This window comes from Pseudomonas sp. P106(2024) (assembly GCF_057480815.1).
Genome location: NZ_JBLIYU010000006.1, coordinates 1 through 115,343 on the forward strand (window position 1 = coordinate 1; position 115,343 = coordinate 115,343).

At 65.9% G+C, this 115,343-nt stretch carries 89 protein-coding genes and 1 other RNA gene (1 of these 90 running past the window's edge); 46 read left to right on the forward strand and 44 right to left on the reverse strand.

The annotated features are described in order from the left end of the window. Positions 1 to 495 precede the first annotated feature (495 nt). The 9 genes from AC25M7_RS11870 to AC25M7_RS11910 all read left to right on the forward strand — a co-directional run bounded on the left by AC25M7_RS11870 (position 496) and on the right by AC25M7_RS11910 (position 12,867). The gene (locus tag AC25M7_RS11870) at positions 496 to 1,455 is read left to right on the forward strand and encodes an AAA family ATPase (RefSeq protein WP_011532987.1); all 960 of its coding nucleotides are present in this window, start codon (positions 496 to 498) and stop codon (positions 1,453 to 1,455) included. 4 nt (positions 1,456 to 1,459) lie between these two features. Continuing rightward, positions 1,460 to 2,404 (forward strand): DUF58 domain-containing protein, encoded by a 945-nt coding sequence (locus AC25M7_RS11875; protein WP_028692928.1) that lies wholly within the window; start codon positions 1,460 to 1,462, stop codon positions 2,402 to 2,404. Next, positions 2,401 to 2,895 carry a DUF4381 domain-containing protein gene (locus AC25M7_RS11880; protein ID WP_307942184.1) on the forward strand — a complete coding sequence of 165 codons (495 nt, stop codon included), beginning with the start codon at positions 2,401 to 2,403 and terminating at the stop codon, positions 2,893 to 2,895. Before AC25M7_RS11875 ends, AC25M7_RS11880 begins: the two co-directional genes overlap by 4 nt. Continuing rightward, positions 2,888 to 3,964 (forward strand): vWA domain-containing protein, encoded by a 1,077-nt coding sequence (locus AC25M7_RS11885; protein WP_028692926.1) that lies wholly within the window; start codon positions 2,888 to 2,890, stop codon positions 3,962 to 3,964. Before AC25M7_RS11880 ends, AC25M7_RS11885 begins: the two co-directional genes overlap by 8 nt. Next, a complete protein-coding gene (locus AC25M7_RS11890) occupies positions 3,961 to 5,679 on the forward strand; it encodes a vWA domain-containing protein (protein WP_247283357.1) in 1,719 nt (572 codons plus the stop codon). Before AC25M7_RS11885 ends, AC25M7_RS11890 begins: the two co-directional genes overlap by 4 nt. Continuing rightward, positions 5,676 to 7,301, forward strand: a complete 1,626-nt coding sequence (locus tag AC25M7_RS11895) for a BatD family protein (RefSeq protein WP_028692924.1) — start codon at positions 5,676 to 5,678, stop codon at positions 7,299 to 7,301. Before AC25M7_RS11890 ends, AC25M7_RS11895 begins: the two co-directional genes overlap by 4 nt. Positions 7,302 to 7,397: 96 nt before the next feature. Next, positions 7,398 to 8,636, forward strand: a complete 1,239-nt coding sequence (locus AC25M7_RS11900; protein ID WP_236180364.1) for an exonuclease SbcCD subunit D C-terminal domain-containing protein — start codon at positions 7,398 to 7,400, stop codon at positions 8,634 to 8,636. After that, positions 8,633 to 12,277 (forward strand): SbcC/MukB-like Walker B domain-containing protein, encoded by a 3,645-nt coding sequence (locus AC25M7_RS11905; RefSeq protein WP_486971094.1) that lies wholly within the window; start codon positions 8,633 to 8,635, stop codon positions 12,275 to 12,277. The genes AC25M7_RS11900 and AC25M7_RS11905 overlap by 4 nt, the downstream gene beginning before the upstream one ends. Beyond that, positions 12,274 to 12,867, forward strand: coding sequence for a glutathione S-transferase (locus tag AC25M7_RS11910; protein ID WP_028692921.1), 594 nt, complete (start codon positions 12,274 to 12,276; stop codon positions 12,865 to 12,867). The genes AC25M7_RS11905 and AC25M7_RS11910 overlap by 4 nt, the downstream gene beginning before the upstream one ends. Before the next feature lie 157 nt (positions 12,868 to 13,024). Here AC25M7_RS11910 and AC25M7_RS11915 read toward each other — a convergent pair whose 3' ends face one another. The 11 genes from AC25M7_RS11915 to AC25M7_RS11965 all read right to left on the reverse strand — a co-directional run bounded on the left by AC25M7_RS11915 (position 13,025) and on the right by AC25M7_RS11965 (position 25,179). Continuing rightward, the gene (locus tag AC25M7_RS11915; protein ID WP_167388412.1) at positions 13,025 to 13,201 is read right to left on the reverse strand and encodes a hypothetical protein; all 177 of its coding nucleotides are present in this window, start codon (positions 13,199 to 13,201) and stop codon (positions 13,025 to 13,027) included. 282 nt (positions 13,202 to 13,483) lie between these two features. Further along, positions 13,484 to 14,614, reverse strand: coding sequence for a lactonase family protein (locus AC25M7_RS11920; protein WP_028692920.1), 1,131 nt, complete (start codon positions 14,612 to 14,614; stop codon positions 13,484 to 13,486). Next, entirely contained in the window at positions 14,580 to 14,870 is a 291-nt protein-coding gene (locus tag AC25M7_RS11925) for a DUF5629 family protein (protein WP_062363857.1), read from the reverse strand. The genes AC25M7_RS11920 and AC25M7_RS11925 overlap by 35 nt, the downstream gene beginning before the upstream one ends. Positions 14,871 to 14,977: 107 nt before the next feature. Continuing rightward, positions 14,978 to 17,371: an efflux RND transporter permease subunit gene (locus AC25M7_RS11930; protein WP_028692918.1), complete on the reverse strand. Its 2,394-nt coding sequence runs from the start codon at positions 17,369 to 17,371 to the stop codon at positions 14,978 to 14,980. After that, on the reverse strand, positions 17,368 to 18,384 hold the full coding sequence (locus tag AC25M7_RS11935) for a WD40/YVTN/BNR-like repeat-containing protein (RefSeq protein WP_028692917.1): 1,017 nt from the start codon (positions 18,382 to 18,384) through the stop codon (positions 17,368 to 17,370). Before AC25M7_RS11935 ends, AC25M7_RS11930 begins: the two co-directional genes overlap by 4 nt. 292 nt (positions 18,385 to 18,676) lie before the next feature. Then, a complete protein-coding gene (gene pepN, locus AC25M7_RS11940; protein ID WP_486971095.1) occupies positions 18,677 to 21,334 on the reverse strand; it encodes an aminopeptidase N in 2,658 nt (885 codons plus the stop codon). Positions 21,335 to 21,347: 13 nt separating this feature from the next. Further along, positions 21,348 to 22,178 carry a DUF2797 domain-containing protein gene (locus tag AC25M7_RS11945; protein ID WP_486971096.1) on the reverse strand — a complete coding sequence of 277 codons (831 nt, stop codon included), beginning with the start codon at positions 22,176 to 22,178 and terminating at the stop codon, positions 21,348 to 21,350. Continuing rightward, the gene (locus tag AC25M7_RS11950; protein ID WP_011532970.1) at positions 22,175 to 22,435 is read right to left on the reverse strand and encodes a YeaC family protein; all 261 of its coding nucleotides are present in this window, start codon (positions 22,433 to 22,435) and stop codon (positions 22,175 to 22,177) included. Before AC25M7_RS11950 ends, AC25M7_RS11945 begins: the two co-directional genes overlap by 4 nt. Positions 22,436 to 22,448: 13 nt before the next feature. Next, positions 22,449 to 23,321: a rhomboid family intramembrane serine protease gene (locus AC25M7_RS11955; protein ID WP_028692914.1), complete on the reverse strand. Its 873-nt coding sequence runs from the start codon at positions 23,319 to 23,321 to the stop codon at positions 22,449 to 22,451. Then, positions 23,318 to 24,289: a metallophosphoesterase gene (locus AC25M7_RS11960; protein ID WP_028692913.1), complete on the reverse strand. Its 972-nt coding sequence runs from the start codon at positions 24,287 to 24,289 to the stop codon at positions 23,318 to 23,320. Before AC25M7_RS11960 ends, AC25M7_RS11955 begins: the two co-directional genes overlap by 4 nt. Then, positions 24,289 to 25,179, reverse strand: coding sequence for an NAD(+) kinase (locus tag AC25M7_RS11965; RefSeq protein WP_023632574.1), 891 nt, complete (start codon positions 25,177 to 25,179; stop codon positions 24,289 to 24,291). Before AC25M7_RS11965 ends, AC25M7_RS11960 begins: the two co-directional genes overlap by 1 nt. Before the next feature lie 45 nt (positions 25,180 to 25,224). On the opposite strand from AC25M7_RS11965, the gene AC25M7_RS11970 reads away from it, so the two are divergent. Both AC25M7_RS11970 and AC25M7_RS11975 read left to right on the forward strand, forming a co-directional pair. Continuing rightward, on the forward strand, positions 25,225 to 26,214 hold the full coding sequence (locus AC25M7_RS11970; protein ID WP_486971097.1) for a DUF1853 family protein: 990 nt from the start codon (positions 25,225 to 25,227) through the stop codon (positions 26,212 to 26,214). Between the two features lie 122 nt (positions 26,215 to 26,336). After that, the gene (locus tag AC25M7_RS11975) at positions 26,337 to 26,882 is read left to right on the forward strand and encodes a cytochrome b (RefSeq protein WP_028692911.1); all 546 of its coding nucleotides are present in this window, start codon (positions 26,337 to 26,339) and stop codon (positions 26,880 to 26,882) included. Here AC25M7_RS11975 and AC25M7_RS11980 read toward each other — a convergent pair. The 7 genes from AC25M7_RS11980 to AC25M7_RS12010 all read right to left on the reverse strand — a co-directional run bounded on the left by AC25M7_RS11980 (position 26,873) and on the right by AC25M7_RS12010 (position 31,940). Then, a complete protein-coding gene (locus AC25M7_RS11980; protein WP_486971098.1) occupies positions 26,873 to 27,766 on the reverse strand; it encodes a 1-aminocyclopropane-1-carboxylate deaminase/D-cysteine desulfhydrase in 894 nt (297 codons plus the stop codon). The genes AC25M7_RS11975 and AC25M7_RS11980 overlap by 10 nt on opposite strands. A gap of 9 nt (positions 27,767 to 27,775) precedes the next feature. Beyond that, on the reverse strand, positions 27,776 to 27,898 hold the full coding sequence (locus AC25M7_RS11985; RefSeq protein ID WP_436599744.1) for a hypothetical protein: 123 nt from the start codon (positions 27,896 to 27,898) through the stop codon (positions 27,776 to 27,778). A gap of 285 nt (positions 27,899 to 28,183) precedes the next feature. After that, positions 28,184 to 28,993 (reverse strand): OmpA family protein, encoded by an 810-nt coding sequence (locus AC25M7_RS11990; protein WP_028692909.1) that lies wholly within the window; start codon positions 28,991 to 28,993, stop codon positions 28,184 to 28,186. Continuing rightward, entirely contained in the window at positions 28,990 to 29,343 is a 354-nt protein-coding gene (locus AC25M7_RS11995; protein ID WP_028692908.1) for a DUF4398 domain-containing protein, read from the reverse strand. Before AC25M7_RS11995 ends, AC25M7_RS11990 begins: the two co-directional genes overlap by 4 nt. A 9-nt stretch (positions 29,344 to 29,352) precedes the next feature. After that, on the reverse strand, positions 29,353 to 30,174 hold the full coding sequence (locus tag AC25M7_RS12000; RefSeq protein ID WP_486971099.1) for a substrate-binding periplasmic protein: 822 nt from the start codon (positions 30,172 to 30,174) through the stop codon (positions 29,353 to 29,355). An 86-nt stretch (positions 30,175 to 30,260) separates the two neighbouring features. After that, positions 30,261 to 31,190 carry an electron transfer flavoprotein subunit alpha/FixB family protein gene (locus AC25M7_RS12005; RefSeq protein WP_028692906.1) on the reverse strand — a complete coding sequence of 310 codons (930 nt, stop codon included), beginning with the start codon at positions 31,188 to 31,190 and terminating at the stop codon, positions 30,261 to 30,263. Then, positions 31,191 to 31,940: an electron transfer flavoprotein subunit beta/FixA family protein gene (locus AC25M7_RS12010; protein WP_028692905.1), complete on the reverse strand. Its 750-nt coding sequence runs from the start codon at positions 31,938 to 31,940 to the stop codon at positions 31,191 to 31,193. A gap of 542 nt (positions 31,941 to 32,482) precedes the next feature. On the opposite strand from AC25M7_RS12010, the gene AC25M7_RS12015 reads away from it, so the two are divergent. Continuing rightward, positions 32,483 to 34,147, forward strand: a complete 1,665-nt coding sequence (locus tag AC25M7_RS12015; RefSeq protein WP_486971100.1) for an electron transfer flavoprotein-ubiquinone oxidoreductase — start codon at positions 32,483 to 32,485, stop codon at positions 34,145 to 34,147. Positions 34,148 to 34,303: 156 nt separating this feature from the next. Here AC25M7_RS12015 and AC25M7_RS12020 read toward each other — a convergent pair whose 3' ends face one another. From AC25M7_RS12020 to AC25M7_RS12035, 4 genes are all read right to left on the reverse strand, one after another. After that, complete coding sequence (locus AC25M7_RS12020; RefSeq protein WP_028692903.1) at positions 34,304 to 34,747, reverse strand: hypothetical protein; 444 nt, start codon at positions 34,745 to 34,747, stop codon at positions 34,304 to 34,306. 182 nt (positions 34,748 to 34,929) lie between these two features. Continuing rightward, a complete protein-coding gene (locus AC25M7_RS12025) occupies positions 34,930 to 36,255 on the reverse strand; it encodes an MFS transporter (protein WP_028692902.1) in 1,326 nt (441 codons plus the stop codon). 53 nt (positions 36,256 to 36,308) lie between these two features. Then, positions 36,309 to 36,794 (reverse strand): hypothetical protein, encoded by a 486-nt coding sequence (locus tag AC25M7_RS12030; protein ID WP_028692901.1) that lies wholly within the window; start codon positions 36,792 to 36,794, stop codon positions 36,309 to 36,311. 170 nt (positions 36,795 to 36,964) lie between these two features. Continuing rightward, positions 36,965 to 37,441 carry a sigma-70 family RNA polymerase sigma factor gene (locus AC25M7_RS12035; RefSeq protein ID WP_028692900.1) on the reverse strand — a complete coding sequence of 159 codons (477 nt, stop codon included), beginning with the start codon at positions 37,439 to 37,441 and terminating at the stop codon, positions 36,965 to 36,967. Positions 37,442 to 37,653: 212 nt separating this feature from the next. On the opposite strand from AC25M7_RS12035, the gene AC25M7_RS12040 reads away from it, so the two are divergent. The 3 genes from AC25M7_RS12040 to AC25M7_RS12050 are packed head-to-tail and all read left to right on the forward strand — an operon-like array spanning position 37,654 to position 42,202. After that, the gene (locus tag AC25M7_RS12040; protein WP_028692899.1) at positions 37,654 to 38,832 is read left to right on the forward strand and encodes an efflux RND transporter periplasmic adaptor subunit; all 1,179 of its coding nucleotides are present in this window, start codon (positions 37,654 to 37,656) and stop codon (positions 38,830 to 38,832) included. Position 38,833: 1 nt separating this feature from the next. After that, entirely contained in the window at positions 38,834 to 40,795 is a 1,962-nt protein-coding gene (locus AC25M7_RS12045; protein WP_088852632.1) for a MacB family efflux pump subunit, read from the forward strand. Between the two features lie 3 nt (positions 40,796 to 40,798). Next, positions 40,799 to 42,202, forward strand: a complete 1,404-nt coding sequence (locus tag AC25M7_RS12050; protein WP_247283373.1) for an efflux transporter outer membrane subunit — start codon at positions 40,799 to 40,801, stop codon at positions 42,200 to 42,202. A gap of 72 nt (positions 42,203 to 42,274) precedes the next feature. On the opposite strand, the gene pvdP is transcribed toward AC25M7_RS12050, so the two are convergent. Further along, a complete protein-coding gene (gene pvdP / locus AC25M7_RS12055) occupies positions 42,275 to 43,897 on the reverse strand; it encodes a pyoverdine maturation tyrosinase PvdP (RefSeq protein WP_069017304.1) in 1,623 nt (540 codons plus the stop codon). A 135-nt stretch (positions 43,898 to 44,032) separates the two neighbouring features. Between pvdP and AC25M7_RS12060 the strand changes: the two genes are divergently transcribed. Further along, positions 44,033 to 44,965, forward strand: a complete 933-nt coding sequence (locus tag AC25M7_RS12060) for a siderophore-interacting protein (protein WP_213883468.1) — start codon at positions 44,033 to 44,035, stop codon at positions 44,963 to 44,965. Positions 44,966 to 45,044: 79 nt separating this feature from the next. Here AC25M7_RS12060 and AC25M7_RS12065 read toward each other — a convergent pair whose 3' ends face one another. The 3 genes from AC25M7_RS12065 to AC25M7_RS12075 all read right to left on the reverse strand — a co-directional run bounded on the left by AC25M7_RS12065 (position 45,045) and on the right by AC25M7_RS12075 (position 48,675). Then, the gene (locus AC25M7_RS12065; protein WP_028692894.1) at positions 45,045 to 46,445 is read right to left on the reverse strand and encodes an aspartate aminotransferase family protein; all 1,401 of its coding nucleotides are present in this window, start codon (positions 46,443 to 46,445) and stop codon (positions 45,045 to 45,047) included. A gap of 227 nt (positions 46,446 to 46,672) precedes the next feature. Next, entirely contained in the window at positions 46,673 to 47,995 is a 1,323-nt protein-coding gene (locus tag AC25M7_RS12070) for an ATP-binding protein (protein WP_062362479.1), read from the reverse strand. Further along, positions 47,992 to 48,675 carry a response regulator gene (locus tag AC25M7_RS12075; RefSeq protein WP_028692892.1) on the reverse strand — a complete coding sequence of 228 codons (684 nt, stop codon included), beginning with the start codon at positions 48,673 to 48,675 and terminating at the stop codon, positions 47,992 to 47,994. The genes AC25M7_RS12070 and AC25M7_RS12075 overlap by 4 nt, the downstream gene beginning before the upstream one ends. A gap of 197 nt (positions 48,676 to 48,872) precedes the next feature. On the opposite strand from AC25M7_RS12075, the gene dsbD reads away from it, so the two are divergent. From dsbD to dsbG, 3 genes are read left to right on the forward strand one after another with little or no spacing between them, the layout of a single operon-like run. Next, complete coding sequence (gene dsbD / locus AC25M7_RS12080) at positions 48,873 to 50,591, forward strand: protein-disulfide reductase DsbD (RefSeq protein ID WP_486971101.1); 1,719 nt, start codon at positions 48,873 to 48,875, stop codon at positions 50,589 to 50,591. Next, positions 50,591 to 51,421 carry a TlpA family protein disulfide reductase gene (locus AC25M7_RS12085; RefSeq protein WP_028692890.1) on the forward strand — a complete coding sequence of 277 codons (831 nt, stop codon included), beginning with the start codon at positions 50,591 to 50,593 and terminating at the stop codon, positions 51,419 to 51,421. Before dsbD ends, AC25M7_RS12085 begins: the two co-directional genes overlap by 1 nt. 1 nt (position 51,422) lies before the next feature. Beyond that, on the forward strand, positions 51,423 to 52,181 hold the full coding sequence (gene dsbG, locus AC25M7_RS12090; RefSeq protein ID WP_236180388.1) for a thiol:disulfide interchange protein DsbG: 759 nt from the start codon (positions 51,423 to 51,425) through the stop codon (positions 52,179 to 52,181). A gap of 144 nt (positions 52,182 to 52,325) precedes the next feature. Here the strand turns inward: dsbG and AC25M7_RS12095 are convergent, their stop codons facing one another. The 3 genes from AC25M7_RS12095 to AC25M7_RS12105 all read right to left on the reverse strand — a co-directional run bounded on the left by AC25M7_RS12095 (position 52,326) and on the right by AC25M7_RS12105 (position 70,439). Beyond that, complete coding sequence (locus tag AC25M7_RS12095) at positions 52,326 to 52,703, reverse strand: hypothetical protein (RefSeq protein WP_062362489.1); 378 nt, start codon at positions 52,701 to 52,703, stop codon at positions 52,326 to 52,328. Continuing rightward, positions 52,700 to 57,343 (reverse strand): RHS repeat-associated core domain-containing protein, encoded by a 4,644-nt coding sequence (locus AC25M7_RS12100; protein WP_486971102.1) that lies wholly within the window; start codon positions 57,341 to 57,343, stop codon positions 52,700 to 52,702. Before AC25M7_RS12100 ends, AC25M7_RS12095 begins: the two co-directional genes overlap by 4 nt. A 148-nt stretch (positions 57,344 to 57,491) precedes the next feature. Continuing rightward, on the reverse strand, positions 57,492 to 70,439 hold the full coding sequence (locus AC25M7_RS12105) for a non-ribosomal peptide synthetase (RefSeq protein WP_486971103.1): 12,948 nt from the start codon (positions 70,437 to 70,439) through the stop codon (positions 57,492 to 57,494). Positions 70,440 to 70,757: 318 nt separating this feature from the next. Here AC25M7_RS12105 and AC25M7_RS12110 point away from each other — a divergent pair, with 318 nt between their 5' ends. Continuing rightward, complete coding sequence (locus tag AC25M7_RS12110; RefSeq protein ID WP_486971104.1) at positions 70,758 to 71,285, forward strand: RNA polymerase factor sigma-70; 528 nt, start codon at positions 70,758 to 70,760, stop codon at positions 71,283 to 71,285. Between the two features lie 125 nt (positions 71,286 to 71,410). On the opposite strand, the gene AC25M7_RS12115 is transcribed toward AC25M7_RS12110, so the two are convergent. Next, positions 71,411 to 72,211, reverse strand: a complete 801-nt coding sequence (locus AC25M7_RS12115) for a substrate-binding periplasmic protein (protein ID WP_028692885.1) — start codon at positions 72,209 to 72,211, stop codon at positions 71,411 to 71,413. A 188-nt stretch (positions 72,212 to 72,399) separates the two neighbouring features. Between AC25M7_RS12115 and AC25M7_RS12120 the strand changes: the two genes are divergently transcribed. Together AC25M7_RS12120 and ppnP are read left to right on the forward strand one after the other, a co-directional pair. Next, positions 72,400 to 72,951: a 3'-5' exonuclease gene (locus AC25M7_RS12120; protein WP_028692884.1), complete on the forward strand. Its 552-nt coding sequence runs from the start codon at positions 72,400 to 72,402 to the stop codon at positions 72,949 to 72,951. A 73-nt stretch (positions 72,952 to 73,024) separates the two neighbouring features. Then, on the forward strand, positions 73,025 to 73,309 hold the full coding sequence (gene ppnP / locus AC25M7_RS12125; RefSeq protein WP_028692883.1) for a pyrimidine/purine nucleoside phosphorylase: 285 nt from the start codon (positions 73,025 to 73,027) through the stop codon (positions 73,307 to 73,309). Positions 73,310 to 73,370: 61 nt separating this feature from the next. On the opposite strand, the gene AC25M7_RS12130 is transcribed toward ppnP, so the two are convergent. After that, complete coding sequence (locus AC25M7_RS12130) at positions 73,371 to 74,063, reverse strand: alpha/beta family hydrolase (RefSeq protein ID WP_028692882.1); 693 nt, start codon at positions 74,061 to 74,063, stop codon at positions 73,371 to 73,373. Positions 74,064 to 74,112: 49 nt separating this feature from the next. Between AC25M7_RS12130 and ccoN (AC25M7_RS12135) the strand changes: the two genes are divergently transcribed. The 16 genes from ccoN (AC25M7_RS12135) (at position 74,113) to AC25M7_RS12210 (ending at position 89,693) form a co-directional block, all read left to right on the forward strand. Then, a complete protein-coding gene (gene ccoN / locus AC25M7_RS12135) occupies positions 74,113 to 75,537 on the forward strand; it encodes a cytochrome-c oxidase, cbb3-type subunit I (RefSeq protein ID WP_028692881.1) in 1,425 nt (474 codons plus the stop codon). Positions 75,538 to 75,550: 13 nt separating this feature from the next. After that, positions 75,551 to 76,159, forward strand: coding sequence for a cytochrome-c oxidase, cbb3-type subunit II (ccoO, locus tag AC25M7_RS12140; RefSeq protein ID WP_028692880.1), 609 nt, complete (start codon positions 75,551 to 75,553; stop codon positions 76,157 to 76,159). 5 nt (positions 76,160 to 76,164) lie between these two features. Continuing rightward, positions 76,165 to 76,359 carry a cbb3-type cytochrome oxidase subunit 3 gene (locus AC25M7_RS12145; protein WP_028692879.1) on the forward strand — a complete coding sequence of 65 codons (195 nt, stop codon included), beginning with the start codon at positions 76,165 to 76,167 and terminating at the stop codon, positions 76,357 to 76,359. Continuing rightward, the gene (gene ccoP, locus AC25M7_RS12150; RefSeq protein WP_028692878.1) at positions 76,356 to 77,297 is read left to right on the forward strand and encodes a cytochrome-c oxidase, cbb3-type subunit III; all 942 of its coding nucleotides are present in this window, start codon (positions 76,356 to 76,358) and stop codon (positions 77,295 to 77,297) included. The genes AC25M7_RS12145 and ccoP (AC25M7_RS12150) overlap by 4 nt, the downstream gene beginning before the upstream one ends. 431 nt (positions 77,298 to 77,728) lie before the next feature. Then, the gene (ccoN, locus tag AC25M7_RS12155) at positions 77,729 to 79,171 is read left to right on the forward strand and encodes a cytochrome-c oxidase, cbb3-type subunit I (RefSeq protein WP_028692877.1); all 1,443 of its coding nucleotides are present in this window, start codon (positions 77,729 to 77,731) and stop codon (positions 79,169 to 79,171) included. Then, entirely contained in the window at positions 79,171 to 79,779 is a 609-nt protein-coding gene (gene ccoO, locus AC25M7_RS12160; RefSeq protein WP_028692876.1) for a cytochrome-c oxidase, cbb3-type subunit II, read from the forward strand. The genes ccoN (AC25M7_RS12155) and ccoO (AC25M7_RS12160) overlap by 1 nt, the downstream gene beginning before the upstream one ends. Before the next feature lie 5 nt (positions 79,780 to 79,784). Beyond that, positions 79,785 to 79,976, forward strand: a complete 192-nt coding sequence (locus AC25M7_RS12165) for a CcoQ/FixQ family Cbb3-type cytochrome c oxidase assembly chaperone (RefSeq protein WP_028692875.1) — start codon at positions 79,785 to 79,787, stop codon at positions 79,974 to 79,976. Next, on the forward strand, positions 79,973 to 80,953 hold the full coding sequence (ccoP, locus tag AC25M7_RS12170) for a cytochrome-c oxidase, cbb3-type subunit III (RefSeq protein WP_062362508.1): 981 nt from the start codon (positions 79,973 to 79,975) through the stop codon (positions 80,951 to 80,953). The genes AC25M7_RS12165 and ccoP (AC25M7_RS12170) overlap by 4 nt, the downstream gene beginning before the upstream one ends. Before the next feature lie 254 nt (positions 80,954 to 81,207). Further along, a complete protein-coding gene (gene ccoG, locus AC25M7_RS12175) occupies positions 81,208 to 82,623 on the forward strand; it encodes a cytochrome c oxidase accessory protein CcoG (RefSeq protein WP_028692873.1) in 1,416 nt (471 codons plus the stop codon). A 15-nt stretch (positions 82,624 to 82,638) separates the two neighbouring features. After that, complete coding sequence (locus tag AC25M7_RS12180; protein WP_028692872.1) at positions 82,639 to 83,169, forward strand: FixH family protein; 531 nt, start codon at positions 82,639 to 82,641, stop codon at positions 83,167 to 83,169. A 148-nt stretch (positions 83,170 to 83,317) separates the two neighbouring features. Beyond that, positions 83,318 to 85,789, forward strand: a complete 2,472-nt coding sequence (locus tag AC25M7_RS12185; protein WP_486971105.1) for a heavy metal translocating P-type ATPase — start codon at positions 83,318 to 83,320, stop codon at positions 85,787 to 85,789. After that, entirely contained in the window at positions 85,771 to 85,983 is a 213-nt protein-coding gene (gene ccoS / locus AC25M7_RS12190) for a cbb3-type cytochrome oxidase assembly protein CcoS (RefSeq protein ID WP_062574686.1), read from the forward strand. The genes AC25M7_RS12185 and ccoS overlap by 19 nt, the downstream gene beginning before the upstream one ends. Further along, positions 85,976 to 86,659, forward strand: a complete 684-nt coding sequence (locus AC25M7_RS12195) for a sulfite exporter TauE/SafE family protein (protein ID WP_028692869.1) — start codon at positions 85,976 to 85,978, stop codon at positions 86,657 to 86,659. The genes ccoS and AC25M7_RS12195 overlap by 8 nt, the downstream gene beginning before the upstream one ends. Positions 86,660 to 86,787: 128 nt before the next feature. Further along, positions 86,788 to 88,170: an oxygen-independent coproporphyrinogen III oxidase gene (gene hemN, locus AC25M7_RS12200; RefSeq protein WP_028692868.1), complete on the forward strand. Its 1,383-nt coding sequence runs from the start codon at positions 86,788 to 86,790 to the stop codon at positions 88,168 to 88,170. 187 nt (positions 88,171 to 88,357) lie between these two features. Then, the gene (fnrA, locus tag AC25M7_RS12205; protein ID WP_088851748.1) at positions 88,358 to 89,092 is read left to right on the forward strand and encodes a Crp/Fnr family transcriptional regulator FnrA; all 735 of its coding nucleotides are present in this window, start codon (positions 88,358 to 88,360) and stop codon (positions 89,090 to 89,092) included. Between the two features lie 52 nt (positions 89,093 to 89,144). Beyond that, entirely contained in the window at positions 89,145 to 89,693 is a 549-nt protein-coding gene (locus tag AC25M7_RS12210; RefSeq protein WP_028692867.1) for an adenine phosphoribosyltransferase, read from the forward strand. A gap of 158 nt (positions 89,694 to 89,851) precedes the next feature. Here AC25M7_RS12210 and recR read toward each other — a convergent pair whose 3' ends face one another. From recR to dnaX, 3 genes are all read right to left on the reverse strand, one after another. After that, on the reverse strand, positions 89,852 to 90,454 hold the full coding sequence (gene recR, locus AC25M7_RS12215) for a recombination mediator RecR (protein WP_028692866.1): 603 nt from the start codon (positions 90,452 to 90,454) through the stop codon (positions 89,852 to 89,854). A 90-nt stretch (positions 90,455 to 90,544) separates the two neighbouring features. Next, the gene (locus AC25M7_RS12220) at positions 90,545 to 90,880 is read right to left on the reverse strand and encodes a YbaB/EbfC family nucleoid-associated protein (RefSeq protein WP_028692865.1); all 336 of its coding nucleotides are present in this window, start codon (positions 90,878 to 90,880) and stop codon (positions 90,545 to 90,547) included. A 63-nt stretch (positions 90,881 to 90,943) separates the two neighbouring features. After that, on the reverse strand, positions 90,944 to 93,010 hold the full coding sequence (gene dnaX, locus AC25M7_RS12225; RefSeq protein WP_028692864.1) for a DNA polymerase III subunit gamma/tau: 2,067 nt from the start codon (positions 93,008 to 93,010) through the stop codon (positions 90,944 to 90,946). Between the two features lie 131 nt (positions 93,011 to 93,141). On the opposite strand from dnaX, the gene AC25M7_RS12230 reads away from it, so the two are divergent. Beyond that, positions 93,142 to 93,948, forward strand: a complete 807-nt coding sequence (locus AC25M7_RS12230) for a substrate-binding periplasmic protein (RefSeq protein ID WP_486971106.1) — start codon at positions 93,142 to 93,144, stop codon at positions 93,946 to 93,948. Here AC25M7_RS12230 and AC25M7_RS12235 read toward each other — a convergent pair. Further along, positions 93,909 to 94,403, reverse strand: a complete 495-nt coding sequence (locus AC25M7_RS12235; protein WP_062362568.1) for a DUF2938 family protein — start codon at positions 94,401 to 94,403, stop codon at positions 93,909 to 93,911. The two genes, AC25M7_RS12230 and AC25M7_RS12235, sit on opposite strands and share 40 nt — an antisense overlap. 84 nt (positions 94,404 to 94,487) lie before the next feature. On the opposite strand from AC25M7_RS12235, the gene AC25M7_RS12240 reads away from it, so the two are divergent. After that, positions 94,488 to 94,892 carry a helix-turn-helix domain-containing protein gene (locus tag AC25M7_RS12240; RefSeq protein WP_197866418.1) on the forward strand — a complete coding sequence of 135 codons (405 nt, stop codon included), beginning with the start codon at positions 94,488 to 94,490 and terminating at the stop codon, positions 94,890 to 94,892. A gap of 30 nt (positions 94,893 to 94,922) precedes the next feature. On the opposite strand, the gene AC25M7_RS12245 is transcribed toward AC25M7_RS12240, so the two are convergent. The 7 genes from AC25M7_RS12245 to AC25M7_RS12275 all read right to left on the reverse strand — a co-directional run bounded on the left by AC25M7_RS12245 (position 94,923) and on the right by AC25M7_RS12275 (position 105,429). After that, entirely contained in the window at positions 94,923 to 96,872 is a 1,950-nt protein-coding gene (locus AC25M7_RS12245) for a hypothetical protein (protein WP_280092553.1), read from the reverse strand. Positions 96,873 to 96,895: 23 nt separating this feature from the next. Beyond that, positions 96,896 to 97,291 carry a hypothetical protein gene (locus tag AC25M7_RS12250; protein ID WP_036986831.1) on the reverse strand — a complete coding sequence of 132 codons (396 nt, stop codon included), beginning with the start codon at positions 97,289 to 97,291 and terminating at the stop codon, positions 96,896 to 96,898. A 163-nt stretch (positions 97,292 to 97,454) separates the two neighbouring features. After that, positions 97,455 to 97,551: signal recognition particle sRNA small type (gene ffs / locus AC25M7_RS12255), an RNA gene on the reverse strand. 187 nt (positions 97,552 to 97,738) lie between these two features. Further along, positions 97,739 to 100,081: an NAD-dependent DNA ligase LigA gene (ligA, locus tag AC25M7_RS12260; RefSeq protein WP_186596114.1), complete on the reverse strand. Its 2,343-nt coding sequence runs from the start codon at positions 100,079 to 100,081 to the stop codon at positions 97,739 to 97,741. Positions 100,082 to 100,181: 100 nt separating this feature from the next. Then, positions 100,182 to 101,072, reverse strand: coding sequence for a cell division protein ZipA (zipA, locus tag AC25M7_RS12265; RefSeq protein ID WP_028692857.1), 891 nt, complete (start codon positions 101,070 to 101,072; stop codon positions 100,182 to 100,184). 205 nt (positions 101,073 to 101,277) lie between these two features. Then, positions 101,278 to 104,766, reverse strand: a complete 3,489-nt coding sequence (gene smc, locus AC25M7_RS12270; RefSeq protein WP_263156128.1) for a chromosome segregation protein SMC — start codon at positions 104,764 to 104,766, stop codon at positions 101,278 to 101,280. Between the two features lie 3 nt (positions 104,767 to 104,769). Beyond that, positions 104,770 to 105,429 carry a GntR family transcriptional regulator gene (locus AC25M7_RS12275; protein ID WP_486971107.1) on the reverse strand — a complete coding sequence of 220 codons (660 nt, stop codon included), beginning with the start codon at positions 105,427 to 105,429 and terminating at the stop codon, positions 104,770 to 104,772. A gap of 272 nt (positions 105,430 to 105,701) precedes the next feature. Here AC25M7_RS12275 and xdhA point away from each other — a divergent pair, with 272 nt between their 5' ends. From xdhA to guaD, 4 genes are all read left to right on the forward strand, one after another. After that, positions 105,702 to 107,156, forward strand: coding sequence for a xanthine dehydrogenase small subunit (gene xdhA, locus AC25M7_RS12280; RefSeq protein ID WP_028692854.1), 1,455 nt, complete (start codon positions 105,702 to 105,704; stop codon positions 107,154 to 107,156). Further along, complete coding sequence (xdhB, locus tag AC25M7_RS12285) at positions 107,149 to 109,548, forward strand: xanthine dehydrogenase molybdopterin binding subunit (protein WP_062362532.1); 2,400 nt, start codon at positions 107,149 to 107,151, stop codon at positions 109,546 to 109,548. The genes xdhA and xdhB overlap by 8 nt, the downstream gene beginning before the upstream one ends. 64 nt (positions 109,549 to 109,612) lie before the next feature. Beyond that, the gene (gene xdhC / locus AC25M7_RS12290; RefSeq protein ID WP_069017288.1) at positions 109,613 to 110,458 is read left to right on the forward strand and encodes a xanthine dehydrogenase accessory protein XdhC; all 846 of its coding nucleotides are present in this window, start codon (positions 109,613 to 109,615) and stop codon (positions 110,456 to 110,458) included. Between the two features lie 10 nt (positions 110,459 to 110,468). Continuing rightward, positions 110,469 to 111,773, forward strand: coding sequence for a guanine deaminase (gene guaD, locus AC25M7_RS12295; RefSeq protein ID WP_062362535.1), 1,305 nt, complete (start codon positions 110,469 to 110,471; stop codon positions 111,771 to 111,773). On the opposite strand, the gene aqpZ is transcribed toward guaD, so the two are convergent. Beyond that, a complete protein-coding gene (gene aqpZ, locus AC25M7_RS12300) occupies positions 111,770 to 112,468 on the reverse strand; it encodes an aquaporin Z (RefSeq protein ID WP_028692850.1) in 699 nt (232 codons plus the stop codon). The genes guaD and aqpZ overlap by 4 nt on opposite strands. Before the next feature lie 149 nt (positions 112,469 to 112,617). Further along, positions 112,618 to 113,373 (reverse strand): GntR family transcriptional regulator, encoded by a 756-nt coding sequence (locus AC25M7_RS12305; RefSeq protein ID WP_028692849.1) that lies wholly within the window; start codon positions 113,371 to 113,373, stop codon positions 112,618 to 112,620. A gap of 358 nt (positions 113,374 to 113,731) precedes the next feature. Here AC25M7_RS12305 and AC25M7_RS12310 point away from each other — a divergent pair, with 358 nt between their 5' ends. Together AC25M7_RS12310 and AC25M7_RS12315 are read left to right on the forward strand one after the other, a co-directional pair. Next, positions 113,732 to 115,081 (forward strand): NCS2 family permease, encoded by a 1,350-nt coding sequence (locus tag AC25M7_RS12310; RefSeq protein ID WP_062362540.1) that lies wholly within the window; start codon positions 113,732 to 113,734, stop codon positions 115,079 to 115,081. Between the two features lie 153 nt (positions 115,082 to 115,234). After that, positions 115,235 to 115,343, forward strand: the 5' end (the start) of a protein-coding gene (locus AC25M7_RS12315) for an RHS repeat-associated core domain-containing protein (protein ID WP_236248725.1). Its footprint extends 668 nt past the window's final position; the window shows 109 of its 777 coding nt (coding positions 1-109); it begins with the start codon at positions 115,235 to 115,237; its stop codon lies off the right edge, out of view.

Genomic DNA, 115,343 nt, shown 5'->3' on the forward strand with positions numbered 1-115,343 from the left:
CGCTGAACGCCCCATCCTGGGGCGCAGCGCTTGACGGGCATCCATGCCCGTCACCTCCCTCCGCAAGAACTCCGCTCGGCCTCCTGAAGTCGCAATTGGTGGCGCCTGAACTATTGCGCACTTAGAAGCAAGATCAAGATCAAGATCAAGATCAAGATCAAGATCAAGATCAAGATCAAGATCAAGATCAAGAAATATGAATCACCTGCAGAGCAGGAAAACATCTGTGGGTGAGAGTAGGCGCCGCGTTACGTGTAATGACTACCCCTCAAAGCGACCACCGTCAACAGACAATGAAGCGCACACCCAGCAACCCCATCCAACACCTGTAACAGACTTCCCTGCCACGATAGGTTCCCACTGCCTCACCTCTATCCTTTACACGATTTTTGCAAACCGCCATTGGTCGCCACCCCCCCGGATGGATTAAAGTATCCCCCCTCGCCCGGCAAGCGCCCTCAGCGCGCCAGGGCCCATCCCCAGGAACCGCCAACGATGGAACACCGTGAAGCGCTGATCGCGCTGCGCACCTTTCTCTCCTCCCAGATCCTCGGCCAGGAAAAACTGGTCGAGCGCCTGCTGATCGTGCTCCTGGCTGACGGCCACATGCTGGTCGAAGGCGCCCCGGGCCTGGCCAAGACCAAGGCCATCAAGGAGCTCGCCGAGGGCATCGAGGCGCAATTCCATCGCATCCAGTTCACCCCCGACCTGCTGCCCGCCGACATCACCGGCACCGAGATCTACCGCCCGGAAACCGGCAGCTTCGTGTTCCAGCAAGGACCGATCTTCCACAACCTGGTGCTGGCCGACGAAATCAACCGCGCCCCTGCCAAGGTTCAATCGGCGCTGCTCGAAGCCATGGCCGAGCGCCAGGTCAGCGTTGGACGCAGCACCTACGAGTTGTCGCCGCTGTTCCTGGTGATGGCCACGCAGAACCCGATCGAGCAGGAAGGCACCTACCCGCTGCCCGAGGCCCAGCTCGACCGCTTCCTCATGCACGTCAAAATCGGCTTCCCAGACGCCGCGGTGGAGCGACGCATCCTCCTGCAAGCCCGGGGCGAGGCACTGGGTGGCGAGGTGAAGCCCGAGCGCCGGGTCAGCCAGCAGGCCATCTTCGCCGCCCGCAAGGAAATCCTCGGCCTGTACATGGCAGATGCCGTGGAGGAATATCTGGTGCAGCTGGTCATGGCCACCCGCACCCCGGCCAAGTTCGACAGTGAGCTGGCCGACTGGATCGCCTACGGCGCCAGCCCCCGCGGCTCAATCGCCCTGGACCGTTGCGCACGCGCCCACGCCTGGCTGGCCGGGCGCGACTTCGTCAGCCCCGAGGATATCCAGGCAGTGCTGTTCGACGTGCTGCGCCACCGCATCATCCTCTCGTTCGAGGCCGAGGCGGCCGGGGTCGACCAAGACCGCGTGGTCCAGCGCATCCTCGACGTCGTCGCCGTCGCCTGACCCCATGCCCACCTCGCAGTTGGCCGAACCCGGCATCCGCATCGGCCTGGCCGACCTGATCGACATGCGCCACCGCGTGCGTGAGATCCAGTTGTTCTCCCGGCCCGGCCAGCGCAGCCCGCTGGTGGGCCTGCACCACTCCAAGCTGCGTGGCCGCGGCGTGGACTTCGACCAGGTGCGGGTCTACCAGGCCGGTGACGATGTGCGCAACATCGACTGGCGCGTCACCGCGCGCACCCAGGAGCCGCACACCAAGCTTTTTCACGAAGAGCGCGAGCGGCCGATCTTCATCATGGTCGAGCAGAGCCAGCGGCTGTTCTTCGGCTCCGGGCTGATGTTCAAGTCAGTGCTGGCGGCCCAGGCCGCGGCCCTGTTCGGCTGGGCGGCGCTGGGCCACAACGACCGTATCGGCGGGCTGGTGTTCGGCGACAGCGAGCCCCACGAGATCAAGCCGAGGCGCAGCAAGCAGAGCCTGCTGCAACTGCTCAACCGCCTGGCCAAGGTCAACCAGGCCCTGCACACCGAGGCCGTGCCACAGCCCGACAGCCTGGGCCTGGCCCTGCGCCGGGCACGCGAGGTGCTGCGCCCGGGCAGCCTGGCCATCGTCATCTGTGACGAGCGTGCCCTGAGCGCCAGCGTCGAGCAGCACCTGGCGATGCTGTCGCGTCACTGCGACGTGCTGCTGATGCCGGTCAGCGACCCGCTCGACCATGCCCTGCCCGCCGCCGGCCTGCTGCGTTTCGCCCAACGCGGCGCGCAACTGGAACTCGACACGCTGGATGCCAACCTGCGCCAGGCCTACCGCCAGCAGGCCGAGGCGCGCATCGAGCGCTGGGAACTGCTGGCGCAGAAGCTGCGGGTGGTGCTGATGCCGCTGAGCACCCAGAGTGAGATGATCGAGCAATTGCGCGAATACCTGAACGCGCAGCGTCCCGGGAGCGCCAAATGAACCCCCTGGATCAGTTGCAACCGCTCATCGCACCGCCGGCCATCAGTCTGTGGCCACCGGCCCCAGGCTGGTGGCTGTTGCTCGCCTTGCTGCCATTGCTCGGCTGGGGCCTGTGGCGCCTGCGCCACTGGCGCCCAGGCAAGCGCAAGGTGGTGCGCGCCGAACTGCCGCTGGACCCGATTCGTGTCGAGGCCCTGGCCGAGCTGGCGCGCCTGCCACGCCCCTATGACGGCGCGCCGGCCGGCGCCTGGCTGCAGCAGATCAACGCCCTGCTCAAGCGCCTGTGCCGCAACCACTATCCCGGCGCCAACAGCCACACCCTCAATGGCCGGCAGTGGCTGGCGTTTCTCGACAACCGCTGCCCGGCCGCCGGCCTGACCCGTTGGATGGTACTGGTCGAAGGCGCCTACAAGCCCGAGTGCAAGCTCGACGACAAGGCCATCGCCGGGCTCACCCAGGCGGTCGAAACCTGGATCCGCAAGCATGTTTGAACTGGCCTGGCCGTGGATCTTCCTGCTATTGCCGCTGCCCTGGCTGGCGCGCTTGGCGCTGCCTGCCGCCGACAGCGGCGAGCCGGTGCTCAAGGTGGGCTTTCTCGACGAACTCGAAGGCCTGGCCGGGCGCCGCGCGCGGCTGAACCTGCCAACCTGGCGCCAGCAGGCGCCGTTCATCCTGATCTGGCTACTGCTGTTGCTGGCCGCCGCCCGCCCACAGTGGCTGGGCGATCCGCTGCCGGTGTCGGCCAGTGGCCGCGACCTGCTGGTGGCAGTGGATGTGTCGGGCTCCATGGACTTCCCCGACATGCAGTGGAAGGACGACGAGATCAGCCGTCTGGACCTGGTCAAGGCGCTGATGGGCGACTTCCTCCAGGACCGCCAGGGCGACCGCGTCGGCCTGATCCTGTTCGGCAGCCAGGCCTACCTGCAGGCCCCGCTGACCTTCGACCGGCGTACCGTGCGCACCTTCCTCGACGAGGCGCAGATCGGCATCGCCGGCAAGAACACCGCCATCGGCGACGCCATCGGCCTGGCGGTCAAGCGTCTGCGCCAGCGCCCGGCGCAAAGTCGGGTGCTGATCCTGATCACCGATGGCGCCAACAACGGCGGGCAGATCCACCCACTGACCGCCGCCCGCCTGGCCGCCCAGGAAGGCGTGCGCATCTACACCATCGGCATCGGTGCCAACCCTGAGGCCAGCGGCACGCCGGGCCTGCTCGGGCTGAACCCGAGCCTGGACCTGGACGAAGCCTCGCTCAAGGAAATCGCCGAAATTACCCACGGCAGCTACTTCCGCGCCCACGACGGCGCCGAGCTGAACGCCATCGGCGACACCCTTGACCAACTGGAACCGGTGGCCCAGCAGCCGACCCAGGCGCGCACCGCCCACGCGCTGTACGCCTGGCCGCTGGCCCTGGCGCTGCTGCTCAGCGTGCTGCTGGTGGTGGCCGTGCAGTGGCCGGACAACCTGCTGCAACGCCTGCTGCGCAAGCCACGCTTCCTGCAGCCCCACCCGGAATGGCGCCAGCGCCTCAAGCGCCTGCGCCTGAGGAGGCGGCGATGATCGAACTCTGGCCCCAATGGCTGCGCCCGCTCTGGCTGCTGGTGCTGCCCCTGCTCGGCTGGCTGCTGTTCAAGCTCTGGCATCGGCGCAAGCGCGCCGGGCGCTGGCAGTTGATCCTGCCGCAGCCGTTCCACGCGGTCTTGCTTGGCGGCGGCAGCGGCAGCACCAGCAAGCTGCCGTGGATCGCCCTGGGCCTGGCCTGGCTGCTGATCGTCCTGGCCCTGCTCGGGCCGAGTTGGCAGCGCCTGGAAGAAACCCGCCAACGCCCGGCCGACCCGCTGGTGATCCTGCTCGAACTGACGCCGCAGATGCTCGCCGAGGACAGCACGCCGAACCGCCTGGAACAGGCCCGGCGCAAGATCCTCGACCTGCTTGAGCACCGTCGCGACAGCCAGACCGCGCTGATCGTCTACGCAGGCTCCGCCCACACCCTGGTGCCGCTATCCGATGACCTGGGCACCACGCGCAACCTGCTTGAGGCCGTCGACCCGTCGATCATGCCGCAGCCCGGCCAGCGTGCCGACCTCGCCGTGCACAAGGGCCTGGCCCTGCTCGCCCAGAGCGGCCTGGGCCAGGGCCGCCTGCTACTGATCGGCTCGTCGCTGAGTGAACCGGAGCGCGAAGGCATTCGACAGGCCCTCGGGCGCCAAGGCCCAAACCTGCTGATGCTGGGCGTCGGCAGCGCCGAGGGTGCACCGGTACGCCAGGCCAACGGCGAGTACCTGAAGGACGACCAGGGCGGCATCCTCCTGCCACGCCTGGACAGCGCCTCGCTGAAAAGCTTCATCGGCTCGACCGGCGGGCGCTACCGCCATGCCCGCATCGACGACCTCGACCTGCGCGGCCTGGGCTTGTTCGACAACCCGCGACTGTTGCACAACGATGGCCAGACCCTGCAACTGGACAGCTGGGCCGACCAGGGCTACTGGCTGCTGTTGCCCCTGCTGCTGCTAGCCGCCTGCGCTGGCCGGCGCGGCTGGTTGTTCTGCCTGCCGCTGCTGCTGGCCTTGCCGCAACCGAGCCAGGCCTTCGAATTCAATGACCTGTGGCTGCGCCCCGACCAGCAGGGCCAGCGCCTGCTGGAGCGGCAACGCCCGGCCCAGGCGGCCCGCCACTTCGAGGACAGCCAGTGGCGCGGCATGGCCCTGTACCAGGCCGGCGATTTCGAAGGCGCCGCCGCCGCCTTCGCCCAGGCCGGCACAGCGGCCGCCCACTACAATCGGGGTAATGCCCTGGCCCGCGCCGGGGAACTGGAGGCGGCGCTGGACGCCTATGAACAGGCCCTGGAACGCCAACCCGACCTGAAGGCGGCACTGGACAACCAGGCCCTGGTCCAGCAACTGTTGCAACAACGCCAGGCCAGCGCCGAGACCCAACCGAACAACGCCGATGCCCAAGGCACACCCGGCAGCGAAACCGAAGGCAACAGCAGCTCGACCAGCAGCCAGGCCCAGGGCACGCCAGGCAGCGACGAACAGGCCCAGGGCCAGCAGAACGGCGACAGCCAGGGCAACACCCAGGTCCCGCCCGGCGCTGCCGGCGGCGATGACGACAGCCTCACCCAGCCGCCCCAGCGGCCGCTCTCCACCAGCCTCGACGCCGAACAGCGCCAGGCCCTGGAGCAATGGCTGCGGGAGATCCCCGACAACCCGGCGGAACTGCTGCGGCGCAAATTCTGGTACGAACAGCAATTGCATCAGGAAACCCCACGATGAGTCGCCTCGGCGTCTTTCTCCTAGGCCTGCTGTGGAGCCTCGCGGCCCAGGCCGAACCGATCCTGCAGGCCAGCGTCGACCGCACGCGCCTGGAAGCCGGCGAAACCCTGGAACTCACCCTCGAGAGCCAGGACGTCACCCAGTTCGGCAAGCCCGACCTGCGCTCCCTCGAGCCCGACTTCGAGGTGCGCGGCACGCGCCAGCTCAACAGCTTGCATACCCTGGACGGCGAAACCCGCGCCAGCACCCGCTGGATCATCACCCTGCTGCCCCGGCGCAGCGGCAGCCTGCGCATTCCCGAGCTGCAGCTGGGCCAATCGCGCAGCCAGGCCATCGAACTGCAGGTGCAGCAGGCCGACAGCCAGCGCCCGGACGCGGCTGCGCAGGTGTTCGTCGAGGCCACCCTGGACAGCAGCGAGGTCTATGTCCAGGCCCAGGCCGTGCTGACCCTGCGCATCTACCATTCGGTGGCGCTGTACGACGACAGCAGCCTCAGCCCACTGCAGCTGGAAAACGCCAAGGTCGACCCGCTGGGCGAGTCGCGCACCTACGAGAAGGACATCAACGGCGTTCGCCACGGGGTGATCGAGACCCGTTATGCGATCTATCCGCAACAGAGCGGCAGCCTTGAAGTGCCGCCGCTGCGCTTCACCGCCACCGCCGCCGACAATGGCGAACAACCGGCCGGCACGCCGCGGGTCGGCCGCCAGGTGCAGGTCAGCTCGCTGCCGCTGCGTCTGACGGTCAAGCCGATCCCGGCCAGCTACCCAGCCGACCGCCCTTGGCTGCCGGCCCGCAGCCTGACCCTGGAAGAACACTGGAACCCCGACCCGGAGCGCCAGCCGACGCAGATCGGCGACTCGCTCACGCGCAACATCACCGTGCGCGCCGAGGGCCTGTCGAGCACCCAGTTGCCGCCACTGCCGGCCACCGAAGCCGCCGGTCTGCGCCGCTACCCCGACCAGCCGCTGCTGCGCAACGAGATCGGCGAGCGCGGCATGGTCGCCAATCGCGAAGAGCGCGAGGCGCTGGTGCCGACCCACGCTGGCGAGCTGGCCTTGCCGGCGCTGGAGGTGACCTGGTGGAACACCCGCGAAGACCATCTGGAGCACAGCAGCCTGCCGGCCCGCACCCTGAACGTGCAGGACAACCCGGCGCTGAGCGCCGACACCCCGGCCGGCGACGGCAACCTGAGCCCCGGCCCGCTCTGGCCCTGGCAACTGGCCACGCTGGTCCTGGCCCTGACCACCCTGCTCGGCTTCACCCTGTGGTGGCGGGCCCGCTCGCAACCGGCGGTGCTGCGCGCGGCACAGACCGGCCCGAGCCCGCGCACGCTGCTCGATGACCTCAAGCGCGCCTGCCAGGCCAACGACCCGCAGGCCACCCGCCAGGCGCTGGACGCCTGGGCCCGGCAGCAGCCGGAAACCCTGGCCGAGATGGCGGCGCGCTTCGTGCCGTTGTCCGATGCGCTGGATGGGTTGAATGGCGCGTTGTACAGCGAGAGCGGGCAATACTGGCACGGCGACGAGCTGTGGCGCGCGATTGGCGCGATTCCGCCGGCTGAGCAGGTGCTGGCGCCGTCGGGCGAAGCCGGCAGCTTGCCGCCGCTGTATCCCAAGTAGCCTCATCGCGGGGCAAGCCCGCTCCCACGGCCCCGCGATGAGTTACCATAGCGCCCTAATCCAAACGCCCCCTGCCGCTCACCCAACGGATCTTCCATGCGTCTGTTTCACACCTCCGACTGGCACCTGGGCCAGAGCCTGCATGGCCAGGAACGCGATTTCGAACACGCCTGTTTCATTGACTGGCTGCTCGGCCAGCTGCGCCTGCGCCAACCCGACGCGCTGCTGATCGCCGGCGACATCTTCGACACGGTCAACCCGCCGGTCAAAGCCCAGGAGCGTCTCTACGACTTCATTGTCCAGGCCCACGAGCAACAGCCCAAGCTGGATATCGTGATGATCGCTGGCAACCACGACTCCGGCTCGCGCATCGAGCTGCCGGCGCCACTGATGCGCCGCCTGCGCACCCACGCCCTGGGCCGGGTGCACTGGCTAGACGAGGGCCAGCTGGACACCGAACGACTGCTGATCCCGTTGACCAACGCCCGGGGCAAGGTCGGCGCCTGGTGCCTGGCCCTGCCCTTCCTGCGCCCCGCCGAAGTCACCGGCCCCGCGCTGGGGGACGACTACCTGCAGGGCATCAACCAGGTCCATGAGCAACTGATCGCCGCGGCGCAGAAGAAGCGCAAGAAAGACCAGGCACTGGTCGCCATCAGCCACGCGCACATGGCCGGCGGCAGCATCTCGGAAGACTCCGAGCGCAGCCTGATCATCGGCAACGCCGAGGCCTTGCCGGCCAGGCTGTTCGACAAGGCCATCAGCTATGTCGCCCTCGGCCACCTGCACAAGCCGCAGAAGGTCAACCGCGAAAACCGTATCCGCTACAGCGGCGCGCCGATCCCGTTGTCGTTCGCCGAGATCAACTACCCGCACCAGATCCTGGAGGTGGAGCTGGACGGTGCCGAGCTGGTCAGTGTCGAGCCGCGTCCGGTGCCCCGCGCGGTGGCCCTGCAACGGGTCGGGCCGGCGCCGCTGGGCGAATTGCTCGAACAGCTCGGGCAACTGCCGGTGATCGACCTGCTCGAAGACCCCAACCGCCAGCCCTGGCTGGAAGTGCGGGTGCGCCTGGACGAGCCGCAGCCCGACCTGCGCCAGCAGATCGAAGGCGCCCTGCAGGGCAAGGCCGTGCGCCTGGTGCGCATCAGCGCCGAATACGCCGGCAGCGGCCGCGCCGAGGACGACGAGCACGCCTTCGTCGAGCTGGCCCAGATGACCCCGCAGGACCTGTTCGGCCGTGCCTGGGAGCAGGCCTATGGCAACCCCGCCGACGACCAGGCCCTGGCCGATTTCGCCGAATTGCTGCAGGACGTCCTGCAAGAGGAGGAGCAGGCATGAAGATCCTCGCCATCCGCCTGAAGAACCTGGCCTCGCTGGCCGGCCCGATCGATATCGACTTCACCGCCGAGCCCCTGGCCAGCGCCGGCCTGTTCGCCATCACCGGCCCCACCGGCGCCGGCAAGAGCACGCTGCTCGACGCCCTGTGCCTGGCGCTGTTCGGCAGCGTGCCGCGCTTGAACGACATCGCCCGGGAAGCCAAGGTCCCGGACGCCGATGGCGAGATCCCCACCTCGGATCCGCGCAACCTGCTGCGTCGCGGCACTGGCAGCGGCTTCGCCGAGGTCGATTTCGTCGGCATCGACGGCGGCCGCTACCGCGCCCGCTGGGAAGCCAACCGCGCTCGCGAAAAGGCCACCGGCAAACTGCAGAACAGCCGCCAGAGCCTCTACGACCTGGACAGCGAGCAACTGCTGGGCAGCGGCAAGAACGAATACAAGCAACTGGTCGAGGCGCGCCTGGGCCTGAACTTCGAGCAGTTCACCCGCGCGGTGATGCTGGCCCAGAGCGAATTCGGTGCCTTCCTCAAGGCCGACGACCGTGAGCGCAGCGAACTGCTGGAAAAACTCACCAACACCGCGATCTACACCCGCCTGGGCCAACGCGCCTTCAGCAAGGCGCGGGAAACCGGCGAGGTTCACAACGACCTGAAGAAGCAGGCCGAGCACCTGCTGCCAATGGAAGCCGAAGCACGCGCCGCCCTCGACCAGGCACTGGAACAGGCCCAGCAGCAGCTCAAGGCCGAACAGGCGCGCCAGCGCCAGCTGGAACAGCAGCGCACCTGGTTTGCCGAACAGCAGCGCCTGCAGGCGCTGCACAGTGAAGCCGGCACGGCCCTGCAAAACGCGGAACACGAGTGGCAACAACTGGCCGAACAGCGCGTCGACCTGCAACGCCTGGAACGCCTGGCGCCCCAGCGCCACCAGTTCCACCGTCAGCAGCACCTGGCCGCGCAACTGGCCCCGGTACTGGCCGATATCGACCAGCAACAGCGCCAGCACACCGAACTGCAGCAACACACCGACGCGCTGCAGCTGGCCCTGGAAACGGCCCGCCAGCACCTGATCGAGCACCAGGCCCTGCACGGCGAAAACGCCCCGCGCCTGCGCCAGGCCTTTGCTGCCCAGGGCGACCTGGCGCGCCTGGACAAGGAACTTGCCGAGCAACGTGAAGCCTGCACCCGGGTCGAACAGGAAGTCGGTACAGCCCAGCAGCAACTGCTGCAGCTGGAGGACAGCCAGCAGCGCAGCCTGCAACAACTGGCTCGGATCGACAGCGCCCTGGCCGAGAGCGAAGCACTCGGCAGCCTGGCCGACGCCTGGCAAGCCTACCTGCCGCAGCTCAAACAGGTGATGCTGATCGGCGGCCGCCTGGCCAAGGGCCGCGAAGAGCTGCCCGGCCTACAGGCCCAAGCCAGTCAGGCCAACGCCCAACGGCAAGCCCAGCGCGAGCATTTCGAGTTGCTGTTCCGCGAGGCCGGGGCCGAACCCCAGGCGCTGGCCGAGCAGATCGACCTGCTCGGCGCCATGCTCCAGGACAACCGTAAGCAGCAACGCGCGGTCGAGGAGCTGTCGCGCCTGCATGGCCGCGAAATGGAACTGCGCAACGGCCTCGATGCGCTGCGCGAGCGCCAACAATTGGCCATGCAGCAACGCCAGCAACTGATCGGTGAAGGCACGGCGGCCAAGGCCGAACTGGAGGGCGCCGAGCAGGCGCTGACCCTGACCCGCCAGTTGCTCGAGCGCCAGCGCCTGGCCCGCAACACCAGCGTCGAGGAACTGCGCGCCCAGCTGCGCGATGGCGAGCCCTGCCCGGTGTGCGGCAGCGCCGAGCATCCGTTCCATCAGCCCGAAGCGTTGCTGCACAGCCTCGGGCGCCACGACCAGGCCGAGGAAGCGGCGGCGCAGCAGCAGGTCGAACAGCTCAATACCCGGTTGGTGGAGCTGCGCACCCAGCTGGGCGTGGTCAACGCCCAGCTCAAGGATTACCAGCAGCAACAGCAGCAGTTGGGCGAGCAGCTGCAGCCCGTCCTCGAGCAGGTCCAGGCCCATGCCTTGTGGCCAGCGCTGGCGCCGCAGGACGACAGCGGCCGGGGCAAGTGGCTCGACGGCCAGTTGCGCCGCCTCGGCGACGAGATCGACCGCGACGAGAAACGCCAGGGCGCCCTGCTCGCCCTGCAAAAGGACGCCGCGCGCCTCACCCAGCAATTGCAGGCCGCAGGCGAAGCACAGCAACAGGCCCAGCGCCACCTTGACCAGCAGCACCAGGCCCTGGCCGCCGACGAGCAGCAACTCGCGCAGGCCCTCGAAAGTCTCGAAAGCGTGCTGCCCCCGGACATTCTCCAGGCCCTGCGCGACGACCCGGCCAATGCGTTCCTCGGCCTCGACCAGCAGATTGCCCAACGCCGTCAGCAACTCGACCTGCGCAAGGACGAGCAGGAAGAACAGCAGGCTCGCCAGGTCCAGCTGGACAAGCAGCGCGATCAGCAACAGGCGCGCCTGCACAGCCAGCAACAGCTGCAACAGAAGCTTGCCGTGCTGGACGAACAACGCCGCCAGGCCCAGGCCACCCTGGGCGAACTGCTCGGCGATCAGCCCAGCGCCGAAGCCTGGCAGCAGCACATGGACACCCAGCTGGAGCAGGCCCGCGCCGCCGAGGCAGACAGCGCCCGGCAATTGCAGGCGCTGCACACACAAGGTGTGCAACTGGCCGGCGAACTCAAGGCCAACCAGCAGCGCCAACAGGCACTGGAGCAGGAGCACCAGCAGCTGCAGGGCGAAATCGCCCAGTGGCGCAGCGAACACCCGGAACTGGACGACGCCGGCCTCGACCGCCTGCTGGCCATCGACGACAGCCAGGTGGGCGAGCTGCGCCAACGCCTGCAGGCCGCGGAAAAAGCTGTCGAGCAAGGCCGCGTGTTGCTAGGGGAGCGTGAACAGCAACTGCAGCAACACACCGCACAAGCCCACGGCGAACTGTCCGTCGAAGCGCTGGAAACCGCCCTCGCCGAGCTGGCCGTGCAGCTGTCAGCCCAGGAGCAGCAATGCGCTGAGCTGCGCGCCCAACAAGCCGAGGACCAGCGCCGGCAACAGGCCAGCCAGGCCCTGGCCGAACAGATCGACCAGGCCTACCAGCAATGGCAACGTTGGGCACGCCTGAATGCATTGATCGGCTCGGCCTCGGGCGATGTGTTCCGCAAGATTGCCCAGGGCTACAACCTCGACCTGCTGCTGCACCACGCCAACAGCCAGTTGCGCCAGCTGGCCCGGCGATATCGCCTCAAGCGCGGCGGCAGCGCCCTGGGCCTGCTGGTGCTGGACACCGAGATGGGCGACGAGCTGCGTTCGGTGCATTCGCTGTCGGGCGGCGAGACCTTCCTGGTGTCGCTGGCCCTGGCCCTGGGCCTGGCATCCATGGCGTCGAGCACCCTGCGTATCGAATCGCTGTTCATCGACGAAGGCTTCGGCAGCCTCGACCCCGAGTCGCTGCAACTGGCCATGGACGCCCTCGACGGCCTGCAGGCCCAGGGGCGCAAGGTGGCGGTGATCTCCCACGTGCAGGAGATGCACGAGCGCATTCCGGTGCAGATCCAGGTGCGCCGCCAGGGCAATGGCCTGAGCGACGTGCAGGTGTGCGGGTGATCCTCTACTCGTTCCGCCGCTGCCCCTGGGCCATGCGCGCGCGCCTGGCCCTGCGCTACGCCGGCTGCGACGTACAGGTCCACGAGGTGAAGATGAAGGAAAAGCCGGCCGAGCTGCTGGCACTGTCGCCCAAGGGCACGGTGCCGGTGCTCGATACCGGGGATGCGGTGCTGGAGGAAAGTCTGGACATCATGCGCTGGGCGCTGGCCCGACATGACCCCGAGGACTGGCGCCTGCAGGCAGACCCCGCCGCCGCGCGGCAGGCCGAAACGCTGATCGCGCGCAACGATGGCACCTTCAAGGCGCAAGTGAACTTGTACAAGTACGCCGAGCGCTACCCCGAGCACACCCGGGCGCACTACCGCGCCCAGGCCGAGCCTTGGCTGGCCGAGCTGGAACGTCTGCTCGAAGGCAGACCCTATCTGCTGGCCGCTCACCCAAGCCTGGCCGACGCCGCCTTGCTGCCCCTGATGCGCCAGTTTGCCGGGGTCGAACCCGAATGGTTCACCGAGGCGGCTTATCCGCGGTTGCGCAGCTGGTTGCAGGGCTGGCTGGCATCGCCGCTGTTCAAGGCCGTGATGGCCAAGTGAGACAGCGTGTCGCTCAAAGCGCCAGGATCGGCGCGGACATCAACAACAGCACTACCGCCGTGATACGCCACATCATGCTCTGCCCCTTTGGCGAGTCAAAAATTTAGCGTCAAATTAAATCACATGGCGTTGTGCTATTACCAATGGCTTTACACACTCAATTGGCATGCTTGCTCAGGGCGGCGTGGAAATGCGCGCTCTGCTGCAGGTATTTCTGGGTGTAGCTGTGGGTGTTGGACGCCTTGGCGCTTTGCTCCAGCTGGGCGTGGGCCGGCAGTACGACGGAGGCGGAGATGGCGGAAGCGGCGATGACCGGGAAGAGATTGAAGTTCATGTGGGCTGACCTCGACTTCGGTGGTTGACGTTGGCCCCTCGGGGGCCTTGGGTCAAAACTTACGCCGATGGACTCGACCACTGAAATTCATTGCAGCAGTAGCGATTATCACGCCTATCGATAATTGGAAGCCCCCCTGTGGGAGCGGCCTTGCGTCGCGAAAGGGCCGCACAGCGGCCCCGGCGATTCTTGCGTCAACGCTGAAATTCTGGGGCTGTTACGCAGCCCATTCGCGACGCAAGGCCGCTCCCACAGGGGGCGAGACAACCCGGCGGAGGATGATCACTCCAGAAACTTGAGGTCCGAAGGCGCCTGCTGGGGCAGTTTCTGCACCGTATCCCCCAACTTGCCGCTGCGCGGGTCGCGGCGCATGACCACGATCTGGTTGCTCTTCTGGTTCGCCACCAGCAGGTAGTTGCCATCCGGGTCGAGGGCAAACTCCCGGGGATGGTCGCCTTCCACCGAACGGCGCTGCAGCAGGGTGAGCCGGCCATCGTCCTTGCCCACGGCATACACCACGATCTCGTTGGCCGTGCCACGATTGCTGACATAGAGGAAACGCCCATCGGCCGACAGGTGCAGGCCGCCCGCGGCCTTCGCCGCGAAGTCCTTGCTTTCGGTCAGCGGCAGGCGCTGGCGCTCGGTCAGCGCGCCGTCCTGCACATCGAACACCACCACCTCGGCGCTCATCTCCAGGGTCAGGTAGGCATGCCGGCCCTTTGCGTCGAACAGCAGGTGACGTGGGCCGCTACCTGGTGGCAGTGTCACCGAGGGCGGGATCGCCGGGCTCAGCGGATGCTCGGGGCTGGCGCCGTCATAGCGGTAGATGAACACCTTGTCGGCGCCCAGATCGCTGGCGTACAGGTGGCGGCCATCGGGCGACAGCACCAGCGAATGCACATGGGCACCGGCCTGGCGCTCGGGATTGACCTGGCTCGGCGCATGCCGGGCCTGCTGCACCACCGGCTTGAGCTTGCCGTCGCGAGCCACCGGGATCACCACCAGGCTGCCACCGGGGTCGGGGGCTACGGCGTAGTTGGCGACGAACAGGTAGCGCTGGTCGTGGCTGAGGCTGGCGTGGGTCGGCTCGTCACCCTCGCTGGGCACCTGGTTCAGCAGCTTGATCTCGCCCTGCTTGCCTAGCGAGAAACCGCTGACCTGGCCCTTGGGTGTTTCATTGACCGCGAACAACTGGCGCCGGTCGGCAGACAGCACCAGCCACGAAGGGCTGACGCTCTTGACCACCTGCCGGGGCGTGGCGTCGATCTGACCGGTGCGGGCGTCGAAGTCGTAGCGGTAGATCCCTTCGCTGCCATTGTCGGTGTAGCTGCCCACCAGCAACGTGGCGGCCTGGGCGTTGACTGAAAACGCCATGAGGCTAGCGCTCAGCAGGTGGGTCCATTTCCTGTTCATCGTCTTCTTCATCCGGGGCACGAAAAGCACTCATACAGACTAGACGATGCTCGCCTTCGTCACTGGCCAGGCTCCAGTCGTCGCCCGCGCCGGTGGCGGCGGCGACCTGGTCGGGGGTGAAGGACCAGCGACGCAGCAGGCGGCCGTCCATGCATTCGATGGTGAGGCCGGATGCGTCGAAGGTGAAGTCGAAGGCGTGCAGGCCATCGATCAGGAGCATGTCGCAGGATGCGAGGGCGGTGGCGAGGGTGGTCATGGAGGCACCGATTGAGAAAATGGCCGCCATTATACGCATCGCGGGGCAAGCCCGCTCCCACGCCATGTAGGTAGTGGGAGCGGGCTTGCCCCGCGATCAGGCCCAGGTCAGTGAGCGAAGATCGAGCCACCCTCCTTGCCCGCCAGTTTCTCCGGCTTGATCAGGAACCGCGCCAGCGCCGGCAGCAGCCACAGGGCGCCGAACATGTTCCACAGCAGCATGAAGGTCAGCATCAGGCCCATGTCGGCCTGGAACTTGATGGCCGAGAAGATCCAGGTGCACACGCCGATGGCCAGGCACAGGCCGGTGAACAGCACCGCCTTGCCGGTGGAACGCAGGGTCTCGTAGTAGGCCTCCTGCAACGGCAGGCCGGCACGCAGGAAGCTCTCCAGGCGGCTGTAGATGTAGATGCCGTAGTCCACGCCGATGCCCACGCCCAGCGCCACCACTGGCAACGTGGCAACCTTCACGCCGATGCCCATGAACGCCATCAAAGCGTTGCCCAGCACCGAGGTCAGCACCAGCGGCAGGACGATGCACAGCGTCGCGGCGAACGAGCGGAAGGTGATCATGCACATCACCGCCACGCAGATATAGACCAGGATGAGGATGGTCAGCTCGGCCGACTTGATCACCTCGTTGGTGGCCGCCTCGATGCCGGCGTTACCCGCCGCCAGGAGGAACTGCAGGCCTTCCTTGTTGTGGCTGTCGGCAAAGGCCTTGGCCGCGGCGGTGACCCGCTCCAGGGTCTCGGCCTTGTGGTCGTTGAGGAACACCAGCACCGGCGCCAGCGAGCAGTCGGCGTTGTACAGGCCGTCGGCGCGGGCGATGGAGTTGTTGAGGATGTCCGGGTTGCGCGACAGGGTCTCCCATTTCAGGCTGCCCTCGTTCATGCCCTTGATGACCTGTTTCGACACGGTCACCAGGGAGATGGTCGACTGCACCCCCGGGGTGTTGTCCATGGTCCACATCAACTCGTCGATCGGCGCCATGGTCGAGTGGATCGAGCAGCTCTCGGCCGGGGTCTTGACCATGATCACCAGCACGTCGGAACTGGTCGAGTAGTTGCTGATGATGAAGCTGTTGTCCTGGTTGTAGCGCGAGTCCGGGCGCAGCTCCGGCGCGCCCTGGTCGAGGTCGCCGATCTTCAGGTTCTGGCTGTACCAGAGGCCGCCAACGAAGGCCAGCAACGCCAGTACCACCGACACCGGCGCTACCTTGGCACTGGCGAAGTTGGACAACAGGCGCCAGAACGGGTGCTCGCGGGTGGCGTCCTTCTTGCTGCGGGCGATGGCCTTCTGGCTGATGCCGACGTAGCTGATCGCCACCGGCAGCAGGATCAGGTTGGTGAAGACGATCACCGCCACGCCGATCGAGGCGCCGATGGCCAGCTCGCGGATCACCCCGATGTCGATGATCAGCAAGGTGATGAAGCCCACGGCGTCGGCGAGGATGGCGATCATCCCCGGCAGGAACAACTGGCGGAAGGTGCGCCGCGCCGCGGTCAGGGCGTTGTCGGCGTCGCTGGACTGCAGGGCGATGCCGTTGATCTTCTGCACCCCGTGCGAGATGCCGATGGCGAAGATCAGGAACGGCACCAGCATCGAGTACGGGTCCAGGCCAAAGCCCACCGCATGCATCAACCCCAACTGCCAGACCACCGCCACCAGGGTGGTGATGAGCACGGCGATGGTGCTGCGGATGCACCAGGTGAACCAGTACAACAACGCCCAGGTAATCACCAGCGCCACGCCGAAGAACATCGCCACCATCACCAGGCCGTCGATCAGGTCTCCGACCTTCTTGGCGAAGCCGACGATATGGATCTTAACGTTGGGGTTCTGCGCCTGGAACTTGTCGCGGATCTTCTCTTCCAGCTGGTGCGAGAACTGCTGGTAGTCGAGCTTGACCTGGCGCCCCGGGTCCTGCGGGTCGGGGTAGCTTTCCAGCAGCGGGATGTCGATGATGCTGGACTTGAAGTTGTTGGCCACCAGGCGCCCGACCTGGCCGGACTTGAGCACGTTGTCGCGCAGCGTGTCGAGGCTGTCCTGGGAGCCGTTGTAGGTGTTGGGAATCACCTCGCCGCCGGAAAAGCCTTCTTCGGTGACCTCGCTCCAGCGCACGCTGGGGCTCCACAGCGACTTGAGGCCGGCGCGGTCGACGCCGGGGATGTAGAACACCTCGTCATGGATCTGACGCAGGGTCTCCATATAGTCCTTGTCGAAGATGTCACCCTTGGTCGACTCCACCGACACACGCACGGTGTTGCCGAGGTTGGCCAGGTCGTTGCGGTGCTCGAGCATCTGTTCGATGAACGGATGTTGCAGCGGAATCATCTTCTCGAAGCTGGTGGACGGGCGAATCTGCGTGGCCTGCCAGAACAGGAAGATGCTCACCAGCACGCAGATGGCGATGACAATGGGACGGTTGTTGAAGATCAGGCGTTCCAGCAGGGTGGCCTTGTCCTTGTGCTGCATGTCGAAACTCTCCCGGCTGGTCATGGACGCGCCTCCTGGGTACCGTCGGCCGAGGCCAGGTGCACGCCCCCTTGCCCGACCAGCAGCAGACCGCCACCGCCCAGGCCGCTGACGCCCGACAGGGCGATGCGATCGGCGCGGTTGCGCACGCTGAAAGTCTGCCCGTCATCATGGCTGCGCAGCACGCTGCCGCCGTTGCCGACCAGCACCAGGCTGCCGTCTTCGAGAAGCGTAGCGCTTGCCAGGCCGAATTCGAGCGGGCCGCGCTCGGCCTTGAGCTCGATCGGCTGCCAGCTGTCGCCGAAGTCGGTGGAGCGGAACAGGTTGCCGCGCAGACCGAAGGCCAGCAGGGTGTTGGGCTGGGCGGTGCCGATCACGCCGAACAGCGAGCCCTCGTAGGGGCCTTGGACCTTGGTCCAGCTCTGGCCGGCGTCGCTGGAGCGAAACATGCCGCCCTGCTCGCCGACGATGAACAGGCCGGCGTCCTTCACCAGAGTGATGGCGTTGAGGTGCAACTGGTCGGGGTTGTCCAGACGCTCGGCGACATCCTGCCAGTGCTGGCCGCCATCGAGGGTTTCCAGCAAGGCACCGTAGGCGCCCACGGCGAAGCCGTGCTGCGGGTCGAGGAAACGCACATCGAGCAAGGGGGCTTCGCGGGACAGGTCTTCGAACTGCTTGCTCCAGGTCGCGCCGCCGTCGCTGCTGGCGAGGATCTGCGCGTCATGGCCGACGGCCCAGCCGCGCTTGTCGTCGAGGAAGAACACGGCGGTGAGCAGTTGCCGGGTGGGGACCCGGGCCTGGGTCCAGGTCTTGCCCTGGTCGTCGGAGAACAGGATGTGGCCGCGATCACCGACCACCACCAGGCGCTGCCCGGCGTGGGTGGCGCCGATCAGCAGGCTCTGGCTGGCCTTGGCCGACTCCACCGAGTATTCCTCGACGGCCACCGCCGCCAGGACATGCCCGGAACCGATCCCCAGCGTCAGCGCCAGCATAGCGCTGGCCGCCAGGCTGTAGCGTGCCCTTGGCCGCTCTCTCATGACTGCCCCCTGTTGTGTTCTTGTGGTGGGTCAATCTATTGCCAGGCACTGCGAAAACCCTGTTCCAGAGCCCTGGAATAGCTTCGAGCCATCGTATCGGGGTTGTTCGGCGAAACACAACGAGCGGGACGTTATGTTTTGTTAACCACGAGAACAATTGGGGCCGCCTTGCCGCCCATCGCGACGCAAGGCCGCTCCCACAGGATATGCGCCAGTTCTGCCCTGGCGCCATCCCTGTGGGAGCGGCCTTGCGTCGCGATGGGCTGCGCAGCAGCCCCAATGTCTACCAGGCTTACGCCAGGCTCTTGCTCACCACCTCATACACATCGCTGGACAGCGCCCCGGACGCGAGAATCCGCTCCAGCTCGCCCTTCATCAGCGCCTGGCGCTTGTCGTCGTACTTGCGCCAGCGGGTCAGCGGGGCGAGTTGACGCGAGGCGATCTGCGGGTTCAGCGCGTTGAGCTCGATCACCAGGTCCGCCAGGAAGCGGTACCCCGAACCATCGGCGGCGTGGAAGTTGACCAGGTTCTGACCGGCGAAGGCACCGACCAGCGCGCGCACCTTGTTCGGGTTCTTCAGGGTGAAGGCCGGGTGCTGCATCAACGCCTGGACCCGCGCCAGGCCACCCGGCAGGGTGCTGGCCGCCTGTACGCTGAACCACTGGTCCATGACCAGCGGGTTGTCCTTGAAGTGCTCGGCGAAGGCTTCCAGCGCCTTGGCCCGCTCCGCCTCGAACGGCGAATTGACCAGCACCGCCAGGGCGGTGAGGCGCTCGGTCATGTTGTCGCAGTGCTCGAACTGTTCCAGGGTCGCCTCGAGCACCGGCGCCTTGGCGGTCAGCATCAGGTACGACAGGGCGATGTTCTGCAGGCTGCGGCGGGCGAAATGCTCGGCCGAGGCCACATAGGCGGTCTTGCGCGAGACCTCGCGGTTGGCCTGGTAGCGCGCCCACAGGGCGTCGAACAGCTGCTCGGCGATCTGCTGGCGGGCGAACTCGCGGGCGGCGTGGATCGCATCGACATCGGCCACCTGGCTGATCTCGGTGAGGTACGCCTCGCCCGGCAGCGAAAGCATCTCGGCGACCATGGCCGGGTCCAGCGCCTGATTGCCGAGCACGGTGCCCAATGCAGTGATCAGGCGCTGGTCGAGCGTGAGCGCTTCGCCCCGCTGGTGCTGGCCGATCAGCTCCTGCAGCACCTGTACCGACAGCTGCTGGCCCGCTTCCCAGCGGTTGAAGCCGTCGCTGTCGTGCTGCATGAGGAACATCAGCTGGTCACGGTCGTACGGGAAGCTCAGCTTGACCGGCGCGCTGAAGCCGCGCAGCAGCGACGGCAGCGGCTTGGCCTTGATCCCCTCGAAGGTGAAGGTCTGCTCGGCCTCGGTCACCGACAGCACGCGGCTGCTGCCGACGGCCTGCGCCTCGCCCACCAGGCGCAGCGGCAGGTCGTTGCCATCGGCGTCCAGCAGGCCCAGGGCCACCGGGATCACGAACGGCAGTTTCTCGACCTTGTCCGGGGTCTGCGGGCAGCTCTGGCGGAAGGTCAGGCTGTAGGTCCGCGCGGCGGCGTCATAGGCCTCGCTGACTTCCAGGCGCGGCGTGCCGGCCTGGCTGTACCAGCGCTTGAACTGGGTCAGGTCGACGCCGTTGGCGTCTTCCATGGCCTTGATGAAGTCGTCGGTGGTCACCGCCTGGCCGTCGTGACGCTCGAAGTACAGGTCGCTGCCCTTGCGGAAGCCCTCGGCGCCCAGCAGGGTATGGACCATGCCCACGACCTCGGCGCCCTTCTCGTACACGGTCAGGGTGTAGAAGTTGGAGATCTCGATGAAGCTCGCCGGGCGCACCGGGTGGGCCATGGGGCCGGCATCCTCGGCGAACTGGTGGGTGCGCAGGTAGGCGACATCCTCGATGCGCTTGACCGTGCGCGAGTTCATGTCGGCGCTGAACTCGGCGTCGCGGTACACCGTGAAGCCTTCCTTGAGCGACAGCTGGAACCAGTCGCGGCAGGTCACGCGGTTGCCCGACCAGTTGTGGAAGTACTCGTGGGCGACCACGCCCTCGACCCGCTGGTGGGCGGCATCGGTGGCGGTCTCGGCGCGGGCCAGCACGCAGCTGGAGTTGAAGATGTTCAGGCCCTTGTTTTCCATGGCGCCCATGTTGAAGTCGTTGACCGCGACGATCATGAAGATGTCCAGGTCATACTCACGACCGTAGACTTCCTCGTCCCAGCGCATGGACTTCTTCAGGCTAACCATGGCGTGGTCGCACTTGTCGAGGTTTTCCGGCTCGACGTAGATGCGCAGGGTCACGTCGCGGCCTGACTGGCGAACGAACGTGTCTTCCTTGCACCAGAGGTCACCGGCCACCAGCGCGAACAGGTAGGCCGGCTTCTTGAACGGGTCTTCCCAGGTCGCCCAGTGGCGGCCGTCCTCGCCCGGGCCGCTGCCGACCGGGTTGCCGTTGGACAACAGCACCGGGTAGCGATGCTGCTCGGCGATCACCGTGGTGGTGAAGGTGCTCATCACGTCGGGGCGGTCGAGGTAGTAGGTGATCTTGCGAAAGCCCTCGGCCTCGCACTGGGTGCAGAACATCTTGCCGGACTTGTACAGGCCTTCCAGCGCGGTGTTGCTCTCCGGGTGGATCTTCACGCTGGTGTCCAGGGTGAAGCGCTCGCCCTTCGGCTGCACGGTGAGGCTGTCGTCGTCGAGCTGGTAGTCGTTGGCGCCCAGCGCCTGGTCGTCCAGCTGCACGCTCAGCAGTTCCAGGTGCTGGCCATCGAGCACCAGCGGCGGCAGGCCGGCGCCGCGCTCGGGGTTGCGGCGCATGACCAGCTGCGCATGGACCAGGCTGTGGTCCTCGAACAGTTCGAAGGTCAGGTGGGTCTCGTCGATCAGGTACTCGGGGGCCTGATAGTCCTTGAGGTAGATCACTTGCGGTTGTTCGGTACGCATGGTGACGATCCTTTTACTGGAGCACGGCCAGCTGGTAGGCCGTGTACTTGCGAATGTTGATCACGCCGGTGTCGAAGATCAGGTACTGGCCCTTGATGCCCAACAGCGTGCCTTCCACGACCGGGTCCTTGTCGAGGTTGAAGCTGACGATCTTTTTCGGGTAGGCCTCGACCGGGTAGCGCATCTGCACCACCTCGGCGTCGGGCAGCGGCTGGATGGCCTGCAACCCAAAGCGCTCCTGCAGGCCGCGAATGCCGTCGGCGCAGGCGTCGAAGATCTGTTCGCGGAAGGCCGGCAGGTCGAGCACCTCGGCGTCGCCCTTGAGCAGCGCGCGCCAGTTGGTGCGGTCCGGTACCTGGCTGCGCAGCACGTCCTCGACCAGCCCGGATTGCTGGCGGGTGGCCACGCGCATGATCGGCAGCGCCTGGCTGGCGCCCTGGTCGAGCCAGCGGGTGGGCAGCTGGGTGGCGCGGGTGATGCCGACCTTGATGCCCGACGAGTTGGCCAGGTAGACCACGTGGTCGGTCATGCAGAACTGCTCGCCCCACGAAGGCTCGCGGCAGGTGCCGGCGTCGTAGTGGCATTTCTCCGGGGCCATGATGCACACATCGCACTGGGCCAGCTTGGTCATGCACGGGTAGCAGTATCCCTGGCTGAAGCTGGTCTTGGTGCGTTTGCCGCAATGGGTGCAATGGATCGCCCCGAGGTATTCCAGACGGATCGACTGGCCGATCAGCGGATTGACCGGCACCTCGGCGTCATCCAGGCGGAAACTGTATTGAACGACCGGTGCGTCCAGGCGTACCGCCATCTTGCTCAAAGAGCCACGAGCGAGTTCGATCAATGTACCGAGTCCGACTTGAACAGGATGTTGGCGATCGGCGCCGACTTCGAGGCGCACTCCTGCGGGCCCATGTAGCCGGTACGCTGCTCTTCGGGGAGGTTCTTCATCTCCCAGGCGATCACCGCCTGCAGCGACAGTTCCTTCTGTTCGGCGGTCAGCTTGCGGCCGTCGGACCATTTGCCGATCTCCACGGCCGTCTTCAGGCTCTCGTAGATCTCGGGGGTGATGTTTTCGATCATTTGCGCGAAAGTGGACATGCTGTCTCCTCAGTCAGGCGGACAGTTTACGCCGGGCCAGCGCGCCACCCAAGAGCCCTGTAAGGCATCCGATGAGCAACCCGCCGACATGAGCGGCGTTGGCGATCTGGCCGAAGCCGAGCTGCCCGACCACGCCGCTCAGGCAGATCACCAGCCAGATCAGCATCATCACCAGAACGCCTTTGGGCAGGTTGAACTGCGGATTGGGCGCCAGCCACTGGTACAGCCAGACATGCCCGAGCAAGCCGTAGAGCACCCCGGACAAGCCACCGAACAGGCTCGGGCCGCTGGTGAAATGCTGGGCCAGGTTGGACACCAGGCTGAACAGCAAGGTCAGGCCCAACAGCATCCACGGGCCCTGGCGCAGCTCGATGCGCTTGCCCAGCTCCCAATACCACAGGCCGTTCATTGCCAGGTGCAGCACGCCGAAGTGCAGCAGCATCGGCGACACCAGGCGCCACAACTGGCCTTCGGCCAGCCCCTGGAGCAACGGGGTGAAGTACAGGTAGTCGCCCTGCACCTTGAACGACAGGAAGGTGAACCAGCCGATGGTCGAGAGGTTGTCGCCCAGGCCGGTCACGGCGGCGACCACCACGCTCAGGATCAGTATCGCGGCGGTGACCTTGCAGGCCAGGACCTGCTCCTTCAGCGAAGGCTGCGCCGGAGCGACTTCCACGGGTTCGGGCATTGCCTGCAGATCGGCATTGCCGTCCGGGAAACGCCGGTACAACTCGAGCACATCCCCGGCCATGGCCGGCGGCGCCCACAGCACCTGTTCCTCGCCCTCCTCCACCACCCGGTGCGGCACCTGCAGGCGGCGCAGCAAGGCGACGAAACCGCTCAGGTCGACCGCCAGCGGCAGGCGCAGTACTTCGATCACGTTCATTGGCTGGCCTGCGGACGGTCGACGTCGACCCAGACGAACTTGTGCGGGTCGATGCGCGTTTCATCATCCAGGCGGTAGGCCGCCAGCTTGCCGTAGAGCACGGCGCTGTAGTCCAGGCAGGCCAGGTTGGCGCGAATCGGCGCCGGACGTCCGCTGCGCCAGTAGTGGCCAACGAATAGCAGTGGCTCGTCCTCGTCGTAGCGCAGCAGGGCGTTCTTCTGGCTGTGGCTGAGGGGCGTGCGGGCCACCTCGTCGGGTAGCGCGTCGGGCTGGAAGACGATGTCGCCGTAGGTCTGCGGGTCTTCCTCCCAGAACTTGGTGCGGAAGAAAGCGCGGGTCAGGCCGTCGCCGCCGGTCAGCGTCAGGCCGTCCGGCAGCCGCATGTCGGTACCGCGAAGCAGGCGGTTGCACACCGTGGCAGCGAAACTGCCGGACACCGCAGACGCCTGCACGAAGTGCTCGTCGATGCGGCCCGTGGGGTACTGCTGGCGCAGCGGCTCGATCAGCCGAGGGTCCCAGCAGGCGTGCACCAGGCGGAAGCGCCCGGCGTCGACGAACAGCGGCAGTTCATAGAACCACTGGATGAAATCGTGCCAGTCGCCGGGGTGCTGGGCGAACTGGGTGAGGGTCTCGTCGATCAGCCGGGCATGGCGCGGGGTGTGCTCGCGCACGAAGGCCTTGCCACTGCCGGGCAGTGCCGGGGTGACCCAGCCCAGGGCGTTGTACTCGTGGTTGCCCATGATGCAGAAGGCTTGGCCGGCCTCGACCATGTCGTGGACGATGTGCAGCGCCTCGCGGATGCGCGGGCCACGGTCGACGATGTCGCCGAGGAACAGCGCCTGGCGCCGAGGGTGTCGCCAGACCCCGCCGACACGCTTGTAGCCGAGCGCGTCGAGCAAGCGTTCGAGGGTGAGCGCACAGCCGTGCACGTCACCGATGATGTCGAAACTGCGCGCCGGATCGAGCATCAGTCGTCCCTGCCGCCCAGGCGGCTGCCCCAGCCGAGCTTGGTGCGGCAGACCTCGTAGTAGTTGTGGTCCAGCGGATGGATCAGGCGCAGCTTCTGCGGCTTCTTGCTCACCGTGATGGTGTCGCCGGGGGCGCAGGTGAAGTGGTTCTGCCCGTCACAGGAGACCTGCGGGTAAATCTGCAGGTCCTTGGATACGACGATCTTCAGTTCGCTGTTGCCGTCCACCACGATCGGCCGGCCCGACAGGGTGTGCGGGTACATCGGCACGATGACGATGGCGTCGAGCTTGGGGTGCATGATCGGGCCGCCGGCCGACAGCGCGTAGGCGGTTGAGCCGGTCGGGGTGGCGACGATCAGGCCGTCGGCCTTCTGGCTGCAGACGAACTGGCCGTCGATGTAGATCTCGAACTCGATCATTCGCGTCGACTTGCCCGGGTGCAGCACCACATCGTTCAGCGCATCGCCTTGGCCGATGGCCTCGTGGTGACGGCGCACCTCGGCCTGCAGCAGGAAGCGGTTCTCCACCAGATAGTGGCCGTCGAGCACCTCGGCGACCTTCTCTTCCAGCTCGTCGGGGCGGATGTCGGTGAGAAAACCCAGGTTGCCGCGGTTGATGCCCAGCACCGGGATGTTGTGCCGGGCCAGGGCGCGGGCAGCGCCAAGCAGGCTGCCGTCGCCGCCGACCACGATAACCAGGTCGCAGACCTCGCCCAGCAGCTTGCGCGTGGAGGTCTGCAGGCCGTGGCCGGGCAGGACTTCGGCGATGGTGTCCTCGAGGATCACGTGCAGGTGGCGCTCGAGGAGGAATTTTTTCAGTCGGCGAATGGTATCGAGCACCTGTGAGCTGCCAAGGCGTCCGATGATACCGATATTGCGAAATTGCTCCATGGTGCTCCTGCAAAGCTCTGCGGCGGGGGTGACAATGCCGGGATTATGGGCGAAAGGACCGGCCAGCGGCAAACCGGCTATGCTCGCTGGATGATGCCCTTCGCCGATCTCGAGTCCCTGCCCCGCCAGCTGCGCCACCCTGCCGTGCGCGACCTGGCCTGGGCGTTGCTGTCGCCACCGCTGCTGGCCCAGGCCGGCTGCCCCCAGCGCCACCCGCTGCAGGGCAGCGCCTGGGCCGATGATCCACAGCGTCTTGGCCACTGGCTCGCGGCGCTCGACCTGGCGCCCACGCCGCTGCTGAGCTGGCTGACACGCCTGAACAGCCGGCGGCTGGGCTTGTACTACGAAAGCCTGTGGCAGTTCGCCCTGCAGCAGGCGCCAGGCATCGAGCTGCTGGCGGCCAACCTGGCAATCCGCGACGGCGGGCGCACCCTGGGTGAACTCGACCTGTTGCTGCGCGACCGTGACGGCGATCATCATCTGGAACTGGCCATCAAGCTCTACCTGGGCCCACCCGTCGACGATGGCCAGGTCCCCGCGCACTGGCTCGGCCCCGGCTGCCACGACCGCCTCGGCACCAAGCTGGCGCACCTGGCCAGTCATCAACTGAGGATCTCCGGTCAGTCGCATAGCCGCGAAGCGCTGGCTGGCCTGGGTATCGCCGAAGCTCAGGCGCACCTGTGGCTCGGCGGTTATCTGTTCTATCCCTGGCCCGGACATGCCGAGGCGCCTTTGGGTGCTCATCCGACGCATTTGCGCGGGCGCTGGCTGCATCGGCGGGATTGGGCGGATTACCTCGAGCACTGCCCCCTCGGACTCTGGCAACCGTTATCCCGGCAGGGGTGGCTGGCTCCGGCGCGAGTTGAAGCAGACCGTTGCTGGGCGGCCGAACAGTTCGACAGCTGGTTGCTAGGACTGGATGAAGTGGCTCCGGCGCAGTTGCTGGTCAGGCTTGAAGAGGTTGGAGACGGTGCCTGGCACGAAGCCGAGCGGCTGTTCCTGGTGGCAGACAGCTGGCCACACCTTACGGGGTGATGACCGTGTAGCACGAGACATTCTTGCCTGCCCATATCAACACAATTTTTACACCGCACCGTTACGATGACAGCCAGGCGCCAGCAAGAGCGCCCTTTCCAACCTGATGACGAGGACTCACCATGGATTCATCCACCCCCGCAGCCCATTACGCGCGGCTGTCGATCGCCCTGCACTGGCTGATGCTGGTGCTGCTGGCCGCTGTCTACGCCTGCATCGAGCTGCGCGGCTTGTTTCCCAAGGGCAGCGCCGAACGCGACCTGATGAAAGACCTGCACTTCATGCTTGGGCTGACGGTGTTCGTGCTGGTCTGGCTGCGCCTGGCCCTGCGCCTGTCGCGCCCCACACCTCCGATCGTGCCCAGGCCGCCGGCCTGGCAGACAGGTCTGTCGCACCTGGTGCACCTGCTGCTGTACCTGATGATGATCGGCCTGCCGCTGGCCGGCTGGGCGATCCTCAGCGCCGCTGACAAGCCGATCCCGTTCTATGGCCTGGAGCTGCCAGCCATCGTCGCTCCGGATCCGGACCTGAGCAAGTTCATCAAGGGCTGGCACGAGCGTATCGGCAGCTGGGGCTACTGGCTGATCGGCCTGCACGCGCTGGCTGGGCTCTATCACCACTATGTGCGGCGCGACAACACGCTGCTGCGCATGCTGCCCTACAAATAGCCGCGTCGTCCCTGCAGGCCTCCGGTGTGCAGGAACACCAGGCGGGTGCCGGGGGCGAAACGCCCGGCCTCGACCTGGTCGCGCAGGGCCAGCAGGGCCTTGCCGGTGTAGAGCGCTTCCAGCGGCATGCCGGTTTGCCGTTCGGTGTCGGCGATGAACGCCAGCAGTGCATCGTCGATACGGGCAAAGCCGCCACGGCTGGCGTCGTGCAGATCGTAGCCCTGCACGCCCGCCAATGACACGACGGTCTCTGGCACGCCGTGGTCAAACGGCACGGCGAGAGCGCCATGAACGGCATGCCTGCCCGCCTCTTCCAGCACCAGCCCCGCCAGGGTAGTGCCGGTTCCCGCTGCCAGCCACCAGACGTCGTAGTCGGCCCAGCCGAGCGTTGCCAGTTGCGCCCGGCACTGCTCGATGATCAACCCGCAGCCCTGGGCACCAGCCAGGCCGCCACCGCCTTCGGGAATGCAGTGCCAGCCTGGGTACCGGGCCTGCCAGGGCTGCCAGAAGCCGGGTTCATGGCGGGCGCGGTAGCCGCCGAAACCGAGCCAGTGCAGTTCCATGCCCAGAGCTCGCAGGTCCTGTACCGTCGGTGTTTCCTGGGGGTGGCCACGCAGCAGGCCGGCGGTGGCGAAGCCGAAGCGCTTGCCGGCGGCCGCCAGGGCATGGAGATGGTTGGAATGGTTGCCGCCCAGGCTTATCAGGCCCGGGGCATTGGCCGTGCGGGCCTGGAGCAGGTGATGACGCAGCTTGAACCATTTGTTGCCGCTGATCAGTGGGTCGATCAGGTCCAGGCGCAGGACCGCGGCGTTGATTCTCGCGCGGCATAACCAAGGCAGGTCCAGGCGATGCAGAGGGGCTTGGGGGAGTGAGTAATCAGACATGAAGGCAGTTTATCTGATCGCGCAGATGCAGACGTGCTGCTCGTTGCCATTGCCGTTGCCGTTGCCGTTGCCGTTGCCGTTGCCGTTGCCGTTGCCGTTGCCGTTGCCGTTGCCGTTGCCGTTGCCGATCAAGAGTCTAGCGCCATAGCCCGCTAGCGACAGCTGCGTCAGCCCAGGCGCCGCCCGTACCTCCTAAGGTCGCAATTGGTGGCGCCTGAACTATTGCGCACTTAGAAGCAACAGCAAGATCAAGATCAAGATCAAGATCAAGATCAAGATCAAGATCAAGAAGTGCGAAGTGGTAGTTAGCCGATTGGCAATAAAGAAACGAGCTTGACCCTATTACGTGCAAACCCGCTTCTACAAGTCATGTATAACTTCTTGTAGGAACGGGCTTGCACGAAATCAAAACAGACTTTAACGCGCTGGCGCGAGTTTGCCCTTGTCATCGGAGAAGACGATCTCGACCCGACGATTCTGCGCCCTGCCCCGCTCCGAGGCATTAGCCTCCACCGGATACTGGTCGCCATAACCCTCGACCTGAATACGCTTCTCATCTACCCCCAGATCGACCAGCATATCGGCGACCGACTGGGCGCGATCACGGGACAGCTTGAGGTTCTCTTCCGCAGCGCCAGTGCTATCGGTGTATCCCTCGATCCGCACCACCCGCCGTGGATTGAGCTGAAGGAACTGCACCAGCTTCAGTACAGTACGGCTGGCAGAATTCTTCAGGTCGGCCTGGCCGGTATCGAACAGCACGTCACCCAGAGTCATCACCAGGCCACGATCCGTCTGCTCCGACGCCAGCGCGACAATCTGCGCCTCGACGAACTTGCCCTGCTGCTGGACGCTGGCCAACTTGGCCTCGCGCAGCGCCAACTGCAGGCGCTGGCGCTCCAGATCAAGCTTGGCCAGACGCTCCTGGTTCAACGCCAGCTTGGCGTGCTCGCTGGCAATCTCGCTGTAGCGCTGGCTCAGGTAGGCGTAATGACGCACATCGCTGCCGGTGCCGACATAGCCAGCCAGACGCTCCGCGCGCGCCAACGACTCGCCGGCGCGGATCACATCGCGAGGTGCGCTGCGCAGCACATCGGAATCGTCCTTGACCTTCTGGAACGCGGCACTGGCGTCGTCCAACGCCGACTCGCTGCGCTGGCTGGCACAACCCTGCAAACCGACCAGGGCCAGCAAGGCCAAGGCCGCCATGGGCTTGAGGCGCTTCATGGCTGCGCCTCCAGTTGCTTGCGCAGGCGCTTGATCCGTGACTGCATCACCTGCAGCTGCTCCTCGCTCTTCTGGTTCAGCACCCGCGCCTCGGCCAGGCGCGCATCGAGCTCGGCCTGCTCGGCGCGCATGCGCGCATCGCGATGGCTTTCGCCGAGCATGTTGCTCTTGGCCCGGGCCAGCTTGTCTTCGGCCAACTTGAACTCCGGTACCTGCTCATTGGCGCCGACCGCCTTGGCCTGCTCCAACGCCTGTTCCGACAGGCGCAGCTGTTCATTGGGTGCCGGGTCGTTGGCACAGCCGGCCAGGCCAAGCACGGCCAGGGCGAGCATCAAGGGTTGGATTCTCACTCACGCTTCCTACTGTTTGGGGGCACCCTGCGACGCCTGCATCTGCGCCTTCCAACGCTCGACATTGCGCTGCAGCACAGCCTCGCTCGCCCCGGAGACCGGCAATTCTGTCAGTTTTTTCGCCAGTTGTCCGCGCAACCAGCTGTCGTTGCACGCCGAGTTGTGCGAGACCGCCAGGTACAGCCCCGGACGGTCCACCGGCAAACCCCGGGCGATGAGGTCGTTGCCCACGCCCAGGCTCTGCGCCATGGCCATGCCCGCGTAGCGCCCGGCCAATACATAATCGACCTGGCCGAGCACCAGCTTCTGGAAGGCCTGCGTCAGGTTTTGCGCCGGCTCCAGCTTGAGCTGGGACTTGGCGAAGGCATCGAAGGCCGGGGTCAGGCGTGCCTTCTCGGACAGCGCGCCACGGTACTGGGCGAGGTCTGCCGGGCCCTCGAACACCAATGTGGCGTCGTGGCGGGTCCAGACCAGATACTCGTTGAGCTGCAAGGCCGGATGGATGTAGTCCAGGCTGGTCAGCTGGGTGACCTGCATCGGCGTGTCGAGCAGCAGGTCCATACGCCCGCTACGCACTTCCTCCAGGGCCTGCTCGCGCTTGCCGGCGTGCTGCACCTCGATCTTCACCCCAAGCTCGGCCGCCACCTGGCGCAGCAGGTCGACATTGGCGCCAATCAGGTGTTTCGGGTCCTGCGGGTCCTGCCAGGAGTACGGCGGCGCATCCGGGCTGCCGGTGGCGACCAGCCGCTCGCACTTGCCCACCGCCAAGGCCTGCGTCGACAGCAGCGCCAGCACGCAGACCAGCCCTCCCTTGCTCCAGCGAAACGCCATGCAACCTCTCCCCCGCCCCTGAAAAACCATGAAAAAACCCGGACCGCCAAGGGCGGGCCGGGTTCTTTATAAGTGAAGCAGGCGGATCAGACCAGCTTTTCCAGCTCCGGAACCGCTTCGAACAGGTCGGCGACCAGGCCGTAGTCGGCGACCTGGAAGATCGGCGCCTCTTCGTCCTTGTTGATCGCGACGATCACTTTCGAGTCCTTCATGCCGGCCAGGTGCTGGATCGCGCCGGAGATACCGACGGCGATGTACAGCTGCGGCGCGACGATCTTGCCGGTCTGGCCGACCTGCATGTCGTTCGGCACGAAGCCTGCGTCAACCGCCGCGCGCGAGGCGCCGACGGCGGCGCCGAGCTTGTCGGCCAGGGCGTACAGGTGCTTGAAGTTGTCACCGTTGCCCATGCCGCGTCCGCCGGAAACGACGATCTTGGCGGCGGTCAGTTCAGGACGGTCGGACTTGGCCAGCTCTTCGCCAACGAAGGCCGACTTGCCGGCGTCATGGGCGGCAGCGACGGCTTCGACAGCGGCCGAACCACCTTCGGCGGCCACGGCGTCGAAGCCGGTGGTACGCACGGTGATGACCTTGACCGCAGCGCTCGATTGCACGGTGGCAATGGCGTTACCGGCATAGATCGGACGCTTGAAAGTGTCGGCGGATTCAACGGCGATGATCTCGGAGATCTGGTCGACGTCCAGCAGCGCGGCAACGCGCGGCAGGATGTTCTTGCCATTGGTGGTGGCCGGGGCCAGCACGTGGCTGTAACCCTTGGCCAGTTCGACCAGCAGCGGCGCGACGTTTTCCGGCAGGGCGTGTGCGTAGGCGGCGTTATCGGCAACCAGCACCTTGGCTACGCCGGCGATCTTGGCGGCGGACTCGGCGACGCCACCGACGTTCTGGCCGGCGACCAGCACGTGGATATCACCACCGATCTTGGCGGCAGCGGCGACAGTGTTCAGGGTGGCCGGGGCTACGGCACCGTTCTCGTGTTCAGCGACAACCAGGATAGTCATTTAGATTACCTTCGCTTCGTTCTTCAGCTTCTCGACCAGTTCGGCCACCGACTTGACCTTGATACCAGCGCTGCGGGCGGCAGGCGCTTCGACCTTGAGGGTCTTGTTGGTGGAGGCGATGGACACGCCCAGCGCGTCTGGAGTGATGGTCTCCAGCGGCTTCTTCTTGGCCTTCATGATGTTCGGCAGCGACGCGTAGCGCGGCTCGTTCAGGCGCAGGTCGGTGGTGACGATGGCAGGCAGGTTCAACGCGACGGTCTGCAGGCCGCCATCGATTTCACGGGTGACATTGACCTTGTCGCCAGCGACTTCGACCTTGGAGGCGAAGGTGCCCTGGGCGAAGCCGGTCAGCGCGGCGAGCATCTGGCCGGTCTGGTTGTTGTCGCTATCAATGGCCTGCTTGCCGAGGATGACCAGCTGCGGCTGCTCCTTGTCGACAACAGCTTTCAGCGCCTTGGCCACGGCCAGGGAATTCAGTTCGTCAGCGGCCTCGACCAGGATGGCGCGGTCGGCGCCCAGGGCCAGGGCGGTACGCAGTTGCTCCTGTGCGGCGGTCGGGCCGATGGAGACGACGACGATTTCGCTCGCCACGCCCTTCTCTTTCAGGCGGACGGCTTCTTCCACGGCGATTTCGCAGAAGGGGTTCATGGACATCTTGACGTTTGCAAGGTCGACGCCGGAGTTGTCCGCCTTGACGCGAACCTTGACGTTGTAGTCGACCACTCGTTTGACAGCTACAAGAACCTTCATGGATTCCTCGTTACTCTCCGGTGAAAAGAAGATCGCCTGGGGACTGCCCGGCGAATGCGCGTGGGTACAAGGGCACCTCTAAAAACGTTCCGACGCCGACAAAGCTCAATTGACCGATCAGTCCTGTTTCGACCCTTGCGGGTAAAACCCACGGGTCATTTTCTGTCGTGGCGTGTAGACTCCACTACAAAACCTGATTCGGCCCGTAAACCCTGCTCCACGCCTGGTCTTTAGGGGTGCACCTGCGCCCGACGGTCAGCCTACGGCGAACGCGAAAGCGCTCGTATCTTGACCGTAACACCCAATCCGGTCAATACGGCAAATTGGCCAGCCTCCAGCCGCCCACCTGCGATTCTACGGGCCTTCGGCAAATTCAAACAAACGTTTGTATTGGACCCGCCAAGTGGTGTAGATATAATGCGCGGCCAAGACAAAACGGTGTAGTCCATCACCTGCGAAGCTACAGCCTCTGCACGCCGCACGTGACCGTGAACACCCATAAAAGACAAGCAACGCGATGAGCCTTGAGTAGGAGAGAACCTGTGGAACGCGAATACATGGAATTCGACGTGGTCATCGTCGGCGCAGGCCCGGCGGGTCTGTCCGCCGCCTGCCGCCTGAAGCAGAAGGCCGCCGAAGCCGGTAGCGAGATCAGCGTCTGCGTGGTCGAGAAAGGCTCCGAAGTCGGCGCCCACATCCTCTCCGGCGCGGTGTTCGAGCCGCGCGCCCTGAACGAACTGTTCCCCGACTGGAAAGACCTCGGCGCGCCGCTGAACACCGAAGTGAAGCGCGACGACATCTATGTGCTGAAAAGTGCCGACAGCTCGACCAAGGTTCCCGACCTGTTCGTGCCCAAGACCATGCACAACCAGGGCAACTACATCATCTCCCTGGGCAACCTGTGCCGCTGGCTGGCCCAGCAGGCCGAGAACCTGGGCGTCGAGATCTACCCGGGCTTCGCCGCCCAGGAAGCGCTGTTCGATGAGAACGGCGTGGTCCGCGGCATCGTCACCGGCGACCTGGGTGTCGACCGTGAAGGCCAGCCGAAGGACGGCCTGTACACGCCGGGCATGGAACTGCGCGCCAAGTACACCCTGTTCGCCGAGGGCTGCCGTGGCCATATCGGCAAGCAGCTGATCAAGCGCTTCGACCTGGACAACGAATCCGACGCCCAGCACTACGGCATCGGCCTCAAGGAAATCTGGGAAATCGACCCGGCCAAGCATGAGCATGGCTTGGTGGTGCACACCGCCGGCTGGCCGCTGGACGTGATGAGCGCCGAGAACACCGGTGGCTCCTTCCTTTATCACCTGGAGAACAACCAGGTGGTGGTCGGCCTGATCGTCGACCTGTCCTACTCCAACCCGTACCTGTCGCCGTTCGACGAGTTCCAGCGCCTCAAGCACCACCCGGTGATGGCCCAGTACCTCGAAGGCGGCAAGCGCATCAGCTACGGCGCCCGCGCCATCTGCAAAGGCGGCCTGAACTCGCTGCCGAAGATGGTCTTCAATGGCGGCGCACTGATCGGCTGCGACCTGGGCACCCTGAACTTCTCCAAGATCAAGGGCAGCCACACCGCGATGAAATCCGGCATGCTCGCCGCCGAGGCGGTGGCTGACGCATTGATCGCCGGCAGCGAAGGCGGCGACCAGCTCAACGGCTATGTCAGCGCCTTCAAGGCCAGCTGGCTGTATGAAGAGCTGTTCGCCAGCCGCAACTTCGGCCCGGCCCTGCACAAGTTCGGCCCGTTGCTCGGTGGCGCGTTCAACTACATCGACCAGAACTGGTTCGGCGGCAAGCTGCCGTTCACCCTGCATGACACCAAGCCGGACTACGCCTGCCTCAAGCTCGCCGCCGACTCGAAAAAGATCGACTATCCGAAACCGGACGGCAAGCTCAGCTTCGACAAGCTCAGCTCGGTATTCCTCTCCAGCACCAACCATGAAGAGGAGCAACCCTGCCACCTGAAGCTGACCGATCCGAATATCCCGATCGCCAGCAACCTGCCACTGTACGACGAGCCGGCACAGCGCTACTGCCCGGCCGGCGTGTACGAAGTGGTCACCCAGGAAGACGGCAACAAGCGTTTCCAGATCAACGCGCAGAACTGCGTGCACTGCAAGACCTGCGACATCAAGGACCCGGCCCAGAACATCACCTGGGTCACCCCTGAAGGCGCTGGCGGGCCGAACTACCCGAACATGTAAGCCCTGCCCTTGCGGTAAGCAAAAGCCCCCTGGCCGTGCGGCCAGGGGGCTTTTTCATGGTCGCTGATCTCGAGCACAAGACCTGCCCTGAAGTGCCATTGACCGGTCGTCCGTTTATAGGACTGTCAGATCGGAGGTCATAGCCAGATTAGCCTTCTAGTCCACTGCCAGGAAGTCCTGACCATGGGTGAGCATGAACGAAATCTCACTGGGTAGGCCATGCCCCGGAGCCTGATCGCCACTCCTGCCATCCAGTGTTTTCAATAGGGAGAAATCGACCGTCTGCTGGCGTTGCGCACTGTCAGTCAAGAGCACGGCATGGCTGCTGGCGGTCAACTGGATACGGCTGATGTGGCGAAAGTCATGCAGCAGGTGCACGCCGGTCAGTTGCTTGCCATCACCGTAGACCACCATCCAGGCCTGATCAGGGTGCAGGCGGGACTCCAGCACGCAGGCCAGGCTGCGGCCCCAGCGGATCACCGGCGTTCTGGCTTGATCATCCGGTTTCGTGCTGGCGGGATTGGCAGCCGAAAAGCTCATCTGTGGCGGAAACGCAGGCAGCTGGGCCCGCGTCATCCAAGTGATGCTGAAACTGGACATGCATATTTCTCCTGACTGTATGAACGAATGGTCCATCAACGATCAGTCGAAATTACGTGCACAATCTCGAAGGCGCAGTAGGGGAGCAGAGCTGCAGACGCTCAAAATCCCTACCCTGCCTGTAGGACCTGTTGATTGCCTGGCCCGGAAGTCTGCCTCACTGCCCTGCAGCCTTTACCGCTTCATTTGTCACCACACATGAGCGGCATCGGCTGCGCCGCAAACCCCAACGGCTCACGGCGTCTGAAGTAGAGCGCCGTCAGCAATCCGACCATGCCCATGACCAGACAAAAGCCGACGCACACCCATGGGCTCCAGGGCATCAAGGCGATCAGCGCCAACGGCGTGGTGCTGGCCCACAGGGCGTACGCGACGTTGTAGGTGAAGGAGATGCCCGACACCCGGATCTCGGCCGGGAACAGCCCAACCATCACCGACGGCACCACCCCCACCACGCCACAGGACAGGCCAGCCAAGGCATAGGCCGCCCAGGTCTGCCCCCACTGCCCCACCAGGCTGGCGTACAAGGTGCCAATGCCCAAAGGCAGCAGCAGGCAGTAGAACATCAGCGCCCGCCAGGCGCCGATGCGGTCCACCAGCAACCCCGCCAACACGCAGCCGATATTGAGGAAGACGATGCCCACGCTGCTCAGGGCGAAGGTGTGCCCGGCTGTCATGCCGAACCGTTGCTGCATCACGGTCGGGGTGATCACTACCAGTACCACCACCGCCGAGGTCAGCACACAGGTCAGCAGCGCGGCTGGAATCAAGGCCCGTCGGTGAGTGCCCAGCACCCGTCGCAGGGGGAAGGCCACCGGCTGCTCCTGCTGCGCCCGCAGGGCCAGGAACACCGGGGTTTCACTCAGCCAACGACGCAGCCAGACACCGATCACGCCAAACACGCCGCCAAGCAGGAAGGGATAGCGCCAGGCGTAGTCGAGGATCTCCTGGGGCGTGAACAATTGCGCCAGCAGGGTCGCGGTCAGCGCCCCGAGCAGGTAGCCGAAGGTCAGCCCGGCCTGCAGGAAGCCCAGCGCATAGCCGCGACGCCCAGGTGGCGCATGTTCGGCGACGAAGGTCCAGGCGCTGGGCACCTCGCCGCCGACCGCCGCCCCCTGCAAGATGCGCAAGGCCAGCAGGATCAGCGGCGCGGCGTAGCCGATGTCGGCGTAGGTCGGCATCACCCCGATCAGCAGGCACGGCAGCGCCATCATCAGGATACTCAGGCTGAACACCCGCTTGCGCCCCAGGTGGTCGGCGAAATGGGCCATGAGGATGCCACCCAGCGGCCTGGCCAGGTAGCCGGTGACGAAGATCCCGAAGCTCTGCAGCAGGCGCAGCCACTCCGGCATCTCAGGCGGGAAGAACAGCTGGCTGAGGGTCAGCGCGAAGAACACGAAAATGATGAAATCGTAGATTTCCAGGGCGCCACCCAGCGCGGCCAGTCCCAGGGTCCGGTGATCGCTACGGCTGAACCGTGGCGGGCGGGTGGTATCGATGGCAGTCATGGCAGCTTCCGCAACGAGGCAAAAGGCCAGAGGATAGCAAATTCACTGATCGCTCAGGGATTGCGGCAAAACACGGTCTGCGCAAGGTTGGTACGCCGCCGGGCATAACTGGACGCCCCCGCCAACCCCGGCGGCAAGGGCAGTTGCCCAACCAGCACCGGCATGTCGATGATCGCCATGAACGACTCCAGCGCCTCGCTGTCGGGCGCCTGGGGCAGGCTGATGCTGACGGCGTGGCGATCGCTCGGCGGTACGGCGGGCACTTTCAGGTGTGACGAGTGGTACAGCAGTGCGTGCTGGATCTGCGAACTGACCCTGCAGAAGCGCGCCAGGTCTACCCCAGCATGACTGGCCAGCTCTATGTTACCCACCAACAGGTTGAAGGGTTCCAGTGCGCTATGCACCAGGCGCTGCAGGTCGTCGAAACTCTCCACCGGGGCGATCCGGTAATAACCCAGCCCATTGAGCATTTTCTCCAGCTGCAGGCGCTGGCCGGGGTGCTCGTCGGCGATGAGGATGCGCATGGATTTGTTAGGCATCGTCCGGACCTGGGCAGTTGGGTGGTAACGGTAGCTCCATGACCATACTGCGCCGGCAACGGCAACGTCGGGCGCAATGCCTGAACGGGGGTCTTTATTGATAGTTGTCGTGATCCCGGGAGAAATCAAGTCGCCCACTCACGGAATTTTCACATCCGCAGGCGGCTCGCTCAGGACTCCCACTGGCGCATGCGCACACGGCAATGCTTCATGGCATTGACGATGTGCTTTTCCACCAGGCTGCGGGAAATACCCAGGCGCTCGGCGATCTGCTGGTGCGACAGGCCATCGAGCTTGCGCAGCAGGAAGCTGTCGCGGCAAGGCCCACTCAATTCATCCAGCGCCTGGCGCATCAGCGCCAGGCGCTGGTCGAGCTGCATGCTCTGGGTCAACGCCGGAGTATGCCAGCGCTCATCGTTGTCCAGAACCTCCAGCGGCTCGGCCTGACGCACCAGATGTCGACGGTGATGATCGACCACAAGATTCATGGCCGTACGATAGAGGTAGGCGCGCGGGTGCTCGATATGCTCGCCCTCCGTGCGCTCCAACACCCGGATGTAGGCATCGTGGGCGACGTCTTCGGCCGACTGGCGATTACCGAGTCGGGCGGACAGGAAGCTCACCAATTCGCGATAGTAATGTTCCACGACGGCACCTGGCGTCACCCTGCCCCAGCGTTGCGAGCCAAGGAAGAGGTCTGGATGATATCAGCGTGCGATCTTACAAATTATAATTATTCGCAGCAACACGCAGCCCCCTTCTCTGCGCTAAATCGTCATCGATATCATTCGTTTAACTGGGACCCCCGAGCGCACGCCCCATCGCGGCACTCGGCCACTACCTCCGGCTGGAAGCCCGCATGACACGCACATTCAATACCCGCCGCAGCGTGCTGATCGGCGCCCTGGGCCTGGCCGGTCTCGGCAGCCTGGTGGCCTGGCAGGTCCTGCCGCTCGGCGGCGCACCGGTCAGCACCGTGCCGGTGATCCGCGCCGACATCGAAAGCAGCGTCACTGCCTTGGGCACCCTGCAGCCGCGCCGCTATGTCGACGTGGGCGCCCAGGCCTCGGGGCAGATCCGCAAGCTGCATGTGGAACCCGGTGACGAAGTGCGCCAGGGCCAACTGCTGGTGGAGATCGACCCGTCCACGCAGCAGGCCAAGCTCGATGCCGGGCGCTACTCGATCGAAAACCTCAAGGCCCAGCTCGCCGAACAGCGGGCGCAGTACCTGCTCGCCCAGCAGCAGTACAAACGCCAGCAGGATCTGGCTGCGGCCGGCGCCAGCCGCCAGGAAGACCTGCAAACGGCAGCGGCGCAACTGAAGGTGACCCAGGCGCGCATCGACATGTACCAGGCGCAGATCCGCCAGGCCCAGGCCAGCCTGCGCAGCGACGAGGCGGAGCTGGGCTACACGCGGATCTACGCGCCCATGAGCGGCACCGTGGTGGCGGTGGACGCCCGCGAGGGCCAGACCCTCAACGCCCAGCAGCAGACACCGCTGATCCTGCGCATCGCCAAGCTCTCGCCAATGACCGTGTGGGCCCAGGTATCCGAAGCCGACATCGGCAAGGTCAAGCCGGGCATGACCGCCTACTTCAATACCCTGGCCGGCGGCAAGCGGCGCTGGACCAGCACCGTGCGACAGATCCTGCCGGTACCGCCCAAGCCCCTGGACCAATCCAGCCAGGGCGGGGGCAGCCCGGCCAGCACCACGGCTGGCACCACGGGCACCAAGGTGGTCCAGTACACCGTGCTGCTGGACGTGGATAACCCCGACGGCGCCCTGATGGCGGAGATGACCACCCAGGTGTTCTTCGTCGCCGGCCAGGCCAGCCAGGTGCTCAGCGTGCCATTGGCCGCGCTGGACGAGACCCCCGAAGAGGGCTTGCGCCTGGCCCAGGTGCTGAACGGCAAGGGCCAGGTCGAGGCGCGCCAGGTGCGCACCGGCTTGAGCGACCGCCTGCGGGTGCAGATCCTTGAGGGTTTGAACGAAGGCGAGCGCCTGGTCATCGGCCTTCCTGCCGCCAGTGGGGGTTGAGATGGCCACGCCCCTGATCGAGCTGTGCGACATCCGCAAGGTCTATGGCGGTGTCGATTCGCCCAGGGTCGAGGTGCTGCGCGGCATCAGCCTGAGCATCCACCCCGGCGAGTTCGTCGCCATCGTCGGCGCCTCGGGCTCCGGCAAGTCGACCCTGATGAACATCCTCGGCTGCCTCGACCGCCCCACCTCGGGCAGCTACCGCTTCGCAGGCCGGGACGTGGCCGAACTGGACAGCGACGAGCTGGCCTGGCTGCGCCGCGAAGCCTTTGGCTTCGTGTTCCAGGGTTACCACCTGATCCCCTCGGGCTCGGCCCAGGAGAACGTCGAGATGCCGGCCATCTACGCCGGCACCCCGCCCGCCGAACGCCATGCCCGCGCCCGCGCCCTGCTCGAACGCCTAGGGCTGGCCAGCCGCACCGGCAACCGTCCGCACCAGTTGTCCGGCGGCCAGCAGCAGCGGGTGTCGATTGCCCGTGCGCTGATGAACGGCGGGCATATCATCCTCGCCGACGAACCCACCGGCGCCCTCGACAGCCACAGTGGCGCCGAGGTGATGACCCTGCTCGACGAGCTGGCCAGCCAGGGCCATGTGATCATCCTCATCACCCATGATCGCGAGGTCGCGGCCCGCGCCCAGCGGATCATCGAGGTGCGCGACGGCGAGGTGGTCGGTGACTCGGCCACCCCGTCATCGGCCGATGCCCCGCCCCGACAGGTGCAAGCCGACGACCTGCGCCAACGCCTGGACTTCGGCGCCACCCAGCGCGGCGCCTGGAAAGGCGAACTGGCAGAGTCCCTGCAGGCCGCCTGGCGGGTGATGTGGATCAACCGTTTCCGCACCGCCCTGACCCTGCTCGGCATCATCATCGGGGTGGCCTCGGTGGTGGTCATGCTGGCGGTCGGCGAAGGCAGCAAGCGCCAGGTCATGGCGCAGATGGCCGCCTTCGGCTCGAACATCCTCTACCTCAACGGCAAGCACTCCTCCGAGGAGCTGACCGGTATCGTCACCCTCGATGATGTCGACGCCATCGGCGAACTGCCGCAGGTCAAGCGCGTCATGCCGGTGATCGGCGACAAGCTCATGGTGCGCCACGGCAACAAGGGCGAGCAGTTCTATGTCGGCGGCAACAACACCGGATTTCCCGAGATTTTCAACTGGCCGGTGGTCGAGGGCAGCTTCTACAGCGAGGCCGACGAAGCCAACGCCGCCGCCGTGGCCGTGATCGGACAGAAGGTGCGCGAGAAGATGTTTGGCGCAGGGAGCAATCCGCTCGGCCAGTACCTGCTGATCGGCAACGTGCCGTTCCAGGTGATCGGCGTGCTCCAGGGCAAAGGCGCCAGCTCCGGCAGCGAGGACAGCGACGAGCGCGTGGTGGTGCCCTACTCCGCCGCCTCCATCCGCCTGTTCGGCAGCCGCGATCCGGAATACGTCACCATCGCCGCCCTGGATTCCGGCCGGGTCAAGGAAACCGAGCAGGCGATCGAGCGCCTGATGCTGCAGCGCCACCAGGGCAAGCACGACTTCGTCCTGACCAACGATGCCGCGCTGATCCAGGCCGAGGCCCGCACCCAGAACAGCCTGTCGCTGATGCTTGGGGCGATCGCCGCGATCTCGCTGCTGGTCGGCGGCATCGGCGTGATGAACATCATGCTCATGACCGTGCGCGAGCGCACCCGCGAAATCGGTATCCGCATGGCCACCGGCGCGCGCCAGCGCGACATCCTGCGCCAGTTCCTCACCGAAGCGGTGATGCTGTCGATGGTCGGCGGCGTGACCGGCATCGTCCTGGCCCTGGCCATCGGCGGCGGCCTGTTGCTGGCCGACATCGCCGTGGCCTTCGCCCTGCCCGCCATCCTCGGCGCCTTCGCCTGCGCCGTGATCACCGGCGTGGTCTTCGGTTTCATGCCGGCCCGCAAGGCCGCCCGCCTCGACCCGGTCAAGGCCCTTACCAGCGAATAGTTCATGACGATTCCCAGCCGTACCAGCCTGTTGACCCTGAGCCTTTGCCTGGCCGCCTGCAGCAGCCCGCCGCCACCGGCGGCGAACATCGACACGCCACCCGCCTGGCAGGGGCCGGCCACAGCCCAGCCCCTGCCTGACAGCCAGTGGTGGCGCGCCTTCGCCAGCACCGAGCTGGACCGGCTGGTCGAACGCGCCCGCCTCAACAGCCACGACCTGGCCGCCGCCGCGGCGCGGGTGCGCAAGGCCCAGGCCAGCGCCGTGATCGCCGGCGCGCCATTGCTGCCCGAGGTGCAGTTGGGCCTGAACGGCAGCCGCCAGCGCTTGCTGCGCGGCGAGGGCAACGACCAACTCGACGCCAGCAGCAACGAACGCACCAGTACCTCGTTCGGAACCCGCCTGAGCGCCAGCTACGAGATCGACTTCTGGGGCGGTCTGCGCGCCACCCGTGACAGCGCCCTGCGCAGCCTCGACGCCAGCCGCTTCGATCGCCAGACCGTGGAGCTGACCCTGGTCAGCGCCGTGGCCGACAGCTATCTGCGAGGCCTGGCTCTCGACGAGCAACTGCGCATCGCCCGCCTCAACCTGAGCAACGCCCGCGACGTGCTGGGCCTGGTCGAAGCCCGTGAACGCTCGGGCTCGGCCACCCGCCTGGAACTGGCCCAGCAGCGCAGCCTGGTGGCCGCCCAGGAGCGCCAGTTACCACTGCTCGAACAACGCCGTCAGGACAACCGCATCGTCCTTGCCACCTTGCTGGGCGATCCTGTGCAGGCGCTGCCCGCCACCGACGAAACCATCGGCAACGTGCAGTGGCCAGCCATCGGCAGCGGCGTGCCCAGCGAACTGCTCGGCCGCCGCCCGGACATCGCCGCCGCCGAGGCACGCCTGGCGGCGGCTAGCGCCAATATCCAGGTAGCTCGGGCGGCGATGCTGCCGCGTCTGATACTGGGCGCGGACCTGGGCAGTGGCGCCCGGACCGTGCCCAATATCTTCGACAGCCCCTACTACACCCTCACCGCCGGGCTCACCGCGCCGATCTTCAACAACGGTCGGCTGAGTGCCGCCCGGGACGCGGCCCGTGCCGAACAGCAGGAGTTGCTGGAGCTGTACCGCGCCAGCATCCTGGCCGGTTTCTCGGATGTGGAGAAAGCCCTGAACGCCATCGCCGGCGTGGAGCGCCAGCGCCGCTGGCAGGACCAGGAAGTGGAACAGGCGCGTATCGCCTTTAATTTGGCCCAGCAACGCTACACCGCCGGTGCCGAGACCCTGCTCACCGTACTCGAGACCCAGCGCACGCTGTACCTGGCCCAGGACCAGCAAGCGCAGCTGCGCCTGGAGCAGTTACGGGGAAGCGTGGCGTTGTACAAGGCACTGGGCGGAGGCTGGCAGGCGCCGCAGACGCTGTAGGAGCAGGCTTGCCCCGCAAAAGCGCCAGGCCAGAGAACTTCATTGTCTGGTCTGACGCTTTCGCACGGAGCCTCAGGAAACGATGTTCTTCAACGAAAGGTGTCGCGCATACCAGGGCCGTTGCGGCACCTTGCGCAGCAGGTTGTCGAGCTTGTCCTCGTCACCGAAGGTGATGCGCAGGGCCAACTTCATGGTCTCCACGTCCATCTCCACCGACTTGCCCGGGCGCATGCCCGGCTGCGTGCTGCAGCCATGGGTATCCGGACCCAGCCAGGGATCATCGACCTCCACCCAGCGCCCGGGAGCGAACCAGGGCACGCCGTTGACTTCGAGGCGACGTACCTGACCGGGGTGATGGCGCTCATGGGCACGGAACCAGTCATCGATGCGATCGTCGATCCAGCCGTGGAACCCCCAGAAGACCGGATGCACATGGGAGGAAAACGGATCACCGAGGAAGTCGTTCTCAGGTTCGAACCAGCGCGCGGCGAAGTCCGCCTGGTCGCGGGCGAACGGCACCGGCGCGCCATTGTTGGGATCGCGCGGCACCGACGCCCAGCACATGTGCAGCCAATCGTGCAGGTTCATCTCCAGTTCCGAGCCGAAGGCGCCCAGGGTCAGTTTCGACAGGTACACCGGATCCTGGTACTGCGACTCCCACACCTGGAAGTTGCTGCAGTAGGTCTCGCCGGCCTTGATCGCTCCCACCCACTGGCCATAGGCGTCGTCGCCCGGCGCCTGCCAGCCTGGCGGCACGCAGTAGCCGTCGTGGTTGTCGAAGTAGCGGGCGAAACCTGCTCGATCGAATTCTACGCTGGGTTGCGGTAGCGGAAAGCGTTGCCAGGAAGGCAGGTCCTGCAGTGTGCGGGCATACATCAGCATGTGCCGGTGCATGAACAGGAAATCGATACCCGAACCATTGCGGTGCTTGCGCGGGCCGCGGGCATCACGCTCACGGTCGCGCGGCCCAGGTTGCCAGCCAAGGCCACGCAGTGCGTTCTGCTTGGTCTGCGGCAACTTGTGCCACTGGTCTCGGGTGGCATGCCAAAGCTGGTGGAACAGGCGATGCTCAGCGCCGACCACCCACTCGCGCATTTCGGGGGTATAGGGCAGACGCTCGCGGGCCTCGGGGAACAGACGCTTGACCGCGACGAAACGGCTGTCGGGCACCGGCAGGGTCAGCGGTCTATCCAGGCGTTGTACGCGGCCACTCAACGTGCCGCTACCGGCATTGGCGAACTCGGCCCAAACCTCGTCGAGACTCGCCACGCATTCATAACCCGGCCCGCCGTGCTGGTTGACCAGCCGCCAACGCACCTCGGTGCTGCTGGCACCGACCAGGTCACCGAGCACACGATAGGCCGGCTCGGCAGCACCGCGAAGACCCTCGCCGGTATCGACGAATCCGCGCAGGCCACGCCCCTTGGTGGCGACGTCGAGGAACATCTCGACGCCCTGTCGAGGCAGCCCGTCAAGTCCTCGTTCTGCACCGTCGAAGCGGATCTCCCACACACCGCGCAGCCGGTCGGCCAGGACCTGCCCGGCATAGTCGGCCAGTTCGACGCTGGCCTCGCCGGGCGTGACGATATCGTCTTCAGGGTCGTGGGTCAGCTGCTGGTGCGCGTAATAGGCCGCCGTGCCTGTGGCGCCCGCCACTGCCAGGCCAGCGATGAATCCTCGTCGGGAAATTGTCATTGCGCCTCAATCCGTCTTCGCGTGCCGCGACTTCTATCCAAGCTAGGACGTAGATAGGCCGGGAAAATTTAGCCGTCTAATTAACCACCCGGCGCGCTCGTCTGTTGGTTATCTCCCGCTGACAGAGGCATACCCATGACCTCCCTGCACGATCGCCTGACCGAATCGGTCAAGGCCACGCCCTACCGGGTCTTCGACATTGATCTGAAGACCGTTGAACCCTTGAGCCCGTCACTGAGCCGCTTTGTCTTCACTGGCGAGGACGTGGCGCAGATGACCACCCTGGCCCCCGACCAGCGCGTCAAGCTGCTGTTTCCGACGCCCGCAGGAGCACCGCCAAGCCTACCCAAGCACGCGCAATGGCAACAGGCGCGGCGCGAGCTGGCGGCGCAGGACATGCCACCGATGCGCACCTACACCATCCGCGCCCTGCGCCGCGACGCCCTGGAGGTAGAGGTGGACTTTGTCCTGCATGGCGTCAATGGCCCGGCCTCGGCCTGGGCCACCCATGCCCGTCCGGGTGACCGCCTGCAGATGGTCGCACCCAACCTGGCCTATGCCGACGACCCCGGCGGCTACGAGTGGAAGCCGCCGCACAGTGTCCGGCGTATCTTGCTGATCGGTGACGAAACTGCCCTGCCGGCCATCGCCGGCATCCTCGAGCAGTTGGCCACGAACACGCCGGAACTGCAGGTGGAGGCCTTTATCGAAGTGCCGCTGGAAGCCGACTGCCTCGACCTGCGCCACAGCCCGGCCACCCGCCTGCACTGGCTGCCGCGTGACCTGCTGCGCAGCGAACATGGCCAGGGCATGCAGCACGCCGTGCGCGAACTGGCCAGCCTGCCGGCGGTGCGCGGCGCATCGACGGTCGAGCTGGAAGACGTGGATATCGACGAGCGCATCCTCTGGGAACAGGCCAGCGGCGAGCACGGCGACTTCCATGCCTGGATCGCCGGGGAGTCGGGGACCGTCATGGATATCCGCCGGCACCTGATCAAGGAGCGCGGACTGCCAAGGGAGAGCCTGACGCTGATGGGCTACTGGCGCGCCGGGCGCACCTTCGACTAATACCTGCATCCTGCAGGAGATCACCCAGCCCTTCGGCCAGGGCGATCTCCTGCAGGGAATTTCGCCTGGATTCGAACACTCAGCCAGCTGATACCGCCGCCGCGACGGCCTCGGCAAACCTTGCCGCCACCTCGTCGATCTGCTCGGCACTGATGATCAGCGGCGGCAGGAAGCGCACCACCGCACCATGGCGGCCGCCCAGCTCGAGGATCAGGCCACGGCGCAGGCATTCGCGCTGCACCTTCGGCGCCAGCTTGCGGCAGGCCGGCGGATGGCCTTGGACGTCGCGCTTGCCCGCCGGATCCACCAGTTCCACGCCCAGCATCAGGCCACGGCCACGGATATCGCCAAGCTGCGGATAGTCCTGCTGCAACCGTTGCAGGTGCCCGCGCAGACGCTGGCCCATGGCCTCGGCGTGCTCGCACAGGCGGTGCTCCACCAGGTACTTCATCACCGCCGAGCCCGCGGCCATGGCCATCTGGTTACCACGGAAGGTACCGGCATGGGCACCCGGCGACCACTGGTCGAGCCAGTCGCGATAGACCATCACGGCCAACGGCAGGCTGCCGCCAATAGCCTTGGACAGGGTGACCACGTCGGGCACGATGCCGGCGTGCTCGAAGGCGAACATCTTGCCGGTACGGGCGAAACCGCTCTGGATCTCGTCGACGATCAACGCCACCCCGGCCTGCTCGGTGATCCGGCGCAACCCGCGCAACCACTCGATATCGGCGGGGATCACCCCCCCCTCGCCCTGCACAACCTCAACGATCACTGCCGCCGGCAGCGCAACGCCGGCCTCCGGATCGCACAGCAGGTTTTCCAGGTAGTGCAGGTTGGCGCGCACGCCCGCCTCGCCGCCGAGGCCGAACGGGCAGCGGTAGTCATAGGGATAAGGCAGGAACTGCACGCCATTGTTCAGCAACGCGCCGAGCGGCTTTTTCGGCCCCAGGCTGCCCATCAGGCTCAGCGCGCCCTGGGTCATGCCATGGTAGGCCCCCTGGAACGCCAGCACGGTGCTGCGCCCGGTGACCGTGCGCACCAGCTTGAGCGCAGCCTCGACCGCATCGGTACCGGTCGGGCCGCAGAACTGGATCTTCGCTTCCCGGCGCAGGCCCTCGGGCAGCAGGGCGAACAGGTCCTGGACGAACTGATCCTTGACCGGCGTGGTCAGGTCCAGGGTGTGCAGCGGCAGTTCGTCGGCCAGCACACGCTGGATCGCGTCGATCACCACCGGATGGTTGTGACCCAGGGCCAGGGTGCCGGCACCTGCGAGGCAATCGATGAACTGGCGGCCCTCGACGTCCTCGACGTACAGGCCACGGGCACGCTTGAGCGCCAGGGGGATGCGCCGGGGGTAGCTGCGGGCGTTGGATTCCTGCTGCTGCTGGCGCAGCAGCAAGGGCGAATCCTCGAATTCGTACAGGGCACGCGGCGCAGTGGCCGGCAGTACCTGGGCAAGACTGGAAGCGGTCGACATCGGAAAAACCCTCGCAAGCAAGCGAATGTGCCCGCCACGCGCCCTGTAACCGGATGTGTGTCGGGTTCTTATCGCTTGAAAAACGCTTCAGCGAGGTGCGGATTTAGCGGTTGTCATGGGATTTGTCGTAGATGTGCGGCCTCTGTCGCGGAGCAAGCCCGCTCCCACGGGCTCATGACCAAGCTGCTTGGGAGCGGGCTTGCCCCACGATGGGTACAGCGCCGAACTCAACTTCCTGAACGCGCCGGCACCTGCAGGCTCACCCGCAAACCATCGGCCCGGCTGTCGAACCGCAGGCTGCCAGCGCAGCGCTGGACGATGGCCTGGACGATCGCCAGCCCCAGCCCGCAACCTCCGCTCTGGCCGTTGCGCCAGAAACGTTCGGTCAGGTGTTCGAGATCTTCCTGGGCAATCCCCGGCCCATGATCGCGCACCAGGAAGTCCACCTGCCCGTCCTGCGCCTGTACCTCCAGCTCCACGGCGGCGTCGCCGCCATGGCGCAGGGCGTTGTCCAGCAAGTTGCGCAGCGCCGCCACCGCCAACGGCGCCGGCATGCTCAGGTAGACCTTGGCCGCCGCTTCGGGCAGGCGCAGGTGAATGCGCCGGTTGTCGCCGCCACCAGCATCCTCGATGGCCTGTCGGGCAACCTGCTCGGCGCTGCACTGCACGCCATCGTCGAACGACAGGCTGCCCTCGACCCGCGCCAGCATCAGCAGTTGCTCCAGCGTGCGGTGCATGCGATCGGTACCCTGCTCGGCATGCTCCAACGCCTGCTCACGCACGGCACCGTCGGTCATGCGCGCCACCTGCAGATGGGTCTTGATGGCGGTCAGCGGGCTGCGCAGCTCATGGGCGGCGTCGTCAGTCAGACGGCGTTCGCGCTCGATGGTCTGGGCGATGCGCAGGAACAGCTGGTTCTGGGTATCGAGCAGCGGTTGCAGCTCGCTGGGCAGGCCGGCCACCTGCAACGGCTCGACGCTGTCGGCGCGGCGCCTGCGCAAGGCATCACGCATGCGATTGAGCGGCGCCAGCCCCTTGCCCAGGCCGATCCACAATAGCCCCAGGCTGCCCAGCAAGGCCATCAGCACAGGCGCCGAGGCCGCCAGCAGGATTGACTGGTTCAGCGCCTCGCGCTCCTGGTGGCGGTCGGCGGTGGTGATGCGCACATCGCCATGGTTGTAGGTGAAGGTACGCCAGGAGGCGCCATCGATGGTCTGGTCACGGAAGCCGCTGCGCTCGTCGTCCATGGCGCCGTCGTGCTTGTGGTTGCTGGCGAGGATCTCGCCGCGCAGCGAGCTGACCTGACAGGCCATGCCGTCCGGCACGCTGAACTGGTCGGCGGAAAAATGCGCATCCTGGCCCTTGGCAGTCAACGGTTGCGGCAACTGGTCGATCAGCCCCGCGACCATGCGCGCCGACGCGACTAGCCGCTGGTCGAGGGAAAACATCATCTGCTGGCGCAGGTCGCGCAGCATCCAGGCCGCCGCCAGCGCCCAGATGACGATGAACACACTGCCGAGAATCAGTGAAAGGCGAACCCGCAGGCTCATGACACACGCTCCTCCGGCGCCTGGGCCGGCCCCAGACGGTAGCCAAGGCCGCGTACGGTCTCGACGATGCTGTTGCCCAGTTTGCGCCGCAGGTGGTGGATATGCACGTTCAGCGCGTTGCTTTCGACCTCGTCGCTAAAACCGTAGACGCAGTCCTTGAGTTGCTCGCTGGACAGCACGCGCCCCGGGTTCTGCAGCAATGCCTGCAGCAGCGCCTGCTCGCGGCGCGACAGGTCCACCGCCTGGCCGCCCAAGGTCGCCGCGCAACTGCTGGGGTCGTAGCGCAGCGGGCCGTGCTCGATGACGTTCACCGCCCGCCCGGCGACGCGGCGCAGCAGGGTATGCAGGCGAGCGGCCAGTTCGCGCAGGTCGAAGGGCTTGAGCAGGTAGTCGTCGGCGCCGGCCTGCAGGCCGTCGACCCGGTCGGTGACCGCGTCGCGGGCGGTGAGCACCAGCACTGGCAGGGTCTCGCCCTGCTGGCGCAGGCGGCGCAACAGCTTGAGGCCGTCCTCGTCGGGCAGCCCCAGGTCGAGGATCATCACATCAAACTTCGCGGTTCCGAGCATCTGCCGGGCCTGCGAGGCGCTGGCCACCCGGTCCACGGTCAGGCCCTGGGCCGAGAGGCCGGCGCAGATGCCGCTGGCGATCAGGTCATCGTCCTCGCAGAGCAGAACATGCATATGGGGTCTCCTGGGTGGGGAAGCTGGCATTGCACAGGGTGGCGATTAAGGGGGGATTATGAACGGGTTTGGAGGACTTCGTCGGGCTGATAGCATCGGGACAGACAAGGCTGTCGCCGATCCTAAGACCAACTTAACCTTCAGTTAATAACCCAAGGCCAGCATGGCCCTCTTCAAAGCTCTGCCAAGGCGTAGACATGCGTGTTCTCCTGCTCTTCCTGACATTCCTGCTCGCCGGCCCCCTCCAGGCCAACCCCTTTGCGGTCAAGCCGGACTTCCTGCCGGTCAACGAAGCCTTCGTCCTGACCCACGATCGCCTGGAAAACGGCCAGATGCGCCTGCATTTCCAGATCAAGGACGGTTACTACCTTTACCAAAAACGCCTGAAGTTCGACGGACTGCCCCCTGAGCAGCACCCCGTGCTGCCCCAGGCCGAGAACCACCACGACGAGTTCTTCGGCGACAGCGCAGTCTATCGCTCCGAGCTGGAACTGCTGCTGCCGGCCGGCGCCGGCGGTGAACTGCGCCTGGGCTGGCAAGGCTGCGCCGACGCTGGCCTGTGCTACCCGCCGCAGACCACGCCGATCGCTCTCGGCGGTAGCGCCACGCCAGTCGCCGCTGCCGATCAGGCCAGCGACCAGGCGCTGGCCGGTACCCTGCAACAGGACAGCCTGGCCTGGAGCCTGCTGGCGTTCTTCGGCTTGGGCCTGCTGCTGGCCTTCACCCCCTGCTCGCTGCCGATGCTGCCAATCCTTGCCGGGCTGGTCCTGGGCAACGGCGCCAGCGCCCGGCGCGGCTGGTGGCTGACCGGTATCTATGTGCTGAGCATGGCGCTGGTCTACGCCGCCCTGGGCGTGATCGCCGCGCTGCTGGGCGCAAGCCTGCAGGCCTGGTTGCAACAGCCCTGGCTGCTGGGCAGCCTGGCCGGCCTGTTCGTGCTCCTGGCCCTGCCGATGTTCGGCGCCTTCGAACTGCAGTTGCCGGCCGCCCTGCGTGACCGCCTGGACCGAGCCGGACAAGGCACCCGTGGCGGCAACCTCTACGGTGCGGCATTGCTGGGCGCGTTGTCGGGCCTGCTGCTGGGACCTTGCATGACCGCGCCACTGGCCGGCGCGTTGTTGTTCATCGCCCAGAGCGGCGATGTGCTGCAAGGCGCGCTGGTGCTGTTCAGCCTCGGGCTGGGCATGGGCGTGCCATTGCTGTTGCTGGTCACCCTGGGCAACCGCTACCTGCCACGCCCGGGTGCCTGGATGAACCTGGTCAAGGGCTTGTTCGGCTTCGTGTTCCTGGCCATGGCCCTGTACACCGTGCGTGGCCTGCTGGCGGAAACGCTGGTGCTGGCCCTGGCCGGCGCCTGGCTGATCGCCCTGGGCTGGGCCGCCTGGCCGGCCCTGCAACGCCTGCCCGCCTTGCGCGCCATTCCTCTGCTCGGCGCCCTGTGGGGTGGCCTGCTGCTGGTGGGCGCCGCAGCCGGGGGCAACGACCTGTGGCAACCTCTGCAGCCCTTCGCCGGCAAGGGCACGGCAGCAGCCCCGGCCAACGCCCACGACGCCTTCGTCACCGTGAGCGCGCCGGCCGACCTGCAACGTGAGCTCGACGCCGCCAAGGCCCGTGGCCAGTGGGTGCTGGTGGACTACTATGCCGACTGGTGCGTGTCGTGCAAGGTCATGGAAAAGCAGGTGTTCGGCCGTGGCGATGTCCAGGCTAGCCTGGCCGGCATGCACCTGCTGCGCCTGGATGTGACCGCCGATTCCCCGGCCAGTCGCGAACTGCTGCAGCGCTTCCAGGTACCAGGCCCGCCCAGCCTGATCTGGATTGGCCCGGAAGGCGACGAGCGCCGTGCCCGACGCATCACCGGCGAGATCGACGCCACCGGTTTCCTGCAACACTGGGCCCAGACCAGGAGCCAAGGCTGATGCTGACCGTCACCCTCGGTCCACTGACCATGGCCCTTAACCACCTGCTGCTGCTCGCGGCGCTGGGCATCGCCAGCCTGGTCGGCTGGCGGGTGGCCAGGCACGGCGGCGAGAATCCGGAGTCGGCGCTGTTCAATTTGTTCCTGCTGGGATTGCTGTTCGCTCGCCTGGGCTTCGTCCTGGCCTACTGGCCGATGTACCGCGACGACCCGCTGCAGGTCATCGACATCCGCGACGGCGGCTTCCTGCTCTGGGGCGGCCTGCTGGGCATCGTCCTCGGCACCCTGTGGCAGGGCTGGCGGCGCCCCGGCCTGCGCCGGCCACTGGGCTGGGCGTTGTTCAGCGGCGCGCTGTTCTGGGGGCTGTCCAGCCTGGCCAGCCACCTGTACAGCAAGGGCACCGAGCTGCCGGACCTGAGCCTGCGCGACAGCCGCGGGCAGGTGGTGGCCCTGCACAGCTACCGCGGGCGACCGCTGGTGATCAACATCTGGGCCACCTGGTGCCCGCCCTGCCGGCGCGAAATGCCGGTATTGCAACAGGCCGAGGACGACTACCCCCACGTGACCTTCCTGTTCGTCAACCAGGGAGAAACCCCGGAGAACGTCAGCACTTTCATGGCCACCACCGGCCTGACCCTGTCCCACGTACTGTTTGACGGCACTGGCGAACTGGCCCGCAAGGTCGGCTCCATGGCCCTGCCCACCACCCTGTTCTACAACGCCGAAGGGCGGCTGGTCGGCAGCCACTTGGGCGAGCTGTCGCGCGCCAGCCTGCGCCACGCCCTGGAACCCTTCGAACGCGCCGATGCGCCCGCCCCACAAGGAAACTGACATGCGATTGAATGCGCTGCTGCCCCTGACCTTCACCCTGCTCGCCGCGCCCCTGCTGCACGCCGAAGAGCTACCCAAGCCGATCCAGCAACTGCAGGCCAAGGGCGCCGTGATCAAGGGCAGCTTCGACGCCCCCAATGGCCTGCGCGGCTATGCCGCCGAGTACCACAACAACGGCATCGCCCTATACCTGACGCCCGACGGCAAGCACGTGCTGGTGGGCAGCCTGTTCGACGAGCAGGGCAAGGACCTCAGTGCCGAGCCACTGGAAAAGCTGGTGTACGCACCGATGAGCAAGGCGGTCTGGGCGAAGATGGAAAAGACCGCCTGGATCCAGGACGGCAAGGTGGACGCACCCCGTACCGTCTACCTGTTCAGCGACCCCAACTGCCCCTACTGCAACATGTTCTGGCAACAGGCCCGGCCCTGGGTCGAGTCGGGCAAGGTGCAGTTGCGCCACATCATGGTCGGCATCATCCGCGAGGACAGCCCGGGCAAGTCCGCCGCGCTGCTCGCCGCCAAGGACCCTTCCAAAGCCTTGCAGGAACACGAGAAAGCCGGCAAGGCCAGCACGCTCAAGGCGCTGGACAAGGTGCCGGAGACGGTTCAGAAGAAGCTCGAGGCGAATCTGGCGCTGATGGAAGAACTGGGCCTGGCCGCGACCCCGGCGATCTTCTACCAGGATGAGCAAGGGCAGTTGCAGAGCCAGCAAGGGGCGCCGCGGCCGGAGATGCTGGGGAAAATACTCGGCAAACGTTGAGGCCAGAACGCTGAGGGATACCCGATCAGCAAAGCCCGTGAAGCTGGAAGGGACGCCACGAACCCTTCCAGCCCTTCAGAACCAACACACCGACCTGCATTTTTGCCCTGCCCGCCCCCAAGGGCGTCACCCTAGCAAGACCGGTCATTCGACAAACTCAAAGCTTTCCTCTGCCAGGCCGTGATCCTTCCTGTATTGATCGTCCCAGTCAAAGTAGCCGTCCGGCTCTTCGGCGCTGACGCCTCTCTGCCAGTATTGCTCTCCATGCGCCAATTCCATGGCCCAGTGATATTCCGACTCATGGGCACGTACAACAGCGGCCATATAGCCACCCAGCGCATTGTTCACCAAAGGCGAAGAGAACAGCAGCGACTCCGCTTCCGACTCTGACTTCCCTGCATAGCGGACCAAAACAGCTTTTATAACTTCCAGCCAAGTATGAAAGTTGAAGACCAGGCGCTCACCCGGCTGCTCTTCATTGATCAATACAATGTGGTCAACAACCTTGCTCTTATCCATCATAACTGACAACCCTTTACCTTGAAGCGGTCGAACAACGCCGCTGCTTTCTTGGAGAAAATTGCAAACTGGCTTCCCTTGCTGATGGGCTTTGCCTTGCCTCTTTTCACGGCTTGAGGATTCGCCACCATCGGACCACGCACACCATCATGCCCATGCTCGAGCTCCCCTTTACGCCCCTTGGTGACGTACTCCGCCCACTCACCATTGGCGGAGTCAAACACTTTGACATCCAACTTGGCGAGCTCGGCATTGGGAATATCAAACTGTGTGATCGTTGGATGGTTGCGCGCGTTAGCCCATTCCACCGCCTGCGCTTTATCCGTTGTCACATAGAACCCGCCCTTGCCGGCGGGGTTGAAGTCCAGCCCTGGCCGACCTTTTGAAGGGTCGATGGCACCTTGAATATCTCCGGCATGGTAGAAGGTTGTCACCCCCTCTATTGCCGACAAGCCCAACGGGTCAATCCAGGTGAGGGGGTTGGGGGCATACCGATAAAGGTTGGTGCCACCCAGCAACCCAAGGGGATCGGGTTGGGTAAACCGACCGATATCGGGGTCATAGTACCTGAACGTGTTGAAGTGCAGGCCTGTCTCCCGGTCCAGGTACTGCCCCTGCAAACGCAGGTTCTGCTGGCTGGCCTGTGTCGGCGCATGCCATTCCTGGCGGCTGTTGCCCCATACCTGGAAGTCGCTGTGCCAGACGCTGGCGCCACGCTCATCGGTCAGTTGCTCTGGCAGACCTGCCGAGTTGGTATGGAAGTGCAAGACCTGCTCATTGCCAGCTGCGCCATCCACCCTGGCCAGGGGCTCATGACCGGCGCCGCCGGTATACAAATAGAGGCTCGGTTTGCCGTCCTGCACTTCCTCCAACAATCGCAGGCCTTGCCAAAGGAACAGGGTACGGCTGTGCGGCGCCTCGTGCTCGTCACGGTAGACGCGCTTCTCGACGCGCCGACCTAATCCATCGTAGGTAAACTCGACCCGCTCTCGCAGCGGCCCGCGCTGCTGCCTGACACGCACCAGTCGATGCTCGGCGTCGTACTCGAAGCGCTGGATCAGACGGCTGCCAATGCGCTTTTCACTGAGCCGGCCAAATCGATCATAACGGTAGCGCCGGTCCTGGAACACTTTCACCCGGTCGTGCCGGACTCGGTCGTTGACTTGCCCCCCTTCGAGCAGGTTGCCGGCCGGATCGTAGCCAAAGTGCTCGACCGCTGAGCGCTGTGGATCGGGCATCTGTCGTGACGCGGCATGGATACGCCCGGTAGGTCCATACCCGTAGCCAGCACGCCCCTGGTAACTGCCTCGCCCACCGGCACCGATCTGAAAACGCCCGATCAGGTGCTCCAGGTCCACGTCCAACCCACTCCCTGAACGTTGGGTCTGAGTCAGTACCTCGCCGACCAGGTTGTCACCCGCATCGTACTGATAGTCCTTTTGCAACAGGGGCAGGCTGCCCAACGTAGCGTCACGGTACTCCACGGCCTTGCGCACCACGCGCCGAGCGCTGTCGAAGCGGGTCCTGGTCTGCAGCGCGCCTTGGCTGCGCAGTACCTCACCATGCAACGCGTCCCGCTCGAAATCGCTGATCACCCGACCGTCAAGGTTGATCTGGTGCAAATGCCCGCTGCCGTAGCGCAGATAGTTGATACGGCGTGCGTCGGGCAGCGTCAGGGTTTGCAGGTTGCCCAGGGGATCGTAGGCGTAACCCAGCTGTCCCGCGCCATGACTTTCGCTGAGCAAGCGGCCCATGGCGTCGTAGGTAAACGCCAACTGTTGGCCCTGCCCGCCGCGCGGCGTGAAACAGATCGCCAACAGGTTGTCAGCGGCATCGTAGCGGTAGGTCGTTTCGCCGTCGTCGGTGCGTTTGAGAACCAAGCGGCCGACGGCGTCGTGTTGATGATGATGGACCTGAGCCAGCGCTTCTGGCTCCGCGGGGCTGCCAGGGAACGCGGGCTCCGCTACGCCGCACGGATGCACGGTACGCTGGATGACATTACCCATCGCGTCGTGACGCAGCGTGCAGCCACCACCGTCGAGATTGCGCTGGCTGCTCAGACGATCCAACGCATCCCATTCAAAACGATAGTGCTCGCCGTTTTCATTCTCCAACTGCTGCAAGCGGCCATAGGCATCCCAGCCCAAGCGCACGGTACGCCCCAGCGCATCGGTACGCTGCAGCAATCGACCGCTACCGTCGTACTGCCATTGCGTGATGCGCTGTGCTGGGTCGACATGGCGGGCCAACTGCCCCGCCGCATCGATCTGGTAGTGCTCGACCCTGCCGTCAGCCAACTCGCGCTGCAACAGGCGACCACGGCTGTCGAAGCGATAGCGCGTGGTGCCACCCTCGGCGTTGCGCACCTCACTTAGGTGCCCGCGCCAATCGTAGCGATAGTGGGTCTGTTGAGCAGAGCAGTCACGCGCACAGATCAGTTGGCCGCGATCATTCCAATTGAACGAACGCTCCTTGCCTATGGCGTCGACACTACGCACCATACGCCCCTGACGATCGTGGTCGTAACGTGTCAGTTGCCCGAGTGGATCGACTTCGGACAACAGGTTGCCCCGAGCATCATAGGTATAACGACGCTCATGCCCTGCTCCATCGACGATACGGGTGGGCAAGGCCCAATGTTCGGTGTAGCCGATGCTTTCACGACGCCCCAACGGGTCGGCAGTGGCAACCACGCGCCCGAGCGCATCGTAGCTATAGGACCACTCGCCACCTTGTGGATCGAGGGTGCGTCGCAACAGGCCATCGACATAGTCGTGCCGCCAGCGATATCCCAGCGCATCGATGTAGGTGTGTACCTCGTTCAGCGCGCCCCAGTGATAGTGTTCCTCACGCCCCAGGCCATCGATGACCTGGGTATGGCCCTGCTCCAGGTCATAGATGAAGCGATAGTCCTCGCCGTCGCTGCCCCAGTGCCGAACCACGCGCCATTCATGCTCAGGCTGTGGCTCCAACAGCGCAGGCATGGCGTAAGGCGTGCCATCCAGACTGCACGGTTGGCGCGCCGGCGGTGGCGTGAAGCAGGCCCACTCGTAGTACCGGGTAGCCCCCATGGGCAGCGTATGGCTGGCCAGCAACCCTTGGTCGGTGTAGGTAAACTGCCTCAGCAATTGCCCTTCGGCATCGGCGACAGCCTCCAATTGCCCTGCCGAGGTGTAGCGATACTGCACCAGGCATTCGCGCTGCTCGACGGCAAAGGCCCGGCCGGACCGCAAGGATAGTCTGTGGATCTCGGCTACCCGGCGCGGTTGCCCGTCGGCATAGCACAGTTCGATGAAGATCCGGGCCGAGCTGTCGCCGAGGAACTGCAATCGGCCGCGTTCATCGTAGAACAGCTCCAGGCAATTGAGGTTGCGATCACCGACCTTGACCAGGCGCGACCGCCGACTGTCCAGTGGATCGGTATGAAACACCCGGTACAAGCCGCTGTTGATGTCCTCGACGATGGTGAAGCCGTTGTCCTGATGAAAAAACGCCAGGCCATCGAGAATGCTGACAAAGGCACTGCCGACCTGCAGACGCCCGAGCTCCAGCCTGGCGCCCTCATCATCGACGTAGATCCACAACTCGCCCCCCTCAGGGTGCGCGACACGCTCCAGGCGCACTTCGTAGGGCACACTCCAACCCATGCCGAACAGGCCATCGCTACGCCGGTCGTTACTGTCATAGCGCCGCGCCCAAGTGATCGGGACCATCGCCGCGAGTGTGAAATCCACATCCTCGGGGCCGTCCTGGAATTTGCTGCCCATCGCTGGAGCCACCGGGTTGCCCACCCCGCAGCGGCGCCCCTTGAGCATGCCCCGGCGACTGATGAGCATCCCGGCAATCAGGCCAATGATCTTCGCCGCGGCGCTCTTGCCGTCGTGGATGTCGCGCACGGTGGTGGTGCCGCCACCGATGCGCACATTGGGCGAGTAGGTCATGCCGATCGGCCCGTCGCAGGTGGTCTTGTCTCCAACCCGCGCTGCCGGCTGACCATTGATGAACACCTTGTCCGAGCCCTGGGCAACGAACTGTTCGGGCATCGGTGGGTGCTTGCTGCAGACCGCCTTGTCCTCGGGCTTGGGAATCGATCCGGGCGCGGCCGGCGTGGTCACCGGCGGGTTGAAGATGCTGTTGATCTCCTGCGCCAGGCCGATCACCGGCAACACCATCGAGGCGCCGACCATGGCGTAGGCACCGATGTTTTCGAGGATCGACGGTTCATCGGCTGGGCCCGGCGCCTCGACCGGGCCACCACTCACTCCGGCGGCGCGCGCCGCGAAGATACCGTTGATGCGGGTGTTGTGCGAACCACTGCTGATCGAGCCGTACGGCTCGGGCGGAAACAGCGAATTGCCGACCCAGTTGCTGAAGTCGCTGATATGGTCGCCAATGCTCTTGTCTTCACCGGCCGGCAGCATGGCGGCGGCACTGACCATGACCCCGGCAATCAGCGGTGTGAGCACGGCGGCGGCGCCGCCGGTACCGACCACAGCGACCACCGCGCCACCGATGGCGGCGCCGACCGCGGCGACCGCCGCCGCATAGACGGCGGCCTCGACCAAGCCACTGACCAGCTCGGCCATCAGCGGGGGATGAAGAATGAGATCGCCCATACGGGCGGCATGCAGGCTATCGTCCATGAAACCAGTGAAATCCTTGCGCAGTGTGTGCAGCGTAGCACCGGCAAGTGTGAGGATTACAGGGTGGCCATGCGCCACTTCGGCGCATCAGCGCAGGGCTTGCCTGATCCTGTGGGAACAGGCAGGCCCTGCGCTGAAGGCAATGTGGCTACAACGCCTCCAGCTCCGCCATAAGGTCGCTCAACCGATCGACCTTGGCGTCATCCAGCGCGCTGTCCTGCAGCCCGCGCACATAGTCCGCCAGCTCTTCGACCGTGCTGCACTCGAACATCGCCCGCAACGGCACATTCAACTGCAGGGCCTTCTGCACCCGCGAGGCGATCTGCGTCGCCAGCAGCGAATGCCCGCCCAGCTCGAAGAAGTTGTCGCGCACGCCCACCCGCTCGGCCTTGAGCACATCGGCCCAGATGCCGGCGAGGGTCTGCTCCAGATCGTCGCGCGGCGCCAGGTAGGCCTGGCTGTGCTGGCCGCCGATCTCGATGGCCGGCAGCGCCTTGCGGTCGAGCTTGCCGTTGGCGTTGTGCGGCAGGTTGTCGAACCAGCCCCAGTGCAGCGGCACCATGTACTCCGGTAGCTCGGCGCGCAGGCGCTGCTTGAGCTGGTCGAGCAGCGCGGCGTCGGCGGCGACGCCATGGTGCGCCACCAGGTAGCCGACCAAGTGCTTGCCGTTGATTCCTTCCTGCACGCCCACCGCGGCATCGCGCAGCTCGGCTTGCTCGTGCAGGCGTGCCTCGATCTCGCCCAGCTCGATGCGGTAGCCGCGGATCTTCACTTGGTGGTCGATACGCCCGACGTACTCCAGCACGCCATCGGGACGGCGCCGGGCCAGGTCGCCGGTGCGGTACAGGCGCTCGCCCGGCGCACCGTACGGGTGTGGGATGAAGGCCTGGGCGGTGCGCAGCGGATCGCCGACATAGCCACGGCCCACGCCGGTGCCGGCGACGCACAGCTCACCCACCGCGCCCAGCGGCACCAGGGTCTGGTCCTCGCCGAGCAGATACAGGCGGTTGTTGTCAGTCGGCGTGCCGATCGGCAGGTAGCTGCCCTGGGTCGAGGCGGCGTCGACGCGGAAGAACGCCACGTCATCCGAACACTCCGCCGGGCCATAGGCGTTGACCAGGCCGATGGTCGGGTAACGCTGCAGCCACTGGGCGGCCAGCTCGGGCGGCATGGCCTCGCCGGTCGGCAGCATCCAGCGCAGGCCGTCGAGGGCCTGGTGGTCGTTGGCCAGCATGCCCTGGATCAGCGACGGCACGCTCTCCAGCACGGTGATGCCGGTGGCCTGCACATGGCTCAGCAGGCCCTGCGGGTCGTGGGCGATGGCGTTCGGCACGATCTGCACCTTGGCCCCGAACAGCGGCGCGGCGAGGAATTGCCACACCGAGATGTCGAAGCTCTGCGAGGCGGTCTGGGCGATCACGTCCTGCTCGTCCAGGGCCAGGTACGGCACCTTGCTCAGCTGGTTGTTGAGCATGCCGCGCTGCTCGACCATCACGCCCTTGGGCAGCCCGGTGGAGCCGGAGGTGTAGATCACGTAGGCGAGGTTGTCCGGCGCGCTGTGGATGCCGGGGTTGTGGCTGGCCACGTGGCTCGCCTGCACCTCTTCCCAGACCAGCAGCTTCGGCCGTGCCGCACCCGCCACTTCGTCGAGCAACTGGCGCGCCTGCTCGGCGCAGGCCGCGCTGCACACCAGCACCGGCGTGCGGCTGAGCTCGACGATGCGTTGCAGGCGTGCCGAAGGCAGGCCCGGATCCAGCGGCAGGTAGCCGGCGCCGGCCTTGAAGCTGCCGACGATCATGCCCAGCAGCGCCAGGCCGCGCTCGGCCAGCAGCGCCACCGGTTGGTCGATGGCCACGCCGGCCGCGACCAGGGCATGGCCGAGGCGGTTGGCCGCCACGTTCAACCCGGCATAGTCGTAGGACGCCTCCAGGCAGCGGGCGACGGTGCGCTGCGGGTGCGCGGCGACCCGCGCCTCGAACAGCTCGACGTAGCTCTGCTCCAGGGCGTAGCTGTGCTCGGTGCGATTGCAGTCTTCGAGCAGGAAGCGCTGCTCCTCGGCGCCCAGCAGTGCCAGCTCATCCACCTCGCCATTGAAGCCCTCGACCAGCGCCAGCAGCAGGCGCTTGAACTCGGCGAGCAGGCGCTCGACGGTCGGATAGTCGAAGTAACGCTGGTCGAATGACAGGTGCAGGCCCAGGTCATCGCCCGGGTAGCACACCGCGGTCAGCGGGAAGTTGGTGTGGGTGCGGCCCGAGTCGGAGCTGGCGTCCAGGTGCTGGGCGTGGTCGAGCACGGCGGTTTCCACCGGGGCGTTCTCGAACACGAACAGGCTGTCGAACAGCGGCTGGCCCTTGGGCAGTTCGCTGCACTCCTGGATCGCCACCAGCGGCAGGTACTCGTACTCGCGCAGCTGCATGTTGTGCTCGAGCAGGCCTTGCAGCCAGTCACGCACGCTGCGCCGTTCGCCGGGCTGCGGCATCTGCACGCGCAGGGCGATGCTGTTGATGAACAGGCCGACCGTGCGCTGCATCTGCGGCAGGCTCACCGGACGCCCGGCCACGGTAACGCCGAACACCACGTCGCGGTCGCCGCTGTATCGGGCCAGGGTCAGGGCCCAGGCCGCCTGGGCGAAGGTGTTGACCGTCAGCTGGTGGGCCTGGGCCAGTTCGCGCAGGCGCGCGCCCTCGCTCACCTCGAGGCGGGTGTAGCAATCACCCACTACCATGCCGTCACCGGCGTGATCGTGGCGCAGCGGTCGATCGCTGGGGATCGCCGTGGCCCGTTCGAAGCCGGCCAGGTTGGCCTGCCACCACTGGCGCGCCTCGTCGAGGTCCTGGCGCTGCAGCCAGCCGATGTAGTCGCGGTAGCGCGGCGGCACCGGCAGCTGGGCTTGGCGTCCCTCGCCCAGGGCCTGGTAGATCTCGAAGAAGTCGTTCATCAGCAGCGAGCGGCACCAGGCATCGATGAGGATGTGGTGGTTGCTCATCATGAACCAGTAGCGTGCCTCGTCGACGCGCACCAGGCGCAGGTGGAACGGCGCTTCGCGCAGCAGTTCGAATCCGGCCTCGCGCTCCTGCTTGTGCAAAGCCTGCAGACGCGCCTCCTGGGCGATCTCGTCGAGGCCGCGCCAGTCCTGGTAGTCCACCGGGGTCTTGCCGGGCTTGTGGATGATCTGCAGCATCGCTTCGCCAGCGTTCCAGCTGAACGATGCGCGCAACGCCTCGTGCCGTGCCACCACGGCCTGCCAGGCCTGGGCGAAACGCTCGGGGTCGAGGGCGCTGTTGATACGGTAGCGGTCCTGCATGTAGTAGATGCCGGTGCCCGGCTCGAGCAGGGTGTGCAACAGCAGGCCTTCCTGCATCGGCGTCAGCGGGTAGACGTCCTCGATCTCGGCGGTCGGGATCGGCAGCGCGTCGATCTGCTCCTGGGTCAGTTGCGCCAGCGGGAAGTCCGACGGCGTGAAGCTGCCGTTGCCGTCCGCCAGGCAGTGGTCGACCAGGGCCAGCAGCTCGTGGCGGTAGGCGTCGGCCAGACGGGCAATGGTCGCTTCGTCGTAGCGCTCGGCGCTGAAGCTCCAGCGCAGTTGCAGCGCGCCGCCGTACACCTGGCCATCTACACTCAGCCAGTTCGGCAGCGGCGCATCGAGGTCATGGGCCAGGCCCGCGGGGGCGTCCAGCGGCTGGAACAGCGCCGCCTGGTCGAACTGCTGGTCGAACTGGCCCAGGTAGTTGAAGGTGATGCGCGCCTGGGGCAGCGCGGCCATGCGTTCGCGCCCGGCCTCGTCGGCCAGGTAGCGCAGCACGCCATGGCCCAGCCCCTTGTGCGGCACCTGGCGCAGTTGCTCCTTGATGCGCTTGATCGACCCGGCACGGGCCGACTCGTCCTCGCCCATCTGCGGGCTCAGGCTCAGCGGGTAGGCATTGGTGAACCAGCCGACGCTGCGGGTCAGGTCCATGTCCTCGAACAAGCCGTCACGGCCATGGCCTTCCAGCTGCACCAGCACCTGTTGATCGCCGCTCCACTGGCACAGGGTGCGCGCCAGGGCGGTCAGCAACAGATCGTTGACCTGGGTGTGGTAGGCCGCCGGCGCCTGTTGCAGCAGCTGGCGGGTCTGTTCGACGTCCAGCTCGATGGCGATGCTGCGGGCATGCCTGTGCAGGTTGCCGCCCTGGGGATGGTCGCAGGGCAGTTCGCGACGGGCGCTGCCCAGTTGCGCCTCCCACCAGTCCAGCTCGTCACGCAGCGAATCGCTGCCGGCATAGCTGGCCAGGCGCGCCGCCCAGTCGCCCATGGCATGGGTCTTGGCGGCCAGCGTTTCACCCCGATAAAGCGCCTGCAAGTCTTCCAGCAAGACACGCCAGGACACGCCATCGACCACCAGGTGATGGATCGTCAGCAGCAGGCGCTGGGCGCCCTGCTCGTCGCTGACCAGCAAGGCGCGCAGCAGCGGCCCCTCGGCAAGGTCGAGGCTGCGCTGCGCATCGGTATAGAGGGCCTGGCAGTTCTCGAAATCGCTCACGGTCGCGGTCCACAGCAACGGCTGGGTGCTCGACTGGGCGTACTCGGCCTGCCAGCGGCCATTGGCCCGGCCGAAGCGCAGGCGCAGGCTGTCATGGTGTTCGACCAGCGCGGCCAGGGCCTGTTCCAGCGCCTCGGCCTGCAGCGGCTGGCGTACCTGCAGCAGCACGGCCTGGTTCCAGTGCTGTGGTTGCGGCACTTCGCTGTCGAAGAACCAGTGCTGGATTGGCGTCAGGCCGGCTCTGCCCTCACGCGGGCCCTGCTCGATGCTGCCCGGCGCCTCGCTGCGGGTCACCACCGCCGCCAGGGTCTGGATGGTCTGGTGCTGGAACAGGTCGCGCGGGGTGAACTGCAGCCCCAGCTGACGTGCCCGGCTGACCACCTGGATCGACAGGATCGAGTCGCCGCCCAGTTCGAAGAAGTTGTCCTGCACGCCGATGCGCGGCAGGTTGAGCACTTCGCGCCAGACCTGCGCCAATTGGCTTTCCAGCTCATTGGCCGGTGCCTGGTAGTGCTGGCGCGCCTGCTGCAGGTCCGGCGCCGGCAGCGCGCGGCGGTCGAGCTTGCCGTTGCCCATCAGCGGCAGGCTGTCGAGCAGCACCAGGTGCGCCGGTACCATGTAGTCCGGCAGGTGCAGGCGGGCGTCGGCCTTGACCGCCTCGCGCAGCTGGGCCTGGGCCTCGCCGTCGGCGCTGGCCTGCGGGCACACCAGGTAGCCCACCAGTTGCTTGCCCCCCGGCAGGTCGAGGGCCAGGACCACCGCCTCCTCGACGTCGGCGTGCTCCTGCAGGCGGCTTTCGATCTCACCCAACTCAATCCGGAAACCGCGAATTTTCACCTGCTGGTCGGCACGCCCGACATATTCCACCAGGCCATCGGCGCGCAGGCGTACCAGGTCGCCGGTGCGGTACAGGCGGCCACCGTCATGGCTGAACGGGTCGGCGACGAAGCGCTCGGCACTCAGGCCTGGACGGTCGTGATAAGCCTGGGCCAGGCCCGCGCCGCCCACGTACAGCTCACCGATGCCGCCCTGTGGCAGCAGGGCCAGGTCGTCGTCAAGGATGTAGGCCATGCGGGCGCCGATCACCCGGCCGATCGGCACGCTGCCGGCATCGACGGGCAGCGTGTCCGGTGCCAGGCACGCCAGCGGCATGACCACGGTTTCGGTCGGGCCGTAGGCGTTGAAGAACTGTTGCGGGGCAAAGGCCTGGCGGATGCGCTGCAGGTGTTCGCCGGTCAGTGCCTCGCCGCCGGTGATCACCAGGCGCACCGGCAACTGCTCGCCCTGCCCGGCCAGGTACTGGGCCAGCTGGCTGCCGTAGCTCGGGGTGAAGCCGAGCACGCTGACCTGCTGTTCGCGCACCAGCTGGCAGATTTCCTCGGCGCCCCATTGGCCCTGGGCGCGCAGCACCACGCGGGCGCCGCACAGCAGCGGCACCAGCAGGCGCTCGCTGGCGGCGTCGAAGTTGATCGAATAGAAATGCAGCTCACAGTCGTCGCTGCGCATGCCGAACTCGGCGATCACCGCCTTGCAGTGCATGGCGATTTCACCGTGGCTGACTACCACGCCCTTGGGCTTGCCAGTGGAGCCGGAGGTGTAGATCAGGTAGGCCTGGTGCTGCGCCAGGTTGAGGTTGTCCAGGGCAGCGTCGCTGTAGGCGGACAGGCTCGCGGCATCGTCCTCCAGGCTCCAGCGCGCGACGCCCGGCGGCAGTTCGCCCAGGGTGTCGAGCAGGTCGCGCTGGCCGATCAGCAAGCCGAGGCGGCTGTCCTCGATCATGTAGCGCAGGCGGTCGAGCGGGTATTCCGGGTCCAGCGGCACGTAGGCGCCACCGGCCTTCAGAATGGCCAGCAGGCCCACCACCATCTCCAGCGAGCGCTCCAGCGCCAGGCCCACCCTCACCTGCGGGCCGACGCCACGCTCGCGCAGGGCGCGGGCCAGGCGGTTGGCCTGCTGGTCGAGCTCGGCATAGCTCAGGTGCTTGCCGGCAAAGGTCAGGGCCAGGGCCTGCGGGGTGCGCTCGGCCTGGGCGGCGAACAGGCCGTGCAGCGTCTGGTTCAGCTCGACGTCCTGCTCGCCCTGGAGCTGGCCGATCAGCACCTGCTGCTCGGCTTCGGCGAGCATCGGCAGTTCGCACAGGCGCTGCTGCGGGTCATCGATCAACGCCACCAGCAACTGCTGCCAGTGCTCGGCCATACGGGCGATGCGCGGCTCGTCGAACAGGTCGCGGCTGTAGGTGAAGCAGCAGCCCAGGCGGCCGTCGAGGTCGGTGACCTCCAGGTACAGGTCGAACTTGGTGGCACTGGCGTCGTTGACCAGGTAGTCCACCTGCATGCCCACCAGCTCGCGGCTCTGCTGGAAGGCCCAGCGCTGCACGTTGCACATCACCTGGAACAGCGGGTTGTAGGCGCTCGAACGCGGCGGTTGCAAGGCCTCGACCAGTTGCTCGAACGGCAGGTCCTGGTGCGACTGGCCGTCGATGATGGTCTGGCGCACCTGGTCGAGCAGCGCGTCGGCGCTCATCTGCCCGTCCAGCTCGCAGCGCAGCACCTGGGTGTTGAGGAAGGCGCCGATCAGTCCTTCGCTTTCCGGACGGATGCGGTTGGCCACCGGCGCGCCGATGCGCAGGTCGCGCTGGCCGCTGTAGCGGTGCAGCAGCGCGGCCAGGGTGGCGGTCATGGTCATGAACAGGGTCAGGCCGCGCTGGCTGTTGAAGGCATGCACGCGCCTGACCAGCGCCGGATCCAGGTCGAAGCGGTAGAGTTCACCCTGGTGGCTCTGCACCGCAGGGCGCGGACGATCGGCCGGCAGCGCCAGCACCGGGTGCTCGTCACCCAGGCGGTCTTTCCAGTAGGCCAGCTGACGGGCGCCCTCGCCGCCTTCCAGCCACTGGCGCTGCCACACGCTGTAGTCGAGGTACTGCACCGGCAGCGGCGCCAGCGGCGACTCGCGCTCGTCGACGAAGGCCTCGTACAGCTCGCCCAGTTCACGGGCGAAGATGTCCATGGCCCAACCTTCGGTGACGATGTGGTGCAGGGTCAGGACAAAGTAATGCTCGCGCTCGCCGGCCTTGACCAGGCAGGCGCGCAGCAGCGGGCCGCGCTCCAGGTCGAACGGCTGGTGCGCCTGGTCGTCGGCCAGTTGCTGCAGGCGTTGCTCGCGGGCGTCGTCGGCCAGGGCGCTGAAGTCGTGCCAGTGCAGTTGCAGGTGGCTGTCATCGGCCACGCACTGGTAGGGCTTGCCGTCGATGCTGGGGAAGGTGGTGCGCAGGGTTTCATGGCGCACGATCAGCGCCTGCAGGGCGCGTTCGAAGGCGTCCACATGCAGCGGCCCCTGGAAGCGGGCCATGCCGCCAACGTTGTAGGCGGGGCTGTGCGGGTCCATCTGCCAGAGGAACCACATGCGCTGCTGCGAGTACGACAGCGGCACGGCCTGGCGGCGGTCGACACGGGCGATGGCGCCCTGGCGGTTGCGCTCGCCGCTGCCCTGCAGGCGGGCGATCTCGGCGCAGAACGCGCCCAGCCCGCTGGCGTCGAACAGGGCCTTGAGCGGCAGCTCGACATCCAGCGCCTGGCGGGTGCGCGAGACGATCTGGGTGGCCAGCAGCGAGTGGCCGCCGAGGGCGAAGAAATCGTCCTGCAGGCCGACTTGCGGCAGGTTCAGCACCTCGCGCCAGATCGCCGCAACCTGCTGCTGCAGCGCGCTCTGCGGCTCGACATGTCCACGTTGTTGCCAGACCGGCGCCGGCAGTGCCTTGCGGTCGACCTTACCGCTCGGCCCCAGGGGCATCTGCGCCAGGTGGATGAGCTGCGCCGGCACCATGTAGGCCGGCAGGCGCTCGGCCAGCGCGGCCAGCAGCGCGTCGCTCTGTTCAATGCCACTGTAGTAGCCCACCAGCTGGGCGCCGACGGCGTCCTGGTGGATCAGCACCAGCGCCTGGGCGACACCCGGCTGGGCCAGCAGCACCGCCTGCACTTCCTCGGGTTCGACGCGGAAACCGCGCACCTTCACCTGCTGGTCGAGGCGGCCCAGGTACTCCAGGGCCTGGCTCTGTACCTGCCAGCGGGCGCGGTCGCCACTGCGGTAAAGGCGCGCGCCGTCGCCATCGGGTTGGGGCACGAAACGTTCGGCGGTCAGCCCCGGGCGGCCGAGGTAGCCACGGGCCAGGCCCGCGCCCCCCAGGCACAGCTCGCCGGGCACGCCCGGCGCGCTCAGCTCGAATTCGTCGTCCAGCACCCGGCACAGCACGTTGCCCAGCGGGCGGCCAATGGGCGAGCGGGCGCCATCACTCGCCTGGCAGTGCCAATGGGTGACGTTGATGGCGGTTTCGGTCGGGCCGTAGCGGTTGTGCAGTTGCACTTGCGGCAGCAGTTGCAGCACGCGGTCGCGCAGGGCCGCGGACAGCGCCTCGCCCCCGGAGAACAGCCGACGCAGGCTGGTGCAGCCGGCGGCCAGCGGCTCCTGGACAAACACCTGCAGCAGCGGCGGCACGAAGTGCAGCGTGGTCACCTCGTGTTGCTGGATCAGCTGGGCGATGCGCTGCGGGTCACGGTGCTCGCCGGGGCCGGCCAGCACCAGCCGGCAACCGCTGACCAACGGCCAGAAGCACTCCCACACCGACACGTCGAAACTGATCGGCGCTTTCTGCATCAGCACATCGCTGTCATCCAGCGCGTAGGTGGCCTGCATCCACTGCAGGCGTTCGGCCAGGGCCACGTGGGTGTTGCCCACGCCCTTGGGCTGGCCGGTGGAGCCGGAGGTGTAGATCACATAGGCAAGGTTGTCACCGTGCAGGTGCAGGCCGGGGGCCTGGCTCGGCCAGCTGTCCAGGTGCAACTGGTCGAGGGCGATGGCGCTGACGCCGTCCACCTGCGGCAGCTTGTCGAGCAGGCTGCCGTGACTGAGCAGCAGGCCGGCCTTGCAGTCGGCCAGCATGTAGGCCAGGCGCTCGGCCGGGTAGTCGGTGTCCAGCGGCACATAGGCGCCGCCGGCCTTGAGGATGGCCAGCAGGCCGACCAGCAGCTGTGGCGAACGCTCCAGGGCAATGGCCACGCAGGTATCCGGGCCGACGCCCTTGTCACGCAGGTAGTGGGCCAGGCGGTTGGCCTGCTGGTGCAGCTCGGCATAGCTGAGCTGGCCGCCCTCCCACACCAGCGCGGTGCGTTCGGGGGTCATGCGGGCCTGTTCATTGAGTTGCTCGACCAGCAGGCGCGGCGCGCTCGCCATCGGCGCCTGCCCCCAGCCGAGCAGTTGCGCGCAGCCTTGCTCGTCGAGCAGGCGCACTTCGCCAAGGGCCAGCTGCGGCTCGGCGCAGACCTGCTCGAGCAAGGCCAGCAGATGGCTGGCCAGGCGCTTGACGGTGGCCGCCTCGAACAACCCGGCGGCGTAGTCGAAGGCCAGCGTCAGACGGCCCTGGTGGTCTTCCTCGCTGTGCAGTTGCAGGTCGAACTTGGCTTCGCGGCTGTGCCACGGCAGCTCTTCGGCCAGCAGCCCGGGCAGGCGGCGCAGGGCCGACAGGTCGCGCTGCTGGTGGTTGAACATGACCTGGAACAGGCCCTTTTCACGGGCCTGCGGCAGCGCCTCGAGCAACTGCTCGAACGGCAGGTCCTGATGGGCCTGGGCCTCCAGGGTGGCCTGGCGCGCCTGGACCAGCAGCCCGGCGAACGGCAGGCGGCCATCGAGTTCGGCGCGCAGCACCTGGGTGTTGATGAAGAAGCCGACCATGCCCTGGGTTTCCAGGCGCGGACGGTTGGCGTTGGGCACGCCGACGCGGATGTCGCCCTGGCCGCTGTAGCGGTGCAGCAGGGCCTGCCAGCCGGCGAGCAGGACCATGAACAGGCTGGCCTGCTGGTCGCGGGCCAGTCCCTTGAGGGCACTGGTCAGCGCCGCCGGCACCTTGAGGCTATGGCGCGCGGCGCGGGTGTGCTGTTGGCTGGCGCGGGGCTGGTCGGTGCACAGGTCGAGCACCGGTAGTTCATCACCCAGCTTGTTTTTCCAGTAGTCGAGCTGACGGGCGCTCTCGCCGTCGGCCAGCCACTGGCGCTGCCATTGGCCATAGTCGGCGTAGCCCAGCGTCAGTTCGGGCAGTTGTACGGTCTGGCCTTGGGCGGCGTACAGGCGGGCGAACTCATCCAGCAGGATGTTCAGCGACCAGCCGTCGGCGACGATGTGGTGCAGGGTCACCCACAGCTGGTGCTCTTCATCGTCCAGGCGGGCCAGGGTCACCCGCAGCAGCGGACCCTGGCGCAGGTCGAACGGCTGCTGCGCCTCGTCCTCGCGGCTTGCGGCCACCTCGGCGGGCGACAGTCCTTCGAGGTCCAGCTGACGCAGGCTGAACGACTGACTCGGCAGGATGCGCTGCACGGCCTGGCCGTCGACTTCGTCGAACAGCGTGCGCAAGGATTCGTGGCGGGCGACCAGGGCCTGGAAGCTCGCCTGCAGCGCCGCCTCGTCCAGCTCGCCGCGCAGGTGCAGACCGGCGGGGATGTTGTAGGCGGCGGACTGCGGCTCCAGTTGCCACAACAGCCACAGGCGATTCTGTGCCAGTGACTGCGGTAACGCCTGATCGCGGTCCTGGTTGCGGATCACGCCGGCTGCGCTGCCGCCTTCGGCGACAATGGCCGCCACGGCGGCGCTGTACTCGGCCAGGGTCGGTGCTTCGAACAGGGTGCGCAGGCTCAGTTGCAGCCCCAGCTCGTCGCCCAGGCGCGCGGTCACCTGGGTGGCGGCGATGGAGTTGCCGCCCAGCAGCAGGAAGTGATCGTCCGCCGCCACCGCCTCGACCTTGAGCAGTTCACGCCAGATACCGGCGATCCGTGCCTGCAGGTCGTCACCGGCCAGGACATGGCCCTGCGCCGTTTGCGCCATCGGGAACCGCGCATAGATATCCAGGCTGCCGTCGTTCATGCGCAGGCGGCAGGCCGAGCGCTGCAGCTTGCCGCTGGAGGTCTTGGGCAGCGCGCCGGGATTGAGCAGCAGGACCACGGCCGGCGCCTGGCGGCAGGCGTCGGCGATGACCCGGCGCAGGGTATTGATCAGCGCCTCGGGCGTATGCGCTTTCTGCACGTTGCGGCTGATCTCCACCGCCACGCCGATGCCTTCCTCGCCCTGGTCGTCGACGGCGAACACCGCCACCCGGCCCTTGCGCAGCATCTCGACCTCACGCTCCAGGGTCTTCTCCAGGTCCTGCGGGTAGAGGTTCTGGCCACGGACGATGAGCATGTCCTTCAGGCGCCCGGTGACGAACACCTCGCCGTCGCGCATGAAGCCCAGATCGCCCGTGCGCAGCCAGGTCTGGCCGTCCATCTCGACGAAGGTACGGGCGCTGGCCTCGGGGTTGCGCCAGTAACCCAGGGCGATGCTCGGGCCGCCGGCCCAGATCTCGCCCACCTGGTTGTCAGCCAGCACCTGCAGCTGTTGCGGCTCGACGATGCGCACCGCGTGGCCCGGCTGCGGATAGCCGCAGCTCATCAGTACGCTGCCCTTGCCCGGCTCGGCACGGTTGGCGGCGAAGGCCTCGGCATCCAGCTCCAGGGCACCGATGCCCTGGCCGCGGCGGCTGCCGCTGACGAACAGGGTGGCCTCGGCCAGGCCGTAGCTGGCGAAGAAGCTACTGGCGTCGAAGCCACAGGCGGCAAATTTTTCGGCGAAGGTGTCGAGGCTGTCCTGGCGAATCGGCTCGGAACCGGAATAGGCCACGCGCCAGCGGCTCAGGTCCAGGCCGGCGAGCGCGGCCTCGCTGACCCGCTCGCTGCACAGCCGGTAGGCGAAGTCCGGGCCGCCGCTGATGGTGCCGCCGTATTCGCTGATCGCCTTCAGCCAGCGCAGCGGTCGGGCGAGGAAATAGCCCGGCGACATCAGCACGCAAGGCACGCCGCTGAAGATCGGCTGCAGCAGGCCACCGATCAGGCCCATGTCGTGGTACAGCGGCAGCCAGCTGACGATCACGTCATCCGGGTTCAGGTCGATGCCGAAACCCTGGCGGATCAGTTGCTCATTGGCCACCAGGTTGCCGTGGCTGACCTGCACGCCCTTGGGCAGCGCGGTTGAGCCGGAAGTGTACTGCAGGAAGGCGATGTCATTGCCCGTGAGCTCAGGCTCGCGCCACTGCTCGGCCAACTGCGGGTCCAGACGATCCACGGCCAGCAGGCCCGGAGCGCTGGCGCCAGCCAGGGCTTCGAGGCCCTGCAAACTGTCACTCAGCGCTTCTACCGTCAGCAGCAGGCGCGGCTCGGCGTCGTCGATGATCGACAACAGGCGCTCCTGGTGATGCTGGCGCGAAGACTCCGGCGGATAGGCCGGCACGGCGATCACCCCGGCATACAGGCAGCCGAAAAAGGCCGCGACATAGTCCGGGCCGCTGGGAAACAGCAGCACGGCTCGCTCGCCGAACCCGGCCCGGGCCTGCAACGCCGCGGCGATGGTCCGCGCGCGTTGGTCGAGGTCCCGGTAGCTGAGCACCGCCTGCTCGCCGGGCGCGTCGGCCAGGAAGCGCAAGGCGATGCGCTCTGGGGTCTGGGCGGCGCGCTGCGCCAGGGCCTGGACCAGCGAGTGCGGGAGTTCGAAGGCGTCCGTCATGGAATGTTCCTGCCAGTGTCTGGGTGAGTCGCGCCTGACTGACCCGCGCACGACAGGCGGGCAGTGTTCGGCAGCCGAGATGTACACAGGGGAACGGATGGGCCGGGGAAGAAATTAGGCCTGTCGGACGGCCCGGGAAGGCCGGCCGCAAAGGGATGGAGTGAAGCAGTTCACAGCCTGGAGCTTAGAACCAAAATAGATCAAAACTCATTAACTTTCGTATTTGACAATCATTATCATTACGAATAGTTTGTCGCACGTCGTAGGAAGCCTCCTTCAGGGGGCGCTCCCACTCCTCTTCGAGACAAGGTGATTTCCATGGCGGAACAACTATCCACAAGTAGGTGCGATTCACCATTACTCCAGGCATTCGTCGACAACCGCAGCATCCTGGTGAAGATCGCCGCGCGCATCACCGGTTGCCGCTCCCGCGCCGAGGATGTGGTGCAGGACGCCTTTTTCAGGCTCAGCGCCGCCCCGCAGATCACCTCGTCCTTCAAGGCCCAGCTCAGCTACCTGTTCCAGATCGTGCGCAACCTGGCTATCGATCACTACCGCAAGCAGGCCATGGAGCTGAAATACACCGGCAGCGAAGAGGAAGGGATGAATGTGGTCATCCAGAATGCCTCGCCCGAGGCCACCCACATCAATCTCGCCACCTTGGAACACATCGCCGACGCCCTCGACGAGCTACCCAAACGCACCCGCTACGCCTTCGAGATGTACCGCCTGCATGGCGTGCCGCAGAAGGACATCGCCAAGGAGCTGGGCGTGTCGCCGACGCTGGTCAACTTCATGATCCGCGATGCGCTGATCCATTGCCGCAAGAGCAGCCGCCTGGGCTGAAACCGCCATCGCAGGGCAAATCTCCAGTTCCTCGCGTCGCGAAAGGGCCGCTACAGGCACGTTTGCCTCGGACCCTGCACAATCCTGCACACTCATTACTGAATACGCGGCGGCTTCGTCGAAATTTAGTCGTGCGGGGCTTCGACGGTGATCTTGTAGGGCTGGAAGATGCGCAGCAGCTCGCCATTTTCCCGCAACTGACGCAACAAGCCGGCAAAGGCTTCGGGGCTGATGGAAGCCCCTGGACGCAGCAAGGCGTAGTGATGGTAGACCTGATCGACCCGTTGCGACGCCAGCAACTGCCCGGCGCTGTCCGGGTTGCGCTTGAGGAAGTCACTGAGGTACGAGCGGGTGACCAGGGCGATGTCAGCACGCCCACGCTCGACCATGTTGAGGTTGCTGTCGTGGGAGTAAGTCAGCGTGGCACGGTAGCGCTTCTTCAACCAGGCCGGGTCCGCGTTGAAATCGGCAAAGGCATAGTGATAGCCATTGAACAGCGCCAGGCGCTTGCCCTCAAGATCGTCGAAGTAATGCTGGTCACGCCCTGACTGCTGGCGGCTGACGAAGATCTCGGCATCCTCCAGCCCCATGTCCACCGCCTTGTGCTCGATCTCCTGCCAGCCCCACTGCGGATTCTCGAAGATCGCCATGTCGGTGCGGCCCTGCTGGAAATCGCCGAAGCGCCGGGGAATCGAGGTGGGCACCAGGACGAAACGGTACAAGGACTGCAAGCGGTTCAGCGACTCCACCAGCTGCGGCAGCAGACCGGTGTCGGCGCCCTGCTCCGGACGCACGGTGTAGGGCGGGAAATGCGCGGCCCCGATCTTCACTTCCCGCACCACCTCGGCCTGTGCCGCGGCATTCAGCAAAACCGTCGCGAACAGCAACAGGAAGGACGACAGCTTGGCACTGGGCAGTGGAATCAAGTCGGGACACTCATCACGGGTAAGGGCCTGAATGCGCCTAAGCTAGGCGTTTTCCCGCACGGGCACAACCGCCGAATATGCCAAAGTGCCAGGGGATGTCGTGAACCTCGAGTTTGGCTACGCTCTACTGGCCCGCGCACGCGCCCCGGCAAGTGCGCAGGTTTTTCTGCATTGATAGGGAGCCTGGCATGGGCCACTGGTTGGTGATCGACCTGGAAGCCACTACCGACGACGGCGGCTGGCCGGTCACGGAGATGGAAATCATTGAAATCGGCGCAAGCCTGGTCACCCGCGACGGGCGCGAGGTCGACCACTTCCAGCGCTTCGTGCGGCCCCGGCGGCGGCCGCAGCTGACCTCCTTCTGTCGCGAGCTGACCCACATCGGCCAGGCCGAGGTCGATGCCGCCGCGCCCTTCCCCGAAGTCTGGGCCGCGTTCGAACGCTGGCTGGGTCATCACCAGGCACAATTGCAGGCCTGGGTAAGCTGGGGCGACTACGACCGCAAGCAACTGCTGCTGGAATGGCAGACGCACCATGTGCGCAGCCTGCTGGAGCAACTGCCGCACATCAACCTCAAGCAACGCTTCGCCAAGGCCCGCCACCTGCAGCGTCCGGCAGGCCTGAACAGCGCCCTGCAATTGGCCGGCCTGCAGTTTGCCGGGCAACAGCACCGGGCCCTGGAAGACGCCCGCAACACCGCACGCCTGCTGCCCCTGAGCCTGCCGCCAAGCAGCACCTGAAACAGATGACGCAGGGGCGGGCCTTGGGCATACTGGCCAGCCCTTTTTTCAGTCCTTTTTCAGGAGTCGCCCGATGTTCAAGGTCAATGAGTACTTCGATGGCACCGTCAAGTCGATCGCCTTCGAAAGCAAGGAAGGTCCGGCCACCGTGGGTGTGATGGCCCCGGGCGAATACGAGTTCGGCACCGCCAAGCGCGAGATCATGCACGTAGTCTCCGGCGCCCTGAGCGTGAAGCTGCCAGGTAGCGACAACTGGGAAACCTTCAACGCGGGCGACAAGTTCAACGTGGCCGCCGACAGCAAGTTCCAACTGAAGGTGGCCGTGGATACCGCTTACCTGTGCGAGTACCGCGACTGAGCTGAGGCCCTCATCGCGAGGCAAGCCCGCTCCCACGAAGAGCGGGCTTGCCTCGCGATGGCTACACCCGCAGGAAAGCCGCCACTCGCTGCGCCGCCGCCTGCATGTGCTGCTCATGACTGAACCCTGACGCCTTCAACGGCTTGAGGTCATGATCGGCCGCCACCAGCCAGCTCACCTCGATCGCCGGCGATAGCGCATACCCCGCCACCGCCTCACGATTGCCCAGGGCATCCCGCTCGCCCTGCACGATCAACGTTCGCGTATGCAGCCCGGCCAAGTGCTCCACGCGTGGCTTTTCAGGCTTGCCCACGGCATAGAACGGATATCCCAGGCACACCAGCGCATCGGCGCCCAGTTCGTCCGCCACGAGACTGGCCATGCGTCCGCCCATGGACTTGCCACCGACAGCCAACCGCCCTGCGACCAATGGTCGCAGCTGGTCGTAGACAGTCCGCCAGCATTCAAGCAACACCTTCTGCGGATTGGGCGGCCGCTTGCCGCCGCTCAGACGCCGCTCGGCCATGTATGGGAACTCGAAGCGCACCACCCCCACCCCTTGCCCCGCCAGCCTTTGCGCCATGTCCTCCATGAACCCGCTGTCCATTGGCGCACCGGCGCCGTGGGCCAGGATCAGGCAGCTGGAGATGCCACGATCCTGCGGAATTTTCGGAGGATCGCAGCGCAAGCCTGGGACATTTCCGATCTTCGCCCATTGATCCCCGTCAATACCGGCACTTTGCCCATTAATCATGCTTGCCTCGCTGTCTAGCCTGCCTATAACCGTGGATGGGAACCCATACATGAACACAACCAGCAGTACCGCCTACAACTATCAGGTGGTCCGCCAATTCGCCATCATGACGGTGGTGTGGGGCATCGTCGGGATGGGGCTCGGCGTCTTCATCGCCGCCCAGCTCGCCTGGCCCGCCTTCAACCTCGACCTGCCGTGGACCAGCTTCGGCCGCCTGCGACCCTTGCACACCAACGCGGTGATCTTCGCCTTCGGCGGCTGTGCCCTGTTCGCCACCTCCTATTATTCGGTGCAACGCACCTGCCAGACCACCCTGTTCGCGCCACGCCTGGCCGCGTTCACCTTCTGGGGCTGGCAACTGGTGATCCTGCTGGCGGCGATCAGCCTGCCGCTGGGCTACACCAGCACCAAGGAATACGCCGAACTGGAATGGCCGATCGACATCCTGATCACCATCGTCTGGGTGGCCTATGCCGTGGTGTTCTTCGGCACGCTGATGAAGCGCAACACCAAGCACATCTACGTGGGCAACTGGTTCTTCGGCGCCTTCATCCTCACCGTGGCGATCCTGCACATCGTCAACAACCTGGAAGTACCGGTCAGCCTGACCAAGTCCTACTCGCTGTACGCCGGCGCCACCGATGCCATGGTGCAGTGGTGGTACGGCCACAACGCCGTGGGCTTCTTCCTGACCGCCGGCTTCCTGGGGATGATGTACTACTACGTGCCCAAGCAGGCCGAGCGCCCGGTGTATTCGTATCGCCTGTCGATCGTCCACTTCTGGGCCCTGATCACCCTGTACATCTGGGCAGGCCCGCACCACCTGCACTACACCGCGCTGCCGGACTGGGCGCAGTCGCTGGGCATGATCATGTCGCTGATCCTGCTGGCGCCAAGCTGGGGCGGCATGATCAACGGCATGATGACCCTCTCGGGCGCCTGGCATAAGCTGCGCAGCGACCCGATCCTGCGCTTCCTGGTCGTCTCGCTGGCGTTCTACGGCATGTCCACCTTCGAAGGCCCGATGATGGCCATCAAGACGGTCAACGCCCTGTCCCACTACACCGACTGGACCATCGGCCACGTCCACGCCGGCGCCCTCGGCTGGGTGGCGATGATCTCCATCGGCGCGCTGTACCACACCATCCCGAAAGTGTTCGGCAAGGAGCGCATGTACAGCCTTGGGCTGATCAACGCGCACTTCTGGCTGGCCACCATCGGCACCGTGCTCTACATCGCCTCGATGTGGGTCAACGGCATCGCCCAGGGCCTGATGTGGCGCGCGGTCAACAGCGACGGCACGCTGACCTACTCGTTCGTCGAAACCCTGGTGGCCAGCCACCCAGGCTTCGTCGTGCGCTTCGTCGGTGGCGCGATCTTCCTCAGCGGCATGTTCCTGATGGCCTGGAACACCTGGCGCACCGTGCGTGCCCCGGCCGCCGAGCAAGCCCCCGCCAACGCCCAGCTGGCTTGAGGAGTAGAGCCTGATGAACCATGAAGTCGTTGAGAAAAACATAGGCCTGATGGCCCTGCTGATGGTGTTCGCCGTCAGCATCGGCGGCCTGACCCAGATCGTCCCGCTGTTCTTCCAGGACGTCACCAACAAGCCGGTCGAGGGCATGAAGCCCTACACCGCCCTGCAACTCGAAGGCCGCGACATCTACATCCGCGAAGGCTGCGTGGGCTGCCACTCGCAGATGGTCCGGCCATTCCGCGCCGAGACCGAGCGCTACGGCCACTACTCGGTGGCCGGCGAGAGCGTATGGGACCATCCGTTCCTGTGGGGCTCCAAGCGTACCGGTCCGGATCTGGCCCGCGTCGGCGGCCGCTACTCGGACGACTGGCACCGCGCGCACCTGTACAACCCGCGCAACGTGGTACCGGAATCGAAGATGCCGTCATACCCATGGCTGGTGGCCGCGCAGGTCGACAACAGCCACACCGACGTCAAGATGCGCGTCCTGCGCGGCCTCGGCGTGCCCTACAGCGACGACGACATCGCCGGCGCGAAGGACGCGGTCAAGGGCAAGACCGAGATGGACGCACTGGTCGCCTACCTGCAGGTGCTCGGCACCGCGATCAAGAACAAGAGGTGAGTGCGATGGAAATGGACATCGGCATGATCCGCGGCCTGGGCACCCTGGTGGTGATGATCGCCTTCATTGGCCTGTCGCTCTGGGTGTTCAACCGTCGCCGCGACCGTGATTTCGCCGAAGCGCGCCTGCTGCCCTTCGTCGACGACCGCCTGCCCCCCGCCGGGCAGGAACCTGCCGTATTGAGGAGTACCCAGCAATGACCACCTTCTGGAGTACGTACATCAGCGTACTGACCATCGGCAGCCTGATCGGCCTGACCTGGCTGCTGCTCGCCACCCGAAAAGGCCAGAGCAGCGACACCACCGACCAGACCATGGGCCACAGCTTCGACGGCATCGAGGAGTACGACAACCCGCTGCCCAAGTGGTGGTTCTGGCTGTTCGTCGGCACCCTGGTGTTCTCGGTCGGCTACCTGATCCTCTACCCGGGCCTGGGCAATTGGAAAGGCATCCTGCCTGGCTACGAGAATGGCTGGACCCAGGTGGACGAGTGGCAGAAAGAGATGGACAAGGCCGACGCCAAGTTCGGTCCGATCTTCGCCAAGTATGCCGCCATGCCGGTGGAGGAAGTGGCCAAGGATCCACAGGCGTTGAAGATGGGCAGCCGGCTGTTCGCCTCCAACTGCTCGGTGTGCCACGGCTCCGACGCCAAGGGCTCCTACGGCTTCCCCAACCTGACCGACAACGACTGGCGCTGGGGTGGCGAGCCGGAGACCATCAAGGCCTCGATCATGAACGGCCGCCACGGCGTCATGCCGGGCTGGTCCACGGTGATCGGCGAGCAGGGCGTGGCCGATGTGGCAGCCTTCGTGCTGACCAACCTCGATGGCCGCAGCCTGCCGGAAGGCGTCAAGGCCGACCCGGCCAAGGGCCAGGAAATCTTCGCCACAAACTGCGTGGCCTGCCACGGGCCTGAAGGCAAGGGCACCCCGGCCATGGGCGCGCCGAACCTGACCCATCCGCAGGCGTTCATCTACGGCTCGAGCTTCGCCCAGCTGCAGCAGACCATCCGTTACGGCCGTCAGGGCCAGATGCCGGCGCAGCACGACATCCAGGGCAACGACAAGGTCCACCTGCTGGCGGCCTATGTGTATAGCCTGTCGCAAGAGCAAGCAGCAGAAACGGTAACCGCCAAGTAAAACCCCGTGGGAGCGGTAGTGCGCCGCTCCCACGACTCCCTCCCTCGCCCCTCCCCGCCTTGCACCCCCTCCGAACGCAACTAAGCTTGTTGCCACAGTGGCTCCGCTCGCAGCGACCGGAACAGACGTGGTGCACAGCCTGACATCACGCATCGACTCCACGCTCACGAGCCTGCGGCTTTGGGATGACGCCTTGCGTGCCCGTCCCGATCAAAAAGATTGACCGAACGATCAGAAAAACATGGAAAACGGTACACATTACAAATATTTATTTGTGTACAATCATCCAGCCCAAAAACCGCGGGACGGCGGTGAGAAGGGCCTGGACACGGGTCGGCGCAGGTTTCCTTGCGTTGCCATAACCCTGGTGGTTATCGATACTGGCGCCGATTTACCAACCAACAAGAACACCCAAACCGTGGAACCTTAGAATGAGCACTGCAATCAGTCCGACTGCTTATAACTATAAGGTCGTCCGCCAGTTCGCCATCATGACGGTGGTCTGGGGGATCCTTGGCATGGGGCTTGGCGTCTTCATCGCCTCGCAACTGGTATGGCCCCAGCTCAACCTGGACCTGCCATGGACGAGCTTCGGCCGCCTGCGCCCACTGCACACCAACCTGGTGATCTTCGCCTTCGGTGGCTGCGCCCTGTTCGGCACCAGCTACTACGTGGTGCAGCGTACCTGCCAGACCCGGCTGATCTCCGACAGCATGGCCGCCTTCACCTTCTGGGGTTGGCAGGCGGTGATCGTCGGCGCGCTGATCACCCTGCCGATGGGCTTCACCACCACCAAGGAATACGCCGAGCTCGAGTGGCCGCTGGCGATCCTGCTGGCCATCGTCTGGGTCACCTACGCCCTGGTGTTCTTCGGCACCATCGTCAAGCGCAAGACCAAGCACATCTACGTCGGCAACTGGTTCTACGGCGCGTTCATCGTGGTCACCGCGATGCTGCACATCGTCAACCACATCTCGCTGCCGGTGAGCCTGTTCAAGTCCTACTCGGCCTACGCTGGCGCCACCGACGCGATGATCCAGTGGTGGTACGGGCACAATGCCGTGGGCTTCTTCCTGACCACCGGCTTCCTGGGGATGATGTACTACTTCGTCCCGAAACAGGCCGAACGCCCGATCTACTCCTATCGCCTGTCGATCGTGCACTTCTGGGCGCTGATCACCCTGTACATCTGGGCCGGCCCCCACCACCTGCACTACACCGCACTGCCGGACTGGGCGCAGTCACTGGGCATGGTGATGTCGATCATCCTCCTGGCGCCGAGCTGGGGCGGCATGATCAACGGCATGATGACCCTCTCGGGGGCCTGGCATAAGCTGCGCACCGACCCGATCCTGCGCTTCTTGGTGGTGTCGCTGGCATTCTACGGCATGTCCACCTTCGAAGGCCCGATGATGGCCATCAAGACGGTCAACTCACTGTCGCACTACACCGACTGGACCATCGGCCACGTCCACGCCGGCGCCCTCGGCTGGGTGGCGATGATCTCGATCGGCGCGGTCTACCACATGATCCCGAAACTCTACGGCCGCGATCAGATGCACAGCGTCGGCCTGATCAACGCGCACTTCTGGCTGGCCACCATCGGCACCGTGCTGTACATCGCCTCGATGTGGGTCAACGGCATTACCCAAGGCCTGATGTGGCGCGCCATCAACGACGACGGCACCCTCACCTACTCCTTCGTCGAAGCCCTGCAGGCCAGCCACGCGGGTTACATCGTCCGCGCCCTGGGCGGTGCGTTCTTCGCCTCCGGCATGCTGCTGATGGCCTACAACGTGCTGCGTACCGTGCGCGCCGCCAACCCGGTTCAGGCTGAGGAAGCCGCCAAGATCGTCGTCGTGGGAGCCCACTGATGAAGCATGAAGCAGTCGAGAAGAATATCGGCCTGATGGCCTTCTTCATGGTCATCGCCGTCAGCGTCGGTGGCCTCACCCAGATCGTCCCGCTGTTCTTCCAGGACGTCACCAACAAGCCGGTCGAGGGCATGAAGCCACGTACCGCGCTCGAGGTCGAGGGCCGCGACATCTACATCCGCGAAGGCTGCGTGGGTTGCCACTCGCAAATGATCCGGCCGTTCCGCGCCGAGACCGAACGCTACGGCCACTACTCGGTGGCCGGCGAGAGCGTGTGGGACCACCCGTTCCTGTGGGGTTCCAAGCGTACCGGGCCCGACCTGGCCCGCGTCGGCGGCCGCTACTCGGACGACTGGCACCGCGCCCACCTGTACAACCCGCGCAACGTGGTACCGGAATCGAAGATGCCGTCGTACCCGTGGCTGGTGGAAAACAAGCTCGACGGCAAGGACACCGCCAAGAAGATGGAAGTGCTGCGCACCCTGGGCACGCCGTACACCGACGAAGACATCGCCGGCGCCCGTGACGCGGTCAAGGGCAAGACCGAGATGGACGCCATCGTCGCGTACCTGCAAGGCCTTGGCACCCTCATCAAAAGCAAACGGTGACACTGATGGATATCGGGATGATTCGCGGCCTGGGCACCGTCGTGGTGCTGGTGGCCTTCGTGGGCCTGGCGCTGTGGGTGTTCAGCCCGCGGCGCAAGCAGGAATTCGACGAAGCGACGCAATTGCCGTTCGCGGACGATCCAGAAGCCACCCGCCACGTCGAGCAAGCAAAAGCTTCTAGGAGCAAACAACAATGACAACCTTCTGGAGTCTGTACGTCACCGTCCTGACCCTGGGCACCATCTTCGCCTTGACCTGGTTGCTGCTGTCGACCCGCAAGGGCCAGCGCGAAGAGATCACCGACGAAGTCGTCGGCCACGCCTTCGACGGCATCGAGGAGTACGACAACCCGCTGCCGAAATGGTGGTTCTGGCTGTTCGTCGGCACCGTCGTCTTTGCCCTCGGCTACCTGGTGCTGTACCCGGGCCTGGGCAACTGGAAAGGCATCCTGCCGGGCTATGCCTACGTCGACAACGACAAGAAGACCGAGTTCTCCAACGGCCAGGCCGGCTGGACCGGCGTGCACGAATGGGAAAAGGAAATGGCCAAGGCCGACGCCCGCTTCGGGCCGATCTTCGCCAAGTTCGCCGCCATGCCGCTGGAGGAGGTGGCCAAGGACCCGCAGGCCCTGAAGATGGGCGCTCGCCTGTTCGCCTCCAACTGCTCGGTATGCCACGGTTCCGACGCCCGGGGCGCCTACGGCTTCCCCAACCTGACCGACAACGACTGGCGTTGGGGCGGTGAGCCGGAGACCATCAAGACCACCATCATGAACGGTCGCCACGGCGTGATGCCAGGCTGGGCCTCGGTGATCGGCGAACAGGGCGTGGCGGACGTGGCGGCCTTCGTGCTGACCAACCTGGACGGGCGCAAGCTGCCCGAGGACGCCAAGGCCGACCCGGCCAAAGGCCAGCAGATCTTCGCCACCAACTGCGTGGCCTGCCACGGCCCCGAGGGCAAGGGCACCCCGGCCATGGGCGCGCCGAACCTGACTCATCCGCAGGCGTTCATCTACGGCTCGAGCTTCGCCCAACTGCAGCAGACCATCCGCTATGGCCGTCAGGGACAGATGCCGGCCCAAGCGCAGATGCAGGGCAACGACAAGGTCCACCTGCTGGCGGCCTACGTCTACAGCCTGTCGCACCAGGAGCAACAAGAGCCAAAAGCCGAGTGATGGGTCAACCGTGGGAGCGGCGGTGCGCCGCTCCCACGTTCATTCGAGCATAAAACGAGCCGAAACTGACCTGAATCAATTGACACCCGCCATAACACGATTCACACCACGAACCCAACGCGACTAAAGGTCGCAGCGCGCCCCGCACGCGCCATCTCAGGCGTATCATGGGCCGCAGAGCGCTAGCAGAACGCGCGAGACTGCGGCCGGCACGCACTGGCCGCGGCATTTCTCCACTGCCGTGGGACTTGATGATGAGCAAGCAAATTCCGGTACATGACGTCACCCCGCCTGCCAGCAAAGGGAAGGATTCCGTCGACCTCTACGCCTCGCGCGAAAAAATCTACACCCGCGCCTTCACCGGCATCTTCCGCAGGCTGCGGATGGTCGGTGGCGCGGCGCTGTTTTTGCTGTACTTCGGCACCGTCTGGCTGAACTGGGGCGGCCACCAGGCCGTCTGGTGGAACCTGCCCGAACGCAAGTTCTACATCTTCGGCGCCACCATCTGGCCCCAGGACTTCATCCTGCTCTCGGGGATCCTGATCGTCGCCGCCTTCGGCCTGTTCTTCATCACCGTGTATGCAGGGCGGGTCTGGTGCGGCTACACCTGCCCGCAAAGCGTCTGGACCTGGGTGTTCATGTGGTGCGAAAAAGTCACCGAGGGTGATCGCAACCAACGCATGAAGCTGGACAAGGCGCCCATGAGCACCAACAAGTTCCTGCGCAAGCTGGCCAAGCACAGCCTGTGGCTGCTGATAGGCTTCGTCACCGGCATGACCTTCGTCGGCTACTTCTCACCGATCCGCGAGCTGGCCATCGAGTTCTTTACCGGCCAGGCCGATGGCTGGGCCTACTTCTGGGTCGGTTTCTTCACGCTGGCCACCTACGGCAACGCCGGCTGGCTGCGCGAGCAGGTGTGCATCTACATGTGCCCGTACGCGCGCTTCCAGAGCGTGATGTTCGACAAGGACACCCTGATCGTCTCCTACGACCCGCGCCGCGGCGAGACCCGCGGCCCGCGCAAGAAGGACATCGACTACAAGGCCAAGGGCCTGGGCGACTGCATCGACTGCACCATGTGTGTGCAGGTCTGCCCCACCGGCATCGATATCCGTGATGGCTTGCAGATCGAGTGCATCGGCTGCGCCGCCTGCATCGACGCCTGCGACAGCATCATGGACAAGATGAACTATCCCAAGGGCCTGATCAGCTATACCACCGAGCACAACCTGTCCGGGCAGAAGACCCACATGCTGCGCCCGCGCCTGATCGGCTACGCCCTGGTGCTGCTGGTGATGATCGGCGCCTTGGTCACCGCTTTCGCCACCCGTTCGCTGATCGGTTTCGACGTGGCCAAGGACCGCGTGCTGTACCGCGAGAACGCCCAGGGGCGGATCGAGAACGTCTACAGCCTGAAGGTGATGAACAAGGACCAGCACGACCACGTCTACGTGCTCGACGCCGCTGGCCTGCCCGACCTCAAGCTCGAAGGCCAGCGCGAGATACGCGTCACCGCCGGCGACATCGTCAACCTGCCGGTGCAGTTGTCGGTCGCCCCTGAACAACTGCCCTCGACCACCAACGAAATCACCTTCATCCTCAAGGACGCCGACGACAGCGCCAACCAGGTTGAAGCCAAGAGCCGTTTCATCGGCCCACAGATCCGCTGAGAGAGAACATCGACAATGCCTGCAGCCACCGCCGCCAGCCCCTGGTACAAGCACCTCTGGCCCTGGATCATCATCGGCATCCTGGCCACCTCGGTGTGCCTGAGCCTGACCATGGTCAGCATTGCCGTGCGCAACCCGGACAACCTGGTCAACGACAACTACTACGAGGCCGGCAAGGGCATCAACCGCTCTCTGGACCGCGAGCTGCTGGCCCAGACCCTCAACCTAAAGGCCAGCGTGCACCTGGACGAGCTGACCGGCGAGGTGGAGGTGCGCCTGACCGGCAACAGCGACCCGCAGACGCTGGAACTGAACCTGATCTCGCCGACCCAGCCGGACAAGGACCGCAAGGTGCCGCTGATCCGCGCCGAGCAAGGCCGCTATGTCGGCCAGCTCGACGACAAGGTCCAGGGGCGGCGCTTCGTCGAGCTGCTGGGCAGCCAGGATGAGCATGTGTGGCGGTTGTTCGAGGAGGAGAAGGTCGAGCATGGGGTGACCTTGCAGCTGGGGGATGAAGCGCTGCAAGGGGCCGAGCACCAGCAATGAATCGCCGCACCGCAGGGGGCGCCTTGCGCCCCTTTCGCGGCACAAGGCCGCTCCTACAGGGACACGCGATCCCCTGTAGGAGCGGCCTTGTGTCGCGAAAGGGCTGCAAAGCAGCCCCAACAACCCCAAAGTACAAGACCGCACCAAGATGACCCACCCCACCCCCTGCTACCACTGCGCCCTGCCCGTCCCCGCCGGCAGCCGCTTCACCGCCGTGGTCCTCGGCGAGCCGCGGCAATTCTGCTGCCCCGGCTGCCAGGCAGTGGCCGAGTCCATCGTCGCCGGTGGCCTGGAGCACTACTACCAGCACCGCAGCGACACCAGCGCCAACCCCGAGGCCCTGCCCCGCCAGCTCCAGGATGAACTGGCGCTGTATGACCGCAGCGACGTGCAGCAATCCTTCGTGCGCCATGCCGGCGAGCTGGCCGAAACCATCCTGATGGTCGAGGGCATCAGCTGCGCCGCCTGCGGCTGGCTGATCGAGAAGCACCTGCGCAACCTGCCCGGCGTCGACGACGCCCGCCTCAACCTGTCCAACCACCGCCTGCTGGTCAGCTGGGACGACCAGCAACTGCCGCTGTCCAGGCTGCTGGCCGAGCTGCGCCAGATCGGCTATGCAGCCCACCCCTACCAGCCCGACCAGGCCGCCGAACAGCTGGCCCGGGAGAACCGCGGCGCCCTGCGCCGCCTGGGCGTGGCCGGGCTGCTGTGGTTCCAGGCGATGATGGCGACCATGGCCACCTGGCCGGAATTCAATATCGACCTGTCGCCCGAGCTGCACACTATCCTGCGCTGGGTCGCGCTGTTCCTCACCACCCCCATCGTGTTCTACAGCTGCGCGCCGTTCTTCAAAGGCGCGGCCCGCGACCTGCGCACCCGCCACCTGACCATGGACGTCTCGGTGTCGCTGGCCATCGCCCTGGCCTACTGCGCCGGGATCTGGACCGCGATCACCGGCAGCGGCGAGCTGTACTTCGACACCGTCGGCATGTTCGCCTTGTTCCTGCTCACAGGCCGCTATCTCGAACGCCGCGCCCGCGAGCGCACCGCGGCAGCCACCGCGCAACTGGTCAACCTGTTGCCAGCCTCGTGCCTGCGCCTGGACGCCAACGGCCAGGGCGAGCGCATCCTGCTCGGCGAACTGCAGTGCGGCGACCAGGTGCAGGTGCTGCCCGGCGCGGTGATCCCGGCCGACGGGTTGATCGTCGACGGCCGCTCCAGCGTCGACGAATCGCTGCTGACCGGCGAATACCTGCCCCTGGCGCGCCGCGTTGGCGACCGGGTGACCGGCGGCACCCTCAACGTCGAGAGCACCCTCACCGTCGAAGTCCAGGCCCTGGGCCAGGACTCGCGCCTCTCGGCCATCGTCCGCCTGCTGGAGCGCGCCCAGTCGGAAAAACCGCGCCTGGCGGAAATCGCCGACCGCGCCTCGCAGTGGTTCCTGCTGTTCACCCTGGTGGCCGCCGCCGTAATCGGCGTGGTCTGGTGGCAACTGGATGCGCCACGGGCGTTCTGGATCGTCCTGGCCATGCTGGTCGCCACCTGCCCCTGCGCCCTGTCACTGGCCACGCCGACCGCCCTCACCGCGGCCACCGGCAGCCTGCACAAGCTCGGCCTGCTGATCACCCGCGGGCATGTGCTGGAGGGGCTGAACCAGATCGACACGGTGATCTTCGACAAGACCGGCACCCTCACCGAGGGCCGCCTGGCCCTGCGCAGCGTGCGACCGCTGGGCCAACTGGACAGCGACCAGTGCCTGGCGCTGGCCGCCGCCCTGGAAAACCGCTCCGAGCATCCCATCGCCCGCGCCTTCGGCCGCGCCGCCCAGGCCGCCGAAAGCGTCAATGCCATGCCAGGGTTGGGTCTGGAAGGCGAGTTGGCCGGCCAGCGCCTGCGCATCGGCCAGGCCGCCTTCGTCTGCGCCCTCAGCGGCGCCGAGGTCCCCGCCGTGCCGGAGCCGCGCGGGCAATGGCTGCTGCTGGGCGACCGGCAAGGGCCGTTGGCCTGGTTCGCCCTGGACGACCGCCTGCGCGACGACGCCCAGGACCTGGTGACCGCCTGTAAAGCCCGTGGCTGGCAAACACTGCTGCTGTCCGGCGACAGTTCACCGATGGTCGCCGAGGTGGCCGCGCAGCTGGGCATCGACCAGGCGATCGGCGGCCTGCGCCCGGACGACAAGCTCGCTCGCCTCAAGGCCCTGCAAGGCGAGGGCCGCAAGGTGCTGATGCTCGGCGACGGCGTCAACGACGTGCCAGTGCTGGCCGCCGCCGACATCAGCATCGCCATGGGCAGCGCCACCGACCTTGCCAAGACCAGCGCCGACGCGGTATTGCTGTCCAACCGCCTGCAAGCGCTGGTACAGGCCTTCGACCTGGCCCGCCGGACCCGCCGCAATATTGTCGAGAACCTGCTCTGGGCGACGCTGTACAATGGCCTCATGCTGCCGTTCGCCGCGCTCGGCTGGATCACCCCGGTGTGGGCGGCAATCGGCATGTCGGTCAGCTCGCTGATCGTGGTGCTCAACGCCCTACGCCTGACCCGGCTGCCCGCCGATGCGGCGCCGGCCGCGCGCGAGCCGGCGTCGCTCGAAAGGAAACCGCTATGCCCGCCCTCTACGTGATGATTCCCGCCGCCCTGCTGCTGGTCGGCGTTGCCGTGTACATCTTCTTCTGGGCGGTGGACAGCGGCCAGTACGACGACCTCGAAGGCCCGGCCCACAGCATCCTGTTCGATGACCAGGATCCGCGCCATCAGGCCGCCGTGAAGCCCGGGGACGAACAGCCCGACGACCAGGACCCCTCGCCACGTGCCTGAACTGATTCCGCTCCTGGGCTCGGCGCTGGTCCTGGGCCTGCTCGGCGGCGGCCACTGCCTGGGCATGTGCGGCGGCCTGATGGGCGCCCTCACCCTGGCCATCCCACCCGAGCAACGCGGCCGGCGCCTGCGCCTGCTGCTGGCCTACAACCTCGGGCGCATCCTCAGCTATGCCGCCGCCGGCCTGCTGCTGGGCCTGGCCGGCGTGGCGCTGGCCAGCAGCCCGCTGGCCATCGGCTTGCGCGTCATCGCGGCGCTGCTGTTGATCTGCATGGGTCTGTACCTGGCCGGCTGGTGGAGCGGCCTGACCCGTATCGAGGCGCTCGGCCGCGGCCTGTGGCGCCATGTGCAACCCGTGGCCACCCGACTGCTGCCGGTGTCCAGCCTGCCTCGCGCCCTGCTGCTGGGCGCCCTGTGGGGCTGGCTGCCGTGCGGGCTGGTATACAGCACCCTGTTGTGGGCGGCGAGCCAGGGCGATGCGCTGCACAGCGCGGCGCTGATGCTGGCGTTCGGCATCGGCACCTGGCCGGTGCTGCTGGCCACGGGGCTCGCGGCGGAGCGCGTCGGCGCCCTGTTGCGCAAGCGCGGCGTGCGCGTGGCCGGGGGCGTGCTGGTTATCCTGTTTGGTTTGTGGACGTTGCCAGGGCCGCACCAGCACTGGTTGATGGGACACTGATCGCGGGGCAAGCCCGCCCCCACGCCAGCCCCGCAACGGTCGCCAACTCACCTTGATACAAATCAACACGACTTCTTACATCCGCCCCTAGACTCCGGACACTGCAGCTCTATCCGGGGACCACCCACATGCTCGACGACCTACGCTGGGACGCCGACCTGATTCGTCGCTACGATCTGGCCGGGCCACGCTACACCTCCTATCCGACCGCCGTGCAGCTGCACGGCGAAGTGGGCTCGTTCGACCTGCTTCACGCCCTGCGCGAAAGCCGCCGCGCCACGCGTCCGCTGTCGCTGTACGTGCACGTGCCGTTCTGCGCCAACATCTGCTACTACTGCGCCTGCAACAAAGTCATCACCAAGGATCGTGGCCGCGCCGCGCCCTACCTGCAGCGCCTGGAGCAGGAGATCCAACTGGTCGCCTGCCACCTCGACCCGAAACAGGTGGTCGAGCAGCTGCACTTCGGCGGCGGCACGCCGACTTTCCTCAGCCATGTGGAACTGCGCCAGCTGATGGCCACCCTGCGCCAGCACTTCCACCTGCTGGACGACGACTCCGGCGACTACGGCATCGAGATCGACCCGCGCGAGGCCGACTGGTCGACCATGGGCCTGCTGCGCGAGCTGGGCTTCAACCGCGTCAGCCTCGGCGTGCAGGACCTCGATCCGGCCGTGCAACGCGCGGTCAACCGCCTGCAGAGCCTGGAGCAGACCCGCACCCTGATCGAGGCGGCGCGCACCCTGCAGTTCCGCTCGATCAACCTCGACCTGATCTACGGCCTGCCCAAGCAGACCCCGGAAGGCTTCGCCCGCACCGTCGAGGAAGTGATCCGCCTGCAGCCCGACCGTCTGTCGGTATTCAACTACGCACACCTGCCAGAGCGCTTCATGCCCCAGCGGCGCATCGACAGCGCCGACCTGCCGGCGCCGGCGGCCAAGCTGGAAATGCTCCACGCCACCATCGACCAACTGACTGCCGCCGGCTACCGCTACATCGGCATGGACCACTTCGCCCTGCCCGACGACGAACTGGCCATCGCCCAGGAGGAAGGCACCCTGCAGCGCAACTTCCAGGGCTACACCACCCACGGCCACTGCGACCTGATCGGCCTGGGCGTGTCGGCAATCAGCCAGATCGGCGACCTGTACTGCCAGAACAGCAGCGACCTCAACACCTACCAGGACACCCTTTCCACCGCCCAGCTGGCGACCCAACGCGGCCTTTTGTGCAACCAGGACGACCGCCTGCGCCGGGCGGTGATCCAGCAACTGATCTGCCACTTCGAACTGGATTTCGAGGCGATCGAGCAGGCCTTCACCATCGATTTTCGCGGCTATTTCAAAGAGCTGTGGCCGCAGCTGCAGGCCATGCAGCGCGACGGCCTGATCAACCTGGACGCCAAGGGCATCCGCATCCTGCCAGCCGGCCGCCTGCTGGCGCGCTCGGTATGCATGGTGTTCGACGCCTACCTCGCGCAGCAGAATCGCCAGCGTTTCTCCCGGGTGATCTGAGGCGATTGAGGCGTTTCACCACATGGACAGCCCGCCTTTCGAGGCACACTATGGACAGTTGAACGGTAGCGGAACACCCCTTCCCTGCCGCCGCTAGCGTGCACCAAAAATGCGCACACTGGCCTACAGCCCATGCCGCAGGTTATCCTTACGGCTTATGTGTGCTTTCCCACAAGGATCGAAAGAAATGTCCGAGCCAGTAAAACTGCGCCCACACAACCAGGCCCACTGCAAGGATTGCAGCCTGGCCCCCCTGTGCCTGCCCCTGTCCCTGAACCTGGAAGACATGGATGCACTGGATGAAATCGTCAAACGCGGTCGCCCGTTGAAGAAAGGCGAGTTCCTGTTCCGCCAGGGTGACAATTTCGGCTCGGTCTATGCGGTTCGCTCTGGCGCCCTGAAAACCTTCAGCCTCAGCGATGCCGGCGAAGAACAGATCACCGGCTTCCACCTACCCAGCGAGCTGGTCGGCCTGTCGGGTATGGACACCGAGGCCTATCCGGTGTCGGCCCAGGCCCAGGAAACCACCTCGGTGTGCGAGATCCCCTTCGAGCGCCTCGACGAACTGTCGGTGCAGCTGCCGCAGCTGCGCCGCCAACTGATGCGGGTGATGAGCCGCGAGATCCGCGACGACCAGCAGATGATGCTGCTGCTGTCGAAGAAGACCGCCGACGAGCGCATCGCCACCTTCCTGGTCAACCTGTCGGCGCGCTTCCGCGCCCGCGGCTACTCGGCCAACCAGTTCCGCCTGAGCATGTCGCGCAACGAGATTGGCAACTACCTGGGCCTGGCGGTGGAAACCGTGTCGCGGGTGTTCACACGCTTCCAGCAGAACGGCCTGCTCAAGGCCGAGGGCAAGGAAGTGCACATCCTCGACCCGATCCAGCTGTGCGCGCTGGCCGGTGGTGCGCTCGAAACCTGATCGCCGCGTGAACAGGGTATACTGGCGCCGAGTTTTTCCAGGATACCCGCCCATGCACAGCGACACCTTCGACCTCAAAGCCCTGATCCGCCCGGTAGTGGACTTCCCCAAGCCGGGCGTGATCTTCCGCGACATTACCCCGCTGTTCCAGTCGCCGCGCGGACTGCGCTATGTCGCTGACCAGTTCATCGAGCGCTATGTCGAGGCCGAGTTCAGCCATATCGGTGCCATGGACGCGCGGGGTTTCCTGATCGGCTCGATCATCGCCCATCAGTTGAACAAGCCGCTGATCCTGTTCCGCAAGCAGGGCAAGCTGCCGGCCGACGTGTTGAGCGAGGGTTACCAGACCGAATACGGCGAGGCCTTCCTGGAAGTGCACGCCGACAGCCTCTGTGAAGGCGACTCGGTATTGATCTTCGATGACCTGATCGCCACCGGCGGCACCCTGCTGGCCGCAGCCAACCTCGTGCGCCGCACCGGTGCCCAGGTGTTCGAGGCGGCGGCGATCATCGACCTGCCGGAACTGGAAGGTTCACGCCGCCTGCAAGCGGCCGGGGTGCCGACCTTCTGCCTGACCGAGTTTTCCCTGAGCGAATACTGAGTTCGCCTTCAGAACAATCGCGGGGCTACAGCCAGCCCTTTCAAGGTGCTGAAAATTGGCGTTCGACTTGGAATTGCCGGGGCTGCTTTGCAGCCCCGGCAATGTTGAGCTGGAAACGTCATATCTCAAAAATCGCAAGACCTTGAAAGGGCTGGGTCTTACAGCGAAATCGGCCTGCGCCCGGCAAAGGCGTGCGCCAGCGTCCCGCCATCCACCAGCTCCAGCTCCCCACCCAACGGCACGCCATGGGCGATGCGCGTGGCGGCCAGGCCTTTCTCGGCCAGCAACTGGGCGATGTAGTGGGCAGTCGCCTCCCCTTCCACCGTGGGGTTGGTGGCCAGGATAACCTCGCTGAAGGTGCCCTGCTCTTCGATCCGCGCCATCAACTGCGGAATGCCGATCGCCTCCGGCCCCAGGCCATCGAGCGGCGAAAGGTGTCCCTTGAGCACGAAGTAGCGGCCGCGATAACCGGTCTGCTCCACCGCGTACACGTCCATCGGCCCTTCCACCACGCACAGCTGGCTGTCGTCGCGGCGCGGATCGGCGCACTGCGGGCACAGCTCCTGCTCGGTCAGGGTCCGGCACTGGCGGCAGTGGCCGACGCCTTCCATGGCCTGGCTCAGGGCCTGGGCCAGGCGCGTGCCACCGCTGCGGTCGCGCTCGAGCAGTTGCAAGGCCATGCGCTGGGCGGTTTTCTGGCCGACGCCGGGCAAGATGCGCAGGGCGTCGATCAGTTGGCGGATCAGGGGGCTGAAGCTCATCTCGGCGGGCCGTCCAATTTCAGGAAACACAATGAACAAGGGAGCAACGTCCCACAGGTCGTTGCTCCCCGGTGTGAAGCGATCAGCCGATCAGAACGGCATCTTGAAACCAGGCGGCAGTTGCATGCCGGCGGTCATGCTGCCCATCTTGTCCTGGCTGTTCTGCTCGATCTTGCGCACGGCGTCGTTCAGCGCGGCGGCGATCAGGTCCTCGAGCACTTCCTTGTCGTCCTCGTCGGTCGACATCAGGCTCTGGTCGATGCTGACGCGCTTGACGTCGTGGCGACCGGTCATCACCACGCTGACCAGGCCACCGCCGGACTGGCCGGTGACTTCCGCGTTGGCCAGCTCTTCCTGCATCTTCTGCATCTTTTCCTGCATCTGCTGGGCCTGCTTCATCAGGCCGGCCATGCCACCTTTCATCATGGGGGTATACCTCGATTGGGTCATGTAATGCGGCCCCGCACAGGCGGGCCGCATGGTTATCCGTTATTGGCCCTGGCTGGCCAGGGCATCTACAGGCTCAATAGTATCCTGCCTGACCGTCGCGCCGAACTGCCGGATCATCTGCTGGATGAGCGGATCCTGCTCGATCGATACGACGGCGTCATGCTGGCGCTCGGCGCGCTTGCGCGAGGCCGCCTGGGCCGGCGTTTCCTGCTCGGGGCGAATCAGCTCGATCTTCAGGCGGATCTCGCGGCCCAACTGTTGGTTGAGCGCCTCATTCAGTCGGCGCTGCTGGGTCGAGTTGAACAGCGCGCCCTGCCCCGGGTCCAGGTGCAGCAGCCAGTCATCACCATCAGCGGCGATCAGCGTACAGTTTGCGGCGATGTTGCCTGTCATACCGGAGACAGGCAACTGTGGGAATAATTCCAGCCATTGCAGGGCCAGCCCGGTCGCCGGCATGGCCGCCGGCAGCGGCTCCGGCGCCTGGACGGGCGCCTCTTCCTGCACGTGCTCGGCCAGCTCGTCCAGGTAGCTGAAGCCGGCCGGGTCGCTGTCGGGCGTGTAGTAGTCCTCGTCTCCCGGCGGCTCGTCGTCACGCTCCATGCCCGCCGGGCTGTAGGCCGACGGATCGAACGGCGGCTCGTCGTAGTCCGGCTGCGGGTTGGCGGCTTCGACCGCAGGTGCAGGCTCGGGCGGCTGCTCGGGTGCAACCGGCGCCGGCGCGGCAACGGGCTCCTCCCACGGCAGGTCGATGACCTCCTCGACGGGCTGCGGCTGTGGCTCGGGCTCTGGTTCCGATTGCGGCGCCTCGACAACCTCGGCAACGACCGGCACTTCGACGACTGGCGGCTCGGGCTGCTCGGGTGGCTCAGCCATGGGCACCGGCGCGACCGCTTCAGCGACAGGGCTGGCGACAGCGGGCGGCGCCACGGCCACAGCCGCCGCTGCCACCGGTTGGGCCGGATCAGCTGTGGCCTGGCTGATCCCCAACGGCTTTAGTAGCGGCTTCGGCGCATCGTCGGTGTCGGCTGGGCGGAACGCCAGCATGCGCAGCAGGACCATCTCGAAGCCGCCACGCGGGTCCGGCGCCAGCGGCAGGTCGCGACGGCCGATCAGGCCCATCTGGTAATAGAATTGCACATCCTCGGCCGGCAGGGCCTGGGCCAGCGCCAGCACGCGCTCACGGTCGCCCTGGCCGTTGTCAACCGCCTCGGGCAGGGCCTGGGCGATGGCCACCCGGTGCAACACATTGAGCATTTCCGACAGCACGCCGTTCCAGTCCGGCCCTTGTTCGGCCAGGTCGCGCACCGCCTCCAGCAATGCCCGGGCATCACCTTCAAGCAACGCCTGCAGCACCCCGTACACCTGGCCATGATCGAGCGTGCCGAGCATCGCCCGCACGTCGGCAGCCAGCACCTTGCCCTCGCCAAAGGCGATGGCCTGGTCGGTCAGGCTCATGGCATCGCGCATCGAGCCATCGGCAGCGCGGCCGAGCAGCCACAGGGCATCTTCCTCGAACGGCACGTTCTCGGCGCCCAGCACATGGGTCAGGTGCTCGACCACCCGTTCCGGGCTCATGTTCTTCAGCGAGAACTGCAGGCAGCGCGACAGGATGGTCGCCGGCAGCTTCTGCGGGTCGGTGGTGGCGAGGATGAACTTGACGTAGGGCGGCGGCTCTTCCAGCGTCTTCAACAAGGCGTTGAACGAGTGGGTGGAGAGCATGTGCACTTCGTCGATCAGGTAGACCTTGAAGCGCCCGCGGCTCGGCGCGTACTGCACGTTGTCGAGCAGTTCGCGGGTGTCCTCGACCTTGGTGCGACTGGCGGCGTCGATCTCGATCAGGTCAACGAAACGGCCTTCGTCGATCTCCCTGCACACCGAACAGGTGCCGCACGGCGTGGAGGTGATGCCGGTCTCACAGTTCAGGCACTTGGCGATGATCCGCGCGATGGTGGTCTTGCCCACGCCCCGGGTACCGGTGAACAGGTAGGCGTGGTGCAGGCGCTGGTTGTCCAGGGCGTTGATCAAAGCCTTGAGCACATGGGTCTGGCCGACCATTTCGCGGAACGAGCGCGGACGCCATTTACGTGCAAGAACCTGATAACTCATCAAAAAACCATCGTGACCGGAGCGGGCGGAAAGAGCGCTAATGCTAGCGGAGCGGGGCCGAAATTGCACCCTGCCGATCTCGTCTAAGCTCATAGGCGGGCACACCAGCGGCAGATCAGGGAGGATGAGGCGTGCGGCGAGTCCTGGCCATCCTGTTACTGTGGACCACCCACGGCCTGGCGCAACCGCCGGTGCTGCGCTTTTCCGTCGCCGAGAGCTGGAGCATGCCGTTGATGCGCACCGAGGACCAGCAACCGGTGGAAGGCATCCTGTTCGAGCTGATGCAGGCCATTGCCCGGGAGACCGATGCCCGCCCGCAATACCACGTGATGGCCCGCCTGCGCCTGCAAGAGGCGATGCAAGCCGGCGAAATCGACGTGCGCTGCTATGTCTCCACCCAGTGGCTGACCGACCGGCCGGGCGACTACCTGTGGAGCATCCCCATCATTGAGCAGCGCGACCTGCTGATCGGCCGCCCCGGCCACAGCGGTCCCACCCGCCCGGAAACACTGCCGCCGCAGGCCATCGGCACCGTGCTCGGCTACACCTATCCCACCCTGGAGCCCCTGTTCAGCCAGGGCCGCCTGCAGCGCGAGGACAGCCGCAACCAACTACTGGCCCTGCAGAAGCTCGAGGCCGGACGCTTTCGTCACGCGATCAGCAACCAGCTGTCATTGCAGTGGTACAACCGCTCACTGCCACCGGGGCAGCGCCTGCACGCCTTGGCCGTGCTGGAAGAGCAAGCGCTGGGCTGCATGGTGCGCAACGATCCCCAACTGCCGACCCAAGGTGTGCTCAGGGCGCTGGTGCGGATCAAGGAGTCCGGGGAGATGCAGCGAATCGTCGAGCGGTATACCGATGGTCGCCAGCCCCGCCAGTTCGCCGATGACCAAGGGCCTCAAATACCTGCTGCCACGACACCCAGCGCCGCCAGGTAGAGGCCGATCCCGAACACGCAATGCGTCACCAGGCTGCGCAGACAACTCTTCAAGGGCGATGGCGTATTCGCAGCGAAGTACCCTGCACCCAATGCAGGCTGCACCACCACCAGCGGCACCAGCACCGAGACCACCCCGAACAGCAACGCGGGCCACAGGACCGGCGCCAGCAACCACCCCTCCCCGGCAATAGCCACCAGCAGCGCCGCAAACACCAGCCCCGTGGCGTAGTGGAGCAACCAGCCCCACGCCAGCTCACCCCTGACCGGCGCGGCCTTGCCGATCGCCACATGCCGCCAGCGCCCCGCGAACAGGTGGCCCGCCCAGCGCCCGACCAGCGCGTAGTTCAGCGTGGTGACGCCCAGGCGCCTGAGCAGCAGGGTCCACAGGTCCATGACCAGGGTGGCGCCGATGCCGATAAGCAAAATGGAAAATGCGAGAGAAGAAGCGCTCATGACGAAAGCCCTTGGCGGATTGACGGAAAGGTCGATGCCAAGCAGCATGCAAGTTGAAGTCAACTTCAAGTCAAGGGAGCTAAGATGGACATTGCCGATGTCGCCAGGCGCACCGGAGTGCCGGCGTCGACCTTGCGTTACTACGCGAACAAGGGCTTGCTCACATCGCTCGCCGGCCATGGCCAACGGCGGCAATTCCCGGCGGATACGCCAGAACGCCTGGCCCTGATCGCCCTGGGCCAGGCGGCAGGCTTTTCGCTGGACGAAGTGGCGGCGATGCTGGATGAGCAACGGGTTGACCGAGCGTTGCTGCTGGTCAAGGCCGATGAGATCGAGCAGAGGATCAAGCGCCTGCAGGCGATGAGCAAAGGGCTGCGGCATGCGGCAGCGTGCCCCGAGGAGAACCACCTGCAATGCCCGACCTTTCGGCGACTGATGCAAGTGTCGGCCAGCAAGGGCAAGCGTGGGAGTCGCCCTGTCCCGCGATAAGGCCCGCCAGACCACAGTACGACAGCGGGCTCAGTAGCCGTGCAACTCGCGGAACGGCTGGCCCTTGTGGTAGTTGATCCACTCTTCCACGTCATAGGGCAGGTACAACTGCCGACGCGCCCGCGACAGGGCGATGTACACCGCGCAAATCCGCGCATCGAAGGCGTAGGCGTCCTTGAAGCGCTGGGTGGTCATCAGCTCCGGCGTCAACAGCACCTGATCGAACTCCAGGCCACCGGCCTCCTCGGCCATCAACAGCGTGAGGCTGGCAGGCTGCGCGGCGACCCGCGCGTCCAGGCCGGTCAGGTCGGCAAGCTTGAAACCCGCCTCCAGCCGCGCCTCAACCCACTGGAACGCGGCATCGAAACGCTCAGACTCGCGCACCTGCTGCCAGTCGAGCAGGTGCGCGAAGTACGCATGCGGCCCTTCGGCGTCCTGTCCCGGTGCATAGAACGCCGCCCTGAACAGGCCAATCGCGGTGACCATGAACCGTCGCATGTCAGGCCAGTCGGGGAAGTTCAGCAGGCAGTTGGACTCGGCCATCTCCATGGCCCAGCGCATCGTGTCCCAGCGCGAGGCGGTCAGCACCACGCAGCCCTCGGGCGGGACGAACCCTTCGGGGAAGTGCTCGATGCCGACATCGACATGCCGCGCCGCCTCGAACGCGACCTTGGACTTCTTCGAGTGCACACCGATCAACGGGTTGATCAGCCGTTCCACCTTGGGCCCGGAGCGCACGGCGAAGGCCATGTCCTTCTGGCGCACCTGACGCTCGCGCCTGACCACCTCGCCGGAGGCCTTCTGGTACTCGTCGCCCAGGGTGATCAGCACCTGGCGGCCACGCTCGATAACCTGCAGCAGCGAGGCCGGCACGTCCTGGCTCTCGTCGATGATCACATGGCTGAAACGCGCGGGCACGCTGCAGCCACCCAGGCTGGCGCGCTTGAGCAGCAGCAACGCCTCGAACCCGGTCTGCGCGCCCCAGGTCGGCTGCGCCTCCAGGTAACGCCACAGGCGGCTGGCGTACTCGAGCAGCACCTGGGCATCGAGGCCGGACAGCGCCTGGCGAAAATGCGGCAGGTGGCGGCTGGACAGGCTGTAGTCCCGCGACTCGCAATAGTTGCGCAGTACTTCCAGGCAGATATCCAGGGCGTGCTCGGCGTCGTACTGGCGCAGCCCGACGATCCCCAGCTCTTCGGCCAGCCGGCGCTTGCCGGGACCGCGCTGGGCCGTCCGGGCGGGAACCGGCCGGGTGTCCTTGAGCAGGGCCCGGGCGAACTGGCCAAAGGTCATGCCGACCTTGGCCTGGGCATCCAGCCCCATGCGTCGACGCAGGGTACCGAGCTTGGCCGGCGTGCGCGCCAAGGCCAGCACCCGGCCACGGGGCAGGCATTCCATCAGCGCGCCGAGCAGGTAGCTCTTGCCGATCCCGGCGTAGCCCTGCACATGGATGTCCTCGTCGAGGTTGGCCTGGATGACCTTGAGCAGCTTGTCCTGCTCGACGGTCAGCCAACGCTCGCTGTCGAAGCCAGTGGTCACCCGCTGGCTGAACGGGTTGTCACTGTGGTGCAGGCGGATACGGTAGTCAAAATCCCACTTGCCGTCCGCCAGCAGGTACTCCCGCGCCTGAACCTGTTCGGTATCGAGCAGGCGCAGCTTGGAGCCCTTGATCACCTCGAGACCAAAATAGAGCTTGCGCGCATCGAACAGCCGACGGGCCTCGGACAGCAAGCCCACGCCAGGCGAGTGCGCGCCATCGACCGCCCATGCCAACAGCTTGCCGAGCACCTTTTCCGCCGCCCGCGCATCGACCTGCCCCTGTGCCTGGGCCAGGTTCTGGATCACCAGTACGGCCGCCAGTTCAGGGTCGCCCAGGGTATCGAGCGCAGGCGCGCCCTCGGCCTGCAGCAAGGCCTGGCACACCTCTGCGCTGACCGGCAGGTACACCGGATGGGAAAAATCGAAGTGTTCGGGCTGCATGTCGGTATGGGTCCGGGGATCACTCAAGATTTGTCGGATTCAGCGGCCTGCCCCACCACCAATTCGAAGCGGTAGGCCCCCAACGACCCCGACATGTCGCCGGGATAGCTGACACCCACCCGCGGTGCGTCGAGTACGCCATCGAGCTCATGCAGCGCCAGTTCCAGCAGCTTGCGCAAGTCGCGCACCGACTGCGCCGACACCTGCACCTGCAGCTCGAAGGCCGCCGCGTCAGCCGTTACTGCCACCGGCACGACCGCTGCCTCGAGAATACGCTCGTGTTCTTCTTCCATCTGGTCGAGCACCTGCGACAGCTCCAGCACACGCTCGGGGCTGGCGGCCATCTGGTCCTTGATTTCCAGGCGGCGCAGCTGCCACTCGCGGATCTTCTGGCGGGTGAGGTCGTCGACATGTTCCACGGTCGCTATCTCCTGGCCGTATGGGCCAACACGATGGGATGCATGATAAGGCGCTGCGCGGGATCGTGCAGGCGGAAAACAGTGCGAGGGTGTAAAGAAACGCGTCTGCTGGACGACGCCTGACAGGTACGCCGGAAAATTCCTGCGCCCAAAATGGAGGCGGCCCCACCAGCCACACCCCGGCACTCGATGTTCCCGCTATGGCTGCTCCCTTCCGGGCCTGACCAGGTTAACGGGTAATCAATGCGGGGGGACCGATGGGGCCACCACGACGGCTCGTCAGTTGACGAGCCGCGCCATTGTACAGCGCCGGGGCGAAGTTACAACCTTTGATCGTGAAAAAACCATCATTTCTCAAGGACTTGTGGCAAATCTATCGCGGGGCAAGCCCGCGCCCACGCCTCATCACCCGCGGGAGCGGGCTTGCCCGGCGAAAGGCAAGCGGGTTCAGACGCCGATACCACGCTCCGCCAGGAAGCCCACGAACGCCTCCTCGTCCATCACCGCGACGCCCAGCTCGGCGGCCTTGGCCAGCTTGGAGCCGGCGCCGGGCCCGGCGACCACGCAGTGGGTCTTGCCGGACACGGAGCCCGCCACCTTGGCCCCCAGGCTTTCCAACTTTTCCTTGGCGATATCACGGCTCATGCGCTCCAGGGTGCCGGTCAGCACCCAGGTCTGCCCCGCCAGCGGCAAGCCCTCGGCGGACTTCTTCTCGCACGACCAGTGCATGCCGAAGTCCAGCAACTGGGCCTCGATGGCACGGGCCAGTTGCTGGTTGGCCTCGACCTTGAAGAACTCGCGTACGCCTTCGGCCTGCTTGGTGTTCAGGGCCTGGCGCAGGTCGATACCGTCGGCGGCGATAATCCGCTCCAGGGTGCCCAGCTTGTCTACCAGTTTCTCGGCGCCGGTCGGGCCGACCGAGGGGATGTCGAGCTTGGCCAGCATTCCGGCCAGCGTGGTGCTGGCAGCGAACTCGGCGCCCAGCTCACCCTCGTCCTGCAACTGCATGCCGCAGGCCAGCAACTGCGCGATGACTTCGCGGTTGTGCGCGTCCTCGAAGAAGTTGTGGATCTCGTGGGCAACTTCCAGGCCGATGTCCGGCAGGTAGGTCAGTACCTGCGGCAACGCCACCTGCACTCGCGCCAGGCTGCCCAGGGACCGGGCCAGGACCTTGGCGGTCTCCTCGCCGACATCGGGGATGCCCAGCGCATAGATGAAGCGCGCCAGGCTCGGACGCTTGCTCGCCTCGATGGCAGCCAGCAGCTTGTTGCTCGACACCTCGGCAAAGCCTTCCAGCGCCACCACCTGGTCGAAGGTCAGGTGGTAGAGATCGGCCGGCGAGCGGATCAGGTTCTCGTCGACCAACTGCTCGACGCTCTTCTCGCCCAGGCCGTCGATGTCCATGGCCCGACGCGACACGTAGTGAATGATCGCCTGCTTGAGCTGGGCGGCGCAGCTCAGGCGCCCCACGCAACGGTACACCGCGCCTTCGCTGGTGGTTTCCTTGCCCTTGCTGCGCTTGACCAGCTGGGTGCGCTCGACCTGCGAGCCGCACACCGGGCACTGCGTGGGCACCTCGACCGGCCGGGCGTCCTGCGGACGGCGGTCGAGCACCACCTGCATCACCTGCGGGATCACATCGCCGGCGCGGCGGATGATCACCGTGTCGCCGATGCGCAGGCCCAGCCGGGCGATCTCATCCATGTTATGCAGGGTGGCGTTGGACACCGTCACGCCGGCCACCTTGACCGGCTTGAGCCGCGCCACCGGCGTCACCGCGCCGGTGCGCCCGACCTGGAACTCGACGTCGAGCACCTCGGTGAGCTCCTCCATGGCCGGGAACTTGTGGGCGATCGCCCAGCGCGGCTCACGGGCGCGGAAGCCCAGTTCACGCTGGGAGGCCAGGCTGTTGACCTTGAACACCACGCCATCGATTTCGTAGGGCAGGCCGTTGCGGCGGGCGCCGATGTCGCGGTAGTAGTCCAGGCACTCTTCGATACCAGCGGCATGGCGCAGCTCGCGGCTGATCGGCAGCCCCCAGGTCTTGAGCTTCTCGAGGATGCCGATATGGCTGTCGCCAAAGGCCTCGGACACCTGGCCAACGCCATAGCAGCAGAACTCCAGCGGGCGGCTGGCGGTGATCTTCGAGTCCAGTTGGCGCAGGCTGCCGGCCGCGGCGTTGCGCGGGTTGGCGAAGGTCTTGCCGCCGGCTTCGGCCTGCGCGGCGTTGAGCCGGTCGAAACCCGCCTTGCTCATGTACACTTCGCCACGCACTTCCAGCACCGCCGGCCAGCCCTCGCCCTGCAGCTTGAGCGGGATGTTGCGCACGGTGCGCACGTTGGCGCTGATGTCCTCGCCGGTGGTGCCGTCACCGCGGGTGGCGCCCTGCACCAGCTGGCCATCACGGTACAGCAGGCTCACCGCCAGGCCGTCGAGCTTCGGCTCGCAGCTGTAGTCCACCGCCGCCTGATCGCCGCCCGGCAGGTCCAGGCCTTCCACCACGCGACGGCCGAAATCACGCAGGTCGCCCTCCTCGAAGGCGTTGCCCAGGCTGAGCATGGGCACTTCGTGACGGACCTGGCTGAACGCCGCCAACGCCGCGCCTCCGACGCGCTGGGTCGGAGAGTCCGGGGTCACCAGGTGCGGGTGCTCGGCCTCCAGTGCCTTGAGCTCGTTGAACAGGCGGTCGTATTCGGCATCGGGCACGCTGGGTTCGTCGAGCACGTAGTAGCGGTAGTTGTGCTGGTCGAGTTCGGCGCGCAGGGCATGGATTCGGGATTCGGCGTTCATGGGTCGTCTTCTCTTGCAAAGCAAAAGAGCAGCCCCAGGCTGCTCTTTTGCTTGTGTCAGTGCGGCGCGGATCGAGGCTGGATCCGCCCGCTCGTAAACATCAGCGTTTCTGGGTCAGGGCGCGGCGCTCGAACTCGACGATGCGCTGGCGATAGTGCTCGATGGTCTGGGCGGTCAGCACGCTGCGCTGGTCGTCCTTGAGTTCACCGTTGAGCTCGTGGGCCAGCTTGCGCGCGGCAGCCACCATCACGTCGAAAGCCTGCTTGGGATGGCGCGGGCCGGGCAGACCGAGGAAGAAGCTCACCGCTCGGGTGCTGAAATGGTCGATGTCGTCCAGGTCGAACACGCCGGGCTTGACCGCGTTGGCCATGGAGAACAGCACTTCACCGTGGCCGGCCATGCTCTCGTGACGGTGGAAAATGTCCATCTCGCCGAAGCGCAGGCCGCTTTCGAGGATGTTCTGCAGCAGTGCCGGGCCCTTGAAGCCACTCTCGTCACGGGAAATGACGCTGATCACCAGCACTTCCTCGGCCGGTGGCAGCTCCTTGGCCGGCGTGCTCGGCGCGGTAAAGCCATTGGCGCGGGTGTTGTCGGCGGCGAAATCGTCGTCGCCACCCTCGAACAGGTCGGGCTCGCGGGGCTCGGCGGCCAGGTTCAGGTCACCCTGCTGCGGCTCGCTGTGGTTGCGCTTGCCGCGCTTGGCCTTGGCCGGCTTGGGTTCGCGCTCGCGCTCCCGTTCGCGCGCGGGGGCGCTCACCGACGGCAGGTCGGACTCGTCCAGCTCGGGCTCTTTGTGGGTTTCCAGCACACGCGCAGGGCCGAGCACCTCGGCGCTGCCGCTGTCGTCGTCCGGGGCGTTGGCGTAGCTACGGTCCAGACGGAACTTCAACTTGCCCTTGCCGCCGCGCATGCGGCGCCAGCCGTCGAAAAGAATACCGGCGATGACAATGATGCCGATGACGATCAGCCACTCGCGCAGACCGATTTCCATGTAATCCCGTGCCTCTATAAAAAATATGCTTGAAAACAAAGGCTTCAAAGGCCTTTAACACGTGGCGCCAACTCTATGTTCTGACAGGCGTTTTACCCACGCAAAAAACAAGTGACATTAAGCTAGCACGACCAAAGGCAACTTTACACCGTCTGTCGCGTCTGCTGAGGCTTTTGCCTACATGTTCACACCCTTTCTTTACCCCTTACGCATCGACCATGGCCATAGCCTCTTCCACATCAACTGCTACAAGACGTGAACAGCCCGGCTCATGCATGGTCACCCCCATCAACTGGTCGGCCATTTCCATGGCGATCTTGTTGTGGGTGATGTAGATGAACTGCACGGTCTCGCTCATTTCCTTGACCAGGCGGGCATACCGCCCGACGTTGGCATCGTCCAGCGGTGCATCGACCTCGTCGAGCATGCAGAACGGTGCTGGGTTCAACTTGAAGATGGCGAACACCAGGGCCAGGGCCGTGAGTGCCTTCTCGCCGCCGGACAGCAGATGGATGGTGCTGTTCTTCTTGCCCGGCGGGCGCGCCATGATCGTCACCCCTGTATCGAGTAGATCTTCGCCCGTCAGTTCCAGATAAGCGCTGCCGCCACCGAAAACTTTTGGGAAAAGTGCCTGTAATCCGGCATTTATCTGATCAAAGGTATCCTTGAAGCGGTTGCGGGTTTCCTTGTCGATCTTGCGGATGACGTTTTCCAGGGTCTCCAGCGCCTCGACCAGGTCGGCGTCCTGGGCATCCAGGTAGCGCTTGCGTTCGGACTGCTGTTCGTATTCCTCGATGGCCGCCAGGTTGATCGCGCCCAGGCGCTGGATACGTGCCTCGAGCTGCTCCAGGGCCTGCTCGGTGCCCTGCTCGCTGGCGTCGGCCTCGAGCGTGGCGAGCACGCCCTGAAGATCGTAGCCGTCGGCGAGCAATTGTTCCTGCAAGGTCTTGCGCCGCACATCCAACCCCTGGGACTCCAGGCGCTGCTGCTCCAGCTGGCCGCGCAGCAGTTGCGACTGCTGTTCGGCCTGGGTACGGCGCCGCTCGGCATCGCGCAGCTCGCGATCGGCCTCATCCATGTGCAGGCGCGCCTGACGCATTTCCTCGTCGACGCTCATGCGTCGCTCCAGCAGTTCCTCGAGCTTGAGGCGCAATTCTTCCAGCGGTGCCTCGCCCTCCTCCAGGTTCAGGTTCAACTGCTCCTGACGCTCGCTCAAGCGCGCGGCCTGCTGCTCCAGGCGTTCAAGCGCCTGGCGGGTCGAGTCGTGCTGGGCGCGCAGCGAGCCCAGGCGCACGGCCAGCTGGTGGGCATGGTCCTTGTGCTGGCGGGCCTCCTGACGGATGCGGTCAAGACCTTCGCGCAGGGTGTCGCGGCGCGCCATCAGCAGCTCTCGCTGTTCGGTATCCTGGGCCATCAGGTCCAGGGCTTCCTGCAGCAACAGGCGCGCCTCGCCCAGTTGCTCGTGCTCCAGGGCGCGCTGCTCCTGCAGCTCGGCCAGTTCTTCCTGCAGGCGGCGGCGGCGCAGCTCCAGCTGTTCGGCACGGGCACGGCCGGCGGACAGGCGCGCCTTGAGCTCGCCATGCTGGCGGCTTTCGTCCTGGCTGCGACGGCGCAGTTGCTCGCGCTGCTCTTCCAGATCGAGCTGCTGCTCGCGCAGGCGTTGCAGCTGCTCGTCGAGCTGCTCGAGCAAGGCCTCCTGTTCCAACTGCTCCCGGCCCAGGCGCTCGATCTCCTGGCCACGGGCCAGCACGCCACCTTGGGCCTCGCCCCCTCGGCTGACCCGCAGGAAATGCCGCCCGACCCAATAGCCGTCGCGGCTGACCAGGCTCTGCCCGGCGCCCAGCGAGCCCCGCCGTGACAGGGCCTGTTCCAGGGTCTCCACCGGCATGACCTGGCCCAGCCAGGGCGACAGGTCGACGCTTCCTTCGACCTTGTCGAGCAGGCTGCCAGTAACACTCGCGCCCTGCACGCCGGCCATCAGCAGGCGCAGCTCGCCCTGCTCCAGCGCGGCGAATTCCAGGCCTGTGAAGTCATCCAGCAGCACCGCCTGCAGATCGGCGCCCAGCACAGTTTCCACCGCCAGCTCCCAGCCGGGCTCGACCCGCAGCCCCTCGGCCAGCCGTGGACGCTGCTCCAGGCCCTGGGCACGCAGCCAGTCGGCGGCCCCGACTCCCGGCTCCAGCGCGGCCTGCTGCAAGGCTTCGAGAGACGCCAGGCGCCCGCCCAGACGCTGCAGGTCGCCCTGCTGCTGTTGCTGCGCCTGGTTGGCCTGTTGCATCTGCTCGCGCAATGCGTCCAACTGCTCGACCACCTGCCGCTCCTGCAACTGGAGGTCTTCGAGCAGCAACTCACTGCTGGCCACCTGCTCGTCCAGGTCGCAGGTCTCGGTATCTTGCGAATCGCCGCCGAGCTGGTCACGCTCCTCGCCCAGCTTGCGCTGGCGCTCGGCCAGGCGTTCCAGGCTGGCCTCCAGCTGCGCCAGGCGCGCCTGCTGCACTTCGGCCTGGCGGCGCGGCTCGGCGGAGCGGGTGTTGAAACTGTCCCACTGCTCCTGCCAGCCGTGCATGCCCAGCTCGGCCTCCTCCAGGGTCGCGGCGGCCTCCTCGGCCGCGGCCAGGGTCAGTTCCTGCTCGGGTTCGAGCATGGCCAGTTCTTCACCCAGGGTCGCCAGCAAGGTGCGGTCGTGCCCCAGGTGCGATTCGGTTTCCAGACGGCTGCGTTCGGCCTCCTTGAGGTCATCCTGCAACTGACGCAGGCGCTGCTGGCCGTGCTGGATGCTCTGCTCGACCCGGGCGATATCGCCGGCCACCGAATAGAAGCGGCCCTGCACCTGGTTGAAGCGCTCGGACAGCTCATGATGGCCGTCGCGCAGGCGCTCGATGCTGGCATCGGCGTTACGCTGCTCGGCCACCAGGGCCTCGAAGGCGATCTCCTGGTCGCCAATGACCGTCTCGCGCTGACGCACCCGCTGGTCCAGGTCGCGCCAGCGCAGGGCCGCCAGACGCGCCTTGAGCTGGCGCTCCTCGGCCTTGTACTCGCGGTACTTCTCGGCGGCCTGGGCCTGGCGGTGCAGGCGCTCGAGCTGGCGTTCCAGCTCTTCGCGCAGGTCGGTCAGGCGCGCCAGGTTCTCCTGGGTGCGGCGGATGCGGTTTTCGGTCTCGCGGCGGCGCTCCTTGTACTTGGAGATGCCTGCCGCCTCCTCGATGAAGTTGCGCAGCTCTTCGGGCTTGGCCTCGATCAGCTTGGAGATCATGCCCTGTTCGATGATCGAGTAGCTGCGCGGCCCCAGGCCCGTGCCGAGGAAGATATCGGTGATATCACGGCGCCGGCACTTGGTACCGTTGAGGTAATAGGTGTTCTGCCCGTCGCGAGTGACCTTGCGGCGGATCGAGATCTCGGCGTAGGCGGCGTACTCACCGACCAGCGAGTTGTCGCTGTTGTCGAACACCAGCTCGATGCTGGCCTGGCTGACCGGCTTGCGGCTGGTGGAGCCGTTGAAGATGACATCGGTCATCGACTCGCCACGCAGGTTCTTGGCCGAGCTTTCGCCCATCACCCAGCGCACCGCGTCGATGATGTTGGACTTGCCGCAGCCATTGGGGCCGACCACGGCCGCCATGTTGCTGGGAAAATTGACCGTGGTCGGGTCGACGAAGGACTTGAACCCGGCCAGGCGGATGCACTTCAAGCGCATCGATCAGACCCGCGCCAGCGCCGCCAGCACCAGTTCGCAACTGCGCTGGCAATAGGCGGTGAGCACCTCGCGGATGCGCGGCAGGTCGCGGGCGACCACGGCTTCGAGCAGGCAGGCGAACAGCTCCAGGTAGTCGACCATGTTGGCCTGGCGCTGGTCCAGGGCCAGGTAGTAGGCGCGGCTCATGGCCGGCTGCAAGTTCTCGACGGTTTCCTGCAGGTACGGGTTGTTGGCGAACGGATAGGCAGCGCGCATCACCGCGAAACTGTCGGCGACGAAGGCCTTGATGTCCTTGGCGGCGTGGGCCTGCTTGAGGCGCTGCTGGATGTCCAGGAACGGGCGCAGGTCGCTGTCGCTGCGCCAATGCTGTGCAACGGCGTTGCCCAGCAGGATGTAGAACTCGCCCATCAGGGTGCACAGGCTGCGCACGCTGTTGTCGTCCAGCTCGGTCACATGGGCCCCGCGGCGCGGCAGGATCGCCACCAGATGGCGGCGTTCGAGGATAAGCAGCGCCTCGCGCACCGAGCCACGGCTGACGTTGAGGGCCTGGGTGACCTTCTGCTCCTGGATGCGCTCGCCAGGTGCGAGTTCGCCGCGGATGATCCGCTCGGCCAGGTAGTGGGCAATTTGCTCGGAGAGGCTGTCCGGCGCCTTGAACGTCATGGTTTTCCTTCGCGATCTGGGTAGCTGTGCACAAGGGCGCGATTGTAGCGCACTTGTCCCGTGCCCGCGCAGCGGCGCGACGCGCTTTGTGCGACTGGCGGGTCAACTTTCCCACTCGGCGCGAACTATGCTTGGAGAAAGGCTCGATGAAGCGGTTCGGAAGGCCTCTGGGCAAAATCTTGACCTTTGGGTCAGAAAATTATTGACCTCAGGGTCAAGCGTTGCTTAGAGTCCGCCCGAACAACAATAAAACCATTGCGAGGCCCTCCCCCGTGATCCAGTTTCTCGTCAACCAGGAGCTGCGCAGCGAGCACGCCCTGGACCCGAACATGACGGTGCTGCAATACCTGCGCGAGCACCTGGGCAAACCCGGCACCAAGGAAGGCTGCGCCAGCGGCGACTGCGGCGCCTGCACCGTGGTCGTCGGCGAACTCGTCCAGGACGATCAAGGCAGCGACAGCATCCGCTACCGCAGCCTCAACTCATGCCTGACGTTCGTGTCCTCCCTGCACGGCAAGCAGCTGATCAGCGTCGAGGGTCTCAAGCACCAAGGTGAACTGCACAGCGTGCAGAAGGCCATGGCCGACTGCCATGGTTCGCAGTGCGGCTTCTGCACCCCCGGTTTTGTCATGTCGCTGTTCGCCCTGCAGAAGAACAGCGAGGGCCACGACCTGCACCAGGCCCAGGAGGCCCTGGCCGGCAACCTGTGCCGCTGCACCGGCTACCGGCCGATCCTTGCCGCCGCCGAGCAGAGCTGCGCCCAACCCTGTCGTGACCAATTCGACGCCCAGCAGGCGCAGACCATCGCTCGTCTCAAGGCCATCGCCCCGCAACAGACCGGCGAGCTCAACAGCGGCGACAAGCGCTGCCTGGTGCCGCTGACCGTGGCCGACCTGGCCGACCTCTACAGTTCGCACCCCGAGGCGCGCCTGCTGGCCGGCGGCACCGACCTGGCGCTGGAGGTCACCCAGTTCCATCGCACCCTGCCGGTGATGATCTACGTCGGCCATGTCGCCGAGCTCAAGCGCATCGACAAGACCGCCACCCACCTGGAGATCGGCGCCGCCACCCCGCTGACCGACTGCTACACCGCGCTCAACCAGGAGTACCCCGATTTCGGCGACCTGCTGCACCGCTTCGCCTCGCTGCAGATCCGCAACCAGGGCACCCTGGGCGGCAACATCGGCAACGCCTCGCCGATCGGCGACTCGCCGCCCCTGCTGATCGCCCTGGACGCGCAGATCGTCCTGCGCCAGGGCGAGCGCCAGCGTACCCTGGCCCTGGAAGACTACTTCATCGACTACCGCATCACTGCGCGCCAGGACAGCGAGTTCATCGAGAAGATCATCGTGCCGCGCGCCAGCAATGACTGGGCGTTCCGCGCCTATAAAGTGTCCAAGCGCCTGGACGACGATATCTCCGCCGTGTGCGCGGCGTTCAACCTGAGCATCGAGAACGGCGTGGTCAGCGGCGTGCGCATCGCCTTCGGCGGCATGGCGGCGATCCCCAAACGCGCCCGCGCCTGCGAGGCCGCGCTGCGCGGCAAGCCATGGAACCAGGCCAGCATCGAGCGTGCCTGCCAGGCCCTGGCCGAGGACTTCACCCCGCTCAGCGACTTCCGCGCCAGCCGCGAGTACCGCCTGCTGACCGCGCAGAACCTGCTGCGCAAGTACTTCATCGAACTGCAAACGCCGCACATCGAAACCCGGGTGACCGCCTATGTCTAACCATCACGCCGTCAAGAGCCAGGCCGAGATGGCCGCACTGTTCAGCCAGGACCTGACCACCGGGGTCGGCCGCAGCCTCAAGCACGACAGCGCCGACAAGCATGTGGCGGGCGAGGCGGTGTACATCGACGACCGCCTGGAATTCCCCAACCAGCTGCACGTCTATGCGCGCACCGCGGATCGCGCCCATGCGCGCATCCTGCGCATCGACACCACGCCCTGCTACCAGTTCGAAGGCGTGCGCATTGCCATCACCCACGAGGACATTCCGGGGCTCAAGGACATCGGCCCGGTGGTGGCCGGCGACCCGCTGCTGGCCATCGACAAGGTCGAGTTCTTCGGCCAGCCGGTGCTTGCCGTGGCCGCCCGCGACCTGGACACCGCCCGTCGCGCTGCCATGGCCGCCATCGTCGAATACGAAGATCTGGAACCGGTGCTCGATGTGGTCGAGGCGCTGCGCAAGAAACACTTCGTGCTCGACAGCCACACCCACAAGCGCGGCGATTCGGACGCAGCCCTGGCCAGCGCCCCGCACCGCATCCAGGGCAGTCTGCACATCGGCGGCCAGGAGCACTTCTATCTGGAAACCCAGATCAGCTCGGTGATGCCCAGCGAAGACGGCGGCATGATCGTGTACTGCTCCACGCAGAACCCCACCGAGGTGCAGAAGCTGGTCGCCGAGGTGCTCGACGTGCCGATGCACAAGATCGTCGTCGACATGCGCCGCATGGGCGGCGGCTTCGGCGGCAAGGAAACCCAGGCCGCCAGCCCCGCCTGCCTGTGCGCGGTGATCGCGCGGCTGACCGGCCAGCCGACCAAGATGCGCCTGCCCCGTGTCGAAGACATGATGATGACCGGCAAGCGCCATCCGTTCTACGTCGAGTATGACGTCGGCTTCGACGACACTGGCCGCCTGCACGGCATCAACTTCGACCTGGCCGGCAACTGCGGCTACTCGCCCGACCTGTCCGGCTCGATCGTCGACCGCGCCATGTTCCACTCCGACAACGCCTACTACCTCGGCGACGCCACGGTGCACGGCCACCGCTGCAAGACCAACACCGCCTCCAACACCGCCTACCGCGGCTTCGGCGGCCCGCAAGGGATGGTTGCCATCGAGCAGGTGATGGACCATATCGCCCGCCACCTGGCGCTGGACCCGCTGGCGGTGCGCAAGGCCAACTACTACGGCAAGACCGAGCGCAACGTCACCCACTACTACCAGACCGTCGAGCACAACATGCTCGAGGAGATGACCGCCGAGATCGAGGCGAGCAGCGACTACCACGAGCGCCGCGAATCGATCCGCCGCTTCAACGCCAACAGCCCGGTGCTGAAAAAGGGCCTGGCGCTGACCCCGGTGAAGTTCGGCATCTCGTTCACCGCCACCTTCCTCAACCAGGCCGGTGCCTTGATCCACATTTATACCGACGGCAGCATCCACCTCAACCACGGCGGCACCGAGATGGGCCAAGGCCTGAACACCAAGGTGGCCCAGGTGGTGGCCCAGGTGTTCCAGGTCGACTTCAACCGTATCCAGATCACCGCCACCAACACCGACAAGGTACCCAACACCTCGCCGACCGCGGCCTCCAGCGGCGCCGACCTGAACGGCAAGGCGGCGCAGAATGCCGCCGAGATCCTCAAGAAACGCCTGACCGAGTTCGCCGCCCGGCACTACAACGTCACCGAGGAAGACGTCGAGTTCCGCAACGGCCATGTACGCGTGCGCGACCAGATCGTCAGCTTCGAGCACCTGGTACAGCAGGCCTACTTCGCTCAGGTGTCGCTGTCGACCACCGGTTTCTACCGCACGCCGAAGATCTTCTACGATCGCGCCCAGGCCCGCGGCCGGCCGTTTTACTACTACGCCTTCGGTGCGGCGTGCGTGGAGGTGATCGTCGACACCCTGACCGGCGAGTACAAGATGCTGCGCGCCGACATCCTGCACGACGTCGGTGACTCGCTGAACCCGGCCATCGATATCGGCCAGGTCGAAGGCGGCTTCGTCCAGGGCATGGGCTGGCTGACCACCGAGGAGCTGGTGTGGAACGCCAAGGGCAAGCTGATGACCAACGGCCCGGCCAGCTACAAGATCCCAGCGGTGGCCGACATGCCGATCGACATGCGCGTCAAGCTGGTGGAGAACCGCAAGAACCCCGAGGACACGGTGTTCCATTCCAAGGCCGTGGGCGAGCCGCCGTTCATGCTCGGCATCGCCGCCTGGTGCGCAATCAAGGACGCGGTGGCGAGCATCGCCGACTACCGTGTACAGCCCGAGATCGACGCACCGTCGACCCCGGAGCGGGTGTTGTGGGGCTGCGAGCAGATGCGCAAGGCGGTGGCCGCGGCTCAGCCTGCCGAACAGCAACTGGAACCCGTGACGCACTGACGCCGCGCTCCCTGTAGGCGCGACCTTGCGTTGCGCCCACAGGGGACCGAGGAGGACTGAAGACATGCACCAATGGATCAACGCCCTCGCCGACCATCAAGCCCGCGGCGAACCCTGCGTCCTGGTGACCATCATCGAGGAACGCGGCTCCACGCCGCGCAACGCCGGCTCGAAAATGGTGGTCAGCGCCAGCGCGCTGTACGACACCATCGGCGGCGGCCACCTGGAATTCAAGGCCCTGCACATCGCCCGGCAGATGCTCGAGGAACACCGCGGCACCCCGCATCTGGAGCGTTTCAGCCTTGGCGCCAGCCTCGGTCAGTGCTGCGGCGGCGCCACCGTGCTGCTGTTCGAGCCGATGACCGGCGTCCAGGCCGAGATCGCGGTGTTCGGCGCGGGCCATGTCGGCCGCGCTCTGGTACCCTTGCTCGCCGCGCTGCCCTGCCGGGTGCGCTGGATCGACTCGCGCGAGCAGGAGTTCCCCGACGTCATCCCCAACGGGGTGAGCCGGATCGTCAGCGAAGAGCCGGTCGACGAAGTCGCCGACCTGCCCGCCGGCAGCTACTGCATCGTCATGACCCACAATCACCAGCTGGACCTGGAACTGACCGCCGCGATCCTCAAGCGCAACGATTTCACCTGGTTCGGCCTGATCGGCTCGAAGACCAAGCGGGTCAAGTTCGAGCACCGCCTGCGCGAGCGCGGTTTCGACGACGCCCTGATGGCGCGAATGCGCTGCCCGATGGGCCTGGCCGAGGTCAAGGGCAAGCTGCCGATCGAGATCGCCGTGTCCATCGCCGCCGAGATCATTGCCACCTACAACGCCTGCTTCGGCCAGCACGACGCTGCCGCCAACTCAGGCCCCATCGCCCAGTTGCTGCCGTCCTCGCGACGCAGCCAGATCCTTTGACGAGAGCCCCATGAGCGCAACCCGCAAAGCCTACCGAGCCGCCATCCTGCACAGCATCGCCGACCCCGCCGAGGTCGGCCTGGAGGCGTCCTGCGAATACTATGAAGATGGCCTGCTGGTGGTCGACAACGGCCGCATCAGCGCCCTGGGCCATGCCAGCGAGCTGCTGCCGACCCTCGACGCCGATATTCCGGTGCAGCACTACCAGGACGCCCTGATCACCCCGGGCTTCATCGACACCCACATCCACTTCCCGCAGACCGGCATGATCGGCTCCTACGGCGAGCAACTGCTGGACTGGCTGAACACCTACACCTTCCCCTGCGAGAAGCAGTTCGCCGACAAGGCCCACGCCGACCAGGTGGCGAAGATCTTCCTCAAGGAACTGCTGCGCAACGGCACCACCACCGCCCTGGTGTTTGGCAGCGTGCACCCCGAGTCGGTCAACGCCCTGTTCGAGGAGGCCGAGCGCCTTGACCTGCGCATGATCGCCGGCAAGGTGATGATGGACCGCAACGCCCCCGACTACCTGACCGACACCGCCGAATCCAGCTACCGCGACAGCAAGGCGCTGATCGAACGCTGGCACGGCAAGGGCCGCCTGCACTACGCGGTCACCCCACGCTTCGCGCCGACCAGCACGCCGGAGCAGCTGAGCGTGGCCGGCCAGTTGCTCAAGGAGCACCCGGGCGTGTACATGCACACCCACCTGTCGGAGAACCTCAAGGAGATCGACTGGGTCAAGTCGCTGTTCCCCGAGCAGAAAGGCTACCTGGACGTCTACGACCACTTCGAGCTGCTCGGCGAGCGCTCGGTGTTCGCCCACGGCGTGCACCTGTGCGACGACGAATGCCAGCGCCTGGCCGAGACCGGCTCGGCCATCGCCTTCTGCCCGACCTCCAACCTGTTCCTGGGCAGCGGCCTGTTCAACCTGCCCCAGGCCGAGCGTTTCAAGGTCAACGTGGGCTTGGGCACCGACGTCGGCGCCGGCACCAGTTTCTCGCTGCTCAATACCTTGAACGAGGCATACAAGGTGATGCAGTTGCAAGGCGCGCGCCTGCACCCGTACAAGTCGCTGTACCTGGCCACCCTCGGCGGCGCCCGCGCCCTGCGCCTGGACGACCGCATCGGCAGCCTGCGCCCGGGCAATGACGCCGACTTCGTGGTGCTCGACTACAAGGCCACGCCGCTGCTGGACTACCGTCTGCAGCAGTCGAAGAACATCGAGGAGACCTTGTTCGTGCTCACCACCCTGGGCGACGACCGCACCGTACGCGAGACCTACGCCGCCGGGCGTTGCGTGCACCAGCGCTAAGGCTGTTTCGCCAGGCCTCGATAGAGCGCACCGCCGATCGCCGCGCCGATCAGCGGTGCCACCCAGAACAGCCACAGCTGCTGGACGGCCCAGCCACCGACGAACAACGCCGGCCCCGTGCTGCGCGCCGGGTTCACCGAGGTGTTGGTTACCGGGATCGAGATCAAGTGGATCAGCGTCAATGCAAGACCGATGGCGATCGGCGCGAACCCCGCCGGCGCCCGGGCATCGGTGGCGCCCATGATGATCACCAGGAACATCGCGGTCATCACCACTTCACTGGCAAAGCCTGCCGCCAAGGTGTACCCGCCGGGCGAGTGCTCGCCGTAGCCGTTTGAAGCCAACCCATTGGCCAGCTCGAAACCGGCCTTGCCGCTGGCGATGAAGTAGATCACCGCTGCGGCGAGGATCGCGCCGATCACCTGGGCGATCACATAGGGCAGCAACTCCTTCGCCGGGAAGCGCCCGCCCACCACCAGGCCGAACGACACGGCGGGATTGAGGTGACAACCGGAGATATGACCGATGGCGAAGGCCATGGTCAGGACCGTCAGGCCGAAGGCGAAGGCAACACCGAGGACACCGATGCCGACCGGGGAACTGGCGGCCAGCACCGCGCTGCCGCACCCGCCAAGGACCAACCAGAACGTGCCGACCAACTCGGCACCCATGCGCACACCCAGGGACGAACTCATGGAGCATTCCTCAAGTAATTGGACGCAACGACTGCGCAAGCCCAACTGCCTGATGAAGGTTTGCTGAAGAGAAATCTAGCAGAGCTTTGGCCGGTGGCCAGAAACGACCAGGGGCCGCAAAGCGGCCCCTGGTTCATGCAGGCAAACGATCAACCCTTGGCGGTGGCCTTGGGCTTTTTCAGCAGGTGCGAGAACACCGCGTGCAGATCGTCCGAGGCGCTCTCCTCGTCGAGGTTGAGCTTGCTGTCGATATGATCCATGTGGTGCATCATCAGGCTCACCGCCTGTTCGGCGTCACGGGCCTCGATGGCGTCGATCAGTTGCATGTGCTCGTCGTACGAGCAGTGCGAGCGGTTGCCGCTTTCGTACTGGGCGATGATCAGCGAGGTCTGCGACACCAAGCTGCGCTGGAAACTCACTAGTGGCGCATTACCTGCGGCCTCGGCCAGCTTGAGGTGGAATTCGCCGGACAGACGAATACCGGCGCCGCGGTCGCCGCGGGAGAAGCTGTCGCGCTCCTCGCGGACCATCTGGCGCAGTTCGTTGAGCTGCTCGGCGGTGGCGTGCTGCACGGCCAGTTCGGTGATGGCGCGCTCGACCATGCGCCGAGAGAAGAACACCTGGCGCGCCTCTTCCACCGTCGGGCTGGCCACCACCGCGCCGCGGTTCGGCCGCAGCAGCACCACGCTTTCATGAGCCAGGCGCGACAGGGCGCGGCGGATGATGGTGCGGCTGACGCCGAAAATTTCGCCCAGTGCTTCCTCGCTCAACTTGGTGCCCGGGGCCAGGCGCTGCTCGAGGATCGCCTCGAAGATGTGCGCGTAGACGATGTCGTCCTGGGTACCGCTGCGGCCGGCCTTGCCGGTACGCGCAGGTTTTTTCAGAGGTTGCAGCTGTTCGTTCATGGGCGCTCGAGCACAAGGGATCTGCCAGTCGGACCGTGACTGTAATGCCCGTCGACGGGGGGATGGCAAGTCCGGAAAGAAGATAATGGGCCAAGGTATGGCGCCATTGTACACAGGCTGACCCGTTTCTGCAGGTGGCCTTTTACCTATATAGCCGTTGTACGACCGTTTGTACGCACAAAAGATAAAACATTATTTGCTTTATTTGTACACAAAAGCATAATCCTGCGAGCAACTTCCTGACCCATAAGTCAACAAAATGGTCGGACGTCTGCCACACCCTCCCTCGCGAAGCCCCCAAGTGCGTCGGCTCAGGACCAGGCTTCGAACAACAAGAAAGACTTGAGGAGTACTCGCTGTGGAAAGCCGCAAATCCGAAGCACCTACGCTGGATCTCGCCCCACCGCTCGAATCGGGCTGGCTGGAGCGGATTTTCAAACTCAAGCGACACGGCACGACCGTCAGGACCGAACTGATCGCCGGGGTGACCACCTTCATCACCATGGCCTACATCATCTTCGTCAACCCCAACATCATGGCCGACGCCGGTATCGACCACGGCGCGGCGTTCGTCGCCACCTGCATCGCCGCCGCCCTGGGCTGCCTGCTGATGGGCCTGTACGCCAACTGGCCTGTGGGCCTGGCGCCGGGCATGGGGCTCAACGCCTTCTTCACCTACACCGTGGTCGGCACCATGGGCTACAACTGGGAAACGGCGCTGGGGGCGGTATTCGTCTCGGGCGTGCTGTTCATGTTCCTGACGGTTTCGCGGGTGCGCGAGTGGCTACTCAACAGCATCCCGGTAAGCCTGCGCCATGCCATGGGGGCCGGCGTCGGATTGTTCCTCGGGCTGATCGGCCTGAAGACCGCCGGCATCATCGTCGACAGCCCGGCCACCCTGGTCAAGCTGGGCTCGCTGCATGAGCCCGGCCCGCTGCTGGCGGCCGTGTGCTTCCTGTTGATCGCCATCCTCAGCTACAAGCGGGTGTTCGGCGCGATCCTGATCAGCATCATCGGCGTCACCCTGGCCGGCTGGGGCCTGGGCTTGGTCAAGTTCGGCGGGGTAATGTCGATGCCGCCGAGCCTGGCGCCGACCTGGATGGCCATGGACGTGGCCGGGGTGTTCAACGTCAGCATGATCAGCGTGGTGCTGGCGTTCCTGTTCGTGCACATGTTCGACACCGCCGGCACGCTGATGGGCGTGGCCCAGCGCGCCAACCTGGTGGCGCCGGACGGACGCATCGAGAACCTGTCACGGGCGCTCAAGGCCGACAGCACCTCCAGCGTGTTCGGCGCGGTGGTCGGCGTGCCGCCGGTGACCAGCTACGTGGAAAGTGCCGCGGGCGTGGCGGCGGGTGGGCGTACCGGCCTGACGGCCGTGGTGGTCGGCGTGCTGTTCGTTGCCGCGATGTTCTTCGCCCCGCTGGCCGGGATGATTCCGGCCTATGCCACCGCCGGCGCGTTGATCTACGTGGCGATGCTGATGATGGGCAGCATGGCACATATCGAGTGGGACGAAGCCACCGACAGCATTCCGGCGATCGTCACGGTGATCATGATGCCGCTGACCTTCTCGGTGGCGGACGGCATCGCCCTGGGCTTCATCAGCTACGTGGCGCTGAAGGCGGGTACCGGCAAGTACAAGGAAATTTCGGCCAGCCTGTGGGTGCTGTGCGCCATCTTCATTGCGAAGTTTGTGTTCCTCTGATCAGCGAGATTCATTCGACTCACCTCGGGCAGCCGCAGCGGCCCGAGGTGCCACGTTCGGCTGTGCCCTTCTGACATTTTTGATAGGTGTAAATCCGCTGCAAGCACGCTACTACTAGCAGGAAAAGCCCTCCTCGCAGGAGTATCAAAAATCATGTTTATTCACATATTGGCAACAGACTGGGCCCACTCAGTCATGCAAGCCCAGTCCATCCCAAACGCCTATACACCCTATGGAAGCAAGGTACACAGGCCAGGCGTAC

What these genes read in the sequence shown, in the direction of transcription:
- AC25M7_RS12060 (WP_213883468.1), top strand. Translation starts at nt 44,033, where the DNA reads ATGACCTCCCTGCACGATCGCCTGACCGAATCGGTCAAGGCCACGCCC.
- xdhB (WP_062362532.1), top strand. Translation starts at nt 107,149, where the DNA reads ATGTCTAACCATCACGCCGTCAAGAGCCAGGCCGAGATGGCCGCACTG.
- AC25M7_RS11970 (WP_486971097.1), top strand. Translation starts at nt 25,225, where the DNA reads ATGGGCGAAAGGACCGGCCAGCGGCAAACCGGCTATGCTCGCTGGATG.
- ccoO (WP_028692876.1), top strand. Translation starts at nt 79,171, where the DNA reads ATGAAGCATGAAGCAGTCGAGAAGAATATCGGCCTGATGGCCTTCTTC.
- ccoG (WP_028692873.1), top strand. Translation starts at nt 81,208, where the DNA reads ATGAGCAAGCAAATTCCGGTACATGACGTCACCCCGCCTGCCAGCAAA.
- AC25M7_RS12220 (WP_028692865.1), bottom strand. Translation starts at nt 90,880, where the DNA reads ATGATGAAAGGTGGCATGGCCGGCCTGATGAAGCAGGCCCAGCAGATG.
- guaD (WP_062362535.1), top strand. Translation starts at nt 110,469, where the DNA reads ATGAGCGCAACCCGCAAAGCCTACCGAGCCGCCATCCTGCACAGCATC.
- zipA (WP_028692857.1), bottom strand. Translation starts at nt 101,072, where the DNA reads ATGGAAATCGGTCTGCGCGAGTGGCTGATCGTCATCGGCATCATTGTC.
- ppnP (WP_028692883.1), top strand. Translation starts at nt 73,025, where the DNA reads ATGTTCAAGGTCAATGAGTACTTCGATGGCACCGTCAAGTCGATCGCC.
- AC25M7_RS12100 (WP_486971102.1), bottom strand. Translation starts at nt 57,343, where the DNA reads ATGGACGATAGCCTGCATGCCGCCCGTATGGGCGATCTCATTCTTCAT.
- AC25M7_RS12145 (WP_028692879.1), top strand. Translation starts at nt 76,165, where the DNA reads ATGGAAATGGACATCGGCATGATCCGCGGCCTGGGCACCCTGGTGGTG.
- AC25M7_RS12110 (WP_486971104.1), top strand. Translation starts at nt 70,758, where the DNA reads ATGGCGGAACAACTATCCACAAGTAGGTGCGATTCACCATTACTCCAG.
- AC25M7_RS12075 (WP_028692892.1), bottom strand. Translation starts at nt 48,675, where the DNA reads ATGCATGTTCTGCTCTGCGAGGACGATGACCTGATCGCCAGCGGCATC.
- AC25M7_RS11890 (WP_247283357.1), top strand. Translation starts at nt 3,961, where the DNA reads ATGATCGAACTCTGGCCCCAATGGCTGCGCCCGCTCTGGCTGCTGGTG.
- AC25M7_RS12235 (WP_062362568.1), bottom strand. Translation starts at nt 94,403, where the DNA reads ATGAGCGCTTCTTCTCTCGCATTTTCCATTTTGCTTATCGGCATCGGC.
- AC25M7_RS12000 (WP_486971099.1), bottom strand. Translation starts at nt 30,174, where the DNA reads ATGGCGTTTCGCTGGAGCAAGGGAGGGCTGGTCTGCGTGCTGGCGCTG.
- AC25M7_RS12240 (WP_197866418.1), top strand. Translation starts at nt 94,488, where the DNA reads ATGGACATTGCCGATGTCGCCAGGCGCACCGGAGTGCCGGCGTCGACC.
- pvdP (WP_069017304.1), bottom strand. Translation starts at nt 43,897, where the DNA reads ATGACAATTTCCCGACGAGGATTCATCGCTGGCCTGGCAGTGGCGGGC.
- dnaX (WP_028692864.1), bottom strand. Translation starts at nt 93,010, where the DNA reads ATGAGTTATCAGGTTCTTGCACGTAAATGGCGTCCGCGCTCGTTCCGC.
- ligA (WP_186596114.1), bottom strand. Translation starts at nt 100,081, where the DNA reads ATGAACGCCGAATCCCGAATCCATGCCCTGCGCGCCGAACTCGACCAG.
- fnrA (WP_088851748.1), top strand. Translation starts at nt 88,358, where the DNA reads ATGTCCGAGCCAGTAAAACTGCGCCCACACAACCAGGCCCACTGCAAG.
- AC25M7_RS12245 (WP_280092553.1), bottom strand. Translation starts at nt 96,872, where the DNA reads ATGCAGCCCGAACACTTCGATTTTTCCCATCCGGTGTACCTGCCGGTC.
- AC25M7_RS12210 (WP_028692867.1), top strand. Translation starts at nt 89,145, where the DNA reads ATGCACAGCGACACCTTCGACCTCAAAGCCCTGATCCGCCCGGTAGTG.
- AC25M7_RS12050 (WP_247283373.1), top strand. Translation starts at nt 40,799, where the DNA reads ATGACGATTCCCAGCCGTACCAGCCTGTTGACCCTGAGCCTTTGCCTG.
- AC25M7_RS12165 (WP_028692875.1), top strand. Translation starts at nt 79,785, where the DNA reads ATGGATATCGGGATGATTCGCGGCCTGGGCACCGTCGTGGTGCTGGTG.
- AC25M7_RS11915 (WP_167388412.1), bottom strand. Translation starts at nt 13,201, where the DNA reads ATGAACTTCAATCTCTTCCCGGTCATCGCCGCTTCCGCCATCTCCGCC.
- ccoS (WP_062574686.1), top strand. Translation starts at nt 85,771, where the DNA reads ATGCCCGCCCTCTACGTGATGATTCCCGCCGCCCTGCTGCTGGTCGGC.
- AC25M7_RS11935 (WP_028692917.1), bottom strand. Translation starts at nt 18,384, where the DNA reads ATGAGAGAGCGGCCAAGGGCACGCTACAGCCTGGCGGCCAGCGCTATG.
- ccoO (WP_028692880.1), top strand. Translation starts at nt 75,551, where the DNA reads ATGAACCATGAAGTCGTTGAGAAAAACATAGGCCTGATGGCCCTGCTG.
- AC25M7_RS11975 (WP_028692911.1), top strand. Translation starts at nt 26,337, where the DNA reads ATGGATTCATCCACCCCCGCAGCCCATTACGCGCGGCTGTCGATCGCC.
- AC25M7_RS12120 (WP_028692884.1), top strand. Translation starts at nt 72,400, where the DNA reads ATGGGCCACTGGTTGGTGATCGACCTGGAAGCCACTACCGACGACGGC.
- hemN (WP_028692868.1), top strand. Translation starts at nt 86,788, where the DNA reads ATGCTCGACGACCTACGCTGGGACGCCGACCTGATTCGTCGCTACGAT.
- AC25M7_RS11955 (WP_028692914.1), bottom strand. Translation starts at nt 23,321, where the DNA reads ATGAACGTGATCGAAGTACTGCGCCTGCCGCTGGCGGTCGACCTGAGC.
- AC25M7_RS12130 (WP_028692882.1), bottom strand. Translation starts at nt 74,063, where the DNA reads ATGATTAATGGGCAAAGTGCCGGTATTGACGGGGATCAATGGGCGAAG.
- AC25M7_RS11960 (WP_028692913.1), bottom strand. Translation starts at nt 24,289, where the DNA reads ATGCTCGATCCGGCGCGCAGTTTCGACATCATCGGTGACGTGCACGGC.
- AC25M7_RS12085 (WP_028692890.1), top strand. Translation starts at nt 50,591, where the DNA reads ATGCTGACCGTCACCCTCGGTCCACTGACCATGGCCCTTAACCACCTG.
- AC25M7_RS12030 (WP_028692901.1), bottom strand. Translation starts at nt 36,794, where the DNA reads ATGCCTAACAAATCCATGCGCATCCTCATCGCCGACGAGCACCCCGGC.
- AC25M7_RS12095 (WP_062362489.1), bottom strand. Translation starts at nt 52,703, where the DNA reads ATGATGGATAAGAGCAAGGTTGTTGACCACATTGTATTGATCAATGAA.
- AC25M7_RS12065 (WP_028692894.1), bottom strand. Translation starts at nt 46,445, where the DNA reads ATGTCGACCGCTTCCAGTCTTGCCCAGGTACTGCCGGCCACTGCGCCG.
- AC25M7_RS12025 (WP_028692902.1), bottom strand. Translation starts at nt 36,255, where the DNA reads ATGACTGCCATCGATACCACCCGCCCGCCACGGTTCAGCCGTAGCGAT.
- aqpZ (WP_028692850.1), bottom strand. Translation starts at nt 112,468, where the DNA reads ATGAGTTCGTCCCTGGGTGTGCGCATGGGTGCCGAGTTGGTCGGCACG.
- AC25M7_RS12010 (WP_028692905.1), bottom strand. Translation starts at nt 31,940, where the DNA reads ATGAAGGTTCTTGTAGCTGTCAAACGAGTGGTCGACTACAACGTCAAG.
- AC25M7_RS11895 (WP_028692924.1), top strand. Translation starts at nt 5,676, where the DNA reads ATGAGTCGCCTCGGCGTCTTTCTCCTAGGCCTGCTGTGGAGCCTCGCG.
- pepN (WP_486971095.1), bottom strand. Translation starts at nt 21,334, where the DNA reads ATGCGTACCGAACAACCGCAAGTGATCTACCTCAAGGACTATCAGGCC.
- AC25M7_RS11920 (WP_028692920.1), bottom strand. Translation starts at nt 14,614, where the DNA reads ATGAACAGGAAATGGACCCACCTGCTGAGCGCTAGCCTCATGGCGTTT.
- AC25M7_RS12070 (WP_062362479.1), bottom strand. Translation starts at nt 47,995, where the DNA reads ATGAGCCTGCGGGTTCGCCTTTCACTGATTCTCGGCAGTGTGTTCATC.
- AC25M7_RS11870 (WP_011532987.1), top strand. Translation starts at nt 496, where the DNA reads ATGGAACACCGTGAAGCGCTGATCGCGCTGCGCACCTTTCTCTCCTCC.
- AC25M7_RS11875 (WP_028692928.1), top strand. Translation starts at nt 1,460, where the DNA reads ATGCCCACCTCGCAGTTGGCCGAACCCGGCATCCGCATCGGCCTGGCC.
- ccoN (WP_028692877.1), top strand. Translation starts at nt 77,729, where the DNA reads ATGAGCACTGCAATCAGTCCGACTGCTTATAACTATAAGGTCGTCCGC.
- AC25M7_RS12305 (WP_028692849.1), bottom strand. Translation starts at nt 113,373, where the DNA reads ATGAACGAACAGCTGCAACCTCTGAAAAAACCTGCGCGTACCGGCAAG.
- AC25M7_RS12180 (WP_028692872.1), top strand. Translation starts at nt 82,639, where the DNA reads ATGCCTGCAGCCACCGCCGCCAGCCCCTGGTACAAGCACCTCTGGCCC.
- AC25M7_RS12185 (WP_486971105.1), top strand. Translation starts at nt 83,318, where the DNA reads ATGACCCACCCCACCCCCTGCTACCACTGCGCCCTGCCCGTCCCCGCC.
- AC25M7_RS12275 (WP_486971107.1), bottom strand. Translation starts at nt 105,429, where the DNA reads ATGACGTTCAAGGCGCCGGACAGCCTCTCCGAGCAAATTGCCCACTAC.
- AC25M7_RS11950 (WP_011532970.1), bottom strand. Translation starts at nt 22,435, where the DNA reads ATGTCCACTTTCGCGCAAATGATCGAAAACATCACCCCCGAGATCTAC.
- ccoP (WP_062362508.1), top strand. Translation starts at nt 79,973, where the DNA reads ATGACAACCTTCTGGAGTCTGTACGTCACCGTCCTGACCCTGGGCACC.
- AC25M7_RS12005 (WP_028692906.1), bottom strand. Translation starts at nt 31,190, where the DNA reads ATGACTATCCTGGTTGTCGCTGAACACGAGAACGGTGCCGTAGCCCCG.
- AC25M7_RS12020 (WP_028692903.1), bottom strand. Translation starts at nt 34,747, where the DNA reads ATGTCCAGTTTCAGCATCACTTGGATGACGCGGGCCCAGCTGCCTGCG.
- smc (WP_263156128.1), bottom strand. Translation starts at nt 104,766, where the DNA reads ATGCGCTTGAAGTGCATCCGCCTGGCCGGGTTCAAGTCCTTCGTCGAC.
- dsbD (WP_486971101.1), top strand. Translation starts at nt 48,873, where the DNA reads ATGCGTGTTCTCCTGCTCTTCCTGACATTCCTGCTCGCCGGCCCCCTC.
- dsbG (WP_236180388.1), top strand. Translation starts at nt 51,423, where the DNA reads ATGCGATTGAATGCGCTGCTGCCCCTGACCTTCACCCTGCTCGCCGCG.
- AC25M7_RS11880 (WP_307942184.1), top strand. Translation starts at nt 2,401, where the DNA reads ATGAACCCCCTGGATCAGTTGCAACCGCTCATCGCACCGCCGGCCATC.
- ccoP (WP_028692878.1), top strand. Translation starts at nt 76,356, where the DNA reads ATGACCACCTTCTGGAGTACGTACATCAGCGTACTGACCATCGGCAGC.
- AC25M7_RS11990 (WP_028692909.1), bottom strand. Translation starts at nt 28,993, where the DNA reads ATGAAGCGCCTCAAGCCCATGGCGGCCTTGGCCTTGCTGGCCCTGGTC.
- AC25M7_RS11885 (WP_028692926.1), top strand. Translation starts at nt 2,888, where the DNA reads ATGTTTGAACTGGCCTGGCCGTGGATCTTCCTGCTATTGCCGCTGCCC.
- AC25M7_RS11900 (WP_236180364.1), top strand. Translation starts at nt 7,398, where the DNA reads ATGCGTCTGTTTCACACCTCCGACTGGCACCTGGGCCAGAGCCTGCAT.
- AC25M7_RS12105 (WP_486971103.1), bottom strand. Translation starts at nt 70,439, where the DNA reads ATGACGGACGCCTTCGAACTCCCGCACTCGCTGGTCCAGGCCCTGGCG.
- ccoN (WP_028692881.1), top strand. Translation starts at nt 74,113, where the DNA reads ATGAACACAACCAGCAGTACCGCCTACAACTATCAGGTGGTCCGCCAA.
- AC25M7_RS11965 (WP_023632574.1), bottom strand. Translation starts at nt 25,179, where the DNA reads ATGGAGCAATTTCGCAATATCGGTATCATCGGACGCCTTGGCAGCTCA.
- AC25M7_RS11980 (WP_486971098.1), bottom strand. Translation starts at nt 27,766, where the DNA reads ATGTCTGATTACTCACTCCCCCAAGCCCCTCTGCATCGCCTGGACCTG.
- xdhC (WP_069017288.1), top strand. Translation starts at nt 109,613, where the DNA reads ATGCACCAATGGATCAACGCCCTCGCCGACCATCAAGCCCGCGGCGAA.
- AC25M7_RS12045 (WP_088852632.1), top strand. Translation starts at nt 38,834, where the DNA reads ATGGCCACGCCCCTGATCGAGCTGTGCGACATCCGCAAGGTCTATGGC.
- AC25M7_RS11930 (WP_028692918.1), bottom strand. Translation starts at nt 17,371, where the DNA reads ATGACCAGCCGGGAGAGTTTCGACATGCAGCACAAGGACAAGGCCACC.
- AC25M7_RS11905 (WP_486971094.1), top strand. Translation starts at nt 8,633, where the DNA reads ATGAAGATCCTCGCCATCCGCCTGAAGAACCTGGCCTCGCTGGCCGGC.
- recR (WP_028692866.1), bottom strand. Translation starts at nt 90,454, where the DNA reads ATGAGCTTCAGCCCCCTGATCCGCCAACTGATCGACGCCCTGCGCATC.
- AC25M7_RS12040 (WP_028692899.1), top strand. Translation starts at nt 37,654, where the DNA reads ATGACACGCACATTCAATACCCGCCGCAGCGTGCTGATCGGCGCCCTG.
- AC25M7_RS11925 (WP_062363857.1), bottom strand. Translation starts at nt 14,870, where the DNA reads ATGACCACCCTCGCCACCGCCCTCGCATCCTGCGACATGCTCCTGATC.